The following is a 112049-nucleotide window of genomic DNA, read 5'->3' as shown; positions in this document are numbered from 1 at the left end:
GTACACGAAGTTCGTGGCCAAGGGCGAAGCCTACCGGACCTTCTCCGAGGCCCTCCGGAAGGACCTGACGGGAGGGCCCCGGGAGAAGGCCCGGACCATCGCGGAGCGCCTGGCCCGGAAGACCGTGAACATCGACCAGCTGATGTTCGGCGAGAAACCCGATCCCCTCGCGCGCTGGGCGGTGGACGAGGGTGCCGTCAAGGAAGGTTCCGCCCATTTCATGGAGTCGGGAAGCACCTTCAACGTTTCGTCCGGGAACGGCATCGTCGGCGCCTCCGGCTGGACCGATGCGAGGGCCTACAACGTGGACGTCGCCAAGGTATCGTCCCTCAACTACATGGCGCGATCGGGCTTCGTCGACAACAAGGGCGCCGCCAGGCTCCTGTTCAACCTCCTCGCCGACGAGGGGATCCCCGCGAAGATCGGCCTCGTCTCCGACCGCAGGCTCTGGATGGTGAACCCCGAGGTGCGCACGCCCTTCCAGTTCACCCACAACCTGCTGGGCGTGGACGAGCCGGGCCAGCCCACCCTCTGGTTCGACCCCGCCAACCGCCTCCTGCCCATCGGCCAGATGCCCATCGAGTACCAGTCCACCAAGGCCGTGACCATCGACACCGCCACCTGGAAGGCCGGCGTGCAGGACATCCGCATCGAGCCCGCCACCGGCAACACCCGCATCTTCACCTTCGAGGTGGACGCCTCTTCCGGCCAGGGCAAGGCCTCCCTGGTGGCCAACTTCCTGGGCGCGCCGGCACTGGCGGCCCGCAGCGTCCTGGGCACCCGGGCCCCCGCGGACCGGGAGGCCTGGTTCAGGGAGAAGCTGGGCAAGGGCGGCTTCACCGCCACCAAGGTGGAGGTGGCCAACGCCGCGGACCCCGCCCAGCCCCTCGGGCTCGTCGCCTCGGGCACCCTGGCCCTGGCCCCCGGCGCCACGCTGAAGATCAACCCCTTCCCCGGCATGGATGCCCCGCTGTACCTGCCCCAGGCGATGCCCGCGGAGCGGATGGAACCCATCCTCCTGCCCTGGCTGGGCGTCCAGGAGGCCACCAGCACCGTGAAGGTGCCCAAGGGCTACGTCCTGGCCAAGCCGGTGAACTCCACCCGCTCCACCCAGTGGGGCACGGTGATCCTGGACGTGCGCCAGGACCCCGGCACCGGGGACCTGAACGCCCGGATGAAGGTGAGCACGCTGGCCGTCTACAACCACGCGATCACCTACCAGACCCTGAAGGACTACCTCAACCTGGTGAAGCTGGCGGTGGCTCCCGAAGTCACCTTGGAGAAGGCACCCTAGCCTTCCACTCCTTCGACTCCGGGATGAACAGCGCCTGCCCGTACGTCGCCTTCCCATAGTCCGCGATGATCCGCTGGCCCTTGTCCGCCGCCGTCAGCCAGGCCTGGAAGGCGGTGGCGCCGGCGAGGTCCGCCTTCGGGCACGTGGCGGGGTTCACCAGGATGAGGGAGATGTGGTTGAGCAGGACCTCGTCGCCCTCCACCAGAACTTCCAGCTTGATGCGCTTGCGGGCGCCCAGGAAGCTGGCGCGGTCCATGAGGGTGTAGGCGTTCTGGGCGTCGGTGAAGACCAGGGTGGCGATGTTGCCCTCGGAGCCCTTGGGGAACAGCCGGTACCAGGAGCCGGCGGGCTTCAGGCCCGCCCTGGTCCACAGGTCCCTTTCGGCCACGTGCGTGCCGGAGTTGTCCCCGCGGGTGATGAAGGGCGCGCCCTTGGCGGCCAGGGTGCGCAGGGCGTCCAGGGCGTTCTTCATGCCGCGGACGCCGGCGGGATCGGCCGCGGGACCGACGATCACGAAGTCGTTGTACATGAGGGGGACCCGGCCAATGCCGTACCCGTCCGCCACGAACTTCTCCTCCAGGGCCCGGGCGTGGGCCAGGACGATGTCCACGCTGCCCTGCCTGGCGATCTCCAGGGCGGCGCCGGTACCGGCGCCCACGTGGCGCACCCGGATGCCGCTCTCCTCCTCGAAGGCGTCCTCAAGGGCGCCCACGATGCCGGAATCGATGGGTCCGATGGTGCTGGCCAGGAGGATGACCTTCCCGGGCCGCTGGGCGCCCAGGAACGTGGAAAGGAGCAGCAGCCCGAGAGCCAGGGTCCGGCGATGCATGGTGCCTCCGAGGGTGGATGGCCCCAGTCTAGCGCTTCAGCACCCGCTTCAGGGCCGCGGCGAGGGCCTCCACGGCGGCCCGCGGCGTTCCGGGCAGCATCGAGACCCGGATCACGCTGCGCGCCTCGACCTCGGAGTAGCCCAGGGAGGTGACGGCGTGGCTGGGCCGGGTGGCGCCGCTGTGGCAGGCGGAACCGGTGCTGACGGCAAAGCCCGCCAGGTCCAGGGCGATCTGCACCGATTCCCCGTTGTGGCCCCGGAGCAGGAGGGCGCTGGTGTTGGGCAGCCGGGCCCGTCCCCGCCCCAGGGCCTCGTAGTCCGTGGACCACCCCAGCACCTCCTCCTCCAGGAGGTCGCGCAGGGGCGCCAGGTCCGCGTTGGCCTGCACCCGGCCGGGAACGGCCCTGGCGGCCTCGGCCAGTCCCAGGATGGCCGCCAGGTCCTCGGTTCCGCCCCGGCGGCGGCGCTCCTGCGGGCCCTCCATGACCGGGGTCCAGGGCAGGTCCGGGCGCATCCAGAGCAGGGCCGCGCCCCGGGGGCCGCCCATCTTGTGGCCGGAGAAGACCGCGGCGTCGCAGGCCGTGAGATCCACGGGCACCTTGCCCCAGGCCTGGGCGGCGTCCATGATCCGCACCGCCCCGGGCGCCGGGGGCATGGGGTAGAGGATCCCGGTCTCGTTGCTGGCGGCCATCTGCACCACGGTGGCGGCGCCCGCGGTGTCGCAGGGCAGCCAGCGCACCTGGGTCCAGTCCTTCAGGGGATTCAGGCAGGCGCTGTGCTCGCCCGGGAAGACGCAGGCGGGGCGGTTGCCCAGCCGGGGCTGCAGGCCCCGGACGAGCAGGTGGAGCGCCTCGGTGGCGCTGGCGCAGAAGACCAGCTCCCCCGGCGCGGCGCCCAGCTCCCCGGCCACCACGCGCCGGGCCTCCTCCAGGAGGTGCCGGGCCCGCTGGCCCTCCCGGTGCGTGCTGGTGGGGTTGGCCCAGGCCTGGGCCACGGCCCGGGCCTGGGCGGCGAGCACCTCGGGCAGGGGGGGCGTGGAGGCGTTGGCGTCGAAGTAGAACCGTTCCATCCGGTCATTGTCGCCGGGTTGCGGGCAACGAAGGTAGTATCGAAGGGACAGCCCCCGGGAGCACCGTGTCCACACCCCTCCATCCCCAGAACGTCATCGCCATGGTCTGGGACTTCGACAAGACATTGATTCCCGGCTACATGCAGGAGCCGATCTTCAAGGCCTTCGGCGTGGACGAGACGGCCTTCTGGCGGGAGGTGAACGCCCTGCCGGGGTTCTTCGCCCGCCTGGACGTGACCCTCCACCCGGACACGGCCTACCTGAACCACCTGCTGACCTACGTCCACCACGGCCGCATGCCCGGGCTCACCAACGCGCGGCTGCGGGAGCTGGGCGGGGGCATCGTCTTCCACCCGGGGCTGCCGGACTTCTTCGAGCGGATCCAGCGGCGCCTCGAGGACGACCCCGAGGCCCGCAGGTTCGAACTGCGGCTGGAGCACTACGTGGTTTCCACGGGCCTCAAGGCCATGATCGAGGGCTCGGCCATCAAGCCCTTCGTGAAGGGCATCTGGGCCTCGGAGTTCCTGGAGTCCCCGGCCCCGCCGGGCTTCGACCCCGACGCCACCGTGGACCTGGACCTGCCCACCTACGAGGCGCTCCTGCCCGAGACCCAGGGCATCTCCCAGATCGCCGTGGCCTACGACAACACCAGCAAGACCCGCGCCCTCTTCGAGATCAACAAGGGCAGCAACGTGAACGCCACCATCGAGGTGAACTCCACCATGCGCCCCGAGGACCGCCGGGTGCCCTTCCACCACATGATCTACATCGCCGACGGCCCCTCGGACGTGCCGGCCTTTTCCGTGATGCGGCAGAACCACGGCACCGGCTACGCCGTGTACGACCCGGCCAACCCCCGGAGCCTGCGGCAGGTGGACCGCCTTCGCCGGGACGGGCGCATCGACCACTACGGCCCCGCCGACTACCGCGAGGGCAGCCCCACCTCGGACTGGCTGATGATGCAGGTGGAGCGCATCGCCGCCCAGATCGTCGAGGAGCGCAAATCCGCCCTGAAGGCGCGGGTGGGTGAAGCGCCCCACCACCTTCCGCACTAGGATGGATGCATGAGGAACCTCCTTCGCACCCTCCACCAGGCCCTGGGACCGGAATCCGGGCTCGTGCTGGTGGGCGGCGCGGTGCGGGACCTCCTGCTGGACCGTCCCAGCCCCGACTGGGACCTGGCCACCGCGCTCCTCCCGGAGGAGGTCACGGCCCGGGCGCGGGCCGCGGGCCTGCGCGTCATCCCCACCGGGCTGCAGCACGGCACCGTGACGGTCATGGTCGGCGCCCGGGGCTTCGAGATCACCACCTTCCGGGGCGACGAGGTCTACGTGGACGGGCGGCGCCCCGAGTCCGTGAAGCTCGGCGTGGCCCTCGAGGAGGACCTTGCCCGCCGGGACTTCACGATCAACGCCATGGCCCTGCCCGCCCACGCCCTGGACGACGGCGACTGGGAGGCCTTCCTGGTGGATCCCTTCGGGGGCCGGGAGGACCTGGCCTCGGGCACCATCCGCGCCGTGGGCGACCCCCTGGACCGCTTCAAGGAGGACGGACTCCGGTGCCTTCGGGCCTGCCGCTTCGCTTCCCAGCTGGACTTCGACATCGAGCGCGGGACCCTCGCCGCCATTCCGAGGCGCCTGGAGGTGGCGGAAAAGGTCTCGGTCGAGCGGGCCATGACCGAGCTGACCAAGCTCCTGTGCGGCCTGCAGCCCGGCAAGGGCCTCTCGGCCCTGGCCTCCACGGGCCTCCTGGGCCTGTGGCTGGCCGAGCTCCTCCCCATGATCGGGTGCCCCCAGAACCGCTACCACGCCTATCCCGTCTGGGAGCACACCCTGGAAGTGGTGCGCCGTACCCCCCCCGACCCGGGCCTGCGATGGGCCGCGCTCCTCCACGACTGCGGCAAGCCCGCGCGCAAGACCGAGGACGCCCAGGGCCACATCCACTTCTACGGCCACGAGCCCGTGTCGGTGCGCATCGCCGGGGAGATCCTGACCCGCCTGCGGGCATCGGGCGCCCTCGCCCGGGACGTGACCGCCCTGGTGGCCCACCACGGCACCCATCCCGGCCCCGACTGGGGCGATCCCGCCTGCCGCCGGTTCCTCAAGCGCCTCCGGGAGGACGGCCTGTCCCTGGAGCGCTGGGGCGTCTTCCGCCTGGCGGACCAGTCCGGCAAGGGCGTCGGGGACGAGACGTGCTTCGAGGAGCACCGGGCCGTGATGGCGCGCCTGGAGGCCCTGGCCCAGGCCGATCCGCCCCTGCACGTGAAGGCCCTGGCCCTGGACGGCCGCGCCCTCATGGCCAGGGCGAACCGCAAGGGCGGGCCCTGGCTGGGGGAACTTCAGGGGTTCCTCCTGGAAAAGGTCATGGACGACCCCACCCTGAACCTGCCGGAAAAACTCGAGGCCCTCGCCGGAGCCTGGCTCAGGGAACGCGGGTAGGCCCTTCGGCCGCCTGCGCCTGTTCCGGGTTCGCCGTCACGAGCGGCAGCGACACCTTGAACGTGGAGCCCTTCCCGATGGCGCTGGCCACCTCGATGGTGCCCTGGTGGGCCTCCACCAGCGTCCTGCAGATGCTCAGGCCCAGACCCCAGCCCAGGGTCGCGTCGGCCTCCCGGGCCTGGCTGAAGGGCTTGAAGAGGTCCGCGGCCTGGGCGGGGTCGATGCCGCGGCCCGTGTCCCACACCTCCAGCACCCAGCATGGGGGCTCAAGGCGCGAGCGGATGCCGATCTCGCCGGGGGCGGAGGTGAACTTCAGGGCGTTCTCGATGAGGTTGAAGAGAACCTGCTGCATGGACTCGGCGTCGGCCAGGATCCAGGTGCGGTCCCCCATGGGGTCCAGGGCGATGCGGGCCGTGAGGTCCCGGGACTCGGCCTTCATGCGCAGGGTCTCGGAGAGGCCCTCCATGATCTCGCCCGGGTGGCACACGCGGAAGTTGAGGCCGTCGGTGAGGCTCTCGGCCCTGCTGCTGTCCAGGAGGTGCTTGAGCAGGCGCTCCACGCGCTGGGCCTCCCGGGCCACCACCTTGAGGGCGGACTTGCCGGAGCCGCCGAGGTCCTGGTTCTCCTCCAGCCGCTCCACGGAGATCAGGATGCTGGTCAGGGGCGACCGCAGGTCGTGGGTGATGGTGTTCATGAGCTGGACGCGGCCCTCCAGGCTGCGCTTGAGCTGGTGGTGGAGCCGCTCCAGGGAGCGGTTGCGCAGGGTGAGCTCCTCGGTGCGTTCCTGCACCTTGATCTCCAGCATGCGGGATCGCCTCCGGACCTGCCTGATCCGGACGTCCACCAGCAGGAGGAACGCCAGCACCCCGGCCAGCACGAAGGCCGTGCGCGCCCAGGCCGTCTGGTACCAGGCCGCCCGGACCCGGATGCGCACCGTGTCCGACTCCGTCCAGGACAGGCCGTCGCTGGCCCGCACCCGCACGGAGAGGACGCCCGGGCCCAGCCGGGCGATCTGGAAGAGGTTGCTGGACTGCTCCACCTGGCGCCAGGCGCCGTCGATCCACACCTGGTAGGAGGGGTTCTCGGGCGGGAGCGGCTTGGCGGCGTCGAACCGCAGGGTGAGGGTGCCCGGCGTGGGGGGCAGGACGATGTTCACGGGCAGCCCGAAGGCCAGGGTTCCCACCGTGGCGTCCAGGATCCGCGGCTTGGGCAGGCGCGGCTCGGGCAGGTCCGCGGCGGGGTCCAGGATGCACAGGCCTCCCGCCATGCCGATCCAGAGCCGGCCCAGGTGGTCCCGGCACACCGCGGAATCCGAGGTCTCGTTGGAGAGCAGCCCGAGGTTCCGGGTGATCTGCATGACCCTCGGCCCGGTGCGGCCCGCGCGCAGGACGGAGAGGCCCCGGGCGTGGCCCACCACCAGGTCGCCGTTGCCCAGGCGGGAGATCCAGCCCACGCGCCCGTGGATCCGGGCGTTGGCCTCGGTGTAGGTGTCGCACGGGCCGTCCTCGCCCTGGGGAAAGCTGAAGACCCCGTCGCTGCCGGTCCCCACCCAGAGGTCGCCCGCGGGGCCCACGTAGAGGCTCGAGATGGATCGGGTGCCCAGGGGCGTGCCGCGCAGCGCGGGCCGGTAGACGCCGTCCTGGAAGGCGTATACGCCGTACCGGGTGGCGGCCAGGAGGCCCTCCCCCCGGGGGACGATGGCGAGGATGGAGGGTTCACCCACTTCCACGGGCGCCGGGTGGCGGGCGATGAAGGTCCCGTCCAGGTCCATCTCCACGAGCCCCTGCTCGAAAGTGCAGGCCCACAGCCGGCCCCGGTGGACCAGCACGGACGATACGAACACGTTCTCCAGGGCCCTGGGACCCTTGCGGATCCGGCCCCGCTCCCAGATCACCAGGCCCTTGTGGGTGCAAATCCAGGCGCCGCCCATGCGGCGCGGGGCGATGCCCCACACCACGTTGCTGGGCAGGCCCGAGATCTGGTCCCAGGCGCCGGTGACGCCCCGGCCCCGCTCCCACATGTGGAGCCCGGTGGTGCCGCCGATGAGCATCCGGTCCGGGCCGAGCTCCGCGAAGGAGAGCACGATGCCCAGGCCCAGGCCGATGCCGGTGCGCACGTCCTTCTCCAGGCACAGCAGGCCCGGCACGGCCTCGGCCACCAGACCCGCGCCGTCCGTGCCGAACCACAGGTCGCCCCGGCTGTCCCGGAGGACGGAGGCCACCCCTTCCCGGGGCAGGCCGTCCAGGTAGGAAAGCACGCGGCCCACTCCGGAGGGGCTGCGCAGGTAGGCGCCATCGGCGTCCATGGCCAGGAGCAGCTCGCCCTGCGGGGTCACCTGGACGTTCCGGAACCGCACCTTCCGGTCCAGTCCGGGCAGGGGATCCTGGAACCACGTCAGGCCCTGGCCCAGGCGGTAGAGGGCATCGGCGCAAAGGGCCCACACGTGGCCGGAGGCGTCCGTGCGCAGGCGGCGGAAGCGCGAGGTCATGGGTCCGGGCAGCACCCCGTCGGCCAGGGTATTGCCGTCCCACCGGGCGATCCGGTCCTTGAGGGAACCCAGCCAGACGCGCCCCTGGGCATCCACGGCCATGGAGAAGATGGGCTGCCGGTTCCACCCGCCGGGCAGGTCCACGGCCTCGAACCGGCCGCCCCGCAACCGGTAGAGCCCCAGCCGGGTTCCCGCGAGGATCTCGCCGGCGGCGTTCTCCACCAGGCAGTTGACGTTGAGGACCGCCAGGCCCTGGTCCGCCCCGAAGTGGCTGATGGTCCCGCCCAGGATGCGGTCCACGCCGCCCTCCTGGCCGGCCACCCAGATGGCCCCGGCACGGTCCTGCAGCATGTCGGTGACGTCCAGGGCGGTCAGGCCCTGCTTGGCGCCGAAGGGCTGGAACCCCGATGCCCCCAGCCGGGCCACGCCCTCGGCCGTGCCGGCCCACAGGAACCCGTCCCGGTCCTCCAGGAGCGCGGTCACCTGGCTCTGCGGAAGGCCGTCACGGTCATCGAAGTGGCGATAAGTCTGGACTTGTGCTTCAAGACAGCCGGCCAGGGCCAGGACCAGCAGGAGGCATCTGGCCAACCATCGACGGCCTTCCGGCATGAAATCCCCACGGGAGGTGAACACTGACCCAATTTAGCCCACCCTTCCGGCCGGTTTGTCATGAAACGGACATGCGCCTCAATTTCAGGAAGGAAAAATTGCCGGAGGGGGCTTGACACATTAGTCGCTAACACGCATATTTTCTTCGCCACTGGAATCCACCTTCCGGAACCTGGGCCGGCCGTGGTTTCCAGCCTCAACCCAAGGAGACTTCCATGAACCTCAATCGCCGCGACAACCGAACCACCCCCGCCACCCTCACCCCCGCCTTCGAGCCCTTCGGCCTCATGAGGAACTTCCTGAGGTGGGACCCCTTCCGGGACCTGGACTTCAACCTGGACCTCCAGACCGCCTTCACGCCTTCCTTCGATATCCGGGAGACGCCCGGGGCCTACGTGTTCGAGGCCGACCTGCCCGGCATCCGCCGCGAGGACGTGGAGATCAACCTCACCGGCAACCGCATCACCGTCACCGGCAAGCGTGAGGCGCGCGCGCGTGGAGAGCACGAGAACGTCTTCATGCTCGAGCGCAGCAACGGCTCCTTCACGCGCAGCTTCAACCTCCCCGACGGCGTGGACGCCGGCAAGGTGGCCGCCGACCTCAAGGACGGCGTGCTCACCCTGACGCTGCCCAAGGTGCCCGAGGTCCAGCCCAAGAAGATCGAGATCAGTCTCGCCCGATGAGCACCACGGCCTGCGCCGCCAGGCCCTCGCCCCGCCCCGTGAAGCCCAGCTTCTCGGTGGTGGTGGCCTTGACGTTGAGGTCCTGGGGCGCGAGCCCCAGGACGGGCGCGATGCGGGCCCGCATGGCATCCCGGTGCGGAGCGAGCTTCGGGCGCTCCCCGATCAGGCACACGTCGGCATTCACGACGCTCCATCCGCCGGCCTTCAGGGCGGTCATCACCGCGGCCAGGAGGTCGACGGAATCGGCGCCGCGGTAGGCGGGATCCGTGTCCGGGAAGTGCTGGCCGATGTCGCCCAGGCCGGCCGCGCCCAGCAGGGCGTCCATGAGGGCGTGGACCATGACGTCCGCGTCGCTGTGGCCCAGGAGGCCCCGGTCGTGGGCCACCCGGCAGCCCATGAGCACCAGGGGCCGTCCGTCCCTGGGCTCCGCGAAGCGGTGCACGTCGAAGCCCTGGCCCACCCGGATCACAGCCCCTCCCGGATGCGGAACTCGTCCGTGGAATCCTCCACGGCGCCCTGGGGCTGCCTGCCCGAGGCGTCGGGCAGGATGATGGTCACGACCGTGCCCTGGCCCTCCTCGCTGACCACCACCACCGTGCCGCCGTGCTCCTCCACGATCTTCTTCACCGTGGCCATGCCCAGGCCCGTGCCCTTGCGCTTGCCGTGGCTGAAGAAGGGCTCGAAGATCCGCTTGAGGACCTTCCTGGGAATGCCCTTGCCGTTGTCCCGCACCACGATCTGGGTGCCCTCCGGCACCCGCTTCCAGAGCAGGCGGACCTCGCCGGCCTCCTGGCCCTCCAGGGCGTCGATGGAGTTGGCCACCAGGTTCTCCACCACCCGGGCGAACCGGTGCTTGTCGATGCTGACCGGGCAGGCCTCGCCTTCGCACCGCAGCGCCGCCCCCGCTTCCGCCGCGCGGGGCTGCAGGGGCTCCACCATGGCACCCAGGTAGGACCCCAGCTCCACGGTCTCGCGCTTGGGTTCGCGCACCTTGGCGTAGTCCAGGATGTCCGCGCTGAGCCGGCTGAGGCGGTCCACGGCGGAAAGGATCTGGTCCAGGTGGTGCCGGCAGTAGTCGTCCTTGATGGTGGCGCCCAGCAGCTGGGCGTGGCCGCCCACCACGAACAGGCCGTTCTTGAAATCGTGGACGATGCTCGACGCCACCTGGCCCACGGTGGCCAGCACCTGGTTGCGCAGGTTCGCCTCGGCCAGCCGGGTGCGCTCGATGGCGATGGCGCACAGCGCCACGATGGCCTCGAAGGTGGGCCGGTCCACGGGCTCGCTGACGATCTTCCGGCTGTCCAGGTACACGACGCCGATGCGCTCGCCCTGCACCTGCAGGGGCAGGCAGAGGATGGTCTTGAGCTGGAGGTTGATGACGGACTTCTGGGCCATGAGGGCCTCGTCCGTGGCCACGTTGTGGATCCACACCGCGTCGCCCTGCTCGAAGACCTTGTGCACGCTGCTCATGGAGAGGTGGATGTTCTTCTCCATCTCGGCGCCCAGGTTCCGCTGGACCTTCACCACCAGCTCCCCGCTCTCGGGCAGCATGAGGAAGCCGCGGTCGGTGCCCGAGATGGCCAGGAGGCGGTCCAGGGTCTGCTCCAGCAGGTCGTCCAGTTCCGTGTCCCCCGCCAGGAGGCCGGCGGTCTTGAGGATGGCCTGGAGGTTCACCTCGGAGGCGAAGGCGGATTCCGCGCGAAGGGTCAGGTAGTAGGCTCCGTCCGCCACGCGCACGGTGCTGCCGGGCTCCCAGGCCATGCGGGTGACCCGCTGGTCCTTGAAGTAGGTGCCGTGGCTGGACCCCAGGTCCTCCACCCACCAGGCGTCGCCGGCGAACTCGATCTTCAGGTGGTTGCGGCTGACCATGCTGTCGGAGAGCACCACGTCGCACTGGCTCTGGCGGCCGAGCACCATGACGTTCTGGGCGGGCACGGCCCGCTCGAAGCCGTGCCGGTCCCTGATGGAAATGGACGTCCGTTCAGGCACGAGGCCCCCCTGAAGGACAAAGTATAGGGGATCCATCGCGGCGACACTAGACAAGGCTCTCCGGCCGTGAGGCAATCTACCCATGGATCACGCAAGGAACCCGGACCTCGACCCATCGCTTCCCGAGGAGCCCTTCGAATACTCGCTGCGGCCGCAGCGCCTGGCGGAATATATCGGCCAGGAGAAGGTGAAGGCCCGCCTGGAGATCGCCCTGCAGGCCGCGCTGAGGCGCCATGAGGTGCTGGACCACGTGCTGCTCTTCGGCCCCCCGGGCCTGGGCAAGACCACCCTCGCCCACGTGCTGGCCAACGAGATGAACTCGGCCTGCAAGGTCATCCAGGCCCCGGCGCTGGAGAAGAAGGGCGACCTCGCCGCCATCCTCACCAACCTGGACGACGGGGAGTTCCTCTTCATCGACGAGATCCACCGGCTGGCGGCGCCCATCGAGGAGATGCTCTACTCCGCCATGGAGGACCGCAAGCTCGACATCCTCATCGGCCAGGGCCCGTCGGCCCAGACCCTCAAGGTGGACCTGCGCCCCTTCACCCTGGTGGGCGCCACCACCCGCGCCGGCCTCATCAGCAAGCCCCTCCACGACCGCTTCGGCATGGTGCACCGCCTGGACTACTACACCCGCGAGGAGCTCACCGTAATCGCCCGGCGCAGCTCCCAGGTGCTGGGCGTGGAACTGGCCCCCGAGGGCGCGGAGAGCATCGCCCGGCGCAGCCGCGGCACCCCGCGCATCGTGAACCGCCTCCTGCGCCGCTGCCGGGACTACGCCGAGGTCAAGGGGGACGGCATCATCACCTCCGGCCTCGCCGACGCCTGCCTCGCCCTGCACGAGGTGGACGACCTGGGCCTGGAGGGCCTGGACCGCGCCTACCTGGAGGCCCTGTGCGTGAAGTTCCGGGGCGGCCCCGTGGGCGTGCGCACCCTGGCCGCCGCCCTGGGCGAGAGCGACGGCGGCGCCCTGGAGGACCTGGTGGAGCCCTACCTCATGCAGATCGGCTTCCTGGACCGCACCCAGCAGGGGCGCAAGGCCACCGAGGCGGCCTACGGATACCTGGGGCTGAAGACGGTGCCGAACTCCCTCTTCTCCTAGAGTCCCGCCTCGTACTCGTCCAGCCACGCCAGGGTGGCCTCGACGATGTGGACCCGGTGCGAGAGCACGGCCTTCAGGTGGTCCCCCCCGCCGGCCCGGAGCCTGCCGCGGATGTCGTCCAGCCACGCGAGGCAGGCCTCCCGCTGGGCCCGCACCAGCGCCCGCGCCCGGCCGGGCCCCGTGCCCCGGGCGAAGTAGAGGCGGGCGAAGAAGTCCTGGCGCATGTTCCGGATGCTGTCCACCGGGCTGTCCACCCAGGCCTCGAAGGCGGCGCGGCCGGCGGGGGTGACCTGCAGCTGCTTGCGGGACGGGTGGGACTCCCCTTCGATGAGCGTCCCCGCAAGGAGCCCCTTGGCCTCGAGCTTGTCCACCAGGGCGTAGAGGGAACTCTGCTTGATCTTCCAGATCAGGCCGAACCCGTCGAGGGCCTGCACGGCCTTGCAGAGGTTGTAGCCGTGCATGGGGGTCCGGTCGAGGATCCCCAGGAGGGTCAGTTCCAGGGTGAGCGGGGCGCTGGTGCGGGTCATGGGTCGATTCTAGCCGGATCCTGTGGCATCATTTAATGACTGGTCAAAGATTGAGTAGCTGATTTCCAACCCCTTCCAGAGGTATGCCATGGCCTTTCCATCCCGCCTTCTCACATCGCGCTGGGGCGCGATCCTCACGGGCGCCGTCATCGGCGTGCTGGCCCCCGTGCTGGTGCGCTGGGGCAACCCAGGCAACATGGGCGTCTGCGTCGCCTGCTTCACCCGGGATGTCGCCGGCGCGCTGGGCTTCCACCGGGCGGCGGCGGTCCAGTACCTCCGGCCGGAAATCGCGGGCCTGATCCTGGGATCCCTGGCCGCGGCCCTCCTGTTCCGGGAGTTCCGTCCCCGGGGCGGCTCGAGCCCGCTGGCCCGGTTCCTCCTGGGCCTGTTCGCGGCCATCGGCGCGCTGGTCTTCCTGGGGTGCCCCTGGCGTGCCTACCTCCGCCTGGGCGGCGGCGACTGGAACGCCATCCCCGGCATCCTCGGCCTGGCGGCCGGCGTCGGCCTGGGGATCCTCTGCCTCCGGCGGGGCTTCAGCCTCGGCCGCAGCCAGGGGTCCCCGAAGGCGCTGGGCTTCGTGATGCCCGCCCTCGCCCTGGGCCTCCTGGCCCTTCTCGTTCTCGCGCCCCTGTTCGGCCGGGATGTGGCGGGCCTGCCCACTGGACCGGTCTTCTTCTCCGCCAAGGGACCGGGCAGTCAGCATGCCCCGCTCTGGATCGCCCTGGCGGCCAGCCTCGCCATCGGCTTCCTCGCCCAGCGCAGCCGCTTCTGCTCGGTGGGCGCCGTCAGGGACCTGATCCTGCTCCGGGACGGCCAGATGTTCTACGGCCTCGTGGCCCTGGTGGCCGCGGCCGCCCTCACCAACGGAGCCCTGGGGCAGTTCAGGGCCGGGTTCGCCGGGCAGCCCCTGGCCCATACCGCGACGCTCTGGAATTTCGGAGGGATGGTCCTGGCCGGGCTGGCCTTCACCCTCGCCGGCGGTTGTCCCGGCCGGCAGCTCTTCCTCTCGGGCGAAGGGGACGGCGATGCCGCCGTCTTCAGCCTGGGCCTCCTGACCGGCGCCGCCGTCGCCCACAACTTCAACCTCGCCTCCTCCGCCGCCGGCCCCGCCCCCTATGGCCCGGCTTCGGTCCTTCTGGGCCTGGCCGTCTGCGCCGTCATCGGGCTGACCTTCCGCGAACCGGCCGGTGCCCGGTGAGCGCGCTCATCGATGCCCGCGGCCTGTCCTGCCCCGAACCGGCCATGAACGCGCGCAAGGCCATGCTCGCCGCCGGCGGGGGCACGATCCAGATCCTGCTGGATTCGGTGGCGTCCCGCGAGAACGTGGCCCGGGCCGCGGCCCACCTGGGCTGGCAGGCCGCCGTCAAGGACCTGCCGGGTGGGGAATTCCGGATGACGTTGACGAAATGAACGGCGTCATCTACCTGGACCACGCCGCCACGTCCTGGCCCAAGCCGCCCGGCGTGACCCGGGCCATGGCCCGCTTCCTGGACGAGGAGGGGGGCAACCCCGGGCGCTCCGGGCACCGCCTGTCCCTGGCCGCGGCCCGGACCGCGTACGGCGTCCGGGAGGCCGTGGCCGGGCTGGTGAACGCGCCCGATCCCCTGGGCGTGGTCTTCACGGCCAACGGCACCCACGCCCTCAACCTCGCCCTCCACGGCCTGCTGGCGCCGGGCTGCAGGGTCGTGGCGGGGGGGATGGAGCACAACGCCGTGATGCGGCCCCTCCGGCATCTGGAAGCCCGGGGGGTCGAGGTCGCCGTCGTGCCGGCGGCCCGGGACGGATCGCTGGACCCGGAGGCCTTCCGCCGCGCCGTCGTCCCCGGCACCACCCTGGTGGTGGTCAACCACGCCAGCAACGTCGTGGGCACCCTGGCCCCCGTGCGGGAGATCGCGGCCGTGGCCCATTCGGCCGGCGCCCTCCTCCTGGTGGACGCCGCCCAGACCCTGGGAGCGCTGCCCGTGGACATGCAGGCCCTGGGCATCGACCTCCTCGCCTTCACGGGGCACAAGGGGCTCCAGGGCCCGCCCGGCACGGGGGGCCTGGTGCTGGGCGCGGGCGTGGATCCCCGGCGCATCGCGCCGCTCCTCCAGGGGGGCACCGGGAGCCGTTCCGAACACGAGACCCAGCCGGACTTCCTCCCGGACCGGTTCGAGAGCGGCACCCCCAACGGCGTGGGCATCGCGGGGCTGGGCGCGGGCATCGCCTGGGTGCTGGAGCGCGGCCCCGCGGCCCTCCACGCGCAGGCCGCGGACCTCTCCCGGTTCCTCGCCGAAGGCCTGATGGAGATCCCGGGAGTGACGGTGCACGGGCCGAGCGACGCCTCAAGGCGCCTCGCGGTGGTCTCCTTCACCGTGGCCGGACTTCACGTCTCGGACCTGGGGCTCCGCCTCGACGAGGAGCACGGGGTGCTCTGCCGGGTGGGGCTGCACTGCTCGCCCGCGGCGCACCGCGCCATCGGCACCTTCAGCGAGGGCACGGTGCGGTTCGCCCCCGGCCCCGGGGTCACCCGGGAGGACCTGGAGACGGTCCTGTGGGCCGTGGCCGCCGTGGTGCGCGCGTGAGCCAGAGCGTCGCCCTGTTCCACGCCATCTCCGCGGCCCTCCGGGCCGATAAGCTCCTCGGCCCCACCGGCTGGCCCTTCAAGCTGATCCCCACCCCCCGCCAGTTCTCCTCCGATTGCGGCGTGGCGCTCCGCTTCGAGACCGCCCGCCGCGCCGAGGTGGAGGCGGTCTTCGCCCAGGCGCGCCTGGATGCGGAGTTCCGGGAACTCTAGCTCCTGAGCCGCTGGGACCGGCCCGCTGCGTGGTGATCGCCGCCCAATAGCCATGGGTTTGAACAAAATAACTTGAGAATTGAATGTGCACTTGGGGCTGCCGGCAAACCCGGCGCACTTCGGAACCAGGATGAAGCGGCAACTCCCAGGAGAGCCTATCCCCTTTTATCCCATATATCTGCGTGAATCCCAGTTTCGGCAGGGCCGACGCTGCGATGGGTCGCCGCAGGTGTCATTGGACGTCCTTGACCTCGAGTTCCAGGGCCCCGGTTCCTTCGCGAGGCTTCATTCCCAGCCTGCGAACCTCGATCCTCGCTTTGCCGGAACTGATGAGAAGGCAGATAGGAAGGCCAGGGCGTCCTCGAACCCCTTCTCGACGAACCCTTGGCCCAGGGTGTTCGCAATTCGGTGGCGGAAGCCGGTGATCTGCTGGGTGAGGGGGGCCTGGATGGGAAGGGTCTGCCTCCACGACTCCAGGGCGCCGACACACCGCTGCCGGGTGGTAACGGGAATTGGATTTTCGGGAAAGAGCAGGATAAAGACTGGCTGGTCAAAGCCTGAGCCCGATGAACAGACACGGGTTCGCGACCAGGCGGCGTAAATTCGGGTGGCCTTGCCGTATCTCGTGGCCAGGCTGCGAACGGGTCCCACATCACGTCAGCTGGAAAGCACCTCGGCATCCAGCCACCTCCTTGTGGAATCCGGATGCCGCTTTCGAGCCAAGGGTGTGACCCAGCTATTCACAGCTTTGGGTTTGCCGACACGCCCTTCCTGGAATGGCTGGGATTTGGAAGAATTAACTAATATTTTATAGACCTAAACCCAGCTTCGGGCCAGCCGAAAACAATCTAGACAAAAAGTTCTAGACATGTTTGTCTATGTCCATTCCGGAGCTCCCATGGCCAAGCCCCTCAAACCCACCGCAGCGGAACTGGACCTCCTCCGGATCCTCTGGCGCCTGGGCCCCGCCACCGTCAAGGAGGCCCACGCCGAACTCCTGAAGGACCGGGAGGTGGCCTACTCGGCGGTGCTCCGGCTCATGCAGATCATGCACGGCAAGGGGCTCCTCCTGCGGGACGAGGCGCAGCGCTCCCACGTGTACCGGCCCGCCCAGGCCCAGGACTCCACCCAGACCGGCCTCCTGGGCGACCTCATCCGCAAGGCCTTCGCGGGCTCGGGCAAGGCCCTGGTGCTGGCGGCCCTGAAGGGCGGCCACGTGACGCCCGAGGAGCGCAGGGAGATCGAAGGCTGGCTCCGGGGCGAAGGAGGCGGGAAATGACCTGGCTGCCCGTGATCGAGGCCCTGGGCTGGGCCTTCCTGGACTTCATCTGGCAGGGCCTCCTGGTGTGGGCGGGAACGGCCGCGGCCCTGCAGGCGCTCCGGGGTCCCCGGCTGCGCTATGCCGCGGCCTGCGCGGGGCTCGCGCTGTGCCTGGCCCTGCCGGTGGCGGGGGTCCTGACCCGGCTGCCGGGGGCCGCCCCCGTCGTCAGCATCGAGCGCGTCCCGGTGGCGGCCCCGGTCCAGGCCACCCGGGGGCCCCTGCCGGCGCGGGTCCGCGCGGCGGTGGGCTCCCGCCTGCCTCTGGTGGTGCAGGTCTGGGCGCTGGGGGCGAGCCTCCTGGCGCTGCGCCTGGCCCTGGGCCTGGTCTGGGTGGGCCGGCTGGGGCGGCGCGGAGCCCGCGCGGCGGACGCCGCATGGAAAGGGCGCATGGAGCGCCTCGCCGCCGCGCTGGGCATGGCCCGGCGGGTCACCCTGAAGGTCTCGGCCTCCATCGACTCGCCGCTGTCCTTCGGGTGGTGGCGGCCGGTGATCCTGCTCCCCGCCGCCCTCGTGGCCGGCATGGACCCCCTGCTCCTGGAGGCGCTGCTGGCCCATGAGCTGGCCCATGTGCGGCGCTTCGACTACCTCGCCAACCTCCTTCAGACCGTCGTGGAGACCCTGCTCTTCTACCACCCCGGGGTGTGGTGGATCTCGGGGCGCATCCGGGCGGAACGCGAACTCATCTGCGACGAACTCGCGGCCGGGGCACTGGGCGAACCGCGGCGCCTGGTCCTGGCCCTGAGGGAGCTGGACCTCTTCCAGCTCTCCAACACCCAACCGGCCCAGGCGGCCCACGGAGGCAATCTCATGAACAGGATCCGACGTCTCATCCAGCCCGAACCGCGGCCCATGGCGTGGAAGCTCGCGCTCGCCATCGCGGGGTTCACCACGCTCTGCGGCGCCAGCGCGGCCCTGGCCCGCGTCCAGGCGGAGCCCGCCAAGAAGGACGTGCCGTACGCCATCGTCAGCAAGAAGAAGGACGGCATCACCCGCTCGGGCCCCGGCGCCGCCAACAAGGAGCTCTGGCGCCTGCGCGCGAAGCTTGAGGACGACTTCTTCTGGTTCAGGTCCGGCGGCAAGGACTACGTGGTCAGCGATCCCGCCCTGGTGGCCCGGGCCCGGGCGCTCCAGCAGCCCATGGAGGAGCTCGGGGGCCAGATGGGCGCCCTGGGCGGGGAGATGGGCGAAGTGGGCCGCAGGCAGGGCGACATCGGGCGCCAGCAGGGCGACGTGGGCCGGAAGCAGGGGGACATCGGCCGGAAGCAGGGGGAGATCGGCCGCCAGATGGGCGAGATCGGGCGCCAGCAGGGCGTCCTCGGAACCCGGATGGAGAAGGTCGAGCGCCGGCTGGACAACGACAACCTCAAGCCCGCCGAACGCAAGGCCCTGGAAAAGCAGCTCGCGGAACTCGAGGCGTCCATGCACGCCCTGGAGGCGAAGATGGAGGCCCTGGAGGCGCCCATGGAGGCCCTGGGCCGCGAGATGGAGGAGGCCGCCAAACCCATGGAGGGCCTTGAGCAGAAGATGGAGGAGGCCGGAAGGCCGATGAAGGAGCTGGAGGCGCGGATGAAGGTGCTCAGCGCGAAGATGGAGGGGCTCAGCCGCGAGGCCGACGCGGGCATGAAGAAGCTCGCCGAAGAGGCCCTGGCGTCGGGCAAGGCCCGGCCTGCGGGCAGTCTCTAGGGCTCCTCCACCACCACCGCCACTTCCTTGTCCAGGAGCCGGAACAGGAGCTTGCCCTTGTCCTTGAGGCTCTCCAGTTCCGGCTTCAGGTCGCCGGTGGCGGTCACGCGCAGGGTGAGATCGTCCCCGTCGGCCGTCAGGCGCACCAGGCGCACCGATTGCCGGCGGGTCCGGTCCAGGGCGTCGGCCACGCGGATGATGGCGGCCAGCTTCTCCACCACGTGCTGGGTCCAGGGCTTGAGCTGGGCGTAGGCCTCGTGGGTCATGGAAGGGGGCTTGCCCCGGTGGTAGCGCACGATCTGGCTCATGGCCTCGGTCTCCGTGGGCCAGAAGCCGGCGAGCTTGGCGTTGGTGATCAGGTAGGCGCCGTGCTTGTGGTGGCCCTTCTCCGAAAGGGAGAGGCCGATGTCGTGCAGGCGCGCCGCGTAGCCCAGCATCTCCCGCTCGGGGTCCCCCAGTTCGAACTCGGGCATGAGGTCCGTGAAGAGCTGGTCGGCCAGGTACGCCACGTGGCGGCTGTGCCCGGGATCGGGGTCCAGCTTGGCGGCCAGGGCCTCCACCGAGGCCCTGCGCCGGTCCCCCAGCACCGGCAGGGCCATGCCGCCGCGCGCCAGGGCCTGCCAGACCATGCCCTCCCGCAGGCCCACGGGCAGGGTGCGCACGTGGCCGGCCCCGGTCCAGGCCATGAGGGCCGCCACCCAGCTGGCCCCCACGTGGAGGACTTCCGCGCGCTTGGGATCGACCCCGAGCTGGGTCACCCGCTCCTGGGAGGAGGTCTTCCACAGCTTGCGCTTGAACTTCAGGAGCTGCTCGGTGTCGAAGGTGCCCTGGCCGCCGGCGCCGCTGGCCAGGTCGAGGAGCGTCCCGGAGGTGGCGAGGATGACCTCGGGGTGGGGCAGGTCCCCGGGCAGGGCCTTGGCGGCCTTCTTCAGGATCCTGCGGAGGAACTTGCGCACCCGCTGAAGGTCCTCCGCGGTGGGGGGGTTGGCCGTGGGCAGGGCGTCGGCGAGGCGCTGGAGGCCCCAGGGCATCGAAATGGTGGCCACGGCCCGGCCCGCTTCCAGCCACGTGAGCTCGGTGGACCCGCCGCCGATGTCCATGAGCACGGCGGGCGTGTCGGGGAACGGAATGGCGCGGCTGACCGCCAGGTAGATGAGGCTGGCCTCCTCCTCCCCGGAGATCACCCGGATGTTCACCCCCAGCCCCGCCGCCTCCCGGATGAACAGGGTCGCGTTGGACGCCTCGCGCAGCGCGGCGGTGCCGCAGGCCAGCACCGTGTCGCACTGGAGCCCTTTGACCACCTCCGCCATGAGGGCCAGGGACTCCAGTCCCGCCTGGAAGGCCTCGGCGCCGATCTCGCCGGTCTTCAGGAGGCCCCGGGCCAGGCGGACCATGTGCTTTTCACGGGCCAGCACCCGCTGGTTCCCGACGGCATCGGTCTCCACCACGACGAGGTGGATGGAATTGGATCCGACATCGATGGCGGCGATTCTCATGGGGGAAGGGTAGCGCCACGCCGCCCCTTGTCTAGCGGGGAATGGTCCCCGTGCGGTCCCAGCGGGTCCAGGACAGGAAATGCCGCGCGCCGTCCACGAAATTCATGAGGACGTCCGTGGGGCCCTTGGGCACGTTGGCGGGCGTGTCGTCGGTGCCGCCCTCCCGGAAGCTCCACCAGATGATGAAGGGCCGTCCCCGGAGGTGGTCCATGGGAACGAACCCCCAGTAGCGGCTGTCGGCGCTGCTGTCGCGGTTGTCGCCCATGGCGAAGAGGAAGCCGGGGGGCACCTTCACGGGACCGAAGGTGTCGCGGTACCCGCCGTCCAGGCCCTCCTGGCCCTGCTGGTCCATGGCCAGGACCTCGGGGTCCGCGTAGTTCCACAGCTTGGAGGGGGGCATGTCGTCGTAGATGCCGGGGTCGCGGGTCAGGGGCCAGGGGCCCGGAACGGGGCCCTCCTTGCGGTCCAGGACGTGGTGCTCCCAGGCTGCGGTGACCAGCTTGCCGTTCAGGTAGAACCGCTTGTTCCGCATCTCGACGGTGTCGCCGGGCAGGGCCACGAGGCGCTTGACGTAGTCGTTGTTCCGTTCGAGCGGGTACCGGAAGACGATGATGTCCCCGCGCGAGGGGCTGCGCATGGGGAAGAGCTTCTCCTCCCAGGCCCACTGGGGCCGGGCGAAGATGAACTTGTTCACCAGCAGGTGGTCCCCGATCATCAGCGTGTTGCGCATGGAGGCCGAGGGGATGGTGAACTGCTGCCCCACGAAGGTCTTGAAGAAGACGATGAGCAGCACGGCGAAGAGGACCACTTCCAGGTTGTCCCGGACTGCCCCCTTGGCCACGCCCGCAGGCAGGACGTGTTCCAGTTTCTCCTCGCTCATTTGGCGCCCTCCGGAGGGGGATCGGTGTAGCCCTGGGAGACCAGGCGGCTCACCGCCACCCACTTGCCGTCGATCAGGTTCAGGGTCTCGACCTCGCCCAGGTCAGGGACCAGCAGGGTGCGGCGCCGAACGCCCCGGGCGCTGACGGGGGCGGACTCGACCCAGATGCCGGTGGCGTCGGGGTCGGGCAGCTTCACGCCCGGGATGTCGACCCGGGCCCTTCCCACCACGAAGTTGACGATGCCCCGGTCCTCCCACCGGGAAACCCGGTCCGGGAAGCCCGCGGGCAGGACCACCAGTTCCTTGGAACCGTCCAGCTTCAGGGCCTCGAGACCGTCCTGCAGGCGGAAGGTGGCCTCGGTCACGGAGGTGAAGCTGGCGTAGGTGCGCACCACGGTGCGCCCGTCGGGCCCCAGCGTCGAGGACTTCACCCGCACCTGGAGCCGCTGGGAGGCCTCGGCGCCGGGCCGGGCGTAGACGAGGGTCTGGCCTGCCTCCCAGGAGGCGTAGACGGGCGCCCGGCCCCGGGTGACCAGGTGGTCGCAACCCGCCGTCAGGAGGAGGCCGGCGGCGAGGATTCGTCTCATCGCAGGCCCCGGTTGTACTTGGCCATGAGGTCCGAGAGGCTCGCCGTGCCGGGCGCGGGCTGGGGAGCCTTGGGCGCCGCGGCGGTGGTCCTGGCCGGGGGCCGGGTGTCGGGCTTGCGTTCCGGCCGCGGGCCGCGGTCGGGGCGGGGGCCGCGGTCGGGGCGGGAGGGACGTTCCGGCCTGCCCGCGGCGGCCTGGGGGACGCCGGCCTGGGGCGCCGGAGCGCCGCCCTGGGGGCGGGGAGGCCGCTGGCCCTGGGCCCGGGGAGGCCTGGGCTCGCCCTGGGGCCTCGGCTGGCGCTCGGGCCTGGGACCCGCGGGACGGGGGGCCCCGCCGCCTCCGGGCAGGAGGGCCTTGATGGAGAGGCCGATGCGCTTGGACTTGAGGTCCACCGCCAGCACCTTCACGCGCACCGCCTGGCCCACGCTGAGGGCCTCGGAGGCGTTCTTGACGTAGTGGTGCGAGATCTCGGAGAGGTGCACCAGGCCGTCCTGGTGGACGCCCACGTCCACGAAGGCCCCGAAATCGGTGACGTTCGTGACGATGCCCTGCAGCTCCATGCCGATCTCCAGGTCGGAGGGCTTGTGCACCCCCTCCTTGAAGACCACGGCCTCGAAGCGCTGCCGGGGGTCGCGGCCGGGCTTCTTGAGCTCGGCGATGATGTCCTTGACGGTCTCCACGCCGAACTGCGCGTCCGTGAAGAGGGCCGGATCCAGGGCGTCCAGCACCGCGTCGTTGCCCACCAGCTCGGGCACGGACTTGCCGGCCATCTGGCAGATGCGCTGCACGACGGGGTAGGACTCGGGGTGCACGGCGGAGGAATCCAGGGGGTTCTCGCCGTCCCGGATGCGCAGGAAGCCCGCGGCCTGCTGGAAGGCCTTCTCGCCGAAGCGGGGCACCTCCATGAGCTGCTCCCGGTGCCGGAAGGCGCCGTTGGCGAAGCGGTGCTGCACGATGTGCTTGGCCAGGCTCTCGCCGATGCCGGCCACGTAGGCCAGGAGCCGGTAGCTGGCGGAGTTGAGGTCCACGCCCACGCGGTTCACGCAGGACTCCACCACCTCGTCCAGGCCCTTCTTGAGGGCGGTCTGGTTCACGTCGTGCTGGTACTGGCCAACGCCGATGGACTTGGGCTCCACCTTGACCAGCTCGGCCAGGGGATCCTGGAAGCGCCGCGCGATCGAGATCGCGCCGCGCACCGTGACGTCCTGCTCGGGGAACTCCTCCCGGGCCACGTCGGAGGCGGAATAGACGGAGGCGCCGGCCTCGCTGACGGCCACGCACAGCACCCCTTCGCGGCCGGTGTCCTTGAGCCACTCCCGCAGGAAGGCCTCGGCCTCGCGGCCCCCGGTGCCGTTGCCGATGGCGATGGCCTCGATGGGGTACTTGGCCCCCAGCTGCTCCAGGATGGCCCGGCTGCCCTCGATGTCCCGCTTGGGCTCGAGGGGATAGATGGTGGCGGTGTCCATGAACTGGCCCAGCCGGTTGATGATGGCGAGCTTGCAGCCGGTGCGGATGCCGGGGTCGACCCCCAGCGTGCAGAACTGGCCCGCGGGGGGCGCCAGGAGCAGGTGGTCCAGGTTGGTCTGGAAGACCTTGATGGCCTCGAGGTCCGCCTTCTTCTTGGCCTCGACCCGCACGTCGGTCTCGATGGTGGGCGCAAGAAGGCGGTCGAAGGCGTCGCCGCACACGTCATGGAGCATGATGCGGTAGGCCGAGGCCGGGTTCACCTGCACCTTGGAGACCAGGCCGGTCACGAGGGCCTCCCGGTCCACGACGAGCTTGACGGTGAGGATCTCCTCCTTCTCGCCGCGGCGCACCGCGAGCACCCGGTGGCCGGGCATCTTGCGCAGGGGCTCCTGGAACTGCCAGTAGGGCTTGAAGCGCAGCGCCTCGGGGGCCTCCTTGCGCTCCTCGCGCAGCTCGGCATGCAGCACGCCGGTGTCCAGGAACACCTGGCGCAGCCAGGAGCGCACGTCGGCGTCCTCCGCGAGGCGCTCGGCGAGGATGTGGCCCGCGCCCTCCACGCACTTGCTGGGGGTCTCGGTGCCTTCCTGGTCCGCCTTGACGAAGGGGGATGCCAGCATGAGGGGATCGGCGCCGTCGGCGTCCGCGAGCAGCGCGTCCAGGAGGGGCTCGAGGCCCCGCTCCCGGGCGTCCGTGGCCTTGGTGCGCTTCTTGGGCTTGTAGGGAAGGTAGAGGTCCTCCAGCTCGGTCTTGGACCAGGCCGCCTCGATGCGCCCCTTCAGCTCGGGCGTGAGCTTGCCCTGCTTGTCGATGGTCTTCAGCACCGTCTCGCGGCGGTCCAGCAGCTCCTTGAAATAGGCGAGGCGCTCCTCAACGGCCCGGATCGCCACTTCGTCCAGGGAGCCGGTGGCCTCCTTGCGGTAGCGGGCGATGAAGGGAACCGTGTTCCCTTCGTTGATCAAGGCCGTGACGGCCGCCACCCCCGCCCGGGGCAGGGAGAGTTCCTTGCAAATGCGATCGACCAACAACTCCACGGCACGTTCCTTTAGGTCACCTGGGAGGTGAAAGGGAATCATACCCTAGAATCCGTGCGCGCTCGCGGGTGGGCCGATTCGTAGGTCCTGGCGAGGCTTTCCAGGTCCAGGTGGGTGTAGCGCTGGGTGGTGCTGAGGCTCGCATGCCCCAGGAGTTCCTGGATGGCCCGCAGGTCCATGCCGTGGTTGAGGAGGTGGGTGGCGAAGCTGTGCCTCAGGGCGTGGGGGCTCACCCGGGCCCGCACCGCCGCGGTCTCCAGGGCCTTGGCCAGGAAGCCCCGCACGCTGGTGGGCGTGAGCCGTCCCCCCCGCTGGTTGACCAGGACGGCCGCGGTCGGCGGCAGGTTTTTTACCGCCAGGAATTCGCGGCGAAAGGCCAGGTAGGCGTCCAGCGCTCCGGCGGCCTTCTCGTGGAAGGGCACCAGGCGCTCCTTGCTCCCCTTGCCCATGACCCGCAGGGTGCGCTCCGGCAGGAGGAGGTCCTGGAGGTCCAGCCCCGTGAGCTCGGACACCCGGAGCCCGCAGGCGTAGAGGAGCTCGAGGATGCAGCGCAGGCGGGACGAAGGGAAGTCGGCGGGCTCGGGCAGGTCCAGCAGCGCGCCGCTCTCGCCCTCGGTGAGGAAGGCCGGGAGCCGCTTGGGCAGCTTGGGATTGCGCAGGCCCGTCGAGGGGTCCTGGCCGATGCGCTGGGTCTCGAACAGCCACCCGAAGAAGGACCTCACCGTGGACAGGATCCGGGCCTGGCTGGCGGGGTCCAGCCCCCGCTCCCCCAGCTCCATGGCGAAACCGCGCAGGGTCCGGGGCTTGACGTCCCAGCCCTCCCAGCCGGCCCCGGCGGCGTGGGCCAGGAGCTTGCCCAGGTCCGCCTTCCGGGCTCTCAGGGTGTGGGGCGAGACCCCACGGGCCCGCTGCTCCAGCACGAAGGCGGCGACCGCCTCCGCGAGGCCGGGCCGGCCCTCGGGCCCCGCCATGGCATGTCCAGGGTTCTCCATGCTGCTACCATGCCACGATCCCGTCCCTCCGGAGCCCCGACTTGGTCGAAACAATCCCCCAGCTCTTCTATAAGGCCCTGGAACGGGAGGACCCCGCCGCCCTGGCCCATCGGGTGGAGGGCGCCTGGGTGCCCATCTCCCACCGGGAGCTCCAGGCCCGGGTGGAGCGCCTGGCCCTGGCCCTGGAGGCCCGCGGGGTCCGTCCCGGGGACCGGGTCGGCATCCTGTCCGAGAACCGGCCCGAATGGGCCGTCGCGGACTACGCCTGCGCCGTCTCGGGGATCGTCTCGGTCCCCGTGTACCCGACCCTGAACCTCCCCCAGACCGCCCACATCCTGCGCCACAGCGATTCCCGGTGGATCCTCTGCTCCACCCCGGAGCAGCTGGCCAAGGTCCTGGACCTCTGGCCGGAACTCCCCGGCCTGGAGGCGGCGGTCCTGATGGCCGGCGAGGCGCCCCCGGCCCCCGGGCGGAGCATCCTCCGCTGGAACGACCTCATGGCCGAGGGCGGCGCCCTGGAGGCACGGCGACCCGACGTCCGCGTCCGGGCCATGGCGGTCCGCCCCGGCGACCTGCTGACCCTCATCTACACCTCCGGCACCACGGGCGACCCCAAGGGCACCATGCTCAGCCACGGCAACGTGGCCTCCAACGTCCTCCAGGCCCTGACGGCCCTGGAGGTCCGGGCCGGCCAGCGCTGCCTGAGCATCCTGCCCCTTTCGCATATCTTCGAGCGCATGGGCGGCCACTACACCATGTTCCACGCCGGCGTGTCGATCCACTACGGCGAGAGCCTCCAGACCATCGCCCGGGACCTCCTCGAGGTGAGGCCGGAGATCCTGCTGGCGGTGCCGCGGATCTTCGAGAAGCTCTACGGGAAGGTGCGGGAGCAGGTGGCGGCCGGGGGCCTCCTCAGCCAGTGGATCTTCCACTGGGTCATGGCCCTGGGGCGCCGCATGGCGGCGCACCGCTACCGCGACCGGCCCCTGCCCTTCCTCCTGGGCCTGGGCCGGATCCTCGCCGACGTCCTGGTCTTCGGGAAGATCCGCGCCCGCCTGGGCGGGAGGCTGGGCCTGGCGGCCTGCGGCGGCGCCGCGATCCACCCCCGGATCCTGGAGTTCTTCTGGGCCGCGGGCATCCCCCTCTACGAAGGGTACGGCCTCACCGAGACCAGCCCGCTGCTCACCATCTCCCGCAAGGGCGACATGGTCCCCGGCTCCGTGGGCCGGCCCATCCTGGACCGATGGGAGGGCCTGCCCTTCCTGAAGCTCGCCGAGGACGGCGAGATCCTCTGCCACGGCCCCAACGTCATGCAGGGCTACTGGAACGACGCGGAGGCCACCCGCGAGGTGATGGACGCCGAAGGCTACTTCCACACCGGCGACATCGGGGAGATGGACGCGGCCGGCCACGTGCGCATCACCGACCGCAAGAAGGAGATCCTCTGCACCTCGGGCGGGAAGAACATCGCCCCCCAGCCGCTGGAGAACGCCCTGCGCGCCGACAAGTACGTCGAGCAGGCCGTGGTGGTGGGCGAGGGGCGCAACTTCATCAGCGCCCTGATCGTCCCCGACTTCGCGGTCCTCCGCCGGTGGGCGGCGCACAAGAAGCTTCCCTTCGCCTCCGACGCGGAGCTCTCGGCCCTGCCCGAGGCCAACGCGAAGATCATGGCCCGGGTCGAACGGATCAATGCGCGGTTCTCCAATTATGAACGGATCCGGAAGGTGGCCCTCCTGGACCGGGAGCTCACCCCGGACAGCGGCCTGCTGACCCCCTCCCTGAAAGTGAGGCGCCGGGCCGTTAACGAGGCCTTCGCGGCGAAGATCGAGGCCCTCTATGGCCCCACGCCTTAACGAAAATTAATTGGTGAATTCATATATCTGCCTTAAGGTGGCCTAGGAATCCTTCGACACAATTCATCGTCGGGCGGCTTCATTCACAGGAGACTGCTGGATGAGTGACTCCAACCCGTCGCCGGCCCCGGTCATCACCCTGGTCAACGACGATCCCGTGCAGCTGAGTCTCCTTTCGAGGATCCTCGAGAGGGCGGGCCTGGACGTCCGGGCCTACGCCAGCGCCGAGGCGGCCCTGGGCGCCATGGACCGGGAGCGCCCGCCCAGCCTGGTCCTCACCGACCTGTACATGCCCGGCATCGACGGGTGGCGCTTCTGCCGCCTCCTGCGCTCCCCGGAGTTCGCATCCTTCAACGCCGTACCCATCCTGGTGGTGTCCGCCACCTACGCCGGGGACGAGCCCGACCGCATCGCGACGGACCTGGGCGCCGAATCCTTCCTTTCCGCGCCGGTGGACCCCCTCCTGCTGACCCGGCGGGTGCGGGCCATCCTGGAGGGACGCCAGGTGCGGTCCCTGCCACGGGTCCTGATCGTCGAGGACAGCCGCACCCTGGCGGGAATGCTCCGCACGGCCTTCAACGGCCACGGCTACCAGGCCGACACGGCCTCCACCGTGGCCGAGGCGCTGGCGGCCTTCCGGGGCGCCTCCTACGACGTGGCGGTGCTGGACTACCACCTGCCCGACGGGCTCGGGGACACCCTTCTGGACGATTTCAGGAACCTCCGGCCCACCTGCGTCTGCCTCATGATGACCACCGACCCGGGGCCGGAGCTGGCCCTGGACTGGATGAAACGCGGCGCCGCCGACTACCTGCGCAAGCCCTTCCAGGTGGCCTTCCTGCTGGAGCTCTGCGCCCGCGCCCGCCGGGAGCGCGCCCTCCTCCGCGTGCAGGACATGCTCGAGCAGCGCACCCGCGAGCTGCGCCTGAGCGAGGAGAAATCCCGGCAGGCCGCGGAATTCGCCCGCCACATCCTCGATTCCACCGACGCCCACCTGGCCGTGGTGGACGGCGACGGCACGATCCTGGACGTGAACGAGGCCTGGCGCCGCTTCGCGCGAAGCAACGGCGGCGGCGACGAAAGCGTCTGGGGCCCCGGCGCCAGCTACTTCCGCAACGACACCCCCGGCGACCCGGCCTACGAGGGCATCCGGCGCGTCCAGGACGGCGGGCTCCCCTCCTTCGAAGTCGAGTATCCCTGCCACTCCCCAGTGGAGGAGCGCTGGTTCTCCATGCGGGTCCAGCCCTTCCTCGGGCGCCCGGGCACCGTGCTGGTGGCCCACTTCGACGTGACGGTCCTCAAGCGCGCCGAAGCCAGGCTCCAGGAGAACGAAATGCGCATGAGCGCCCTCCTCAACGCCGTGCCCGACCTCATGTTCACCCTGGACGCCGAAGGCAACTTCATCGACGCCCATGCCCCCGACGAGGCCCTCCTCTTCCGGCCCAGGGAGGCGTTCATGGGCCGCCACCTGCGGGAGGTCCTCCCTCCGGACGTGGCGGCCGTCACCCTCGCCCACGTGGAGGAGATCCACCAGAGGGGGGAGACGTCCCCCTACTGCTACGAGTCCTTCCACGGCGGCGAGAAGCGCTACTTCGAGTGCCGGATGGTGCCCTGCAGCGGGGACCAGGTGCTGGCCATGGTGCGCGACATCACGGACCGCCGCCGGGCCGAGGCCGAGGGCGAGATCCTCCAGGCCCAGCTCCTCCAGGCCCAGAAGATGGAATCCATCGGCCGGCTCGCCGGGGGCGTGGCGCACGACTTCAACAACATGCTCTGCGTGATCATCGGCCTGGGGGACCTGCTCCTTTCCCGCACCGACCCTGCCCACCCGTTCCACGCCCACCTCAGCGAGATCCACAAGGCCGCGGAGCGATCCTCCAACCTCACCCGCCAGCTCCTGGCCTTCGCCCGCAGGCAGGCCATCGCCCCCAGGATCCTGGACCTGAACCCCACGGTGGAGGACATGTTCAAGATGCTCCGCCGGCTCATCGGCGAGGACATCGAGCTCACCTGGACCCCGGGCCCGGACCTCTGGCGGGTCCGGCTCGACCCCTCCCAGATCGACCAGATCCTAGCCAACCTGTGCGTCAATTCCCGGGACGCCATCCGGGACGTGGGCACCATCCACATCTCCACCCGGAACCGGACCGTCCTCGCGTCCCAGTGCCTGAACCGCCCGGGCCTGGCGCCCGGGGACTACGTGCTGCTCACCGTGAGCGACGACGGCCAGGGCATGGACGAGGCCACCCGGAAGCTGATCTTCGAGCCCTTCTTCACCACGAAGGAGGTGGGCAAGGGCACCGGCCTAGGCCTGGCGACGGTGTACGGCATCGTCAAGCAGAACCGGGGCTGGATCGAGGTCGCCAGCCAGCCCGGCCGGGGCACCGCGGTCACCATCTACCTGCCCCGCGACCTGGGCCAGGCCGAGCCCCAGCGCCTGGAGGGGCCCGCCCTCGGGCCCGGCCAGGGCCGGGAGACGATCCTCCTGGTGGAGGACGAGCCCGCCATCCTGGCCATGGCCACGGACATGCTCCGGGAACTGGGCTACCTCCTCCTGCCCGCGGCCACCCCGGCCGAGGCCCTCCACCTCGCCGAGGGCCGCCGGGAGCGGATCGACCTCGTGCTGGCCGACCTGGTGCTGCCCATCATGAACGGCCGGGACCTGGCCCGGGCCGTGCGGGCGCTCCACCCCGAGGCGCGCACCCTCTTCATGAGCGGGTACGCCGCCGGGGACTCCCTGGACGCGGCGGTGCGGGACGACGGCGCGCCCTTCCTGCAGAAGCCCTTCTCCCTCAAGGAACTGGAGCACAAGGTGCGTGACGCCCTGGGTGCGAGTTGACCGGCCCCGGCCGGACCCCTACCCTGGAAGAATGAGACTGACCCAGGGTGAAAAGTCGGAACGCAGCCAGGTTGCCATCCTCCAGGCGGCTCTCCACCTCTTCTCCAGGCAGGGCTACCGCGGCACCAGCATCCGGGAGATCGCCACCGAGGCGGGCCTTTCCACCGGGAACGTGTACCACCACTTCCCCGACAAGGAGACCCTCTTCACGACCCTCCTGGCCCAGTACTGGGAGGACATCGACGATCCGGAACTCCCGTTCAACAAGGCCCTGGCCGCCGGCGCCTTCCCCGACGACCTGGAGGCCCTGGCCCGGGCCGCCGAGCAGACCATCCGGGACCACCGGCAGTATGTGGCCCTGATCTATGTCGACGTGGTGGAGTTCGAAGGGAACCACATCCGGAAGTTCTACAGCGAGATGTCCGGGCGCTTCGCCAGGTTCCTGGAGGCCAGGTATCCCGGGGACGCCCTGAAAGAGCGCATGGCGCCCGGCTTCGAGCCCAGGACCGCCCTCATGATGGCCAGCCGCATCTTCCTGCAGTACTTCGCCGTGGAGATCCTGTTCGGCGTCCCGGAGCAGTTCGGTCTGCCGACCTCCGTGGCGCTGCGGGAGATGGCCGGGATCCTCCGCAAGGGCATGCTCAGGCCCGCCCCCGGCAAGGCTGCGAAGGTCCGCAAGGCGTGAACGCCGGCGGCGAGGAACCGCGTTGACAGGTCCCTCGGGCGGAGCGTACCATCGTCCCAACCAGTCACATACCAATCGTTCGTTTTGTTGTTCTGCCCGCCGGGAGAAATGATGAGCAAGCTCGGAATCGCGTTGACCGGGGTGGCGATCCTCCTCCTGGCGGCAACCGGACTGTCCGCTTGGCTTATCGCCAAGCGCCCGCTGCGGGTCTTCGCCTGGGCCATGCGCCGGACCTTGAAGCGCCTGGGCCTGGTCCAGATCGCCATCCCCTCCCCCTCCGGGCCCCAGAACGCCTTCCTCGGGGGCAACGGCCCCCTGCTCGTCCTGATCCACGGCGCGGGCGACCACGCGGGTACCTGGGCCAAGGTGGCCCCGGCCCTCCTGAAGGACCACACCCTCCTCATCCCCGACCTGGCCGGGCACGGCCAGAGCACCCCCGCGGCGGGCCCCATCGACACCGCCGTCATCGTCGCCGGCCTGGAGGCGGTGCTGGAGAACGCGTGCCAGGGCCGCAAGGCGACCCTCGTGGGCAATTCCCTGGGCGCCTGGATGGCCATGGTCATGGCCCAGCGCCTGCCCGGCCTGGTGGAGAAGGTCGTGGCCGTCAACGGCGGCTCCCTGCCGGGCTCCGGCAAGCCCGTGAACCTCCTGCCCACCACGCGCCAGGAGGCCCGGGAGACCATGGCCCAGTTGCGGGATCCGTCCAACCCCCCCGTCCCTGACACCGTCCTGGACGACATGATCCGCCAGGCCCGAACCAGCAGCCTCGCCCGATTCGCGGGAACCTTCGCCACCATGGCCCCCTGGCTCATGACCGAGGACCAGCTCCGCACCCTCCAGGTCCCCGTCCGCATGGTGTGGGGCACCGCCGACGCCCTCATGCCCCTGGAGTATGCCGCCCGCATGCAGGCGGTCCTCCCCGACTCCCGGCTCTTCCCCGTCGAGCGCTGCGGCCACGTGCCCCAGTCCGAAGCCCCCCGCCGCTTCCTGGACGCGCTGGCCAAGGCCCTGGAGGCCTGATTTCCCAAGCCGCCGGCGACGGTCCATGGCCAAGCCAGGGGCGATCGCCGGCGGGGATTCCCGGAGAGGGGTTGGCTCCTGCTCTCCGGGAATCCGGTCATGATTCCCTGTCCCGTTCATCCCTTGAATCGGCGTTCATCCTGTTCCCGCAGGGCCGAAGCCGGGATGGGCCGGAGCGCGGGTTGCGCGCATGAGCCGACCCATCGCGGCTTTGGCCCTGCGGGAACAGGATGGACGCCGATGCCTGGGATGAAGGGGATCAGGGTCCGGTCTTATTCGGAGTAGGGGCCCCACTGGATGACCGTCGAGGCCCAGACGAAGCCCAGGCCCGCGCCCACGAAGACGATCTTCGATCCGTCCTTGATCTTCCCGGCCTTCAGGCCCAGTTCGAGCGAGAGCACCTGGTCGTTCTGGCCGATGTGGCCGTATTCGTCGAGGTACGTGGTCTGTTCCTGGCCCAGGCCCAGCTCTGCAAGCACGGCGTCGTGGGCGCTGCGCTTGAAGTGCAGGATGGCCAGGTAGTCGATGGCGTCCTCCTGGAAGCCGGAGAGCTTCATGGACTCGCGGATCACGGTGTAGAAGTTGGGCATCGTGACCTCGCCGAGCTTGGCCTTGAAGGCCTCCTCGTCGGGCACCACGAAGTGGGCGCGCTCCAGGTCCCCGGCCGCGGGGGGCCACTCGCGGCTGCCCAGGGCCGGCACCACGCACATCTCGGACAGGGAGCCGTCGCCGCGGAAGGCCGAGGCCAGCACGGCGTTCCGGCCCGCGTTCTTGCGCAGCACCACGGCCGAGCCGCCCGAGCCGATGTCCAGCATGAAGCGGGTGGCGGGAACGTCGAGGTCGATGAGGTCGTTGTTGCGGTAGCCCGACACCAGCAGGACCGTCTGCAGCTCCGGGTGGCTGAACATCAGGGCCTTGGCCACGTCGAGGGCCGCCATCATGGAGCCGCACATGGCCTCCATGTCGAAGCTCCAGGCCTTCTTCGCGCCGATCTGGTTGGCCACGTAGAGCCCGGCCAGCCAGCAGGGGTAGTCCTTGTGCTGGGCGCCGCACCAGATCACCAGATCCACGTCACCGCCCGCGACGCCGGCCTGGTCCAGGGCCTTGCGCGCGGCGGCCAGGCCCATGAAGGCCGTGGTCTCGCCCGGGCCCGCCACCGGTTTCTCCTTCACGCCGAACTTGAGCGCGATGACGGGTTCGGGGATGCCGGTGGCGGCGGAGAGGTCCGCAGCGGTCAACTTGCCCTCGGGAAGCCAGGTCCCGTGCCCGATGATGCCTACATGCATTAGGGTCTCCAAAGAAGTGAATCGGTTCTCATTTCAATTACGCCGTTCGGGACCATTCGTCAAGGGGGACCAGCAGGCTCACCCCTTGCAACCCTGGGGAGTGAGGCTCCAAATGCTGAATTATGAGCAGAAAGATATCCCATGCCTTTTCGCTTGCGTGGGGGAATGGTGGAGTTTATATTTTTTAAAATACCGAATCAGTTCTCATTTTCAACCCCTGGTGCTTGGCTGGATGAAGGAGCGAGGCATGAAGACAGAGAGCCGGGGGAAGCCGGGGACCGAGGAGCGCCTGGTGGCGGCAGCGGTGCTCCTCTTTTCCAAGAAGTGGTACGGCACCGTGTCCGTGGCCGAGATCTGCCGCGCGGCAGGACTTTCCAACGGCGTCTTCTACCGCTACTTCGACACCAAGGAGGCCCTCTTCAAGGTCATCCTCGGGCGGGTCCTGGACCAGGTGCGGGAGGCGGTGGACAGCGTCCGGGGCAGCACGCCCCGGGAGCGCATCCGCAACTTCGCCGAGACCATCATCCGTTTCTCCGAGGAGCACCCCGACCTCATCTCGGTCTTCCGCGAGGGGCAGTACCGCCACATCGAGTACGAGAGGCGCCTCTCCGTCATCTACATCCACGCCCTCAGCTCGAGCCTGGGCCGGGAGATCGGGGTGCCCGAGTACCTCTACGCCCTGGGCGGCCTCCGGTTCTGCGCCATCGCCCGGGCCTTCGGCCACGCGCCGGTGGACGTCCAGTCCACCTGCGACATCCTCACCGACGGCCTCTTCCGGGGCCTCACCTTCGACCCCGCCAAGGTCTTCGGCGGCTCCGCCACGCCCCTGCCCCTCCCCCAGGAGGAGACGGCCCGGGACCGGCTCCTGCGCTCGGGCCGGAGGCTGTTCGGGGAGAAGGGCTTCTTCGAGACCAACATCCACGAGGTGACCGGCGGCGCCGGCCTGTCGGTGGGGGCCTTCTACACCTATTTCGAATCCAAGGAGACGTTCTACGCCGAGCTCATCGAGCGGGTCGGCCACGATGTGCGCGCGTTCATCTCCCGGAACCTGGCGAACCCGGATGCGGGAACGCCCAATGCCCTCGAACTCGAGCTCCGCGGACTCTGGCTCTGGGTCGTCTACCTCAACATCGACAAGTGGTGCTACAACATCGTGCGGGAGGCCGAGTTCATCCTGCCCCAGGCCGTGCGGCAGTACTACGGCGCCTTCGCCGCGGGCTACCGCAAGCGTCCCGCCCCCTACCGCGTCGTCGCCACCGCCCCCGGCGTGGACGAAGGCACCGCCATCGAATACCTCATGGGAATCGCCCACTACTTCGGAATCAAGACCGCCTTCGACGAGTCCACCGCCAACGCGCGGACCCTCGTGGACGGCGTCGGCGGCTACCTCAGCCGCGGACTCTCCGACTTCCTGGCCTAGGGCCACTCAAACATCAGTTTTTATGGAGGTTACATGAACCATCAGGAAATCTACGCCCGCAAACGGGTATCGGCGGACGAGGCCGTCACCCATATCCGCTCGGACAACGACGTCATCGTCGCCATGTGCGCCTCCGAGCCCCAGGGCTGCATGTCGAAGTTCCACACCGTGGCCGACCGGGTCGAGAACGTCCGGGTCTTCTCCTGCCTCACCCTCAAGCCGTACGACTTCTACATGCGGCCCGAGATGAAGGGCCACTTCGAACTGGCCAGCTGGTTCCATGCGCCGGGCTCCCGGGAGTCCCTGAAGAAGGGCCTGGGCCTGGTCACGTACGTGCCCAACATGCTCCACCGCGCCGCCAGCGACCGCATGCACGCGCACGTGCCCGACATCTTCTTCGGCACCTGCACCCCGCCGGACAAGAACGGCTTCGTGTCCCTGTCCCTGGGCCTCACCTACGAGAAGGACGTCATCGAGCGCGCCAGCACCGTGGTCCTCGAAGTGAACCCGCGTCTCCCGCGCACCCTGGGCGACACCCAGATCCACGTGTCGCAGGTGGACTTCTTCGTGGAACACGACCAGGAAGTGCCCGAACTGCCCGCCCCGAACCCCTCGGCCACGGACCACGCCATCGGCGCCTACATCGCCGACCTGGTGGAGGACGGCTCCACCATCCAGCTCGGCATCGGAGGCATCCCCAACGCCGCGGCCCTGGCCCTCAAGGGCAAGAAGGACCTGGGCGTGCACACCGAGATGTTCGTGGACTCCATGATGGAGCTCTACGAGCAGGGCGTGATCACGAACCTGAAGAAGGGCTTCAGGCCCGGGAAGTTCGTCACGACCTTCGCCATGGGCTCCCGCAAGCTCTACGACTGGCTCGACGACAACGTCGCCGTGGACTTCCAGCGCGGACGCTGGGTCAACGACCCCGCCGTGGTGGCGCAGAACACGAAGATGGTGTCCGTGAACACCTGCATCTCCGTGGACTTCACGGGCCAGGTGGCCAGCGAGTCCATCGGCGTGAACCAGTACTCGGGAACCGGGGGCCAGTCCGACACCGCCCAGGGCGCCGTGGCCGGCATCGACGGCAGGGGCAAGAGCATCATCGCCTGCTACAGCACCGCCAAGGGCGGCACCCTCTCCACCATCGTGCCCATGCTCCCCGAAGGCTCCGCCGTGACCCTGCACCGGTCCTACGTGGACCACGTGGTCACCGAGCACGGCGTGGCCCGCCTCCGGGGCCGCACCGTGCGCGAGCGCACGCACGAGCTCATCAACGTCGCCCATCCCGACTTCCGCGCCACCCTCACGGAGCAGGCGCAGAAGCTCGGCTACATCTGATCAGGCGGAATGCTTGGCCAGGAAGCCGAGGATGATGCTGTTGACCTCCGCCGCCTTCTCCACCACGACCACATGCCCGGAATCAGGAACCAGATGGAACTCCGAACCGGCAATCCCCCGATGCATGATCTCGCCGTACTTCCTGGGCTTGAGCACATCGTTCTCCGCCGACGCGATGCAGGCGGGGGCCTTGATGCGGCCCAGGTCGGCGGTGACGTCGAAGCGCTGGAAGCTCTCCAGCAGCCTCACGGCCGTGGGCAGGTCGAGGGTCGCGTAGCGCTCCTCGGCCATGGGGATCAGCTCGGGGTGCAGGGTCAGGAAGTGCTCGCCGTACACGTCCGGGAAGGTGAGGCGGAAGAAGGCGGCGCCGTCACCGAGCCGGGCGGCGATGATCCAGCGGTCGATGATCGCGCGGCAGATCGGGTCGCTGTGCGAAACGGACGCGATGATCGTCAGGGTGCGGACGCGCTCGGGATAGGCGATGCCCATCATGAGGTTCAGTTCGCCGCCGTAGGACGTCCCCACCATGTGCGCCTTCTCGAGGTCCAGCGCGTCCATGAGCGCCACCAGGTCGTCCGCATGCAGCTCGAAGGAATACTCCCCTCCGGGATGGTCGCTCTGCCCCTGGCCGCGCATGTCGTAGGTCAGCACGCGGTACCGGCGCGCCAGCTCGGGCAGCTGGAAGGCCCAGGACGTGGTGTTCATGAACACCCCGTTGTTGAGGATCACCAGCTCGCCGTCCGCGGGCCCGTGGAATTCGTAGAACATCTGGATGTCGTTGATGCGGATGCGTGGCATCGGAATCCTCCTGCTGGTTGTCACGGGGTCTTGGGGATACGGCATTATGCTCCCCGCTGGAAGGTCCAGGGCAACCCTTGGATCTCTCATCAAGCAAAGAAACACAATTGGTATCATTTAAGAGTTAAGTATCCTATTTACACACATATAGAATAAACGATTCAGTTCTCATCTTTTGGCTTGACAGGTTTTTTGATAGGTAGACAATTTCAAAGCAAACCAATCGTTCGTTTTCTTTAGGCCCCCTCCCTTGGGGAGGCATGGCGAGCCGGAAAAGGATCTGCCGACTCGCTCATGGAAGGTGGTCACCGGCCCGGACCAGACCCGCGCAAGAACCTATACAGGAGCTAGTGATGGAACGATACGCCACCATCGCATCCACAGGCTGCTATCTGCCTGGGATCAAGGTGCACAACGACGAGCTGCGCAAGACCTTCGCCCACCTCCCCGAGTTCATCGACAAGATGGAGGCCTCCAGCGGAATCCAGTGCCGCTGGCACGCGCCCGAGGACTGGGCCACCTCCGACCTGGCGCTGCCCGCCGCCCAGCAGGCCCTTGAGCGCGCCGGCCTGAAGCCCGAGGACGTGGACCTCATCATCCTGGGCACCGACTCACCCGACTACATCACCCCCGCCACCTCCGTGGTGCTGCAGCACAAGCTGGGCGCCGTGAACGCCGGCACCTTCGACATCGGCTGCGCCTGCGCGTCCTTCCCCACGGCGCTGGCCACGGGCGCGGGCTGGATCACCGCCAACCCGATGATCAAGACGGTCCTGGTGGTGGGCGTCTACCTCATGCACAAGCTCACCGAGGCGGGCGATCCCATGGGCTTCTTCTACGGCGACGGCGCGGGAGCGGCGGTGCTGGTGGCCTCGGACCGCCCCGGCTTCCTGGGCGCGGCGGCGCAGGCCGGCGGCGCCTACCACAAGCACTGGGGCATCTATTCGGGCGGCACCTACGAGCCCGCCACGGTGGAATCGGTCAAGGCCGGCCGCACCATGGTGAAGATGATCGAGCGCTACCCCCCCGAGATCAACCACGAGGGCTGGCCCCGGGTCGTGCGCAAGCTGGCCGCCAACTGCGGCTTCGCGATCCCCGACATCGACTTCATCGTCTTCACCCAGGTGCGCAAGGGCTCCATCGAGCTGGTCATGGAGAACCTGGGCCTGCCCATGGAGAAGACGCACACCATCATGGAGGAATGGGGCTACACGGGATCGGCCTGCATCCCCATGGCCCTGCACGACGCCCTCGAGAAGAAGAAGATCCGCTCCGGCGACCGCCTCGTGCTGGTGGGCTCCGGCGTCGGCTACAACCAGGCCGCCTGCGCCCTGATCATGCCCTGACGTTTCCCCGAGGAGTCGATTCATGTGCTGTAAACGGGACATCCTGGTGCTGAGCGGCGTGCGGACCGCCATCGGCGCGTTCGGCGGGAGTCTCAAGGATCTGGCTCCGAGCGAACTGGGCGGACGGATCGTGGCCGAGGCCATCCGGCGCTCCGGGGTGGATCCTGCGGCCATCCAGCAGGGCTTCGTCGGCAACATCCTCCAGACCGAACCCCGGGACGCCTACCTCTCCCGGTACTGCTGCCTGAAGGGCGGCATGTCCCACGCGTCGGTGGCCATGGGCGTCAACCGGCTGTGCGGCTCGGGCCTCCAGGCCGTCGTCAGCGCCGCGCAGCAGATCGAGCTGGGCGAGGCGGAGTTCACCCTGGGTGGCGGCGTGGAGTCCATGACCCGCGCCGGCCACCTGGTGCCCGGAGCCCGCTGGGGAGCCCGCATGGGCGACCTGCGCATGCTGGACATGCTGATGGGCACCCTCAACGATCCCTTCAGCTCCGCCCACATCGGCATGACGGCCGAGACCCTGGCGGCGAAGTGGGGGATCACCCGCGAGGAGCAGGACGCCCTCGCCCTGGAATCCCACCGCCGCGCGGCCCAGGCCATCGCCGAGGGACGGTTCCGGGACCAGATACTGCCCATCGAGCAGTCCACCCGCAAGGGCACCGTCGTCTTCGACCAGGACGAGCACGTGCGGAAGGACGTCACCCTGGCCAGCCTGGCGGCGCTCCGCCCCGCCTTCCTCGCCGAGGGCGGCACCGTCACCCCGGGCAACGCCTCGGGCATCAACGACGGCGCGGCGGCCCTGGTGCTGGCCGAAGCCAAGGCCGCGGCCCGCGCGGGCGCAACCCCCCTGGCCCGCGTCGCCGGCTGGGGCCTGGGCGGCGTCGACCCCGCCCTCATGGGCGAGGGGCCCATTCCCGCGGTCAAGGCCGCCCTGGCCTTCGCCGGCCTCAAGCTCTCGGACATCGACGTCATCGAATCAAACGAGGCCTTCGCGGCCCAGTCCCTCGCCGTGAGCCGGGGCCTCGATCTGGACCCGGCCAGGACCAACATCAACGGCGGCGCCATCGCCCTGGGCCACCCCATCGGGGCCACGGGCGCCATCCTGGCCGTCAAGGCCATCCACGAGCTCAACCGGACCAGGGGCCGTTATGCCCTGGCCACCCTCTGCATAGGCGGCGGACAAGGCATCGCCGCAATTTTCGAGCGGGTCTAGCAGACCCGGCACCGCGCAGCACCTGCAGTTCTCCCCTCCCCCTCCACGGATCCGGGTTCACCAACCCCATCCACCCTTTCAACGAAGGAGCCAGAATGAACGTCAAGCTCGCAATCATCGCCGCGTCGGTCGCAGCCACGACCCTCCCGGCCCAGACCCCGATCGCGGTCACGGGCGCCACCAACATCTCCATCTCGGGCCTGCTGTCGGTGGGCGTGAAGAACTCCTCCATCAGCCAGGGCAACGCTGCCGTCGGGCGCAACACCGCGACCGAGACCCACGTCGACGACAACACCTCGCGCCTGATCGTGGCGAGCAACTCGAAGATCGCCGACGGCTGGAACGTCCTGTTCCGCCTCGAGAGCCGCTTCACCCCCAACGTCCGGCCCGGTGACGCGCTCCTGCAGCCCCTGGGCGGCCCCCCCGCGGGCTACAGCGTCGGCGACGCCACCGGCTGGGCCGACGGCGACACCTTCGGCGGCGTCTCCTCCCCCTACGGCACCATCACCGTCGGCAAGTCGACCCTCTACTACACCGACACGATCTCCGCCGGCTACCTGGCCCCCGTCCTCGAGCAGCCCGGCGAGTCCTACCGGATCTGGGATGCCAACGGCCTGGCCTCCTTCAACATCCTGTCCACCTACAACACCGGCACCGTGACCAACGGCGTGCTCGCCCCCGCCACCCGCAACATCCTGGGCAACACCCGCTCCCGCAACGTCGTCCGCTACGACTCCGTCTATTTCAAGCCCGGCGCCGGCAACCTCCTCAACTTCTCCCTCGCCTGGTCCAAGAACGCCGCCGGCCCCCAGAACGTCTTCGTCTCCAACGCCAACGGCTCCACCTATGAAGGCGGCCAGACCGTCTACGCCAAGGCCGTCTTCAACGGCCACGGCTTCTCCGCTTCCGCCAGCTACCTCGACCAGAAGATGCAGGGCGTGCTCGCTTCCGCCCCCCTCACCGAGCTGAAGGCCACGCGCCTGGGCGTCTCCTACAAGATCCAGGGCCTCAAGTTCGGCGTCATCCTCGACGACACCAACATGATCAACGGCATCACCACCGGCACGGTCCTCTCCGACGCCAAGCGCACGGCCTTCGAAGTGCCCGTTTCCTACTCCTTCGGGGATCATGCCTTCTACGCCACGTACTCGGCCGCCGGCAAGACGTCCTCCCTCGACAAGACCGGCGCCAAGCAGCTGAACCTGGTCTACGACTACGCCATGACCAAGCGCGCCTTCATCGGCGTCTACTACACGAAGATCGACAACGACACCAACGCCTACTACCAGCCCTTCCTCACCGGCTACAGCCCCTTCGGCGGATCGGCCATCGCCAAGGGCGAAAGCTGGCGCCAGGTCGGCATCATCATGAACTACTGGTTCTAAACTAAACCCAAGCCCATCATCAGGAGGTTCCATGAAACTGAAGAGCATTCTCCTCGGCGGCCTCGCGGTCGCCATGGCCCTGGCGGCAGGCACCGCCTCGGCCCAGGACATCAAGATCGCCCACGTCTATGACAAGACGGGGGTCCTGGAGGCCTACGCCAAGCAGACCCAGACCGGTCTGATGATGGGCCTGCAGTACGCCACCAAGGGCACCATGATGGTCAACGGCCACAAGCTGGTGCTCATCGAGAGGGACAGCCAGGGCAAGCCCGACGTGGGCAAGTCCCAGCTGGCCTCCGCCTTCGCCGACGACAAGGCCGACATCGCCGTCGGCCCCACGTCGTCCGGCACCGCCCTGGCCATGCTGCCCGTGGCCGAGGAGTACAAGAAGATCCTCCTGGTGGAGCCGGCCGTGGCCGATTCCATCACCGGGGACAAGTGGAACCGGTACATCTTCCGCACCGGCCGCAACTCGTCCCAGGACGCCATCTCCAACGGCGTCGCCCTGGACAAGGAGGGCACCAACATCGCCACCCTGGCCCAGGACTATGCCTTCGGCAAGGACTTCGTCAAGGCCTTCAAGGGCGCCCTCAAGCACGCCAAGCTCGTGCACGAGGAATACCTGCCTGCCAACACCACGGACTTCACGGCCGGCGCGCAGCGCCTGTTCGACAAGCTCAAGAACCTCAAGGGCCGAAAGATCATCTTCATCAACTGGGCAGGGGCCGGCAATCCGTTCAAGATCGCGGACCTGGACCCCAAGCGCTTCGGCATCGAGATCGCCACCGGCGGCAACATCCTGCCGGCCCTCGCGGCCTACAAGCCCTTCCCCGGCCTGGAAGGCGCGGCCTACTACTACTACGAGATCCCCAAGAACCCGATCAACAGGTGGCTGGTCGACGAGCACATGAAGCAGTTCAAGACCCCGCCCGACTTCTTCACCGCCGGCGGCATGTGCGCGGGCCTCGCCGTTGTTGAGGCCCTGAAGAAGACCGGGGGCAACACCAACACCGAGAAGCTCATCGCCACCATGGAAGGCATGTCCTTCGAGACCCCCAAGGGCAAGATGACCTTCCGCAAGGAAGACCACCAGGCCATGCAGACCATGTACCACTTCAAGATCAAGGTCGATCCCAACGTCGCCTGGGCCATCCCCCAGCTCGTCCGCGAGATCAAGGCCGAGGAAATGAACATTCCCATCAACAACAAGCGCTAGGACGTACCGTGGCCGGTGGCGCGGGGGCCGACCCCTCCGCGCCACCGGTTACACTCAGGCATCCCGATCACCCACCCCATACGAGCGTCAATGACCTTCGCCCTTGAAACCCAAGATCTGACCATCCGGTTCGGCGGCCACGTGGCCGTCAACGCGGTGTCCTGCGGGTTCGCCCCCGGCACCCTGACAGCCATCGTCGGGCCCAACGGCGCCGGCAAGACCACCTACTTCAACCTCATCTCGGGCCAGCTCAAGGCCAGCTCCGGGAAGGTGTTCCTGCACGGGCAGGACATCAGCTCCACCTCGGCCCCCCAGCGGAGCCACCGCGGCATCGGCCGCGCCTTCCAGCTCACGAACCTGTTCCCCTACCTCACGGTCCTGGAGAACATCCGGCTGGCGGTGCAGTCCCGCGCGGGCCTGGGGCTCAACCTCTGGAGCATCTGGAGCAACCACAAGGAACTCATCGGCCGCGCCGAGGAGGTGCTGGAGACCGTCGCCCTCACCGGGAAGCGGGACTGGGCCGCCGCCGCGCTGCCCCACGGCGACCAGCGCAAGCTGGAGGTGGCCATCCTCATGGCCCTGGAGCCGGACGTCTTCATGTTCGACGAGCCCACCGCGGGCATGAGCGTGGACGAGGTGCCGGTGATCCTGGACCTCATCCGCGGCCTCAAGACGCGCAGCGACAAGACCATCCTCCTCGTGGAGCACAAGATGGACGTGGTGCGCGAACTCTCGGACCGCATCATCGTGCTGCACAACGGAGCCCTCGTGGCCGACGGCGCGCCGGCGGACGTGATCGCCTCGCCCATCGTGCAGGAAGCCTATCTGGGCATCGAGGTGGCCAAATGACGAACCCGCTCCTGCACCTCGAAGGGGTTCACACCCACATCGGCGCCTACCACATCCTCCAGGGGGTGGACCTCCAGGTCGCCCACGGCGAGATGACCGTCCTGCTGGGCCGCAACGGCGCCGGCAAGACCACCACCCTGCGCACCATCATGGGCCTCTGGAACCCCTCCAAGGGCTCCGTCAAGTTCGAGGGCCAGGACATCGGCGCCTTCCAGACCCCCGACATCGCCCGCCTGGGCATCGCCTACGTGCCGGAGAACATGGGCATCTTCGCCGACCTCACGGTCCGCGAGAACATGATCCTCGCCGCCCGGGGCGCCCGCAGCATCGAGGACGTGGACGCCAGGCGCCTGGACTGGATCTTCGGCCTGTTCCCGGCCATGAAGAAGTTCTGGCAGCATCCGGCGGGCCTCCTCTCCGGCGGCCAGAAGCAGATGCTCGCCGTGGCCCGGGCCATCGTCGAGCCCCGCAAGCTGCTGCTCATCGACGAGCCCAGCAAGGGGCTGGCTCCCGCCATCATCCAGAACATGATCGCGGCCTTCCGCGAGCTCAAACAGACCGACACCACCATCCTGCTGGTGGAGCAGAATTTCAATTTCGCGCGGCAGCTCGGGGACCAGGTCGCCGTCATGGACAACGGCCGCGTCGTGCACGCGGGCACCATGGCCGCGCTGGCCGAGGACGAGAAGCTGCAGCAGAGCCTGCTGGGCCTTTCCCTGGGGGCCCATCAATGATCAAGGAGTGCAGATGAGTTCTCCCGCCACCACGGTCCCTGTCGCCGACGCCCTGCCGGCCGTCAAGATGGACCGCCTCCCCCTGCTGCTGGTGCCGGTCCTGGCGCTCGTGGCCCTGCCCTTGACCGGGTCCTTCTCCACCTGGGTCACGCTCACCTTCGCGGGTCTTGCCATGGGGATGATCATCTTCATCATCGCCTCGGGCCTCACCCTGGTCTTCGGCCTCATGGACGTGCTCAATTTCGGGCACGGCGTCTTCATCACCCTCGGGGCCTTCCTGGCCACCACGGTCCTGGGCTCCATGTCGGCCTGGACCGAAAGCGAGAGCCTGATCCGGAACCTGGGCGCCATCTTCCCGGCCATCCTCGTCGCCATGGTCGTGGCGGGCATCGTGGGCCTGGCCTACGAGCGCGTCATCATCCGGCCCGTGTATGGCCAGCCCCTCAAACAGATTCTCATCACCATGGGCGGCATGATCGTGGGCGAGGAGCTCATCAAGGTCGTGTGGGGGCCGGAGTCCGTGCCCCTGCCCCTGCCCGCGGCCTTCCGCGGCTCCCTCCTCTTCGGCGAGGCCGCGGTCGAGAAGTACCGCATCGCAGCCGTGGTGGTGGGCCTGGCCGTGTTCGCCATCCTGTACTGGGTCCTCAGCCGGACCAAGGTGGGCCTCCTGATCCGCGCCGGCGTCCACGACCGGGAGATGGTCGAGAGCATGGGCTACCGCATCAAGCGCCTGTTCATCGGCGTGTTCGTGGCGGGCTCCGCCCTGGCGGGCCTGGGCGGCGTGCTCTGGGGCCTCTACCAGCAGGGCGTGACGCCCCAGATCGGCAGCCAGGTCAACGTCCTGCTCTTCATCGTCATCATCATCGGCGGCCTGGGCTCGGTGGGCGGCTGCTTCCTCGGGGCCCTCCTGGTGGGGCTGATGGCCAACTACACCGGCTTCCTCGCCCCCAAGGTGGCGCTCTTCTCCAACATCCTGCTGATGGTGCTCGTCCTGGTGTGGCGGCCCAGAGGGCTCTACCCGGTGGTGAACCGATGATCCTCAAAAGCCTCTTTTCCGGCGACATGCCCCGCAGCCGCGTGCTGACGGTGCTCCTCCTCCTCATCCTGGCCGGGCTCCTGCTCACGCCCTTCGTCTTCCCCGGCGCCAAGTCCATCAACGTCGCCGCCAAGATCTGCATCTTCATCGTGCTGGTGTCCAGCTTCGACCTGGTGCTGGGCTACACCGGCATCGTCTCCTTCGCCCACACGATGTTCTTCGGCATCGGCGCCTACGGCGTCGCCATCGCCCTGACCCACATGGGCCCCACCTGGGGCGCGGTGGCCGCGGGCGTCGCGGTGGCCCTCGTCCTGTCCCTGGTGCTCTCCCTGGTCATCGGCCTCTTCAGCCTCCGGGTGAAGGCCATGTTCTACGCCATGATCACGCTGGCCGTGGCCACCGCGTTCATGACGCTGGCCTCCCAGCTCTCGGACCTCACCGGCGGCGAGGACGGCCTCAGCTTCAAGGTGCCGACCATCCTGCAGCCCAGCTTCTCGCTGCGGGAGGCGCCCTTCCTGGGCGTGTCCCTGGACGGCAAGCTCATCTCCTTCTACCTGCTCATGGCCGTCACCATCGTGCTCTTCCTCGTCATGCTGCGCATCGTCAACTCCCCCTTCGGGCGGGTGCTGCAGGCCATCCGCGAGAACGAGTTCCGGGCCGAGGCCCTCGGCTACCGGACGGTGGTGTACCGCACCGTCTCCAACGTGCTGTCGGCCCTCTTCGCGACCCTGGCGGGGTGCCTGCTGGCCATGTGGCTGCGCTACAACGGGCCAGACACGTCGCTCTCCTTCGAGATCATGATCGACATCCTCCTGATGGTGGTCATCGGGGGCATGGGGACCATGTACGGCTCGGTGGTGGGCGCCACCCTCTTCCTGGTCGCCCAGAACTACCTGCAGGACCTCATGAAGCTCGGCAGCACCGCCGCCAGCGGCGTGCCCTTCCTGCGCAACCTCCTGGCCCCGGACCGCTGGATGCTCTGGCTGGGCCTCTTGTTCATCCTGAGCGTGTACAAGTTCCCCACCGGCATCGTCGGCAAGCTCAGGGCGAGGCTGCGGAGCGCCACATGAGCCTGGTCCGCCTGGAGACCGCAGGAGGCGTGGCCCGGGTCACGCTCTGCCGGAAGGGCATGCAGAACGCCCTCGTGCCCGAACTGCTGGAGGACCTCCTCCAGGTGCTGGGGCAGGTGCGGCACGACCCCGGCGCGCGGGCGGTGCTGCTTTCCGCCGAAGGCCCCGCCTTCTCCATCGGCGGGGACATGCGCCGCTTCCAGAAGGAGCGCGGGAACCTGCTGGCGTATTCCAGCCGCCTCGTGGGCCTGCTCAACGAGGCCATCCTGGCCCTGGTCGAGCTGCCCCAGCCCGTGGTGGCCGCCGTGCACGGCGTGGTCACCGGCGGGTCCCTGGGCCTGGTGCTGGCGGCGGACCTGGTCTACCTGGCCCCCCGGGCCGTATTCAAGGCCCACTACACCACCGCGGCCTTCGGCCCCGACGGCGGCTGGACGGCCCTCGTGCCCCGCCTGGCGGGCCTGCGCCGCGCCGCCTCGGCCCTCATGCTCAACCGCACCGTCCGGGCCGAGGACGCGGTGGAGTGGGGCCTGGCCACGGCCGAAGCCCCCGCCGACACCCTCCTGGAGGTCGCCGGGGCCGCCGCGGCCCGGCTGGCATCCTTTCCCGCCGGCACCCTGCGTGCCGCCAAGGACCTGCTTTGGGGGGACCGAACCTCCCTCGCCGCGGGCCTCGAGGCCGAGCGCAGGCACTTCCTGGAACTGGTGGCGCAGCCGGCCGCCATGGAGGGCGTCGACGCCTTCCTCCGCGATTTCCACGACTACCCGCAGGGCGACGACTAGGAGCGCACCATGCTCATCCCCGACTGGCTCTTCCGGCAGGCCCAGCAGTTTCCCCACCAGACGGCGCTCGAAGACCTGCATTCCGGGCGCACCGTCTCCTACCTTGAGCTGGACGAGCGCGCCAGCCGCTGCGCCGAGTTCTTCCGCGACCAGTGGCGCCTGCAGCCCGGGGACCGGGTGGCACTCCTGGCGCACAACTCCGCCGAGTACGTGGAGATCCTCTACGGCTGCGCCAAGGCCGGCCTCATCCTGGTGGGCCTCAACTGGCGCCTGTCCCTGGACGAGCTGAAGGCCATCGTGGACGACGCCAAGCCGGCCGCCCTCGTCTACGGCCCCGAGTTCCAGGCCAGCGGCGAGGCCCTGGTGGCCACCTTCGGCCTGGAGCGCGGCATGGCGCTGGCCGGCGGGTACGAGCCCGCCCTCGCCACCGCCAGCGGCGCCCGCATCCGCATGGGCTGGCGCGGCCACGACGACCCGTGGTACCTCCTCTACACCGCCGGCACCACCGGCAAGGCCAAGGGCGTCGTCCAGACCTTCGGCATGTGCTTCACCAACTGCGTGAACATCATGGTCCACGCCGGGATCCGCCGGGACGACGTCCTGCTGGCGGTCCTCCCCTTCTTCCACACCGGCGGCCTGAACCTCTACATGAACCCCATGCTCATGGTCGGCGGCACCACCGTCATCATGCGGCAGTTCGACGTGGACCGCACCCTGGACCTCCTGGGCGGCCGGATCACGGTGATGTTCGGCGTGCCGGCCATCTACCTGTTCCTGAGCCAGCACCCGAAGTTCGCTTCCACCGACTTCTCCCGGGTCCGCTCCTGGGGCGCCGGCGGGGCCCCCATGCCCAAGGCCGTGCTCGAGGCCTACTTCGCCAAGGGCGTGACCATCTGCTTCGGCTTCGGGATGACGGAAAGCAGCCCCACGGTGTTCCTCACCGACGAGGACACCGCCCGGAAGAAGATCGGCACCGTGGGCCTGCCCGTGATGTACATGGAAGCCAAGGTGGTGGACCCCGCCACCCGGGAGACCCTGGGCACGGGTGGACGCGGCGAGATGCTCCTGCGCGGTCCCGGCATCACCCCCGGCTACTGGAACAACCCCGAGGCCACGGCGAAGTCCTTCGAGGACGGCTGGCTGTGCACGGGCGACGTGGCCTACGTGGACGAGGACGGCTGCTTCTACATCGTGGACCGCACCAAGGACATGTACATCTCCGGCGGCGAGAACGTCTACCCCGCCGAGGTGGAGAACGTGCTCTACCAGCTGGAGTGCGTCGCGGAGACCGCCGTGATCGGCGTGCCCGACGCGAAGTGGGGGGAGGTGGGCAAGGCCATCATCGCCCTGAAGCCCGGCGCGGCGCTGACCGCCGACGCGGTCGTCGCCCACTGCAAGGCCCACCTCGCCGGCTTCAAGGCCCCCCGGCACGTGGCGTTCGTCCCCGCCCTCCCCAGAAACGCCCTGGGCAAGGTGGACAAGGCCGGATTGAGGCGGGATTTCGGAGGACTCGCATGACCATCGGACTTTCTGCATCCTACAAGCGGGTCCTCATCCAGGAGGACTTCGACCGCTTCGCGCGGCTCAGCCGCGACGACAACCCCATCCACGTGGACCCGGCCTTTGCCGCCACCAGCCACTTCGGCGCCACCGTGGCCCACGGCATGATGCTCTACGGCTGCATCGCCAAGGCCCTGGGCGAGCTCATCCCCGGCCCCGGGGCCGTGCAGCTCGAGCAGACCCTGATGTTCCCCAACGGCACCCACACCATGGAGCCCATCACCGTGAGCCTCTCGGTGGAAGGCGAGGCGGACGGCATCCTCGACATCGCCACCCTCGTCACCAAGCCCGGCCCCGACGGCGCCCCCGTGCCCTCCGCCATCGGCCGCACCCGGGTGGTGCCCCTGGACGTGCCGGTGCCCAGCCCGGACCTGGCCTCCCCCTCCGCCGAACCCGGTGACCGCGCCTTCTATGGCCTGACCCTCGGCGATTCCGTGCACGACACGCGCACCTTCACCGAGGCCGACCTGGCCGAGTACGGCGACCTCACCGGGGACCGCAACCCCCTCTTCCGGGACGACGCCTACGCCCGGTGCCGCGGCTTCGAAGGCCGCGTCATCCCCGGCCCCCTCCTGGGCGGGCTGTTCTCCGACCTGCTGGGCACGCGGCTCCCGGGCCGCGGAACCGGCTGGATGAAGCAGTCCCTGCGCTACCCCGCCCCCGCCTACCCCGGCGAGCCCCTCACCGCCACGGTCACCATCACCCGGCTGCGTGCGGAAAAGGAGCTGGTGAACCTGTCCACCCGCGTGACGGCCCCCGGCGGCCGCGTGGTCTGCGACGGGGAGGCCCTGGTGCTGGTGCGCAATCTGGAAAACAAGGGCTGACCTGTGACCAAGTTCCCTTACGGTGGCCCGCCACAGGTCTATCCTGGGAAGTGAGGGAAGGCGTCCGGGCAGCCAGCAGGACATCCCCCCAACCATCTCCGGCTCCCCGCGCCCTCCCCAGGGAGGCGGTCATGATGTTGCACGTGCGGGTATCCCGGGTGGACGACTACGCCGGCGAACTCACCCAGGGCCTGAGGAAGCTGGAAGCCGAACGGGCCCGGGGCGTCCTCAGCCGGGAGGAACAGGAGGACTTCCTCCAGGACCTCGCCAAAGCCATCGACAGGAACGACTTGCGCCCCATGCGGACCCGGTCCCTCCTGGACCTCCTCCTGGCCGCCCTGACGGCCGTTGCCGCCGCCCTCCTGTCCTGGAAGCTGCCGGAGGACCACCTCCCCCACGGCGTGCTCCTGGCGCTCTGCGTCCTGAGCCTGGGCATGGCCGGGTGGCGCTACCGCCTTTTCCACCGGAGGCAGCTCCACGACCGGAAGTGGCTCCACCACCTGCAATCCGCCGTGGCCGCGGGCGGGACCATTTTCGATTAATTCTTTTATGCTTTCCTCGGCGAACCTCGGCTCCTCGGCTACCGCCATTTCTCGAATTTTGGAGTCGGCCTCCTGCTCAACGTCCGGAACTGGCCGCTCAAGGATGGAGGAATCAAGCGCCTGATCAACACAAGGCGTTGATCCTGGAATTCGTACTCCCCCTTACGCAAGCCTTCCCATCCGGCCCGCCTGGAAATCCTCGAACGCCTGCTGGATCTCCTCCTGCGTGTTCATCACGAACGGCCCGTAGTTGGCGATGGGTTCACGGATGGGCTCCCCGGCCAGCAACATGAGGCTGACGGGCCCGGCGGCGGCCACGGCGAGCGTGTCCCCCTCCCCCAGCAGCGCCACGGAATCCGCGGGCACCTCCCGGCCTTCGATGGTCACGGAGCCCTTCAGGGGCACGACGGCCGCCGTCCAGCCCGCCGCCACCGGCTGCTCGAACCGGGCGCCGGCCTCCAGTTCCAGATGGGCGTAGGCGATGCGGGCCGGGGTGACGGCCGGGCCGGTGACGCCGGCCCATTCCCCCGCAAGAACGCGGATGCGGCCGCCGGGAATCGCCACCCAGGGCATGCTTTCGGGCTGCAGGTCCGTGTAGCCCGGGGCCGACCCCTTGTGGGCCTTGGCCAGGTTGATCCAGAGCTGCACCCCTTCGATGGGCCCGCCGGTCTCCAGGTGCTCGGGCACCGGCATCTCCTCGTGCACGATGCCCGACCCGGCGTTCATGAGCTGGGCGCCCCCGGGCCGCAGGAGGCCCGATCCGCCCGTGCTGTCCCGGTGCCGGAAGGCGCCCTGGATGAGGTAGGTGAGGGTCTGGAAGCCCTTGTGGGGATGGGGCGGGAACCCCGCGTCCGTGCCCGGGGCCAGCACCATGGGCCCGAAGTGGTCCATGAGCAGGAAGGGATCCAGGGCGCGGAAGGCGTCGGCCCCGCGCTGCCCGCGGCCCGGCACCAGCCTTGTCAGGGGGACGCGGTTGCCGTCCTCCGTGGGCTGGCCGGGGACCAGGGCGGAGACAGTCCGGTTGGCCATGGCAGCCTCCTAGAGGTTCTTGTGGGTGCCGTCGCAAAGCGGCTTGGTGCCGCTGTGCTTGCAGGCGCAGAACCACTTGTCGCCCGTGACGTCGGCCGTGTAGGCGACGGGCGTGAAGCCGGTGCCCCGATGGGACCCGTCGCACATGGGCTGGGTCCGGCTGTTTCCGCAGGCGCACCAGTGGTAGGTCTTGCCGGCCTCCACGGCGACCTTGATGGGGGCCTTCCGGGCGATGGTGGGTTCGGGCATGGTGGACTCCTCAGATGGGTGACCTTTGGCCGAGGAGGAAAGAATGGACCCCTTGGAGGCGGACGCCAAGGCCCAGCTTTACCGTAAGCTGTAAGCATATGGAGATGCAGGTGATGGAATCAGCAGACCCTTCCGCCGGGGCCGCGGAACGCCGGCGGACCCTGGCGGTGGCCTTCGCGGGCTTCAGCGCGTTCCTCGGGCTCTACGTGACCCAGCCGCTCCTGCCCATGTTCGAGCACCTCTTCAAGGCCAGCAAGGCCACGGTGAGCCTCACGCTCACCGCCTCCACCCTGGGCGTGGCCATCGCCGCCCCCCTCATCGGCTCCGTGGCGGACCGCCTCGGGCGCAAGCGGGTCATCGTCGGCTCCGCGGGTCTGCTGACCCTGGCGACCCTCCTGTCCGCCACCTCCACCGGGCTGGGGTCGCTCATCCTCTGGCGGTTCTTCCAGGGCCTGTTCACCCCCGGCGTCTTCGCCGTGACCGTGGCCTACGTGCAGGAGGAATGGGCCGGCGGCGCCGTGGGCCGGGCCCTGTCCATCTACGTCACCGGCACCGTCATCGGCGGCTTCACGAGCCGCATCGTCTCCGGGATCATCGTCTCCCACTGGCACTGGCAGTGGGCCTTCGTGGCGACCGGCGCCATGGTGGGCGCCTCCGCCCTGGTGCTGCAGGCCTGGCTTCCCAGGGAGAGCCGCTTCGCCGGCCGCGCCCGGGGCCAGTCCCTGGCCGCCGGCGCCGCCGCGCACTTCGCCAATCCCCGTCTCGTGGCCACCTTCGCCGTGGGCTTCGGCGTGCTGTTCACGCTGGTGGCCACCTTCACGTACGTGACCTTCCACCTGGCCGGCCCCCCCTTCCACCTGGGCCCCCTGGGCATCAGCCTCCTGTTCTGCACCTACCTCTTCGGCGCCGCCGTCACCCCCCCCTGCGGCCACATCATCGACCGCTACGGCCAGCGGGCCGCCCTGGCCCTGGCCATGGGCACGGGCGCCGCTGGAATGGTCCTGACCCTCGTGCCCAGCCTCTGGGTGGTCATCGCGGGCCTGGCGCTTTGCTGCTCCGGCGTCTTCGTGGCCCAGGCCTGCAGCACGAGCTTCATCGGCATGACCGCCGGCAGCAACAAGGCCCTGGCCGTGGGCCTCTACGTCACCTGCTACTACATCGGCGGAAGCGCCGGGGCGGAGCTGCCGGGGTTCCTGTGGAGGTTCGGCGGATGGCCGGCGTGCGTGGGGCTGGTGATCCTGGTGCAGCTGCTCACGATCTGGATCACGCGGGTGTTCTGGGATGTGCGCAGGGGGGGACGGGGGGAGGCCTATCCGCTGGAAGGCTGACTCAGGGCCTGAAGGACCGCCAGGGCCTCCCCGGCCCGGTCCACGGGAACGAAAAGATGGTCGTGGCAGGCACCGGCCACCACGTTGCAGCTGATGCCGGCCGCGGCGAGGGCGGTGGCCACGGCCGCTGTGAGCCCCACGGCGTGGAGGTCGGAGGTCACGGTGAGCGTGATCCAGGCGGCGCGGAACAGGATCGGCAGGCCCGCGCGGAGCGCCTGCCCCTCCTCCGCGATGAGGGTGAGCCCTTCCCGCTCCCGGAAGGTGGCGATGGCGTCCAGGTCCGGGACGGGCCCAGGAACGGAAACGAAGACGAAGACGCCCTCATGGAGTTCGGGGTCCATGGAACGAAGCAGTTCGTCGAGATCGGAGACGGGTCGGCCCATGCCCCAGTGTGCGCCGGAGGGCCGGCGTGAACAAAAAAACGAATTGCAATAGTTTGGTCACACATCTGCTCCAGTCTTCGCCATCGGCCGGATCTCAGCCTCCAATTGACCTGGAAGTCGAATCCTGGGGGCATCCACCGCCCCGCGGCCCAAATCCCCCCATGGACCCGGGTTACAATGAACCCGAAGGTTCTGGCCCGGACCAGGGCGGCCCGCAACGGGCGACAGGGGATCAACCGGCCATCCCATGGCGACCAGCACCCGAGGAGGTTCATTTGTTCAATGTGTTTTCAAGGCAGTTCTGGTCATACATGTTCACCTCGGACCTCGCCATCGACCTGGGGACGGCCTCCGTGCTCGTCCACACCCGGCAGGCCGGGCGCATCGTGATCTTCGAGCCCTCCATCGTCGCCCTCAACACCCGCACCCACGAAGTCGAGGCGGTGGGGGACGAGGCCAAGCAGCTGCTCGGGCGGACACCCCAGGGGGTGCACACCATCCGGCCCATGAAGGACGGCATGATCTACGAAGTGGACGCGGCCGAGAAGATGCTGGCCGCGTTCATCCAGAAGGCCCGGCCCCGCCGCACCTGGGCCCGGACCCGGATCGTGGTGAGCATCCCCCCCATGGCCCACCAGGTCGCCCGGCGCGCCATGAAGCAGGTCTGCTACGACGCCAAGGCCAGCGAAGTCTTCCTGGTGGACCAGACCATGGTGGCCGCCATGGGGGCGGGGATCGCCATCAACGAGAAGCGCGGCTGCATGATCGTCGATATCGGCGGCGGCACCACGGACGTGGCGGTCATCTCGTTCAACGGCAAGGTCTTCTCGGATTCCATCGGCATCGCCGGGGACGAGATGGACGATGCCATCAACCGCTACATCTTCGAAAAATACAATCTACTCATATCCGCCACGGCGGCGGAGCAGGTCAAATGGGGCCTCGGCTCGGCCTACCCGTCCACGACGGCCCGGACCATGGCTATCGCGGGGCGGGACCAGTTCGAGGGCCTGCCCAGGACCATCACCCTGACCGAAGCGGAAATCATGGAGGCCCTGGCCGAACCCATCGCCGCCATCGTCGGCCTGGTGCGCAAGGCCCTCCACGAAACGCCCCCCCAGCTGGCAGCCGACCTGGTGGACCGCGGCATCTGCCTCACCGGCGGCGGCTCCAAGATCCAGGGCCTGGACATCCGCCTCAGCAAGGAGACCCACCTGCCCTGCTACCGGGCCGAGAACCCCGAGACGGCCGTGGTGCGGGGCACCGCCATGCTCCTGGAGGACATCCCCTTCCTGAGGCGGATCCAGATACGGGAATAGCCCGGGATCCACGCCCACCATCCCTGACCGGATCCTGCTATCCTTTTCAAGTCCAATCCTAGCAAGCGAGGAGGAGCGGGCGCCTTGGCCGGCGAATGGGCCGTGGACGATGGACAGCGACCCGCAGGGGTCCCGATCCATCCCGTGCGTATGGGCGATGGAGGAGTGCCTGGTATGGCAAGGATCATGGTGGTGGACGACAACCCGATGGCGCGCCTCTTCGTGGCCAACAGCCTCCGGCCCCTGGGCCACGAGGTGGAGGTCGTGGAACCCAGCTGCCTCTATGAAGTCTTCAAGGCTGTGCACGAGAACCCGCCCGACCTGCTCATCACGGACCTGGTCATGCCCCTCTGCCCGGGCCTGACCCTGCTGCGCTTCTGCCTGGAGGACGCCCACCTGGACAAGCTGAGGATCGTCGTCCTCACCAGCGACGGCGACCGGGACCTGGGCCAGTTCCTTCAGAAGTGCGGCAACATCCATTACATCGCCAAACCCGTCTCCCCCGCCGTCCTGGCCCAGGACGTGGCGCGGTTCCTGGACGGGACCCTCGTGCTGAACCACGGCTGGGACCTGGCCTGCCAGGGCGTGGTGGCGGTGGTGGACGACAGCCGCATGACCCGGGCCTACCATTCCAGCTGCCTGCGCAAGTTCGGCTTCCGCCCCGTGGAGGTGGACCCCAGGGAACTCCTCGCCACCCGGCGCGCCCTGGAGGAGCTCCGGCCCGACCTGATCCTCCTGGACTACCAGATGCCCGCCTTCAACGGAGACGCCCTGCTGCGCGCCATCCGCGCCACCGGGACGCTCAAGGACACCCCGGTGCTCGTGGTGACCAGCCACCAGGGGGCGGAAATGGAAAGCCGCCTGGAGAGCTTCATGGGTGTCGGGATCGCCAGCAAGCCCGTGTCCGTCGACGATCTTTTCGTCCGGGTGAAGGAGATCCTGGCCGCGCCGGTGGCCTAGGCCGCCTTTTCCAGGGTCACCTGCGCCTGGATGGCGCTGCGGACCAGGTCCAGGTGCTTCTTGAGGTCGGTGCCGTCGCGGCCCAGGTTCTGGAGGGTCGTGACCTTCACCCGCGCGGTGATCTCGCCCGTGGACGGGTTCTGGCGTACGTCGAGCTGGACCGAGCCCCACAGCGTCTCCTGGGAGGACTCCACCGGCTCCGCCAGGCGGTAGCCCTTGGGGACCACGAGCGTGCTGGTGGCCTCCTGGATGCCTCGGTAGGGCAGGAGCACCGGCTCCTCGCGAGGTTCGGCCAGGCCGGAGGGCAGACGCAGGTCGGAGGCCAGGCCCGGGAACAGCCTGCAGGTCAGGGTGGCGCCCGGATTCAGGGCCACGGTGCCCTCGGCGGTGCAGGCCAGGGGCTTGCTCACGTCGACGGCGTCGGCCACCGCCACCTTGGCCACGGCCAGTCCCGCCTTCTCCAGGGCCTGCTTGAACCAGGCTTCACGTTCGGCGGGGGCCTTGGGGCCCAGGACGTTCCGGGCCAGGAACGCCGATGAGCCCGTGAACCGGGCCTCCAGGTCGACCTTGGCCTCCTTGCCGGTGGCGTCCACCCGGATGACCCAGGCGCGCCGGCTGGCCTCGGCCGGCATGGCGCTGATCTCGCCGATGCGGGTCTTCCAGGTGGTGGCGTCGATGATCATGGCCTTGGTGTCCTGGAAGTGGGGCGAGACTTCGCCCGGAGGGAGCATGCGGTTGGTCGGATCCAGCCAAAGCACCGGCTGGCCCGCCTCGGCCACGCCCAGCAGGTTCTGGGTGAACTGGAAGGGCGTGCGCAGATCGGGATCCACCATCCACCCGCGGCGATCGGCGACCATGCCCACCTGGACCGGGATCTTTTCGTCGGCCAGCAGGCAGAACAGCAGCCTGGTGATGCCCTTGTTGTCCACGTAGCCGGTCTTCGCCATGTAGTTCAGGGTGGAAACCCGGTTGTCGTCCATGGAGTACTTGATGCTGCTGTCGCCGGCCCCGGCCAGGGTGGAGGTCACCGGACCCGAGCCCGTGATGGACCCGTTCATCGGATCGTAGAACCGCGCCGAACCCAGGGCCAGCTTGCCCTCGTCCATGTTGTTGCGGTCGAAGAAGCCCGCCTTCTCGCCGAAATTCAACTGGTCCAGGTTCACGGTGCGCCGGTTGAGCCGCTCGGCGATCTCCTTGGCCCGGGCCCTGGGCCCGCCGGAGAGGCCCGCCCGCAAAGCCTCCGACCAGCGCCGGTAGGGCTCGCCCTTGTCCAGGAACTTCAGGTACCAGGCCTGGTAGTACAGTTCGGTGACCTTGTCCCAGTATTCGGCCGAGGGCACATCGTGCTGCAGGTAGGAGACGCTGGGAATGGGCCGGCTGACCGCCACCCGGGGCGCCGGACGCAACGACCGGTTGGCGAAGGGCGCGGGTGGATAACCCGGCACGTTGCGGAACGTGAAGGTGGCGCCCATGGAGGTCGAGCCCTCCTCCATCTCATGGCCCCCCGGGGTCGAAAAGCTGAGCGACCAGAAGAACTCATTGGACCGCTGCACGATGGCGGTCCGGGTGGGGTAGGCCGAGCCCAGGCTCCACCACCAGAAATTGCCGCAGCGCCTGGGAAGATAGCCGATGCCGCCGAGAGGCTTGCGGATCTGCACGGCCTGGCCGTAGGCGGTCTGTTCGCGCCAGGCCAGGTCCACCACGCAGTCGGTGGTCACGCCCGGGGGCACCAGCACCTCTTCCAGCGTTTCACCGTCCTCCGCGGACGCCTCCTTGCGCGACAGCATGTCCTTGCGCTTGCCCACGGCCTTCACCTTGCCGTCGGGATAGGTCACCTGGGCTTCCATGGAAAGCAGCAGCTCGGGCACATCCCTCAGCTCCGCCGCCGCCAGTCCCGCGGCGCCGACGATCCGCACCCGCAGCGTCGTGTCGATCCAGCCCGGCTGGAAGTCCAGCTTGCGCTCCACGATCACGGCCCCCTTGGCCGCAACCTCCGGATCCGCCTTCAAGGCCCAGACCTCGGGGGGTATGGGCGGCCATTTGGCCTCAAGCAGAGGGCCGCCACCAAGACCAAGAAGCAAAAGCAGGATTGCCGGTTTCAAGGCTGCCTCCTGAACATCCAGGGGGTGGACCGGAACCCAGTCCACTCGGATCGGTTATGGGGTGTAGGTACCAGGATGCCACATTTCGCCCCTCCTTCCCCCCAAGGTTCCCGAAGGGACCCGGGCCCGTGGAGGAATCGTCGCGCCGGGGCGAGACACCGGCCCCGAATCGCTGGATCATGTATCCAATGGAAACGTCCCCCGATCCCCTCCGCACGCAGCCGCCCCCCCCCGCCCAGGCCCGGTCATCCTTCGGCCAGGTTGCGGAACTGCTCGACATGATCAAGTTCGAGCACACCGTCTTCGCCCTCCCCTTCGCCCTCCTGGGCGGCCTGGCCACCTACCGCGGAACGCCGCCCCTGGAAAAGGTCCTCCTCATCCTCCTGGCCATGGTGGGCGCCCGCACGGCCGCCATGACCTTCAACCGCCTGGCGGACGAGGACCTGGACGCCGAGAACCCCCGCACCGCCTCCCGGGCGCTGCCGGCCGGACGGGTGACCCGGGCCGGCGCCTACGCCCTCCTGGGGACCGCCATCATCGTTCTCTGCCTGGCGGCAGGCCGGCTCGGCCCCCTGCCCTGGAAGCTGGTGCCCGTGGCCCTGCTCATCACCCTGGGCTACTCCTTCTGCAAGCGGTTCACGGCCTTCGCCCACGTGGTCCTGGGGCTGAGCCTCGCCGGCGCGCCCCTGGGGGCCTGGATCGCGGTGAACGGGTCGGTGGACGAACCCGTGGTGTACCTGGCCCTGGGCGTCCTCACCTGGACCGCGGGGTTCGACATCATCTACGCCCTCCAGGACCTGGACTTCGACCGGGGCCGCGGCCTCCATTCCGTGCCCAGCCGCCTGGGGCCGGGCCGGTCCCTGGCCCTGTCGCGGCTCCTGCACCTGGTGGCCATGGCCTCCTGGGCCGTCTTCAACGTCCAGATGGAGGCCCACGTGCTGCCCTGGCTGGGCTGGTGCATCGTGGGCGGCATCCTCCTGCGCGAGCAGTGGGTGGTGCGCGGAGCGCGCCTCGACCGCATCGACCACGCATTCTTCACACTCAACAGTCTGGTGGGCCTCATCTTTTTCACCGGGTACGCCGCGGAGTGGTTCATCGGCAGGGCGATGCCCTGACCCGCCCGGGAAACCGCGCTCGACATGGGCCTGGAACCCAAGTAGGGTAAGAGTTCTATGACGAAAAAGACCGTCCAGCGCAGGGGTCTGAGACTGAGCCGGCCCGATTCGGAGCAGTTCCTGACGGTCATGTTCGTCTTCGCCCACCGCACCTTCCGGTGGTCCCTGGAGCGCCGCATCCTCGTGCGCATCCTGGCCACCGTGGCGGGCATCTGGGCCGTGGCCATGATCGGGGCCTCGTACGGCCTCTGGGCCACCAAGAGGCTCATGAGCTTCACCCAGCTGCAGCGGGAGACCTACACCCAGAAGGAGCAGCTGCGGGAGAGCCTCAACCAGGCCCAGGCCCTGGACGACGAGATCACCACCCTGCGAAAGCAGATGTCCGACCTCCTGAAGCTCCTGGATCCCAAGAACCCCACCCCCACCATCCAGCCCGCCCCCGGCGCCCCCAAGGCCGCCCCCAGCAGCCAGAAGCTCAGCGAGCTCCGCCAGGACTTGGAGCGCACCTCCGCCCAGGCCCACATCCTGCGCGCCAAGATGGACCCCATCATCGACCGGTGGAACCACACGCCCTCCATCCCCCCCACCGCCGGCTACCTCAGCTCCGGGTTCGGCATCCGCCTGAGCCCCTTCTCCCGGGTCAACGAGCAGGGCGACGGCCTGCTCGGCTACCACTCCGGATTCGACATCACCAACGCCGAAGGCACCCCCATCCAGGCCACGGCCGATGGCGAAGTGGTGGAGGCGGGGTGGATGGACCGCTACGGCAACGGCGTGGTCATCGCCCACTCCAACCACGTCGAGACGCTCTACGCCCACATGAGCCGGGTGAGGGTGAAAAGGGGACAGAAGGTCTCCCGTGGGGATATCCTGGGGGACATGGGACGCACGGGTAACGCCACCGGCGTCCACCTTCACTACGAAGTGAGGCTCAACGGCAGGCCCGTGAATCCCCAGCCCTACATGCGCCTCCAGCGCGAATGGCTGAAGGGTCTGCGCTAAAGAGGAGAGTTCCCCATGTTCAGCGAGAAGAAGCGCCCCGAGCCCGCCCAGGCCGTCCACACGCTTCTGGGCAAAGGCACGCTCTGGAAGGGCGAAGTGGTGGCCGGCCAGAACAACCTGCGCATCGAAGGCACCGTGGAAGGCACCATCACCAGCGAAGGCGAAGTGACCATCGCCCCCAGCGGCATGGTGCGCGGCACCATCCTGGCCAAGCACCTCATCGTCACCGGCAAGGTCGAGGGCGTCTTCAAGATCGTCGAGTGCCTCGAGATCCACGGCACCGGCTGCGTCGAGGGCGAAGTGGAGCTGGGCTCCCTGGTGGTGGACGAGGGCGGCACCCTCCAGGGCACCTGCACCCGCCGCGGCGTGGCCAGGTCCACCAGCGCCGCCCCCGCCGCCGAGCCCGTCTCCGCGCTGCCCCTGCCCCCTCCCGGGCCCGGCCGCAGCCTCGAGCCCATCCCGGAGCGCCACCCCTTCCCCGCCGCCAACGGCGCCCCGGTGCCGGACCCCTTCGCCAAGGTCTTCGAGAACAAGACCAAGGCCTGAGCCGGACCGGCGCAACGAAAAGCCCCCGTTTCCGGGGGCTTTTCGTTGTCCGGCTGCGACCCCGGGGCTAGCGCTTGGCGCCGCTGAGGTTCGCGCCGTGCAGGTTGGTGTCGGTGAGATCGGTCTCGCGCAGGTCCGCGCCGCCCAGGTGGGCGCCGCTGAGCTTGGCCTGGGACAGGTTGGCCCGCACCAGGTTGGCCCCGCTGAGGTTGGTCCACACCAGGTTGGCCCCGCTGAGGTTGGCGCCGCTGAGGTTGGCGCCGTCCATGGCCGCGTCGATGAGGTTGCAGAAGCGCAGGTCCGCGTTGGCCAGGTTGGTGCCGCTGAGGTTGGCGCCGCTGAGGTTGGCCCGGTCCAGGTAGGCGTCCCGCAGCACGGTCTCGCGCAGGTCCGCGTTGGCCAGGTTCGCGCCGTCCAGGTTGGCGCCCTTGAGGTTGGTGCCCACCAGGGTGGTCTTGCGCAGGTCCACGCCGCGCAGGTCCGCCCACACCATGGAGGCGTTGGACAGGTTCGCGTTGAGGAGGTTGGCCTCGTTGAGGTTGGCCTGGTAGAGATCCGCGCCCGAGAGGTTGGCGCCGGTGAGGTTCGCGTTGCTGAGGTTGGTGCGGTACTCGCCCCAGGACTCGGTGGGCAGGGAGGCCAGCTTGGCGCCCTCCAGGTTGGCCCGCTCGAAGTTCACGCCCAGCAGGTTGGCCCCGCTGAAGTCCGCCTGGGAGAGGTCCGCGTCGGCCATGTTGGCGCCGCTGAGGATGGTGCCGATGGCGTGGGCGCCGCGGAGGATCGCGCCGTTGAGGTTCACGGAGGCCAGCTTGGCGCCGTCCAGGATGGCGTTGGTGAGGTCGGCGCCCTTCAGGTCGAAGCCGCTGAGATCCACGCCGCTGAGGTTCACGCCCTTGAGGATCGCGCGGTCCAGCTGCGCGTCCTTGAGGTTGGCCCAGCTGAGGTTCGCGCCGCTCAGGTTGGCGCTGAGGATCACGCCCTGGAGATCGGTGGTGCTGAGGTTGGCGGTGGTGAGGTCCGCGCCGCAAAGGTTCGCGCTGCGCAGGTCGTCGCCGTGGAGGTCCGCGCCGGTGAGGTTGGTGCCGCCCAGCTGGGTCTCCTCCAGGTTCGCGCCCACCAGCACGGCGCCGGTCATGTTGGCGCCCTCCAGGTTGGCCGCGGAGAGGTCCGCGCCGGAGAGGTCGGCCCTGCGGAGGTCCCGCTCGCCCAGGTTCACGCGGCGGAGCTTGGCGCCCACGAGGATGGCCTCGCAGAGCACCGCGCCCTCGAGCATCGCGCCGCTGAGGCTGGCGCCCGTGAGGTTCGCGCCGGTGAGGTTCGCGCCCACGAAGCTGATCTCCCGCAGGTCGGCCCCGTTGAGGTCCGCGCCGTGGCAGTCCGCGCCGCTGAGCACCGCGCCCGCCAGGAGCGCCGAGGAGAGGTTGGCCCGCACCAGCATGGCGCCCGTGAGGTTCGCGCCCGAGAGGTCCGCCCCGTGCAGGTCCGCTTCGCTGAGCACCGCGCCTTCGAGCGTGGCGTGCCGCAGCACCGCCGCGCTGAGGTTCGCGCCCGACAGGTTGCCCTGGTTGAGGTTGATGCCGCGCAGGTTGGTGCCCGAGAGATCCGCGCCGCTGAGGTTGGCGCCGGTGAGGTCGGGGATGTCGCCCTTGTCGTACTGCAGGATGTCCAGGAACCGCATCACCGCGCCCGACAGGTTCGACCCGCCCAGGTTCGCGCCGCGCAGGTTGGCCCGGCTCAGGTTCGCCTTGCCGAGATCGGCCGTGGTGAGGTTTGCCAGGTGCAGGTCCGCGTCCGTGAGGTCCGCGCCCGAGAGGTTCGCCCGCACCAGGCTCGCGCCGCCCAGCACCGCCGCCGTGAGGTTGGCCCCCACCAGCGTGGCCCCGTTGAGCGAAGCGCCCAGCAGCGCGGTCCGGGAAAGGTTCGCGCCCTCCAGGTTGGCCCCGTCCAGCACCGTCTGCCGCAGATCCGCGCCGCTGAGGTCGGCCCCGCGCAGATCCTTGCCCGAGAGGTCCACCCCGCTGAAGTTCACGCCCGCCAGGATCGCCCCCGTGAGCACCGCCCCGCGCATGTTCGGGATGGTCGTGGCGTCGTACTGGTGGATGTCGAAGAAGCTCAGATCGCACTTCGTGAGGTTCGCGCCGCTGAGGTTCACGCCCTTGAGCTGCGCCCGGCTGAGGTTCGCCCCCTCCAGATCCGCCTCGTCAAGGTTGGCCAGCCGCAGGTCCGCCCCCGCCAGGTCCGCCCCGCGCAGGATCGCCGAGTTCAGCACCGTCCCCGCCAGGTTCGCCTCCGACAGGTTGGCCCCCGACAGATCGAACCCACGCAAGTCCAGCCCGCTGAGGTCGGTACGCTGGAAGCTTTTCCCCGACTTGAGGATGAAGACCACTTCCTTACGTGTCAGCTCGCTCATTGAACTTCCTTTGCAGCATTTGGGTTTTCTTCAAACGTGGAACAAGCCGACGATTCACGCCATCACTACGCCTGCGCTGTATCAGTCTTGATTGTGGCCTGGATGGTCACCCGCAGGTGGCCCCATTTCAAGGCTCCCGACCACGGCAAACGCCAAAGTGGGCATGGCTTTGATCGGGATTAATGGAACTCCAGTCTACTCCCTGGTCAGGAATACCCACAACCAAGATTTGCCAAGCCGGATTTCCCCAACCCGCCCCACCCCACCCCGCCCAACCCCCCGCAGAATATGGAATCCCAGCCGCTCCCCCCAGCCACCCCGACCCTCCCCCTCCCGCCTCCCCCAGGATTTCGGGTGGAAATTCCCAAAGAACCCGATACACTGGAAAGCCACCGCGGTCCCGTAGCTCAGCTGGATAGAGCATCAGACTACGAATCTGAGGGTCGGGCGTTCGAATCGCTCCGGGACCACCACTCAATACAACACTTACGGCCATCCTCGCGGGTGGCCGTTTTGCTGCGTCCTGCATCAGGGCTGCGTCGGTTCCAAATGCCCCCAATCGCACCATGCTCGTCCAAGGGGAGGCGTTCCTTGACCAGCCCGGTTATCCGCAGAGCTTGCGGATTTCGAAACTCGGTTCCGAAAATGTTCGGAAACTCCCCCGTTTGGGTCGCCTTGATATGATGTAGATGCCCTACCCATGTTGATCTCCACGGATTTGATGAGTTTCGGAAAACGTTTCGAAACCCGGGCAGGAATGATGCAGGATGCCTAGGCAGGTGGGTCAGTCCTCGGACGCCCAGCCTCCGAAGCGGTCAAAGTTGACCACCTGGCCGGCGTCAGCGATGCCCTGCTCTTTCCGAAGCTCCAGGAGCGTCTTAACCTGTCGGGCGGCCTCGCAGATCTCGGGAAAATCGCGGTCGCCAAAGAGAGCCCAGGAACCCAGGTCGATCAATGCCGGGATGAAGGGTGCCTGAGGTTCGGGAGGCATTTGAACCATTCTGGACCCGGCTTCGGATGGGCGCCGGTCAAAATTGACCACGGCCCCCCTATGCGACGAGGACAGCGGAGAAGGCCAGGAATCCAGAACCAAGAGGATGTGGGGCAATTCAATGGCTGCACACCCGCAGGGGAGCCGGGAAGTGCCCTGGCGGGTTTGCAGGTTGACTCCGCATCTCAAAAACCGATACTTCCAGTGCAGTCCAAGCAGCGGGCCCACGTCCCGCAGATTCAGCCCCCATACCTGGGGGCTTTCTGTTTATGGTTAGATTTCGAGCCAGGAATGTTGCGGGGCACGCCATGGGCGAAAGAACCGATAAGAGACGGCCCGTTATGCCCACCCGCTGCGCGTGGTGCAGGCTCGTCCGAGCCGGGAAGGCCTGGATTCCGGAGCGAAGATCTCTTTCCGCATGCGACTACACCCACGGCATCTGTGAGATTTGCTCTACCCTGCTGATGGCCCAGGCCCTTCTCAGCGAGACCCGTGCACCTCAATGTGCCCACCTAAACGGCGTTGGAACATCCTCTGGCCATGGTCCGGAGTAGGATGGTGGGCCAACGACAGGAGCAGCGCATGGCAGGCATGGATGCATTGGAGGTCCACCGGCTTGAGCGTGAGATCGGGGAGTTGCAGCACCAGATCGAATCCCTAGCCCGGATCGTCTCTGTCCTGGTCCAGCGGATCCCGGAGCCGGAGCAGTCGGAGATCCTGCGCCTGGTCACGGACGGGCCTAACGAACCTTCGCAGGGGTCCTGATCATTGGCCTATATCACCAGCGATCGATACCGGTGTGCTACAAGCCAAAGATGACCCAAACAGTGATATCAGAGAGCGACATGGCCAGGATATCCCTCTCTGGGATCGGGTTCGGTGGCCAGCCTGGGATTCGAACCCTGGACCAAGGGGACTGTACGTACATCATTGGCCCTTCCCTATCGGGGGGCCGCGTGGCTGATCCCCCTTCTACCGTTCACCCCCCCAAAATCTACTGTTCGAGGGAAATTACCGGTTTCAGTTCGGAGATGGAGGACCATCTACGCAATCCCCCCTCTGGAGCAATCATGGATCATGTTTTTGGTTCTGCTCGAGCCCCCCACCTGGCCATGCAGGATGGAGGCGGATGGGAGGTCCGTTCACGGCACGGGCGACCGTGCAATTCTCTGGTTTTTACCAGATGGAGATAGTATGCCAGTTCTTCTCGTTACCTACGACCTGAAAAAGCCTGGCCAGGATTATTCCAAGCTGTTGCCGGCAATAAAAGAATACCCGTGGGCAAGGCTTTCGGAGTCTTCATATGCAATCGACACTCCCGCCACGCCACAAGCTGTTTTCAACCATTTGGTCAAGTTCATTGATTCTAACGATACAATTTACATCATTGCTCTTAATCAGCCTTTCTATGGGCATGGACCTTTGGATGTAAATAAGTGGCTTAGCGAACACTTAAAGTAGCAGGTTATTAGTATAGAAAGATCGATCCCCCATCGAACTATCCGATGGGGGATCCCTTGTGTCTGCGTGATGGACCATAGGGGCTGCGAACCCGGACCAAAGGGTGGTCAAAATTGTCCACCTCGGAGCGCTCACCGGGCGTAGCATGGCATCATCAAAACGGCAGGAGGGGGTCATGAAATATTTGATCGTTTGTGCCCTATTTCCGATTGTTGGGCTAATGGGATGTGGAGGAGGCGGATCCGACCCCGTAACCATTACCGTATCCCCCAAGACCATCTCGGCCCCCGGTCAGACCACCATCCAATTTTCCGCGTCGAGCCCCGGAGCGATCTGGACGGTGGACGGGCAAGACAATTCAATTTCTTCAACCGGACTCCTGACCCTGATTTCTCGGACTGGCCAGGTCCACGTGGTTGCAACTCATCCCAGCGGCAAGGCTTCGACCGAGGCCGTGGTCACTTGTTACCCAATGCTGGAGGCCACTTTTCCGGCGGATCAGATTTGGGCCGCCGGTCAACCCTTGACGCTCACTGTTACGCCTCTATCCATCCCAGGTGTTGGGATGAAATACTCTTGGAAGCGTGACGGGGTTGTTGTTGGAACGGCCAACCCTCTGAATACGGCCCTAACCCACGGATCAAACGTCTTTGTATTGTCGGTTGAATTCGACAATGGCGTTTCGCCATCCGGGTTGACCTGGGGAACTGACCTTCCTTAAGGTAAGGTTTTAGCGTCAGATGAGACATTTTCGAGTTGTCGATTGAAACCAACGCCAATTACATTTTTCTGCAGTCTCAACCACTGAACCGAAGTTCCATACTGAATAATTAAAAATCCCCTTGAGGCACATGGGCTTCTTGGGGATTTTGGTGGTACCGCTACTGTCTACACTTCTTTGAGGCCGAGCAGGTCGAAAGCCTTGGCTTGGAGCTTAGTCATTTTCGAAGTCCGCGGGTAGGTGGGTCCATCCTGGCCGAGTTGCACGGTGGCCTTGGAGAGGGTGGCCAGGGTCTGCATGAGGCCGCGGAAGGTCTGCAGCGGGAACCCGTCCTTTGAGCGGCCTGAGGCCTTCTTGGCCTTGGCTGCGGCGCTGGGTTCCACGGGTGCGACCGGCGTCTTCCGCTGGCTGCCATCCTCGTCATGGTAGAGGAGCCCCTTCCAAGCCTGGCGCAGGTGGTATTCCACGTAGTAGGCCAGCATGCAGAGAAAGAGATGGGCCTTCACCCGTCGCTCCAGGTGGTGATAGATCGGTCGAACCTGCAGGTCCACCGACTTGAGCGTCCGGAACGCCCGCTCCACCTTGGCCAACTGCTTATAGGCCAGGACCGCCTCCTGGTCGCCGAGCACCTCTTTGGGCACGGACGTACGGATCACGTAGATCCCGTCCATGGCGGCTTCCTGGTCCAGGATCACGCTCTTGCGCAGGAAACCCATGCGGTCGTCCTCGACCCGCACCTTGAAATACTTCCCCATCTTGAACCGGGCCAGGGCCGCCCCGGCCTTCAGGCCGATCTCCGCCTTGCCCCGCAGGGGGTTCCTCTCTCGCTTGCAGGCGTCCTCCACCTTCTGCAGGGCCGCTTCGGTGAGCTGGAGCAGGATTTCCCGCTTCCGTTCCCGCTCCTCTTTCATGAAGGGATTGAAGCAGGCGATAAGGCGTTCTCCCGGATAGTCAGGGTGGGTGATCTCCGCCAGCCCACGCTCATCGAACAGGCTGAGCTGGATCAACCTGGCTGCCAGGAGTGGTTGGATGCTGCCGTGGCGCAACGCCGTGATCCAATCGTAGCCGGCCTCCTGGACATCCTCCCGGATCCGGGCCTCGGTGATCATGCCCCGATCGCCCACCACCACAACCCGCTTCAACCCGAACCGCTCCTTGAGCTTGGCCACCTGGGCCGGGACGGTCTTGGGATCGCCGACCTTGCCTTCCACCACCTCAATGGCGATCGGAACACCCTCGAAATTACAGAGCAGGCCGTAGTTGATCTGGGGCCGATCCTCGCGCTTGTCGCGAGAGTAACCGTGCTGAGCCAGAGGACAGCACCTGCCTTCGAAATAGGAACTGCTTAGGTCGTAGAGGACCGTACAGCCCTCGCCCAGATGCCGCTTGGCCAGCTCCGCCTCAATGCGGGGCTGGCGTTCCAGGAGCCAGTCCATGACCTCGTAGAACTCGTTCTCGTCCACGTCGCCCAGCACCAGTTCCTGGCCCAGGGTGGAGTGCTCCGCCCCCGGCTGGAGTCCCTGGGCCAGGGAGAGCTTGCTGGAGGGTTCCAGAATCCGTCCGGCGACCAGGGCGAGGCTGAGCTCTCGCATCCGGTGCCGGCGGCCATGGAGCAGGCGGTCCAGGCCCAAGGATCGAACCATGCCAAGCACCGCGGCCACGTGCCCGTGGGGCAAGGAAGGCCCCAGTTCCGGTTCTGCGCCCGTGGCGAGGTTGCCGTCGCGCAGGACGACCTTGAGGGCCTCGATCCGTTCTGGAGCCCAGTCACTCAGATTGGCCAGAGTCCGGTTTTTAACCTTGCCATCCTCACGAAAGCTTTCCCGCAGAAGGATCGCAGGAGGCGATGTTCTATTCGGAATCGTTGTGATGTACATACCACAAGCATAGGCCCGCCAATAGGTCCGTCAAGGATATTTACATGACTACGTTTTTGAAGTAATCGCTGAAGATCCGCATTGCCACAGGCATCGAGCCGCAATTCCGCTAAGAACTTCGGACTGAAGGAGGATCAAATGAACCGTCATACCATGGCGATAAAGCGGGCCATAGAAAATGCCATCAAGAATGCGCCATCCGCCGCGAAATTGGATGGCCTTCCCCAGGTAGGAAATGGGGTCGCTGAAGCAATAGAAAAGATGGTTGATGCAAAAATCGAGGAAGCTATTAAGAAGGCATTTAGTGACAGGGCTATTAAGTAAGCCGTCGAAAGATATTGGTAACCAGAGGAGGTGGAATGAAGCGAGATTGGGACATCATCCGAAGGTCCATGTTGATGCTTGAGGAATTAGGTCCAGGAGGCCATCTAGAAGGCCACGAAGTAGCTCCGGAAGATCCCCAACTGGGGGCCTATAACCTAAAGCTCTTGGTCGATTCGGGCCTTGCCAAGGGGGTGGCTTCGGTCGACAACGCTGGAGGAATTTTCGCACTTGTCTTTAATCTCACCTGGGAAGGCCATGAACTCTCAGATGCCATCAAGAAAGATACTGTTTGGACGGCGGTAAAAAAGACTGCCCTTGAAAAGGGTGTTGATTTGACCGTCAAGGTTGTCTCAGATCTTTCAGCTAAAATCGTCTGGCAGATGCTCAACGGATGACATTCTGCCAAAATCCAACGCTATGGCTGAATTTCAAAGTGAAAATCCCCCACCGGACAACCCGCTGGGGGATCCCCTTATGCCTCTCCATCAATGGGCCGCAGGGGCTTGGTTCCATTGCCTGACCGTTAATACCTGTGGGTTCCCGGGAATGCGCCGAATGGCAACTTGGCCCCCGGCTCTGGGTAGTGCGCTCGGCAGTCATCAAGGGTCTTGCCGCAGCTCATGACGTAAGGGCACACCTCCGGGGTTTCCACGGTCCAACGGCAGACGGTTGCATTGATGATTCCCCGGGGTAGGTGAACCCCCTGCACATCCATAGGGCAGACCAGCTCAAACTCAATCGTGGTCGAGTTTTCCTTGGTCTTCCGGTTAATGATCCACATTTCATCAACCATGTGCTTGTTCGGATCGGCCCCAGGCATGCCGTCCAGGTGCTTCGCGTAGCACACCTTGCGCGTGACCTTCGCGCCTACCAGGTCGTCCAGGTCGCGGACCAGGGCGCCTACCATGCCGTCCACGTTAGAGACAGTGATCTTAGGCCTCGGGAGGGTGCCCTTCCCGGTTGTAAAGGGTGGTGCGCTGATCGGGGTTGTAGGGTTGCACGGAACCGCCACCCAGGGTCCACCCGAAGACGAAGTCGTAGGCCCAGAAGTGATTGAGATGCTCCGCCTTCGGAGGCACGAAGTCGCCAGAGCGCACGTTCTTACGGCGCGGTCTGCGCTGAAGCCCCAGCCTTCGCCAGAGCCTTTCCACGGCGTTACGATTCACGACGACACCGTTCCGGCGCAGCAAGGCCCAGATGCGCGATTGGGCAAAGCGCGGGCACTCCCGACTGAGGGCGTAGAGGTGCTCCATCAGGCGGTCCTGCGTCTGGGCCGCGCCTGATAGGCATGCCGGCCCGGGAAAGCCCTATCAGAGCAGCGATCCGCCGCTCCGTGATCCTTCGGGCTTTTAGCACCCTCGCGCCCTCTCGTTTCTGCGGGGTGCTCACAATATTTTTCGGATCAGCTCCTTCATGGCGTCGATCTTCACCTCCGGTTGCCCAGCAGGCAGAGGAGGTGGGCGTTGTCTTTCTCCAACTGCTTCAGGCGCCGTAAGTCCGGGACTATGCTCCCGCCGAATTTCCGCCGCCAGCGGTAGATGGATTGCTCGGTCACACCGTGCTCCCGGCCAGATTGACGATGGTTTTCTCGCCTTTCTCCGCCTCTCTCAGCAGGGCCACGATCTGCTCGTCGCTCAGCTTTCTTTGCCGCATCTGGGGTTCTTCTGGTTAAGAGTGAACCCGAACCCGAATTTTGGTCTGCAGATTTGGGGGTAGACCACAGTTGAACGAGGGATTAAAAAACACAGGGTGAATTAATTAATTTGGTTGAGTCATTGCGCGGTGAACCTTAAAGATTTCAAATGGGAGATGGAGTTCTTGACTATTGCCCTTAATCCATCGCTTTTGCTCATCAGATAGTTTGTCCTTGGACGATTTAACTTCAACAAAAATGAAACCAGAAGAATTAAAAGCAAGGATATCCGGCCAACCTAAATATCTATCCCAGTAATTTGAAAGCAAATATTGTAAAATTTTTAATATTGATCCAGGGTCTAATATTTGAATCAATAGCCTAGCTTTGGCAATATGTTCTGATCGATGAGCCCATAAATATTGCCTCAATCCTTCGCTGCCTGGAAGCCAATAGTCGAATAACCACAATAAATCGTCTCTGTCTGGTCGCAACAATTCGAAGTGAGAGAAAATTTTCTCGCCTCGCCGCACAGCGTAGCTTGGTGACCCGAAATCGGACGGCAGATATGTATAGATTGGTACTTTGGAGCCATCGACCTCATAAGCGGTGCGTTCACCAAAACTGCAAATTTGAACGTTAGGGTCAAATGGATCCTGTATCAGAAGCCAGGTGAACACGCCAAATAGTACATGGAATGGCATGCTTTCAAGAAATAAAACCTCATACCCCTCTGAGCGATATACAGACTCTGCATATTGCTCAACAGTTTGAGACTGTCCCTCGTGGAAAATTTTAACTTTTTTATCTCCTTCATGGATATACGCTGCATGCATATCACGAATTTTGATGTTGAATTCATTTATGACGGACTCAGAAGATTCTATATTATAAATATACTTTGGATTGGTTGCGTGTAATCGCTTAATGTCTTCGAGTGCTTGTTGCTGTGCTTTTTTGTAGATTTCAGACACCGAATTGCACATCTCATGAAGCCATCCCTCGGGAGTCCCTCCGAGTTGCTCGTATAGATCTTGCAACCTAAAAGCAATTTCACGCCAATAATACCGTTTTATTTTGCTGGTGTGTCCATGGATCGCAGCAGCCGGATGCGAATCTACGGGTAAATCCCTGCATTCATTGCAAACGCGATTGACAAATCCCATTGTGACCGGAATTCGCTCCTGGGATTCCAATCTCGTCCCTTCCCGGAGTTGGTGTGGTAGAAATTTCCGACCTCGCGCCTCTTCGCAAGAACACATCATTACGCCGCCGCAGTCGTGGCACTCATACTTCCGAATTAGTTCGTACGGATTGATGCAGGTCCGATTTTGATGTGCACACTCTGTCATTTTGCAACCTCTCATGCCTGGCTTAACGGCAAAGCCAACCGGCCCCAAGGAGGCGGCGAAGTCGTCGGAAAAGGTTGATGGGGAATGCGGTTGGACAAAGGGAGAATACCACTTTGGAGTCTGGGGTCGATCGCGGGGTTCGGCAGACGGGCGTTGGATGGTCTGCTTTGGGCGCAGGTAGGCGTAACGCACTAGTTGACTGGCCCGGACCTAGTAGCAGCGCGGCCGGGGAAGAGAACTGACTGAGCTCGAGAGCTGTGCGGTGGGGACATGACTGAAATCTTCATTAACCAGAAATTGGCTTAATTGGGCAATTCGATTGTAAAGGGCCTGGACTGGCGATCCAATAGGGCATTTTGAATCTTTGTGTAATCCCATCGCCATTCATAACACTCGTAATCCTTGCGCCACTGGGGATGCCCTTTGCCGTAGAAGGATTGTTTGGGAACCGCAAAAATGAATATGAATCGGCAATCAAAACTTCTGGCTGGGGTTTTTTTACCTCGTCCGGGAAAAAATATGTCGGCATCCGAGCTATTCTCTCAAGTAGAGCCCGCCATGATGAATAATTCCCTGATGGAATCAATACTTCTGGAATTTCAGATAGTAATGGGTTCAATTCCATAATTCTCTTATTTATAATATTAGATAATGCAAAAACATTACACAAGTGAAAACGAATATCCCGATAGAAAGAGAATCCCGAATTTTGGTCGGGATGGACCTGTTTGGCTGGCCCAAGGCCACTGTCTGGATGCGGTCCCTCGACAAAATATCCTGGTACAACCATGCCGGGCCATTTGAAAACCAAAAAACGCAAGTTTCCTTGGTTATGTTTTAGGTAATTATCAATGGTGGCGATGTGTTTTCGATATGGCTCAATATTCTTCTTTAATATATTATGGCTTGATTTGAATATTTTACTTTCACTGTCTTGAAAGAAACTTCGGTGAATTCCTTGGCAATCTTCTACATGTTCCATTAATGCATCCAAAAAATGATCAGTAGCTTCGAGAAGCAAATTATGAATATCCATTTCATAACTATCTCCGATAGAATTTATCAGTAAGTTCTCTAATATTTCAAGAAGCGCATTTGTGCGGCTAATAATTTTATCCAGAGACAAGTTATATGACCCGAGCGGATGCCGAAACCCGTAGGACTCGTGAAACAGCAACGAGCTTGGGCATTTGCGAAGAGTTGCAAGCAGCTCTGGGGCAATTTGATCAATCGGAAACCTCTGGTTAAGTGTGAGGATCATTTTCTGCCCTTCGACGGGAATTCTGAAGGTACTTTACGGTGATTAACTTTGCGACCATACGAAGCGGTTGATGGATAACGATACCTCTGTTTGCCACCTGGACAATGGGGGGTGAACAGTAGGGTACCAGGTTCGGCATGGACGCCCAGGCCCCGGCTGGCCTTTCACAGGCAGGAGAGTGGCCCGGTCATGTCCAGCCTGGAAGCCTGGCTCCAGGACCACATCGAGGGCGGGAAGGTGGAACCGAATTCCGGGCTGGGGCAGGCCATCGCCTAAATGCGCAAGCATTGGAAGGAACTCACCCTGATCCTCCGGGAGCCTGCTGCCCTCTGGACAACAATCTATGTGCGGTTTCCCTGAAGCGGGCCATCATGCACCGGAAAAACTCGCTGTTCTGCCAGTCCGCAACGGGAGCCAGGGCCGGGGACACGTTCATGAGCCTGATCTACTCGGCAGAGCTGAACGGGGTCGAGCCGTTCGAATACCTGGTCGAGCTGCCGAAGCACGCCGACGAGGTTGAGCAGACTCCAGGCAGTTGGTTGCCGTGGACCCATCTGGCTGCAACGGCCTCAGGTTGACCAACACCCATAGTTGGGTAGCTTTGGTTGAGGCGTGTGCGCTCAAGTTCGCCCAGAAATTGGATTTCAGCGAACGACGCTCAGATCAGGCACCCGTAACGGAAACACACGATCCGACACGTGATTGTGGGCTGGGTTCAGTAGCGACCACTGGTGAAAGAATCTGGAATTCTTCTTAAACACGCGACGATAGCTGTATTTGTTCGCGGGGACCCAGCAAAGTTTAGGCTACATGAAAATTTCGGCGCCATTGCAAATCGCGGTCTCAGGGCCTTACGCCCGCCATGACCGACCCCAAAGTGGTGGCGTGCCGAACGGAATGGACTGATTGGGTTCACAGAGATCTGGTTAACTGAAAAGTATTGGGTCTGGGTCAAAGAGATGGTTAAGCAGATGGGTGTTTTTGCTGGTGATGACTATCCAGCGATAGATTTTTGAAGTCGTCAGGAAGGGGAATCTCTTGGTCTTGTAAATTGATGCATTTTCTTAACCACGGATAACCGCCATCATGTAATTTCTGCAAAGACTCGGGGCCTGTTAGGATCGGAGCTGGAAGATCAATGGCTTGATGGTCGGAATCCACATAAGAACTCCATGATTGTAAAGCTAATAATTTAAGGTTTTTAACCTCCTCCTCCTCTTCTTCTGTTAAATCAGCCTTTGCCAAACCAAATGGCATGTAATTAATTATAACCGGCAATCTTTCGACTGTTGTGTACCAGATTATTGGTATCGGTTCATCAATTGTTGTAGATTTTGGATGCATGTGGAGTTGAGAAATAGTTAAATCTATAACCTCTTTGAATTCAGTTATAACCCATGCGTGTTTTTCTGCCCCCCAAAAGCCTGCCCAACCAAGCGTACACGGCTCATTTGCAAGTGCCCTACCCAAACATGCAGATCCACCATGCACTTCGCAATTAATGCCTATGTTATTGAGAAGGTGTGCAATCGTCACTGAGGCCTGATAACACTTCATTGAATAGTTCGTGCCGTAGAGTTTGCACAAGGCCGCATTTGTGCTGTGTATGATCCCCGACTTGATAGAGTAGTCGGTGGATCCACGCCGCCGACTTGCTCTAATAATCCTTTCCAAATGGGCGGAAACCTTCATTGAGACACCTTTCGATGATTGGTGGAGTGGGTGAAGCCTGTCAGGGAAGTTCGAATAAGTATTGAAAACTGGGTTGTTGCAGAATGGACTGATAAGTTTGACTGGTTGGCCCGCCCCATGACTTTCAGCGACCGTGGCGCTCCCTGGGGGGCAGAGGGTCAAACGCGTAAGTTGATCGGCCCAAATCTGCCGGCGCTTATGGAAGAGAAAGGAGATTGGGTTCGCGACCGGCAGGGTGGGGACCTGACACGTTTGGCTACGGAGTCGAACACATGGCTAGGCCTGGATGCATGCTGGTGATGGTATTTCGGTGCAATCCGGAACTGGAAGGCTAGGAGTAATCGCCTCCGTCATCATCCTTGTTGGTTGATACAATTTCAATAATATCTTTAAACATTAAAACAAACCGGCCCAGGATTGTATCGAACTCATGTCGGTAGCTATCGCCTGAAATTTTGAATCGCAACATAACTTTTTCATATTCAGTTCCTTTGCGATGTGCGACACCAGTTGACCTGATCGACTGAATTGCCCTAAGGAACAATACATGGTCGTCTGCATCTTCAACTTTTATCTTTTTCAACAATAAACCAAATACATCAATTGATTTTGAATCATCCGGGACATCAATAATGTATTCTCTTAGTCTTTTTATATTAATTGAGTCAATTGTTACTTTTGCAATTGCAAGAATCATTGAATCAAATTCAGATTGCTCATTTGCAAGCATAGACCGGATCGAACTAAAAAAATGGTTGTCCTTTTCAGCAAGTGGCAAAAAGATAGGCCAACCCAAATATTTCCCCCAACACTCATCTAGTTTATTGTAATAGCGTTTAAACTCGTGTTCAGGATTTTCGGGATCAAAGAAATTACCTTTGAAACTTCTTTCAAAATTTGTTCGACTTATTTTACGACCCTCTGGTGGAATATTATAGCTTTTCCAATACAGCTGTTCCCTGCTTGGGAGACCCTTTCCCAAATCGCCAAGAAATGCAGCAATGTGATCTTGCGAATTATTGTCAAATCTGAGATCCCATGCTCCTTTCCTGTATAAGTGCCCATCTGTAATTTCATAATCGGAAGAATTATAATATTTAAGCATTACTTCTTTTTTGAAAAATACAGGAGTAAGGTAGTTGGGAGCTCCAAGATTGGCACCAAAATAGTTAGCTAATTTTTCTGGGTTGCAATTAAATAAAACGGGAGCTTCTAGATCACCTCCTATTATGAAATCTTGGTATATCTTTTGATTTTCAAATGGCCAAATTCCACTAGTTTCAATATTACCACATTTGATTAATTTTTTCCCAATGACTCGAGTAAATGAATTGAAACCATCAATGTATGAGGGCCCTGAAAATGCTTTATAGACAATCACCTCATTCGTGGAACATATCTGATAATCAATTTCATTTTCCCAATGGCTTGTAAATTCAAAATACAACAAGAGGTCCATCTGAGTTGCGGCCATAAATTCGAGAAGGTAGTTCTTGCGAATTTTTATTTCGGAACCATTATCCGTAATTACATCCACCTCGTCACCACAATCATCAAAAGAAATAAATCTTGAATTTCCGGAGTCATGAAATAGATTGTGAAATAATCTAAATTCTTCATTGATTTCCACATAATCCTTTTTTCTTCCATGAAAATCCCTGCAACGAATAATTCTTTTGAACCTGCCATCAAGATCCGGATGATACTCTTGAATTTCCTTTCCCTCAGCATAGCCGCAAGAAAAGCCTGGCCCCCCCGCTCCAATCGTTAAATCCCAATTGTTATTCTTCATTGCCGCCAAAGTGGCCTCTGGTTTTACAAGTACACAATAAAGGGCCACATTTTCGTAAATTGATTCTGAATTAAAATATTTATAAACGTTAACCCATGTTTCCTCCCCATGACTATTGATCACCCAATCGATTTTGTCTTGGAGTGGATTTGGACCGATATCCATGTGGACCTCCGATCAAAAGTATTGAAGCCTGGAGAGTTGACTTCCAATGAAAGAATGCGGACTTGGGTTTACCTAACACCGAACTTGAGTCGGCCCCAACATTGGGCGCGAATGGAGGAGAAGGAGGATTGGATAAATACTACCTCAAGGTGAGAAGGTCAGGTTGACGGTAGACACTCGCCACCCGGGGGCCCCACCTCAAAGGGCCAGGGCCCTCAGCTCACCAAGGCCAGGGCGGTTGAGGGTGGGGACGATTGACTGGACGGAGCGGGCGTCTCCCTGGCGTCTCCAGGTTATGTCCCCGGCCCAGCGGCCGGTATGACCTTTACGCGGCTGCTTCCACGGCCCAGCGAGACACCAGGGTAGCCGCCTCCAGGCGTGCCACTACCTCAAGGGTTTGTATTTTCTTTCGGCAGATCATGAAATGCCCCCACAGAGCCCGTCTCCGATTGGGCCCCAGCAAATCCCAAAAGTCCCCAAGTCTCCACCGTTTCCCCTTCGGGGCCTTGGAGACTTGGAGACTTTCTGTAAACCAGCATCAACCTTCGTTTATCTGAGACACACTTTTTCCACCTTGGTCTCCGTGGAGACTTTCAGCCTAGGGACCTGGGGAACCATCCGGCTTTTTTGACCGGATGGATTCCCTGCCGCTGTCCCGATTGGGCCAAAGCCTCCGCGCAAGTCTCCCTTGGAGACTTTAGGAGAACCTCGGGCAGACCAGCCTTGGTGCGGATGCGCCGCCAGGGTTTTTGCAGGTTCACCAAATGCGCCTGCTTGGGCCTCGGCAATGCGGGAAAACCACTCTGGCACGCATGTTTCTGTCGCCGGAACACGCCTCCTACTTCGACCTTGAGGACCCCATGAGCCTGGCTCGTCTGAGCGAGTCCATGACGACTCTGGCCAGCCTCCAGGGCCTGGTGGTGATCGACGAGATCCAGCGCGCCCCTCACTTGTTCCCAGTGTTAAGGGTCCTGGCTGATCGGGACCCTTTGCCGGCCCGTTTCCTGATCCTGGGCAGTGCCTCTCCCGAGGTGATCAAGGGGGCTTCCGAATCCCTGGCAGGTCGCGTGGAAGTGGTCTCCATCGCCGGATTCAATCTTTCCGAGGTGGGCGCGGGTCCCCAGTCAGCGCATTGGTTGCGAGGGGGATTCCCGCTTTCCTACCTTGCCCATTCGGACGAAGACAGTTTTGCATGGCGGAAAAACGTCATCCGGACATTCATGGAATTGGACCTTCCCCAGTTCGGCCTGCGCCTGCCGGCCCAGACCTTCTTCCGATTCTGGAGCATGCTGGCCCACTACCACGGGCAGGTCTGGAATGGCGCCGAGACCGCCCGAGCGTTGGGCGTAAGCGAGACCACGGTCCGTCGGTACCTGGACATTTTGGAAGGGACCTTCCTCATTCGCACCCTTCAGCCCTGGTATGCCAACATCAACAAGCGTCAGGTGAAGGCCCCGAAGCTCTTCTTCCGGGACTCGGGGCTATTGCACCACCTCCTGGGCATCCACACGCCCCTGGAACTGGATACCCACCCCAAGAGCGGCGCCTCCTGGGAAGGCTATGCCGTGGAAGAAATCATGGCCGCTGTGGAGCCCGACGAGGTTTTCTTATGGGGCACTCACGCGGGAGCGGAACTCGACCTCCTTCTCGTGAAGGATGGTCGGCGCATCGGGATTGAATGCAAGAGAGTGGATGCCCCCAAGCTGACACCGTCGGTCAGGGCTGCTCTTGCTGACCTGGAACTGGACCATTTGGCCATCGTCCATCCAGGGAATCGCAGGTATGACATTTCCGACAATGTATCGGCGATCCCATTGGCGTCATTCGCCGAGGCGAATGGAAGCCTTCTCTAACCCCGACCATAACCCTGCCTTCCGCATGACCCAGGGCATCGTGATGGAAGTGGCCCAGCGCATTCCCCTCCTGTTCGACACCCACAATTCTCAAAAATCCATAAGTAGCCGAACCGTACAAGCAGTCGTGGATTCGAAAAACATCCTAATGCATAAACCGAACTATTTCTACACTTGTATCTTGAGGCACATGGGACTGCCATGTGAACTAAAACATGGTCATGGCTTGTTTTGGAATAGGGCCAAAATCTAAAATAGCAGCCCGCCGCGGACCCCCCGGAGGGCAACGCCGGTTTGAGTGTCTGGTCGGGGCTTCGTGAATTGAGCCTTCCAGAATCCCCCGCGGGCCCTCATGATGAAATCAAAATGGACCCCAAACTCCCTTCCGGCCTCTATGAGGACCTCCTGACCCTTGGTCTTTCCCAGGGTCTGGACACCGCCCGCTCCGCCCTGCGCCCGGTACACACCCGGATACTCCCGGACGGTGGCGACGCCGCCCTGGTTTCCCAGTGGATCAAGGTCCTGGTGGAACGCCATCTCCGCGATCTGCCCGCTGAACACCGGGCCACCGCCCAGGTGGAAGTGGCCAACCAGGTCGTGCAGCTCCTCCTGGCGGACGCCCGGCAGAGGGGGCTCCGGACCCATCCCGTCCTTGCGGACGATGCCCTCAAGGGCGGCGAGGTCCTCGAACACGTGCTGGACGCCTTCGGCGCCACCGAACTCGCCCGGCCGGCCACACCGCTTTCCCAGCCGGTCCTGCTCACCGGGAGCCACGGCGAGCCCTCCCTGGGCGACGAATACCAGCTGGAGCTGGGCAGCGCCGACCGTGTGGACGCCCTCGTCTCCTTCGTCACCTGGGGCGGCTGGCTGCAGATCAAGGATGCCCTTCTGCGCCTGTCGGACCGCATTCTCCTGCAGCGGAAGCGCCGGGGCGAACCGGGCGGCGCCCCCGTGATCCGGCTGATCACCACGACCTACATGGGCAACACGGACGCCCGCGCCCTGGAGGCTTTTGCGCGGATTCCGGGGGCGGAAGTGCGGGTCTCCATGGATCCGCGGCGGTCCCGCCTCCATGCCAAGGCCTGGCTGTTCGAACGGGCCTCGGGCCTCCATACCGCCTACATCGGTTCCGCGAACCTGTCCAAGGCCGCCCTGGGGTCGGGCGTGGAATGGACCCTGAAGATCACCCAGCGGGATTCCCCCCACCTCCTGGACAAGTTCCGGAGCACCTTCGAGGGGCTCTGGGAGGACGGCGAGTTCGAGCGCCTCGATCCGGAGGACGCCGCCGCCTGGACCCGGCTGCGGCTCGTCCTCAAGCAGCAGGCCCTTCCCTCCTCGGGACTTCAGCTCCCCCTTTCCCTCACCTTGCATCCCTTCCCGTTCCAGCAGGCCATCCTGGAAAAGCTGGAGTCCGAACGGCAGGACCATGGACGCATGAACAACCTGGTGGTCGCGGCGACGGGAACGGGGAAGACCGTCGTCGCCGCCCTGGACTATGCCCGGCAGCGACAGGGGTCCGGCCAGCCGCCCCGCCTGCTGTTCGTGGCCCACCGGAAGGAGCTCCTCGAGCAGGCCCGCGGCACCTTCCAGGCCGCCCTCCGGGACCACGCCTTCGGGGAGATGCTGGTGGACGGCCAGCAGCCCCATGACTGGAAGCACCTGTTCTGCAGCATCCAGAGCCTGTCCCGGGCGGGCCTGGAGCAGCGGTTCCCCCGGGACCACTGGGACATGGTCGTGGTGGACGAATTCCACCACGCGGCCGCGCCTTCCTACCGCAAGTTCCTCGACTGGGTGAGGCCGGGGATCCTGCTCGGCCTCACCGCCACCCCCGAACGCAGCGACGGCCTGGATATCCTCCACTGGTTCGGAGGCCGGGCGGCCGCGGAGATCCGCCTCTGGGACGCCCTGGACCGGCAGCTGCTGACCCCCTTCGCCTACTTCGGCCTGGCCGACGGGGTCTCCCTGCAGGAGGTCCGCTGGGACCGCGGCGAGTATGACAAGACCGTCCTGAGCGCCCTGTACTGTTCCAACCGCAACCGGGCGATCCTGGTCGCGGAACGCTTCATGGAACTCCACCCGCACTGGCAGAAGGCCTGCGGCCTGGGTTTCTGCGTCAGCGTCGAGCACGCCGGGTTCATGGCGGAGGTTTTCAACGATCTGGGAATCCCTTCCTGCTCCCTGCACGGCGACACCGACCCGCAGGCGCGGCGCAAGGCCCTCGACGATCTGCGGAAGGGGGTTCTCAGGGTCGTCTTCACCTGCGACCTGCTCAACGAGGGCATCGACATTCCCGAAGTGGACATCCTGCTCTTCCTCCGACCCACCGCCAGCGCGACGGTGTTCCAGCAGCAGCTCGGCCGGGGCCTGCGGCTGTGCCAGGGCAAGGAGCAGACCCTGGTCCTCGATTTCGTGGGGCGGGCCCGGAGGGAATTCCGGTTCGACCGCCCCCTGGCGGTCCTGACCGGCCTCCACCGGCGCCAGCTCCTGGACGCCTTCCAGGAGGACCACCTGCCCCGGATGCCCCGGGGCTGCACGCTGCACCTGGAGCGACAGGCCAGGGAGGACCTCCTGGAGAACCTCAAGGAGAACCTGAAGCTGAACGTGGCCAAGCTGCGCCGCGAGCTCCGGGCCTGGCTTTCCCGGAGCGGGTCCCCGGACCAGCCGAGCCTCCACGCCTTCGTGACCGAAACGGGCACGCCCCTCGAGGACATCTGGTCCACGGGGGCCGTGGGCTGGACGCCGCTCCTGCGGTCCGTCGGCGCGCTGCCCCCGCTCGAATCCCCACAGGAAGCGGCCGCCGAAGCCTCCTGGTCGAAGGGGCTCGGCCGCCTGTTGCACCTGGACAACCTCGCCCTGCTCACGGCGTACCGGGCCTTCGCCCTCAGGGGCGTACCCGACCTGCCGATGGGGCCCATGGAGGAACGGCGCCTGGCCATGCTGCATTTCCAGGCCCTGTACAAGTCCGCGGTCCCGGAAGGGCAAAGGGCGCTGGCTGTTTCCGAGGTGAACGACCCCGGCTTCCGCAGGGACCTGGCGGGACTGGCGCAGGTCCTCCTCGGGGAGGCCCGGCCGCCGCGGGACGGGGACGAGGTCGTGCCGGGCGCGCCCCTGGCCCTCCATGGCCGCTACCAAAGGAGGGAGATCCTGGCCGCCCTGGGCCGCTGGGACTGGTCGAGGCAGCCGGGGTGGCGGGAGGGGGTGCTCTACCTGCCGGAGCTGGGCCTGGATCTCTTCGCGGTCACCCTGGACAAGGACGAGAAGCGGTTCTCGCCCACGACCCGGTACGAGGACCGGTTCCTGTCGCCCTCCCTGTTCCACTGGAAGAGCCAGAGCGGAACCCCGGAGGGGAGCGCCACGGGGCTCCGGTACCAGACCCTTGGCCTGGGAGGGAACCGGGCGATCCTCTTCGTCCGGGAAACCCAGGACCAGCCCTACCTGTTCCTGGGCGAGCTGAAATATCTGCGCCACGAAGGGTCCCGCCCCATGGGCATCGACTTCGAACTCAAGGTGCCGATGCCCGCCAAGGATTTCCAGGCCTGGGCGAGCATCGTGGCCGCCTGAGGCGGGAGGGCCGCGCGCAGCCAGAGGCTCGTCCATTCCTCACGTTTCCGATTGAAGTCCCGGCCACGTGGATGGCCAACAGGGGGACGCCGTGGACGATGCGCCGGGGTGGGGAGCAGACCTTCGAATTTCCGGAATCCAAGCCGAAGCTTGCCCGGTTGCTGGGCAGTTGTGACGCAAATCATATTGAGACTCAATCTCGTTAGAGTATGCTTTCATTCATGCATTTGTTCTCCTGCTTGGCCCCTTGGACGATCTGGTCCTGCGGTCCCCGAGCGCCTGGCGGTCCGATGACCCCCTTCCTTGCCCCATCGGAGGATTTTCGCGCCGACAGGAGGTAGTGGCGAGGGAACCCCCCCGCCTGATGACCACGACCCTGCCCGACGGCTCCCGGCATCCCGGGGGCAATCCCTGACGTTGCCCCCTTCCCCAGCTTTTCCGCCTCTCCTTCCTCCCCCATCCCGGCGGCCCCATGGCCGCCCAGGGAACCTCTGCCAAAGGACACGCATGCCATCCTCCATCCCCACCTTTCCCCCCCGGGCCTCCCGGTCCCACACCGCCTTCGGTCCGCTGACCTTCGCCCTGGCGGTGTGCATGACGCCGCTGGTCGCGCAAACCAAGCCCGCTCCGGCTCCCGAACCTCCGGCCGAAACCGTCCTTCCGGAAATCAAGGTGAAGGCTGCCGGCGGGAAGGAGACGGCCCTGACCCCCGTTTCCGGCTACCGGCCCCGCCGCTCCATGACCGGCACGAAGACCGATACGCCCCTTTCCGAAACGCCCCAGGCCATTTCCGTGGTGAGCCGGGAGCAGATCGAGGACCAGGCCTCCGTGTCCCTGGGCGACGTCCTCAACTACGCTTCCGGCGTGCGCTCGAACGCCTACGGCGTGGACAGCCGCGGGGACTGGGTGCGGGTGCGCGGCAGCGAGCCCATCCAGTTCGTGGACGGCCTGCTCCAGATCTACGGCTACAACAACAACACCCGCCCGGACCCGTACACCCTGGAGCGCGTGGAAGTCCTCCGCGGGCCCTCCTCGGTGCTCTATGGCCAGGGCAGCACCGGCGGCGTCCTCAATCTCCAGAGCAAACGGCCCCAGGCGGAACGCCAGGCCGAAGTGGGGGTCCAGTTCGGCAGCTTCAACCGGCGCCAGGTCCAGGGCGACATCACGGGCGCCATCAGCGACGATGGCCGCTGGTCCTATCGCCTGGTTGGGCTGGCCCGGAAGAGCGACACCCAGGTGGATTACGTCCAGGACAACCGCTATGTCTTCGCGCCCTCCGTGGCCTGGCGCCCCAGCGCCGACACCAGCCTGGTGATCCTCGGCCTCTGGCAGAAGGATGAGACCGGTTCCACCGCCACGTTCCTGCCCTGGTCCGGCACCGTGCTGCCCAATCCCAACGGCCAGATTCCCACCAGCCGCTTCGTCAGCGAACCCGGATTCGACGAATACACCATGCGCCAGGCCAGCCTCGGCTACCAGTTCGAGCACCGCTTCTCCGACGCGTGGACGGTGCGGCAGAACGTCCGCTACGCCGCCAACAAGGGGAGCTACCAGACCCTGTACCCCGCCAGCAACTTCGCGGATCCCCTGAACCCCTACCTGGATCCCGAGCAGCGGACCATCAGCCGCTCCATCTGGATGAACAAGCGGGACGGCCATGCCCTGGTTGCGGACCAGTCCCTGGAGGGGAAGCTGAGCTGGGGCGCCGTGGAGCAGCGCGTCCTCTTCGGCGTCGACTACCTCCACTACACCGAGAACGCCGCGTCGGCCTACGGCTTCAGCCCCACCTTCGACCTCTATGCTCCGGTCTACGGGAATTTCACGGCCCCGGCGCTCACGCCCAACCCCGCCGTGGCGCTCAGCCAGACGGGGGTCTACCTCCAGGACCAGATCACGTTCGCATCCCATTGGTCCGTCCTCCTCGGCGTGCGGAACGACCACGTCACCAACGCGGTCGAGGGCTCCCCCACCGACCGCGACAACGCCACCACCCTGCGGGCCGCCCTGATGTACCTGACCGGCCGGGGCTGGTCCCCCTACGTGAGCTACGCCGAGTCCTTCCAGCCCATCGCGGGCACCAACTTCTACGGCCAGCGCTACAGGCCCCTCAGGGGCGAACAGCTGGAAGTGGGCCTCAAGTACCAGAGCCCGTCGGGCGCCACGACCCTGAACGCCGCGTTCTATGACCTCAAGGAGAAGAACCGCCAGGTCAACGATCCCGTCCAGCCCCTCAACATGCTCCAGGCGGGCCAGACAAAGAACCGCGGCTTCGAACTGGAAGCCAAGACCCGCATCGGGAAGTCCTTCGAACTGGTCGCGAACTTCGACCACATCGACCTGGACGATCAGCTCGAGGCGGTGCCCGCCAACCAGCTCTCGCTTTGGGGCCGGGCGCGCTTCACCTTCGCCGGGAGAACGGGCTGGTCCGCCGGCCTGGGCTTCCGCCGCACGGCGGCCTTCCAGAACCCGGCCGCCCCGGAAGTGGCCGCCACCAACCTCCTGGACGCGATGCTCGCCCTGGACACCGGCAACTGGCGGTTCGCCATCAACGGCACGAACCTGACGGACAAGATCCACGCCACGACGATCCTGACCCGCGGCGACGCGTGGTACGGACCCCGGCGCAACCTCCTGACCAGCGTCACCTACCGCTTCTAGGGAGAAGGCCGCCGTGCTCCGTCGAATTCTCGTGAAGCTTCACCGCTGGTTCGGACTGGGCGCGGCGGCCTTCCTCTTCCTCGCCGGGATCACCGGCGCGGTGATCTCCTGGGACCACGAGCTGGACGCCCGGCTCAATCCGGGCATGTTCAGGGCGCGGACGGCCGGAGCCCCGAAGCCCGTGGCCGAACTCATCGCGCGGGTCGAGTCGGCCGACCCCCGCGTCCGGGTCACCTTCGCCCCGCTGGAGATCGAACCCGGCCACACGCTCATGGTTTCCGTGGCACCCCGCATCGATCCGGGCACCGGCAAAGCCTTCGAGCCCGGCTACAACCAGGTGGCCCTGGACCCCTCCACGGGCGAGATCCAGGGAAGGCGGGAATGGGGCCGGGCCTCCCTGTCCAGGGAGAACCTCCTGCCCTTCCTGTACAAGCTGCACTACAGCATGCACCTGCCGAAGAAGGGCGGGATCGAGCTGGGGGTGTGGTTGATGGGTCTCGTCGCGCTGGCGTGGGTGGCCGACAGTTTCATCGCGCTCACGATCTCGTTTCCCGCAGCGGCGGCCTGGGCCCGGTCCCTGAGGTTCCGGTGGCGGGAGGGCGGGTTCCGCCTGGTCTTCGACCTGCACCGGTCCGGAGGCGTGTGGGTGTGGCCCCTGGTGCTGATGCTGGCCGTCACCTCCGTGGGGATGAACCTGAACCGGGAGGTCATGCGCCCCGTGGTCTCCTGGTTCTCGGACCTCAGCCCTTCGCCCTTCGCGAACCGCCCCATGGCGGGTCCGGCCCGGCCCGTGGAACCCCGGATCCCCATGGCCCAGGTCCTCGATCTGGCCCGGGCCGAGGCCCGGAACCGGGGGTGGACGGCCCCGGCCGGGGGCGTGTTCCTGTCCACGGAATTCGGCGTATGGGGCGTGGGCTTCTTCGAGCGGGACCGCAGCCACGGCGACGGCGGCCTCGGCAATCCCTGGCTCTACTTCGATTCCCGGACCGGGGAAGCCGCGGGTTCGGACGTTCCCGGCACGGGAAGCGCCGGGGACCTGTTCATGCAGGCCATGTTCCCGCTTCATTCCGGGCGCCTCCTGGGAACGCCGGGGCGGATCCTCATGTCCATGATGGGACTGGCGATCGCGATGTTCAGCGCCACGGGCGTGATGATCTGGGCGCGCAGGCTGCGGGGACGCAGGAGCCTGTCCACGTAATAGGTTCCTGGGTCGGCTGTCCAACTCCTGCTTTCGTCCTTTTCGGCCTGGTGATGCTGTCCGGGGTCCGGACGCATCCCGATTCCTCGGACCGCGCCCGGGCCTCCCGCAAGGTCGCCGATGGTGAACGGCTGGCCGAGCGACACGGCCTCCCACGCATTCGCAGGGAGCGTACGGGGGAGGTCATGAATCGGCCTGGCGTAAGCTGGAGCATCCTGGCCTTCCGATCACCGGCACCCTGACAGTGCCTCCCGGCCCGGTTGCCACCTCGTTTTAGTCCTTGTCATGCGAAACTTGGCGGCATTCCCTTTCGCGCAGGCGGCCCCATGATGCGAACCCCCACGCGCCCCGAAAACGCCCCGATGCTCGAGGACCGCCGGGAGACCTCGTCCTGGGCGCGGACCTTCGGGCTGCCATCCCTTCTGGCGGTGGCCTTCGTCGGGGTGGCGAGCCTCCTGATCGGGCGGATCCAGGGGGAGGATGGGCGCCGCCAGCGGGCCGCGATGGAGGATGGCGGGAAGGCGGTGGGCCAGGGCCTCGTGCGGGTCCTGTCGGACGACGAGAGCTACCTGGAGGCGCTGGCGGCGGAGTGGTCCAGGGATTCCCTGACGGACGCGGCCTTCCAGTTCCGCGCCAGCCGCTTCGTGGCCAACCATCCCGAGCTCCTCAACCTGACCCGCGTGGACGCGGCCCTCACCATCCGGGACGCGGCCCCGCGGGAGCCCAATGCCCAGATCCTGGGCCTGAAGCTGACCCTGCCCGAACCCTTGAAGGCCGCCACGGCCGCCCGGGAGAGCAGGCGGCCGAAGCGCACCCGCCCCTTCACGGCCATCCAGGGGAACCCGTCCCTGGAGATCTGGGTGCCGGTCTATCGCGGGGACACCTTTCTCGGTCTCATCGCCGGGGTCGTCTCCGTGGATCGGCTCCTGGGGGTGGCCCTGCCTCCGTCGCTGGCGCGGATGCTGCGCTTCGAGCTGCGGGGGGACGGGGGCGACCTCCTGGCGGAATCCAGCTCCATCGTGTCGCCCCGCCCGGGGCTCCGCCAGAAGGTGGACCTGCCTACGCCCGGCCTTGCGCTGTACACGGAAAGCCTGGCGCCGGACCGCGTCCGGGCCGGCACGGTGCTGCTCCTGGTCCTCTGCATCGGTCTCGCGGCCGCCATCGGCTGGGCCCTCTGGCTGACCCGCCGGGACGTGGCGCGGCGGAAGACCGCGGGCCGCAAGCTGCTGCGCATGGCCCAGCTCTACTCGGCGCTCAGCCAGGTGAACCAGGCCATCATCCGGTCGCGGTCCCAGGATGAGCTCCTGAAGCGCATCTGCAAGGCGCTGGTGGAATTCGGCCAGCTCAGGATGGCCTGGATCGGCCGCCAGGACCCGGAGCAACGGAGGGTGGAGATCATCTGCGAGGAGGGGGATGCGGACCGCTACACCGAGTTGCTGGATATCCGCACGGACACCCCCAACTGGGCGGAAGGGCCGGCAGGCCATGCCATCAAGGATGGAACCTACTTCATCGCCAATGATTTTCTGAGCACCTCGGCGAATCTGCCCTGGCATGACGCGGCGGCCGCCCGGGGGTTCCGGTCCGCGGCGGCCTTCCCCATCCGGCAGGGCGGGGCCATCTGGGGCGTCCTCATGGTCTATTCCTCCGAGCTCAACGTCTTCGGAGAGCCTGAGATCGGCCTGCTGTCCGAAGCCGCCGCCAACGTCTCCTTCGCCCTGGACCACATCGCGGGCGAGGCCCAGCGGGTGCGGGCGGAGGAGGCGCTCCGGGTGAACGAGGAGCGTCTCCGGAATGCCCTGGAAGGCGCCAGCGACGGCATCTGGGACGTGGACATGATCTCGGGGCAGGTCTACCTCAGCCCCCGGGGCTGCCAGATCCTCGGGTACCAGGAGGAGGAACTGCCCCAAATCGCCCGCGTCTGGAACGAGCTCGTGCATCCGGAGGACCTGCCCGAAACCAACCTGGCCCTCTCCAACTACCTGGGCGGGAAGCGGGACCTCTTCCAGGTGGAGCAGCGCCTCCGGACGAAGGACGGCGCGTGGAAATGGGTCCTGGCCCGGGGCAAGGTGACCCGGAGGGACGGGCTGGGGCACCCCCTGCGCATGACCGGCACGCATACCGACCTGACCGAGCGCAAGGAGATGGAAGCGGAACACCGCCGAATGGAACTGGAGCTGCAGCATGCCCAGAAGCTCGACAGCCTGGGCGCCCTGGCGGGGGGCGTCGCCCACGACATGAACAACGTGCTGACCGCCATCCTCAGCCTCGCCGAAACCCTCCGGTTCTCCTTCCCCGAGGCCGGCGCCCAGGCCCTGGCCACGATCATCCAGGCCACGGAACGGGGCAAGGGCCTCGTGAAGAGCCTCACGGATTTCTCGCGGAAGGACCTGCCCGACGCCCGGCCCCTGGACCTGAACGAGCTGGTTCGCCAGGAGGAGGCCATCCTCCTCCGGACCCTGCGCCAGAAAGTGCAGATCCAGGTGGTCCTGGAGGACGGACTGCCCCGGATCCTCGGCGAGGCCGGGATGCTGGGCAGCGCGATCATGAACCTCTGTATCAATGCCAGGGACGCCATGCCCGAGGGGGGGACCATCACCCTGCGCACCCACCGGTCGCCGGACGGCGTCGAGCTGGCCGTGGAGGACACGGGCAGGGGCATGGCGCCCGAGGTCCTGGCCCGGGCCACCGAACCCTTCTTCACCACCAAGCCGGCTGGCAAGGGCACGGGGCTGGGCCTGGCCATGGTCTACAGCACGCTCAAGGCCCACGGCGGCAACCTGGCGATCTGGAGCGTCCCTGGAAAGGGGACCCGGGTCGTCCTCAGATTTCCTCCGGCCCCTGAGGCGGCCCTGGGGGGCCCTGCGCCCCTTCCGCCGGGTGGAGCCTCGACGCGGGCCTCCCGGAAGCTGCTCCTGGTGGACGATGACGAACTCATCCAGTCCTCCGTGCCCGCAGCCCTGTCAAACCAGGGCCATGTGGTCCATTCGGCCACGACGGGCAGCCACGCCCTGGAGCTCCTCGCGGGCGGGTTGAAGGTGGACCTGGTGATCCTGGACTACAACATGCCGGGCATGAACGGCGCCGAGACGCTGGACCGGATCATGGGCCTGGATCGGGGGATTCCGGTGATCATCGCCACCGGTTTCGTGGATGCGGAGTTGTCCGCGGCCCTGGCGCGCTGGCCGAAGGTGCTGAGCCTTCCCAAGCCCTTCACCTCCGAAGCCCTCCAGCGGGCCATCGATGCGCTGACCTGAACAGCCCCGAGTCGGTGGCGGCCCCCTGCCGGGCCTTGAGGGGGAAGCGTCGCTCCGCCCGCCGCGAACGTTCAGGAGGCCGGGAACGTCACCGCCGGGGCCGTCCAGGCCGCGGGATCGTTGTTCAGCCCATGCTTGTAGGAAACCACCTCCAGCCGTTCCGGCACCACGTGGATCAGCACCAGGTTCCTGCCGCCCGGGAAGGCCTGGTCCCAGTAGGCGCGGTGGCGCCTGGCGATCTCGGCCGGGTCGGTGACCAGGACCGCCTTGCCGCGCAGGGCGACGTAGCCTTCCATCCGGGTCAGGTCGCCGTAGAAGAGCGTCACCTTGGGGTTGGCGCGAAGTTCCTGCACCTTGAGGGTCTTGTCGCTGGTGGCCATCCAGACGGACATGTCCGCCTCGGGGGGAAAGGGATTCATGGTCCGCACCCGGGGGCCGCCGTCGGCGGCGACCGTGCACAAGGCGGTGTAGTGGCAGGACGTCATGAGTTCGCGCGCGGCGGCCAGGGTCGCCTCGCGGGATGGGGTCTTGGCCGGCGCCCCGGCCCCGGCCGGCAGGGCCAGGAGGAGTGCCGCGAGGGTGGAGCGGAGCAGGGAGGATCGGGCAGGTGCGCGCATGGCGGGAGCTCCGTGGAAACCTGGATGGATGGGATGTTCACGATTCTCCCACCTTTGGACCCCCTTCAACACCACCCATGCCTGGACCCGGGACCCCCAAAAGGTGTCCGAACATTTTTTTGCGGCGACGGTTGACGACCTAATCGTATGGACCCATACTATCCAGACCTCAACCAAGGGGACCCCTTTGACACCCTGCCCAACCCCCCAATTCCGATCGCCCAAGTATGAGCGCATTCAGCGTTTAGTCGAACGCATCGGCGCCCCGACGGTGGACCGGGGGACCCTTGAGGCCTACCTGCTGCTCATGAGCGTCTCCGACGAGATCCGGGAGATCGCCAACTCCAAGCTCTCCTGCCACGGCTTGGGTGAGGGGCGCATCATGACGCTCGTCCTGCTCCTGGAGAACCAGCCGGAGCCGCTGTCCCACTCCCGGCTGGCCGAACTGATGACCGTCACCAAGGGCAGCATCACCGGCCTCGTGGACAGCCTGGAACAGGACGGCCTGGTCAAGCGGGTCGAGGCCCCCGAGGACCGGCGCACCCGGCTGATCACCATCACCCCCGCCGGCCTGGAGCTGGTGAACACCTACCTGCCCCGGAAGTTCCAAGGCATCGAACGGCTCATGTCCGTCCTGAGTCCGGAGGAACGGGAGACCCTGGCCATCCTGCTGCAGAGGATCCAGGAAGGTCTCCCCTCGTATCGGAGCGAATAGCGCTCCCTGGCCATCGTTTGAATCCGCTCCCGGACCGGGAGGCGGCCGGAAGGCTGCCGGGTCCTTCTCTACCCACTTTCGAGGTTTCCCATGACTACTGCCGCTTCCCAGACTGCCGGACCGGCCCCATCCCTGGTGGACGGAGCTTCCGCCGTCGCCGCCCCGGAGCCGTCCGCGGCCGCCCCGGCCTCCAGCCGCCGGCTGTCCTCCCTCCTCGTCGCCGGCGCGCTGGTGGCCGGCTCCCTGGGGGCCGTCTACTACGTGCGCCAGGTGGCGCCCTTCGAATCCACGGACGACGCGTTCATCGACGGCCACATCGTCGGCATCAGTCCGCAGGTGGCCGCCCAGGCGGCCGTGGTGCACATCGACGACAACCAGGTGGTCCACAAGGGCGACCTCCTCGTGGAGCTGGACCCCACCGACTTCCAGGTGGCCCTGGAACAGGCCCGGGGCGCGGAGGCGGCCGCGCTGGGCAAGCGGGCCCAGGCCCAGGCCGGCGTTGCGGCGGCCGAAAGCGCCGTGGTCGAAGCCGAGGCGACCCTCCATTCCCTGCAGGCCACCTTCGAGAACGCCGAGACCGAGCTGCGCCGCCAGCAGGGCGTCGACGCCCGGGCCCGTTCCCAGAAGGACCTGGACACCGCCGTCGCCGGCCGCAAGACCTCCTTCGCCTCCCTGGAGCGGGCCCGGGCCCAGGTGCGCTCCGCCCAGGCCCAGGTGGCCCAGGCCCGGGCCACCGTCACCGCGGCCGAGGGCGACTACCAGAAGGCCCAGGCCGACACCCGCAAGGCCCGCGTGAACCTGGACCACTGCCGCATCCTGGCCCCCGTGGACGGGCGCATCGCCGGCAAGGCGGTGGACGCGGGCGCCTACGTCACCCCCGCCAACCCGCTCTTCCAGATCGTGCCGGCCCAGGTGTGGGTGGTGGCGAACTTCAAGGAGACCCAGCTCAGGCACATGGCCCCGGGCCAGCCCGTCGAGGTGAGCGTGGACGCCTTCCCCGGCCTGGCCCTCACCGGGAGGGTGGATTCCATCCAGTCCGGCACCGGTTCCCGCTTCAGCGTGATCCCCACCGAGAACGCCACGGGCAACTTCGTCAAGGTCGTCCAGCGCGTCCCCGTGAAGATCCTCCTCGACAACGGCAACCTGGGCCAGCTGGCCCCGGGCATGTCCGTGGAACCCAAGGTGCGGGTGCGTTCCTGACGCCGCCCTCCTGACAACGAGCGACCCATGCCCTTCCCGAGAACTCCCAACAGCGCCGCCAAGCCCGGCGCCAACCCGTGGCTTGTCGCCGTGGTGATCTCCCTGGCCACCTTCATGGAGGTGCTGGACACCAGCATCGCCAACGTGGCCCTGGGGCACATCGGCGGAAGCCTGGGCGCCAGCCAGAGCCAGGCCACCTGGGTGCTCACCAGCTACCTGGCCGCCAACGCCATCATCATCCCCATCAGCGGCTGGCTGTCCAACACCCTGGGCCGCAAGCGCTTCTACATGATCTGCGTGGCCCTCTTCACGGCCAGCTCCTTCCTCTGCGGCATCGCCCCCTCCCTGGGCGTTCTGCTGCTGTGCCGGGTCCTCCAGGGCGCCGGCGGCGGGGGCCTCGCCCCCAGCGAGCAGAGCATGCTGGCCGACACCTTCCCCGGCAAGTACTTCGGCATGGCCTTCGCGGTCTACGGCATCGCCGTGGTGGTGGCGCCGGCCATCGGTCCCACCCTCGGCGGCTGGATCACCGACAACTTCTCCTGGCGCTGGATCTTCTTCATGAACGTGCCGGTGGGCGTGGTGTCCCTCCTGCTCACCCAGCGGCTCATCCAGGATCCGCCGAAAGAGCAGGCTCCGAAAAAGCCCATCCGGGTGGACGCCATGGGTTTCGCCTTCGTGGTGCTGGCCTTCGGCGCCCTGCAGGTCTTCCTGGACAAGGGCCAGGAGTCCGACTGGTTCGGCTCCCCCGCCATCGTCGCCTTCTTCCTGCTCACCCTGGCCGGCATCATCGGCCTGGTGGTGTGGGAGACGATGATCGCGAAGGATCCCGTGGTGGACCTGCCCCTGCTGCGCAACGGGAGCCTGGCCACCTCCATGGGCCTGCAGTTCGTCGTCGGGTTCATCCTCAATTCCACCACCGTCCTGGTGCCGCTCCTGGCCCAGCAGCTCCTGGGCTACGACGCCACCCAGGCCGGCCTCGTGCTGATGCCGGGCGGCCTGATGCTCATGGTGATGATGCCCGTCGCCGGGGCCCTGGTGCGCAAGGTGCAACCCAAGTACCTGATGGCCTTCGGCCTCTCCCTGCTGGCCTTGTCGCTGGTGATGATGTCGGGCTTCACCGCCCAGATCGCCTTCAACCACCTGCTCTGGGCCCGGCTGATCCAGTGCATGGGGCTGCCGCTGTTCTTCATTCCCCTCAACACCATCGCCTACAGCAACCTGCCCCCCGGGAAGAGCAACCAGGCCAGCGCCATGATGAACCTCATGCGCAACCTGGGCGGCAGCATCGGCATCGCCGTGGCCACCACCCTCCTGGTGCGCCGGGCCCAGGTGCACCAGATGTACCTGGCGGCCACGGCCACCCGGGCGAACCTGCCCCTGATGCACCGCCTGCACCCCGACGGCGGGCTTGCCCCGAAGGGCCTGCTGGGCTTCTACAACCAGGTCCAGGTCCAGGCGGCGATGCTCTCCTACCTGGACGTGTTCCGCATCCTGACCGTCGCCTGCGTGATCGTCATCGCCGTGGTCCTGCTGCTCCGCCGCGTGCGCAGGGACGTCCAGCCGGTAATGGGTCACTGAGCCCCCCATCGTGGAGAAGAACCCCATGCGAACCTCGATTCCTTTCCTGGCCCTGGCGGCCACCGCATTGCTCACCGGCTGCAAGGTCGGCCCCACCTACCGGCCCCCGGAACCCCGGGCGCCCAGCCGGTGGAGCGAACCCCTGGCCGGCGGCGAGACCAGCCGCGGCGCCGATCTGGCCCAGTGGTGGACGGCCTTCAAGGACCCCGAGCTGGCCTCCCTGGTGGAGCGGGCCCTGAAGGCCAACCTGGACCTCCGACAGGCCCAGGCCCGCCTTCGGGAAGCCCGGGCCCGGCGCGGCGTGGCCGGCTCGGCCCTGGCTCCCGGCCTGGAGGCCTCCGGATCCGCCGGACGGGAGCGCCAGAGCGCCCACCAGCCCCTCCTGGGCGGCCTGCTGCCCCCCGGGACCCCCTTGACCAGCGACATCTACCAGGCCGGTTTCGACGCCAGCTGGGAACTGGACCTCTTCGGCGGCAACCGGCGCCGCGTGGAGGAGGCCGACGCCGCCCTGGCGGCCGCGGGCTACAGCCTGGCCGACGCCCAGGTCAGCCTGGTGGCGGAAGTGGCGCGCAACTATGTGGCCGCCCGCGGGTTCCAGCAGCGGCTGGCCATCGCCCGGGAGAACCTAACCGCCCAGCGCGACATCGTGGCCCTGGCCCGTTCCCGGTACCAGCAGGGCTTCACCAGCAGCCTCGAGCCGGAGCAGGCCGCCACCGTCCTGGCCCAGACCGAAAGCCAGGTGCCGGCCCTGGAAGCCGGCCTCCTGACCGCCCTGCACCACCTCGGGGTGCTGCTGGGCCAGGCCCCGGGCACCCTGCGCGAGGAGCTGGCCGCCACCGCGCCGATTCCCGCCGCGCCGGCGGAGGTTCCCGCGGGCCTCCCCGCCGACCTGGTGCGGCGCCGCCCCGACATCCGGGTGGCGGAGCGCCACCTGGCCGAAGCCTCCGCGCGGGTGGGCGTCGCCACAGCCGATCTCTATCCCGCGTTCTCGCTTGGCGGCAGGTTCGGCTGGGAAAGCGCCCAGAGCGGCAGCCTCCTCTCCTCCGCAAGTTCGACCTGGTCCTGGGGCCCCTCCTTCCGCTGGCCGATCTTCGCGGCGGGCCGGATCCGCGCGAACATCCGCGTCCAGGACGCGCGCCAGGAGCAGGCCCTGGCCGCCTACGAGAAGGCCGTGCTGACGGGCTTCGAGGAGGTGGAGAACGCCCTGGTGGCCTACGCCAAGGAGCAGGCCCGCAACGTGCCCCTGCGGGCGGCCGTGGCCTCCAGCGGCCGGGCCCTGGAGGTGGCGCGCCAGCAGTACGCCAGCGGTCTGACCAGCTTCATCAACGTCCTGGACGCGGAGCGGACGGTGTACCAGGCCCAGGACAGCCTCGTGCAGAGCGACCAGGCCGTCGCCCAGGACCTGATCGCCCTGTGCAAGGCGCTGGGCGGCGGCTGGCCGGCAACGGCGGCCAGCGGGAGCTGATCCTCCCGGAGCCGCCGTTCCAGCCGCGCCGAGGGAGGTCCCGGGAGGTCAGCCTTCAGGCGGAACCCAGGCCTCCAGGTCGGCGAGCAGTCCCGGCCCGGACGGTTCCCATCCCAGCTTCCTCCGGGTCTGTTCGCTGGAAGCGGGCATATCGTGGCCCGCGAACCCGGCGAGCCAGCCGAAAAAGGCCTGCGCCTCCTCCGGGGCGAGGGCCTTGACCGGCAGGTTCAGCCGCCGGCCGAGGGTTTCGGTGATCGCGCGCATCGGCACGCCCTCCTCCGCCACCGCGTGGTACTTCGCGCCCGGTTCGGCCTTTTCGAGCGCCAGCCGGTAGAGGCGGGCCACGTCGAGGACGTGCGCCGCCGGCCAGCGGTTGCCGCCGTCGCCGATGTGGGCGCAGGCGCCCCTGGAACGGTACAGCTCGATGGCGGGGGTGAGGAGTCCCTGCTTGACCGGGTCATGGACCTGCGGGAGCCGCACCACCGATACGTTGACCCCGGCCGCCGCGGCGGCGGCCCCCGCCTCCTCCGAGGCGGCGCGGGGGATCACCCCGGAACCGACCGTGGGATTGTCTTCCCGGGCCGGCTCGCCGGGCGTGGTGTTGGCCATCCCCGTCCCGGAAGTGATGACCAGCGGCCGGCGGGAGCCTGCCAGCAGCGAGCTGAGCGCCTTGATCACCCGGCGGTCATCCTCGCAGTTCGCCGCGAATTTCGAGAAGTCGTGGTTGAAGGCCAGATGGAGAACGCCGTCGGAACGGTCGGCGCCCTTCCTGAGGGATTCGAGGTCGTCGAGGGAGCCGCGATGGACCTCGGCCCCGGCGGCCGCCAAGGCTGCCGCTTTCCCGTCCGAGCGGCAGAGGCCCAGGACCTGGTGGCCCGCGGCGACCAGCTCCTTGACGACCGCCGACCCGATGAATCCGGTCGCACCTGTGACGAATACGCGCATAAGCAAACCTCCTGGGTGCCTTGAACCCCACGTTCGGTTCGCGGGCTATACTTGTAAAGTAGTGGGTTCATCATAGTAAAAGGACTACCCGGATGAGTGAGCACCCCCTTGGCGAGAATCCGCTCGGAACCTACCTGCGGGATCGGCGCACCCGGCTCGACCCGGCCGCGCTGGGGTTTCCCTCCGGGCGCCGCCGGACCCCGGGCCTGCGCCGGGAGGAAGTGGCCCAGCGGGCCAACATCAGCCCGACCTGGTACACCTGGCTCGAGCAGGGGCGCGGCGGGGCACCCTCCGCCGACGTGCTCGACCGGGTCGCAGGCGCGCTCATGCTCACGGAGGTCGAGCGCGAACACCTGTTCCTCATCGGCCTCGGCCGGCCGCCCGAGGTGCGGTTCCGGAAGAACCAGGGCGTCACTCCCCGCCTGCAGCGCGTCCTGGACGTGCTGGACCCGTGTCCCGCCGTGATCAGGACCGCGATCTGGGACGTCGTGGCCTGGAACCGGGCGGCGACCCTGATGCTGATGGACTATGGCGCCCTGCCGCCGGAGCAGCGCAACATCCTGCGCTTCATCTTCCTCGACCCCCGCGCCCGCGCCGCGCAGTACGACTGGGAGGGCGTGGCCCGCTTCGTGCTGGGGGCGTTCCGCGCGGACGCGGCGCGCGCCGGGGCGGCGGCGGAGATCGAGCCCCTCGTCGAGGAGCTCTGCCGGCTCAGCCCCGAGTTCCGGTCGATGTGGCGGGACAACGACGTCCGCGGCGGCCACGGAGAGGCGGTCAAGCACCTGCGCCACCCGGTCCTGGGTCCGATCGCCTTCGAGTACTCGGCCTTCGCGGTGGACGGCCGAACGGACCTCAGCCTGGTGATCTACAACCCCGCGACGGCGGAGGACGCGGAACGGATCGCGTCGCTGCTGGCCTGAATCCCCGTTTCGGCCTTCACGTGGCGCGAACGTCGCGGATCGGCGGCTGGCCGAAATGGCGGGCATACTCGCGGCTGAAATGGGAGGGACTTTCGTAGCCCACCCGGAACGCGGCGGTCGCCGCGTCCAGGCCTTCCACGCGCAGCAGGCGGCGGGCCTCCTGCAGGCGCAGTTCCTTCTGGAACTGCAGCGGGCTGAGGGTGGTGATCTCCTTGAAATGCTTGTGAAACGAGGAGGGACTCATGTTCACCAACTGGGCCAGGTCCTCGATCCTCAAGGGTTCGTCGAACCGCTCCCGGAGCCGCGTGACGGCCTTGGCGATGCGCTGGACCCGGCTTCCGGCCACGCCCAGCTGCCGAACCACCGGCCCGTACGCCGTCCTCAGCAGGCGGTAGGTGATCTCCCGCCGGAGCATGGGGCCCAGCACCTCCGCGTCCGCGGGCTCTCCCAGGCAGCGCAGGAGGCGGAGGAAAGCGTCCAGGAGCTCCGGCGTCCCCTCGCTCAGGTGGATGCCGGGCCCGGAAGGGACCGGCTCGGGGGCCGGCCCCATGCCCTGGAGCAGCCCGAAGACCAGGTCCGGGTCCAGGTCCAGGGCCAGGCAGAGGAAGGGCTTCCCGGGGGAGGCCTCCACCACGTGGCTGGTGATGGGCAGGTCGATGGACACGATCAGGAAGCGTCCCCGCTGGAACCGGAAGACATGCCCGTTCATGACCACCTCCTTCGCCCCCTGGAGGACCAGGCAAAGGGAAGGACGATAAACGGCATGGGTGGGCAGGGTGCGGCCGTCGCTGCGGATCACCAGGAGTCCGGGCAGGGGGGTGGGGTGCACACCCTCGCCCGGGGCCCATTCCAGGGCGGACCGCGCCAGTTCGGTCAGGGTTCCGGTTGGTTTGCCTTGCCGCATGGGTGTCCTCCGGTCCACCCTACCCCGCCGCCGGACCCCGCGCATCCGAAACTTCGCGAATCTGGAGGATCCGGCAATCCTTTGACAGGATCCCGCTACCGGCCGCCACCCGGCCGGATCTAGCCTGGGAGGGCAGGACACCCTCGAGGAGACTTCCATGACCCGACCCATCACCCTCATCACCGGCGGCAGCCGCGGCCTGGGACGCAACGCGGCCCTCCATCTCGCCAAGGCGGGCCACGACCTCATCCTCACCTACCACAGCCGCCAGGACGAAGCCGAACGGGCGCTGGCCGAGGTTCGGGCCGCGGGCGCCAAGGCCCAGGCCCTGCGCCTGGACGCGGGGGACGTGGCCTCCTTCGCGGCCTTCGCGCAGACCCTGGAGCGGACCCTCCAGGAGCACTGGGGGACCGGGCGGTTCCAGGCCCTGGTCAACAACGCCGGGACCGGCCTGCACGCCCCGTTCCAGGAGACCACGGAGGCCCAGTTCGACCAGTTGATGAACGTCCACTTCAAGGGCGTCTTCTTCCTCACCCAGCGCCTCCTGCCCCTCCTGGCGGACGGAGGCCGGATCCTCAACCTTTCGAGCGGCCTGGCCCGGTTCGCCCTCCCGGGCTCCTCCGCCTATGCCGCCATGAAGGGCGCCGTGGAGGTCCTGACCCGCTACCTGGCCAAGGAACTGGGAGCCCGCCGGATCTCGGTGAACGTCCTGGCGCCCGGGGCCATCGAGACCGACTTCAATGGCGGCGCCGTGCGGGACAACCCTGCCCTGAACCAGGCCATCGCCGCCCAGACCGCCCTGGGGCGGGTGGGCCTGCCGGACGACATCGGCGCCGTGGTCGCGGCCCTGCTCGGTCCGGGAACGGGCTGGATCAATGCGCAGCGGATCGAGGCGTCGGGCGGGATGTTCCTCTAGCACTACTGTGTCATAAGTATTGACAGCCTCCCCGCCCTGCCTATCCTATAGGCTAGGGCTACCTATGGTTGAGACTGCCGAAAGCCGTGCGCGTTTCGATGCCTACGCCGGATTACTGGCGAAGGCGGCCGGCCATGCCGATCGCCGTGAGCCAATGGCGCTCTATTGCCAGGGTTTGATCCTGCCCGGGGATCGAAAAAGCGTTGAGCCGATGGCAGCGCGGTTGGACCCGGTGCACGTCCAGGCCCGGCACCAATCCTTGCACCACCTGGTGGCTCAAGCGGGTTGGAGTGATGACGCGGTTCTCCGGGTGGCCCGGGACTATGCTCGCGAAGCCATGGAGATCCAGGGGCCGATTGAAGCCTGGATTGTCGATGACACAGGTTTCCCCAAAAAGGGGACGCACTCGGTTGGCGTGGCCCATCAGTATTGCGGGCCATTCGGAAAGACCTCCAATTGCCAATGCGCCGTGAGCTTGTCCATGGCCTCCCGCTGGAGCAGTGTGCCCGTGGCGTTCCGGTTGTATCTTCCGGAGGCCTGGGCCAAGGACATGGAACGCCGTGCCGAGGCCGGTGTTCCCGAGGCGGTTGTCTTTCAGCCCAAATGGCAAATTGCGCTCGCCCTCATTGATGGTCAGCGCACGGACAAGGAACCTGACCTGCCCGTGCTGGCTGATGCGGGCTACGGCGACATTTTCGGTTTCAGGGAAGGGTTGACGGAACGGCACCTCGTCTACGCAGTGGGGGTCAGCAAAACCACGACCGTCTGGGCGAACGGCAATGGGCCGCTGCCCCCCAGAAAACCCGGCGGAAAGGGACATCCGGCCAAGAGACTGAGGAGGGATGATGAGCATCAGCCCGAGACGGTCAAAGCCCTGGCGGAGGCCCTGCCCAAGGCCGCCTGGGCGAAGGTGCCGTGGGGAGAGGGAACCCGGGGCATCATGGAATCCCGGTTCGCGGCGCTGCGCGTTCGTCCCGCTCATCGAGACAACACTCGAGCGGAAATGCACCCGGAGGAGTGGTTGTTGATTGAGTGGCCCGAATCCGAGCAGGAGCCCACCAAGTATTGGTTTTCGACCCTGCCAGAGGCCACGCCACTCCGGCAATTGGTCCGGGTCACGAAACTGCGCTGGCGGATCGAGCGGGACTACCAGGAGATGAAAGACGAACTCGGCCTGGACCACGATGAGGGCCGTGGATGGCGGGGATTCCACCATCACTTGAGTCTATGCGCCGCCACGTATGCCTTCATTGTGGCGGAACGAAGCCGCCTTTCCCCCCCTACGATCCAATCCATCTTTGGCTTCATTCACGCACCACCCCAGCCCGCCCCCCTTCCCAGAGGACACCGCGCCCTTCCGCCCTGAGCGGCATTCGCCCTATTCCATAACGACGCTACGTCGAAGGCTGGAGCGGATTCTCGTGGGTTCTCTCGCCTACTGTCCGACATGTGGGAAAAACCAAGGCGCCAATGTTATGACACAGTAGTGCTAGTTGTAAGGCACCCTGCCCATGCGTTGATTCAGGGCAGCGGCCCGCCCCGGGCCGCGACCCAGAGGCTCGTCCATTCCTCGCGTCCCAGGGTGACCTCCAGCCCCTTGACGCACGCCTGGAGCCGGTCGGGCCGGGTGGTTCCCAGGACGGGCTGGATACCGGCGGGGTGCCGCAGGAGCCAGGCCACAGCGATGGCCTCCGGGGGAACGCCGTGGCGGCGGGCGGAGGCCTCGAGGGCCGCACGGGTCCCGGCGCTCCAGTTCCCGCCGGCCAGGGGAGCCCAGCTCTGGACGCGGATCCGGCGGCTGCGGCATTCCTCCAGCGTGCCGTCGGTGAACCACACGGCCCGTTCGCGGCTGTCGTGGTTGAAGGTGACGGCGCTGTCCACGAACGCGTCGTGGGCCAGGCTCAGCTGCAGCTGGTTCGCCACCAGGGGCTCGTCCAGGCTGGCCTGGAGGAGGCGGATCTGGGCGGCGTTCATGTTGGAGACGCCGAAGGCGCGGACCTTGCCGGTCTCCTTCAGGCGCCGGAAGGCGCCGGCGATCTCGTCGGGCTCCATCAGGGGGTCGGGGCGGTGCAGGAGGAGGATGTCCAGGTGGTCGGTCGCCAGTCGGGCGAGGCTCCCGTCGACGGAGCGGAGGATGTGGGCCGCGCTCAGGTCGTAGTGGCCCGTGGTGACGCCGTCGAGGCCGCCGATGCGGATGCCGCACTTGCTCTGCAGGACGATGCGGTCGCGAAGGGACGGGGTCTCGCGCAGCACCTTCCCGAAGACCTCCTCGGCCTTGAACTGGCTGTAGAAGTCCGCGTGGTCGAAGAAATCGATGCCCAGGTCCAGGGCGGCCTCCACCAGCTGCCGGGCCTGGGCGACGTCGGCTTCCCCCACCGGCGTGGCGTTCCAGCCTCCCCCCAGTCCCATGCAACCCAAGGCCAGGCGCGAGCCCTGGATCCCCGCCGGTCCGATTCCGATCATTTCCATCTTGAAACCTGCTTCACCCACCGTGGGGACTGGATACCTATCTTGAAGGAATCTTCACTTCGGGGGGACCCGGTTCCCATTCGACAGACGCCCCATCCAGGCGAAATAGCGGTCCAGGCTGGCGGCAGAGGGAAGCTCATGGCCCTTGCCCTCCTCCGTCAGCCAGGTGACCTCGGCACCGGCCGCCTGGAGGAGGCCCACCAGGCTCCGGGTGCGCTCGAAGGGGCAGTTCCGGTCGGCCGTGCCGTGGAAGATGAAGATGGGCATCCCCCGGAAGGCCGCGAGGTTGGCCGGTTCGAGGAAATCCGGATGGCCCGGCCCCAGCCAGCGGCTTGCCAGGTCCGGCGCCCCGCTGAAGACCGCCAGGCCCTGGAAGGCGCCGGGACGCTCCAGCGCGGTGCGGTACACCCCATAGCCCCCCATGCTGAAGCCCGCGAGCACGACGCGGGAAGGGTCCACCGGATACCTCGCCATTACGTCCGCGATGGCCTCCCTCAGGTCCTCCTGGGCATGGTCGGCGCTGTAGCAGTTGGAGGTGCCCCGCCCGAAGGGGGCCAGTTCGAACCAGCCCTCGGGCGCCCGGCGGAGGTCCAGGATCCCCCGGTCGTCCTGCCCGCTGCCATGCAGGAAGACCAACAGGGGATACCGTTTCCCCCCATCCAGCAGGGCCGGCGTTCTCAGGGAATACGGCTGCAAGGTCCCGTCCAGGGAGCTCCGGTAGGCGCGCCGCTGGAGGCCATGGAACTCCGCGATGGGATCCCGCCCGGTCTCGAGCGCCTGGAGGTCCCGGCCGGTCTGCTCGAGGAGGCGCCGGACCTCCGGCGCCGGGTCCGTGGGAGCCCGCTTCGCCAGGGCGGCCTCCGCATCCTGGAGGCGGAAGGCCAGGGTGGAACGGGTGCCGGGGCTGATGGATCCCAGGCGCTCCAGCCGTTGCCGGAGGGAGGGGATGCCTCCGTCCGGCAGGACCGTGAGGCCCAGGGTGAGGGTGCGCCCCGGGCCCTGCACCTGGACCTGGTATCCACCCGGGGGCAGGTGGCCTTCCAGCCGCTGGGTCCGAGGGGCCGGACCTTCGGGCAGATGGATCATCCGGTTCCAGCCGGGCACCCCCGTGCCTTCGCCGTCCAGGATCCGGATCCGCAGATCGGCCGGCGCTGCGGCCGCAGTGTCCAGCAGAAGGGGCTGGCCGGCCCCGAGGCACCCCTGGGACGGCCTCGCGGCCCAGGCGGCGGCGCCGGCGGGAGGCGCTTCGAAATGCACCGGGACATAGCTTCTGGGCCGCTGCTCGGACTGCAGGTGAGGGTCCTTCGTCAGGAAGTGGAACTGCCTACGCTCGCCCTGGGCGCGGACGAAGCAGGCGTTCAATCCAAGGTCCGGGGTGAGGAGGGGGTGGTAGGGAGCCAGGGCGGCCCAGGGGATGCGGATCTCGACGGAGAGGGTATCCCCGGTCTGGCGCCAGGCGGCCTGGGCACCCGGAAGGGGGATCATCTCAAGGTCCACATCCCGGTACCAGGTGAAGGCGAATTGCCAGGTGCGCCGGTCGGCAGGCTGCGGGGAGAACCCCATCACCCGGAAGCGCCGGGTGGGGCCCCCGTCCGGGGCCGGCGTGGCCAGCACGAGGAGGAGGCCGTCCCCGTTCTGGTACGCCCGGTCCCGGCAGACCAGGGTGGACTGGCGGCTCTGCACGAGGACATGGAGGGCTTCCCCGTCGGCCGCGCAGCGGAGGAGCACCGGGGGCGCCGCGGGGTCGTCACCCTGGAGGCGCAGGGCGGGATGGTGTTCCAGGGCCGGGTCCGGCCGGCCTTCTGCGGCCGGCGCCGAGGCCAGCCAGGGAATCACCAGCGGCTGCTGCCCCCAGGCCAGGACGGCGAGGAAGGCGCTCATCAGGATCGGGCGCAGCATGGCACCTCCGGAGGCGAGAGGAAGGGGGCCGCAAATGGAACGGATTCGTTCAGGTACTACGCAACCTGCCGCGGTGCGCTTATCCGTGGGATTAATATTTCCATATTTTGCAAAGTATGGAATCATGTGCCCATGCCCGCCCCCGACCCCACCCTCCACCTCGTCACCCGCCAGCTGAAGGCCATGGCCCACCCGGGCCGGCTTTCGGTGGTCCGCGCCGTCGTGCAGGGTCCCGTCGAGGGCACACCCGCCGGCGAGATCCAGTCCCGCCTGGGCATGCCCGCTTCGACCCTGAGCCATCACCTCGCCGATCTCACGGAGGCGGGGCTGCTGGCCGCCAGCCGCCAGGGCACGACCATCCGCTATGCCGCCCGGTTCGACCAGCTCCGGGCCCTCACCGAGTATCTCTGGCAGGACTGCTGCGGCGGCGGCTGCCGGGATGCCAACTGCCTGTAGATCAGGAGCGGCCATGGAACCCACGACGCACCCCACCCACCTCAAAGTCCAGGACGCCTATGGCAAGATCGCCCGCATCGGCGGCGGCTGCTGCGGCCCCGCGTCCTCCTGCTGCGGCGGCGGCCGGGCCGAGTCGGTCGCCCAGGGCGTCGGCTATTCGGACGCGGAACTGGCGACGCTCCCCGAGGGGGCCAACCTCGGGCTCTCCTGCGGCAACCCCACGGCCCTGGCGGACCTGAAGCCCGGCGAAGTGGTGCTGGACCTGGGCAGCGGCGCGGGGCTGGACGTGTTCCTGGCGGCGCAGCGCGTGGGTCCCGGAGGGCGGGCCATCGGGGTGGACATGACCCGCGACATGCTCGCCAAGGCCCGCGGGAACGCCGCCGAGTTCCGGCGCCGGACGGGGCTGGACAACGTGACCTTCCACGAAGGGCAGATCGAGGCGATCCCCCTTCCGGACGCCACGGTGGACGTCGTGCTCTCCAACTGCGTGCTGAACCTGAGCCCGGACCAGGCGCAGGTCTGGAAGGAGATCGCCCGGGTGCTCAAGCCGGGGGGGCGGGTCTCCATTTCCGATATCGTCCTGCTCCGGCCCCTGCCCGAAGCCATCGCGGAGGACGTGCGCGCCCTGGTGGGCTGCATCGCCGGGGCGGCCCTGATCGACGACCTGCGGCGCATGGTCCGGGCCTCGGGGCTCGTGGACCTGACCCTCACGGAAAAGGAAGGCTCCATCGACGCCATGCTCCCCGAGGGGGATCCGCTGGCGGATCACCTGCTGAGCCAGCTGCCCGCGGGGACCCGGCCCTCCGACTACGTCACCAGCCTGATCATCGCCGCCCGCAAACCCTTCTGAACGGAGACGCCATGGACACCCCCAAGCGCCTGTCCTTCCTGGACCGCTACCTCACCCTCTGGATCTTCCTGGCCATGGGGCTGGGCGTGCTGCTCGGCTTCGCGGCGCCCGGCTTCAACCGGGCCATCAACGCCTGGAACGCAGGCACCACCAGCGTGCCCCTGGCGGCCGGCCTCATCGTGATGATGTATCCGCCGCTGGCCAAGGTGAAGTACGAGGAGCTGCACCTGGTCTTCCGGAACAGGCGCGTGCTGGGGCTGTCGCTGCTCCAGAACTGGGTCATCGGGCCGCTGCTCATGTTCGGGCTGGCGGTGCTCTTCCTGCGGGACCGGCCGGAATACATGCTGGGGCTGATCCTCATCGGGCTGGCCCGCTGCATCGCCATGGTCATCGTGTGGAACGACCTCGCCAAGGGGGACACGGAGTACTGCGCGGGGCTGGTGGCCTTCAACTCGATCTTCCAGGTGCTTTTCTTCAGCGTGTACGCGTGGTTCTTCGCCACGGTCCTGCCGGGCTGGCTGGGCCTCCAGGGGGCGGTGGTGAACATCACCATCGGGCAGATCGCCCAGAGCGTCTTCATCTACCTGGGCATCCCCTTCCTGGCCGGGTTCCTGACCCGCTTCGTGCTGGGCAGGATCAAGGGGCTGGACTGGTACCACCGGGTGTTCGTGCCCCGGATCAGCCCCCTCACGCTCATCGCGCTTCTCTTCACGATCGTCGTCATGTTCAGCCTCAAGGGCGACACCATCGTCAAGCTGCCCTTTGACGTCCTCCGCATCGCGCTGCCCCTGCTGATCTACTTCGTCGTGATGTTCATGGTGAGCTTCTGGCTGTCGAAGAAGGCCGGGGCCTCCTATCCCCAGAGCGCCACCCTGAGCTTCACCGCGGCATCCAACAACTTCGAACTGGCCATCGCCGTGGCCGTGGCCACCTTCGGCATCGCCCACGGGGCGGCCTTCGCCGCCGTCATCGGCCCGCTCGTGGAGGTGCCGGTGCTCATCAGTCTCGTGGGGGTGGCGTTCTGGCTGAAGGCCAGGTGGTACCCCGGCAGCGCGGAGACCGTCGTGGAAGCCAAGTGCTGCCCCACGGGCGGTGGGCAATGACCCGGTCGATCCTCTTCCTCTGCGTGGCCAACAGCGCGCGCTCCCAGATGGCCGAGGGCATCGCGCGCCAGCTCCTGCCCGGGGTGCGGATCCAGAGCGCCGGAAGCCGTCCCGGCCGCGTGAACCCCTATGCCATCGAGGTGCTCGCGGAGCAGGGCATCGACGCCACCGGCCACGCCTCGAAGAACGTGCAGGACATCGACCCCGCCACCGTGGACCTGGTCGTCACCCTCTGCGCCGAGGAGGTGTGCCCGCTGTTCCTGGGCAAGGCCGAGCGGCTGCACTGGCCCATCCCCGACCCCGCCAGCGACGATCCGGCCCTGACCCCCGACGACCTGCGGACCCGGTTCCGGGCGGGGCGGGACGAGCTCCGTTCCCGGCTGGAGCGCCTGAAGGCCGAGCGGTTCCAGCAGCCATGACCCTCACCCGCCTCATCCCCACCCCCACCACGGGCCGCTACCTGCTCGAACCCGCCGTGCAGGCCGGCGCCCCGTTCCTCGTGGGTTTCCACGGCTACGCCCAGCGGGCGGAGGACCTCCTGGCCGACCTGCGGCGCATTCCCGGGGCCTCCCGCTGGAACCTGGTGTCCGTCCAGGCCCTCCACCGCTTCTACAGCCCGAAGACCCGGGACGTGGTGGGTTCGTGGATGACCAGCCTGGACCGGGACCAGGCCGTGGAGGACAACGTGGTCTACGTGCGGCGGGTCGTCGCCGAGCTGGGGGGCGGCGGGCTCGTCTTCGCGGGCTTCTCCCAGGGGGCCGCCATGGCCTGGCGCGCCGCGGCCCGGTGCGGGCCCTGCGACGGGCTCATCATCCTCGGCGGGGACCTGCCGCCGGACGTGGCGGGGGCCCCTGCCCTGGCCCTGCCGCCGGTGCTCCTGGGGCGGGGCGAGGAGGATGCCTTCTACCCCGCCGCCCAGATGGAAAGGGACGTGGCCGCGCTCGAGGACCTGGGCGCCCATCCGGAGGTCCTCCGGTTCCCGGGCGGCCATGAATGGGGTCCCGGTTTTCTCGAGGCGGCCGGCCGGTTCCTGGAGCGGGTTCGAGGCTGACCCCGGCCCTCTTTCATAAGGGGTTTGCCCTCAGGCCCCGGTGCCGGTCCGCCCAGAAGGCCCACAGTGGAAGCAGCCATGAAAGCAGCCCGACAATTCCGATGGCCGTCGGGCTGGGTGGCGGCGGGGAGAAGGGGCCGGAGGCCCAGATGACGATGATCAGCGCGAGAAGGGAGACGAAGGCCCAGGTTCCCTGCCCGTCCTTCGCGGTGGTCCTGCGCAGATAGACGAGGATGCCCCCCAGGACCAGGAGCCCTTCGACCAGGAACGTGGCGGGCAGGGAATTCCAGAGCGACAGGCCGACCTTGACCGGGAGTCCGGGCGCCAGCGGAAGATCCGGGCGGTGGACGACGGCATCGAGGAGCCAGTGGCTGAGCACCAGGCCCGACAACCCGAGGAAGTCGCCCAGGCGGTCCAGGCGCCCCCTGAGCGCGACGAGGGCGAAGGCGACCGCCCACGCCAGCACGGCAAGGAGGCTGTGGCTCCATGGGTAGTGCACGAAGGCCAGGGGTGCGAAGGCGGTATCCCCCGGTCGGATCTGGACCGATTCCAGGCCCGTGAGGAGCAGGACGGGCCACACGAGGTCGAGCCAGAAGGCGGCCGCGAACAGCAGCCCCAGGGACTGCCTGGGCATCAGGGGCCTTACGGCGAGGGCAAGGCCAGCATGACCGGCGAACATGGGGATCGACCTCCACGAAGGATGGGATTCAGGTGGACTGCCAGGGGCGGAAGAACAGGACGACCTCCCAGCCGTCCGGATCCGGGACCACCCGCGCCTTTCCCAGCCAGTAGGGGTTCTCCGGCGCAACCTCCGGCCAGCCCAGACCCCTGAGCCGGGCCGCCGCCGCCTCCGCCGCATCCTGGCCGGGGTAGTAGCATACGAGCAGGTTCTCCCGGGAAGGCGCCGGCCCGGGGCTTCCCCGGAGGTGATGGGTGAACTCGAGATGCCAGGACGCGCCTGGGAAACCGACCATGAGTCCGTCGTAGCCGCCATGGTCCTGGAACGATCCGAGGACGGCCATGCCCAGGCCCTGGACATAGAAGCGTTCGATTTCGGCCATCCGGTCGGTGGGACGGGCGAAACGAACCTGAACCGGCGCCAGCGCATTCCTGTCCATGGTCCCTCCCGGCAGGTGCCCGATTTTACCATCCGGCCCTTGGGATCATCCCATTCCGGCTGGCGGCCGGCAGGAGGGTTCAGCCCTTGGGCTCGCCTTCCCCGGGCTTGGGCGCCCGGTAGGGCCGGGAACGCCCGGTGGCGGGGGCCGGAACGCGCTCCGAGGCCGCCCGGGCGATGGACGCGTCCCGCACGCGGGGCTCGCCCTTTTCCGTGCGGACGGGCCGGGTGGTGTCCCTGGGTTCCGCGGAAGCGGGCAGGCCCAGGGAGGCCAGGAGGAGGGGCAGAAGGAATGGGGTCAGTCGCATGATCGCCTCCTAGTTCACTTGGATGGTGTGGGTGGTTCCGGCCGTGACGGTGAAGCCCTTGTAGTCCGTCGTGGCCGCGGTGGTGAAGACCACCCGCAGGTCGTACACGTCCGGGGCGACGCCCGTGAGGGTCAGGCTCTGGCCGGGGGAGAGGGGCAGATCCGCCTGGTTGGGCCCCCAGGTGCTGGAGTTCGCCGGGGTGAGGTAGATGCCCGTGATGGTCAGGCCGGTGTTGTTGAACACGGCCACGGCGCCGTTGCCGCTGTTCTGCATGCCCAGGGTGGTGGTCTCCCCGTCATGGATCCGGACGTCGTAGACGGTGTCCGTGCTGCCGTCGTTGAAACGCGCGCGGACATCGTAGGAACCCGGGTACAGGCGGGTCAGGGTGATGGAGTCGGCCGGCTGCAGGGGATAGGGGGCGAGCTGGTCGGTCCCCCAGGTGGAACTGGTGCTGGGAGTCACGTAGAGCTGGCTCATGGTCACCGCGCCGTCATTGAAGACCCTCAGGCTGCCCTCGAGGGGCCGGTGCCGCCCGCCGCAGGCGAGAGCCAGGGCTGCCAGGAGGGCGCCGGCCAGGATCCACCATTTCGAATGGAATTTCATGAAACACCTCCAGAGCGAGCGGATTTAAGCGCGAAAGAACGGGAACCTGTCTTGAATTTCACATTCTACTTCAGAACCGCAGCTGCGGCTTCGTAGTTCGGCTCCTTCGTGATCTCGGGAACCAGTTCGGCGTGGAGCACCTGCCCCTGCCCGTCCAGTACAACGACCGCACGCGCAAGCAGGCCGTGCATGGGACCGTCCACCAGGGCGATGCCGTACGCCTCCCCGAAGGCCGGATTCCGGAAGCACGAGGCGGGCACCAGGTTCGTCAGTCCCTCCGCCGTGCAGAAGCGTCCGGAGGCAAAAGGCAGGTCCATGGACACGCAGAGCACGGAAGTATCGGGAAGCGTCCCGGCCAGGGCGTTGAACTTCCTCAGGCTCGTGGCGCAGACGGGCGTGTCCAGGCTGGGGAAGATGTTCAGCACCACCCTGCGGCCCGCGAAGTCGCCGAGCGCCGTTTCCGCCAGGTCGGTCCGCACCAGGGTGAAGGGCGGAGCGGCCGACCCCTCCTTGGGCAGGTCCCCGGACGTGTGGATGGGATTTCCTTTGAGGGTTATCTGGGCCATGACCGCTCCTTGGGCACCCGTTTCCAGGGCAAGTTTCGATCCAGATCGCAAGGGGGAGCCGGGCCAGGGTCTTCCGCCTTTCCGAGCCGTTCGGACGGGTGGGAACGGGCGATCAGGTTGAAGTGCGGATCGTTCATTTTGATGGGCGCCCACCGGGGCCAGGAGGCGGAGGCTTGCCCGGCCATGGAAAAGGGGATGGCACGAAGCATGCTCCGGGTTCCCCGCCCCACCTCGGCGAGGATCCCCCATGAAAATCGATACGTCCCCCTACCGCGTCGCCGAGGGCAGGCCCCTCGATCTTGGGCAGCACCCCACCCGGGTGCATCCCCTCTTCACCTCCAAGGGCCAGTACCAGGACGTCCTCGCGGACCACACCGCGAAGCTGGGGGAACTGCAGGGCCTGCTCTACGCCTCCGGCAGCCATTCCGTCCTGCTGGTCCTCCAGGCCATGGACGCCGCGGGCAAGGACGGGATCATCAAGCACGTGATGTCCGGCCTCAACCCCCAGGGCTGCGAGGTGTTCAGCTTCAAGCAGCCCAGCGCGGAGGAGCTCAGGCACGACTTTCTCTGGCGCACGACCTGCCGCTTGCCTGAGCGCGGACGCATCGGCATCTTCAACCGGTCCTATTACGAGGAGGTCATCGTCGTCCGGGTCCACCCGGAGCTCCTGGCCGCCCAGGGGCTCCCTGGGCGCGCGGTGGAGGAGGAAACCTTCTGGACCGACCGCTTCCGCTCCATCCGGGAGCTGGAGGCCCACCTCCACCGCAACGCCACCTGCATCATCAAGGTCTTCCTGCACCTTTCCAAGGACGAGCAGCGCAAGCGCCTTCTCGAGCGCATCGACGAGCCCGGGAAGAACTGGAAATTCAGCTCGGCGGATGTGGCGGAGCGGGCCCGATGGCACGACTATGGGCAGGCGTACGAAGCGTGCCTCGCGGCGACCAGCACGGCCGCGGCTCCCTGGCATGTGGTGCCCGCCGATGACAAGAAGAATGCCCGCCTCATCGTCTCGCAGATCCTCCTGGACACCCTCGGCCGGCTGGGTCTGGCCTATCCGGACGTGGACAAGGAGCGCCGGCAGGAGATGAAGACCATCCGCCACGAACTTTGACCGCCCCTGGAGGTGCGCCCATGACCCGACCCGTCCCGCTCCACGAACCCGAACTCGCCAGGGCCCTGGCCAAGCTGCCCGGGTGGCGGCTCGAGGCAGGCAAGCTGCACCGGGACTACCAGTTCGCCGACTTCGTGGCCGCCTTCGGCTTCATGGCCGGGGCCGCCCTGGTGGCCCAGGGCATGGATCACCACCCCGAATGGTCCAACGTCTGGAACCGGGTCCGCATCGACCTCACGACCCATGATGCCGGCGGCATCACCGCCCTGGATGTGAAGCTGGCCGAGGCCATGGAGGAACTGGCCGGCAGGCAGCCAGGCACATGAACCCCATCGAGCGGAGCACCCAGGTAGGCGGAGGCAAGGAACGGAACATGGGGACCAACCCGGCGGGACAGCGCCCGAGCCGGATGGAGCGCCCTGTCTTTGAGGAGACGAAGGAACAACCGAAGGACACGGATCCCACGTGAGCGGCCGCGGGGGGGGGGCTGTCGCCGGCGTCAGCGGGTGAGGGCGCCGGGTTTCAGGCCGTCCAGGGTTGCCACGATGGGGGCTTCCGCCGCGGTCTTCCAGGGGAGCAGGGGCCACCAGCGCTCCTGGCTCCAGGGGGCGCCGGGCTCGACGCCCTGCCCGGGCTTGGGCACCACCACGGCGGCGCCGCGGATCCGGGCCGCGGCGAGCACCCGCTCCACCGGCTCGGTCCACCCGTGGGCGGCGAGGTCGAACAGGCCCCAGTGGATGGGCAGCAGCACCCGGCCCTGGACGAGTTCGTGCGCCTTCACGGCCTGCTCGGGGCCCAGGTGCCAGTCGGGCCAGGCCTCGCCGTAGGCGCCGGCCTCGATGAGGGTGAGGTCGAAGGGGCCCAGGCGCGAACCGATATCGGCCATGCCGGGGAAGAGGCCCGTGTCGCCCGAGAAGTAGACCCGGTGGGAGGCGCCGCGGAAGGCGTAGCCCGCCCAGAGGGTGCGGTCCTTGTCGAAGGGGGTCCGGCCGGAGGCGTGGCGCGCCGGGGTGCAGGTGATCTCCAGGGAGCCGGCGGTAGCGCTTTCCCACCAGTCCAGCTCCGTGATCCGCGCTTTGGGGATCCCCCAGCCCTCCAGCCTCGCCCCCACGCCCAGAGGCACCACGAAGCGCACGTCCCAGTCCCGCATGGCGCGGAGGGTGGGGCGGTCCAGGTGGTCGTAGTGGTCGTGGGAGATGACCACCACGTGGGGCTTCGGCAGGTCCCCGAGGGGGATCACCGGGGCGTACCACCGCTTGGGCCCGGCCCAGGAGAGGGGGGAGGCCCGGGGTCCCCACACGGGGTCGGTGAGGACGCGGGTGCCGTCGATGTCGAGGTACACCATGGAGTGGCCCAGCCAGGTGGCCCGGAGCCCGCTGGCGGGGGGCGTCTCCAGGGCGGGCCGCACCACGGGGAGCTCCCCGCTGCGCGGCGCCGCATGGGGGTTCCGGCGCAGGATGCTGCCGATGGCGCCGGTGAAATCGTTCCAGAGGGGCTGGGGGTTGTGGAACGTCCCGTCCCTCCATTGGGGTGAGTGCTGCATGCGCTGGCTCCGCGGGGGGGTGGTGGAGGCGACGGCCCAGAAGACGCCCGTCAGGAGGGCGGCTGCGAGGGCAAGAAGGATTCGGCGGCTCATGGATCCAAAGCTTGACACTTTGACGTTTTTTGTCAACTGTCTTTCCAACGCGGCACTGGGTTAAACTTTCCCGGTAGGAGCCGGGTCTCAAGTCCATTAGGGGAATCCATGCGCGCGATCACGAAGGTTGTCCTTCCCATCTGCACGGCCCTGGCCTGCCTTCTGGGCTGCGGCGGAAGCAGCACCTCCCCCGCGCCCACGGGCACCCTCGCCATCACCCTGAGTTCGGACAGCCTTCCGGGCTTCTCCCAGGTGGTCGTCAGCCTCGAGACCATCGAAGGCACCATGGACGGCAGCAAGTGGTTCACCCTGGGCCAGCCCAAGGGCACGGTCGACCTCATGGCCCTGCAGAACGGCCACGGGGTGGTGGTCCTGCCCGCGTCGAAGGTCTACTCGGGGACCTACACCCAGTTCCGCCTCACCTGGAGCGCCACGAACTACCAGTCCGCCATCAACCTCCCGGCCTACGTCGTCCCCGAGGGGGGTTCGGGCCAGGTGCTCACCATGCCGACGACCACGCTCGTCAAGGGCAGCGTCAGCGTCCCCACCAACGGCGCGGGCCAGGCCCTGTTCATGTTCAACGGCGACCAGGGCGTCGTCTCGGCGCCCACCTCCACCACGCCCTACCGCTTCAACGCCACGGGCCAGGCCTTCGATCCCTCCAACTGCGGCCGGATCCTGGGCACGCTCTCGGGGCCCGCCGCCAAGCTCGCCGGCGTCGAGGTGTACGCCCAGACCCTGGACGGCCTGGGCACCGCCACCCTCGTGCGCCGCGCCGTATCGGACGCCTCCGGGAACTACGAACTGGACGGCCTTCCGTCGGGGAGCATCTACTTCGTGGCCGCCCAGCCCGCCAACTGCCTCGCCCAGGCCACGTCCGCGGGCACCCTGGCCGCGGGCGCCTCCCTCACCGCCAACCTCACCTTCGCCGCGCCGGTGACCTCGGGCACCCTGACGCTGGCGCTCACGCCCAAGTCGTCCTCCACCCAGGGCACCTGGGGCGAGCTGCGCCAGTCCCTGGCCGCGGGCGGCGTCAGCCCGAACCTCATCGTCCGCTCCCGTCCCGCCGTCATCGGCAGCGCGCAGGACACGGCCACGTTCCTGTCCGTGGCGCCGGGCACCTACGGCGTCACCGCCCAGCGCAGCACCTCGGGGGCCGCCCCGGTGATCCTCCCCGGGTCCCAGCAGGCCGTGACCGCGGGGGGAACCACCACCGTGACGCTGACCTTCCCCTAGAGTCCTGGACGGACACGGCGTTTCGAACCAGCATAGGGAATGCGGACGAACGACCAGGAAGCTGAGGCGGCCCTCCCCCGGGATCTCTCCCTGGTGCAGGCGGTCGCCCTGAACATGATCGACATGGTGGGCATCGGGCCCTTCGTGGTGCTGCCCCTGGTCATCGGCATCATGGGCGGGCCGCAGCATGTCCTGGCCTGGGTGGCGGGGGCCTTCCTGGCGCTGATCGACGGGCTCATCTGGGCCGAATTCGGGGCGGCCATGCCCCGGGCGGGAGGGAGCTACGTGTTCCTCCGGGAGTCCTACGGGCCGCGCTGGGGCAAGCTGGTGTCGTTCCTCTTCATCTGGCAGACCATGATCCAGGCGCCCCTGGTGGTGGCCTCGGGGGCCATCGGGTTCGCCCAGTACCTGTCGTTCCTGCTGCCGCTCACCGCCGCCTCCCGGCGGGTCGCGTCGGGGACCCTGGTCGTCGCCCTGACCTTCATCCTGTACCGGAAGATCGCCACCCTGGGCCGGATCACCGTCGCCCTGTGGATCGGGGTCCTGGGCACCCTGGCCTGGTTCATCATCGGCGGGCTCTCGCACTTCGACGCCAGGCTCGCCTTCAGCTACCCCCCGGGCGCCTGGGACCTCACCTGGGCCTTCTGGGTGGCCCTGGGCCACGCCACGGTGAAGACCACCTACTCCTACCTCGGCTACTACAACGTGAGCCACCTGGGCGGCGAGATCCGCGACCCGGAGAAGAACATCCCCAGGGCGATCCTCATCTCCATCCTGGGCATCGCCGCCATCTACCTCGCCATGCAGTACGCCGTGATCGGCGTGATCCCCTGGCGGGAGGCGGCGGTGTCCCCCTTCATCGTCAGCACCCTCATCCAGCGGCTCTACGGGCCCGTGGCGGCCAACGCCGCCACCGTGCTCGTGCTGTGGATCGCGTTCGCGTCGCTCTTCGCGGTGATGCTCGGGTATTCGCGGATCCCCTACGCCGCGGCCCTGGACGGGAACTTCTTCAAGGTGATGGGCCGGCTTCACCCGACCAAGGGCTTCCCCCACGTCGCCCTGCTGTGGCTGGGGGCCACCTCCTTCGTCTTC

At 67.0% G+C, this 112049-nt stretch carries 100 protein-coding genes and 1 tRNA gene (2 of these 101 running past the window's edge); 63 read left to right on the top strand and 38 right to left on the bottom strand.

Translation table 11 applies throughout. The features are described 5' to 3' along the window. Window positions 1-1294 carry the 3' portion of a hypothetical protein gene (locus ACZ5MC_RS08290; RefSeq protein WP_464517503.1) on the top strand. It extends 815 nt beyond the left edge of the window, so the window shows 1294 of its 2109 coding nt (coding positions 816-2109); the start codon falls outside the window, past its left edge; its stop codon occupies window positions 1292-1294. Here ACZ5MC_RS08290 and ACZ5MC_RS08285 read toward each other — a convergent pair. Beyond that, the gene (locus ACZ5MC_RS08285; protein WP_306599854.1) at window positions 1272-2123 is read right to left on the bottom strand and encodes an ABC transporter substrate-binding protein; all 852 of its coding nucleotides are present in this window, start codon (window positions 2121-2123) and stop codon (window positions 1272-1274) included. The genes ACZ5MC_RS08290 and ACZ5MC_RS08285 overlap by 23 nt on opposite strands. 28 nt (window positions 2124-2151) lie before the next feature. Continuing rightward, window positions 2152-3192 carry a cysteine desulfurase family protein gene (locus tag ACZ5MC_RS08280; protein ID WP_464517502.1) on the bottom strand — a complete coding sequence of 347 codons (1041 nt, stop codon included), beginning with the start codon at window positions 3190-3192 and terminating at the stop codon, window positions 2152-2154. 65 nt (window positions 3193-3257) lie between these two features. Between ACZ5MC_RS08280 and ACZ5MC_RS08275 the strand changes: the two genes are divergently transcribed. Further along, the gene (locus tag ACZ5MC_RS08275; protein WP_306599852.1) at window positions 3258-4247 is read left to right on the top strand and encodes an HAD family hydrolase; all 990 of its coding nucleotides are present in this window, start codon (window positions 3258-3260) and stop codon (window positions 4245-4247) included. A 9-nt stretch (window positions 4248-4256) separates the two neighbouring features. Beyond that, complete coding sequence (locus ACZ5MC_RS08270) at window positions 4257-5630, top strand: CCA tRNA nucleotidyltransferase (protein ID WP_306599851.1); 1374 nt, start codon at window positions 4257-4259, stop codon at window positions 5628-5630. On the opposite strand, the gene ACZ5MC_RS08265 is transcribed toward ACZ5MC_RS08270, so the two are convergent. After that, on the bottom strand, window positions 5614-8706 hold the full coding sequence (locus ACZ5MC_RS08265; RefSeq protein WP_464517501.1) for a sensor histidine kinase: 3093 nt from the start codon (window positions 8704-8706) through the stop codon (window positions 5614-5616). The genes ACZ5MC_RS08270 and ACZ5MC_RS08265 overlap by 17 nt on opposite strands. A 236-nt stretch (window positions 8707-8942) precedes the next feature. Between ACZ5MC_RS08265 and ACZ5MC_RS08260 the strand changes: the two genes are divergently transcribed. Beyond that, window positions 8943-9410, top strand: coding sequence for an Hsp20/alpha crystallin family protein (locus ACZ5MC_RS08260; RefSeq protein WP_306599848.1), 468 nt, complete (start codon window positions 8943-8945; stop codon window positions 9408-9410). On the opposite strand, the gene ispF is transcribed toward ACZ5MC_RS08260, so the two are convergent. Both ispF and ACZ5MC_RS08250 read right to left on the bottom strand, forming a co-directional pair. Beyond that, a complete protein-coding gene (gene ispF / locus ACZ5MC_RS08255) occupies window positions 9394-9879 on the bottom strand; it encodes a 2-C-methyl-D-erythritol 2,4-cyclodiphosphate synthase (RefSeq protein WP_464517500.1) in 486 nt (161 codons plus the stop codon). The genes ACZ5MC_RS08260 and ispF overlap by 17 nt on opposite strands. Further along, window positions 9876-11399, bottom strand: a complete 1524-nt coding sequence (locus ACZ5MC_RS08250) for a sensor histidine kinase (protein WP_306599846.1) — start codon at window positions 11397-11399, stop codon at window positions 9876-9878. The genes ispF and ACZ5MC_RS08250 overlap by 4 nt, the downstream gene beginning before the upstream one ends. An 82-nt stretch (window positions 11400-11481) precedes the next feature. Between ACZ5MC_RS08250 and ruvB the strand changes: the two genes are divergently transcribed. Further along, a complete protein-coding gene (ruvB, locus tag ACZ5MC_RS08245) occupies window positions 11482-12501 on the top strand; it encodes a Holliday junction branch migration DNA helicase RuvB (protein ID WP_306599844.1) in 1020 nt (339 codons plus the stop codon). On the opposite strand, the gene ACZ5MC_RS08240 is transcribed toward ruvB, so the two are convergent. Continuing rightward, on the bottom strand, window positions 12498-13028 hold the full coding sequence (locus ACZ5MC_RS08240; protein WP_464517499.1) for a PadR family transcriptional regulator: 531 nt from the start codon (window positions 13026-13028) through the stop codon (window positions 12498-12500). The two genes, ruvB and ACZ5MC_RS08240, sit on opposite strands and share 4 nt — an antisense overlap. Window positions 13029-13116: 88 nt before the next feature. Between ACZ5MC_RS08240 and yedE the strand changes: the two genes are divergently transcribed. The 6 genes from yedE to ACZ5MC_RS08210 all read left to right on the top strand — a co-directional run bounded on the left by yedE (window position 13117) and on the right by ACZ5MC_RS08210 (window position 18807). Beyond that, window positions 13117-14226, top strand: coding sequence for a YedE family putative selenium transporter (gene yedE / locus ACZ5MC_RS08235; RefSeq protein ID WP_464517498.1), 1110 nt, complete (start codon window positions 13117-13119; stop codon window positions 14224-14226). Continuing rightward, window positions 14223-14438 (top strand): sulfurtransferase TusA family protein, encoded by a 216-nt coding sequence (locus ACZ5MC_RS08230; protein WP_306599841.1) that lies wholly within the window; start codon window positions 14223-14225, stop codon window positions 14436-14438. The genes yedE and ACZ5MC_RS08230 overlap by 4 nt, the downstream gene beginning before the upstream one ends. Next, on the top strand, window positions 14435-15592 hold the full coding sequence (locus ACZ5MC_RS08225; protein WP_464517497.1) for an aminotransferase class V-fold PLP-dependent enzyme: 1158 nt from the start codon (window positions 14435-14437) through the stop codon (window positions 15590-15592). The genes ACZ5MC_RS08230 and ACZ5MC_RS08225 overlap by 4 nt, the downstream gene beginning before the upstream one ends. After that, window positions 15589-15804 (top strand): putative Se/S carrier protein, encoded by a 216-nt coding sequence (locus ACZ5MC_RS08220; RefSeq protein WP_464517496.1) that lies wholly within the window; start codon window positions 15589-15591, stop codon window positions 15802-15804. Before ACZ5MC_RS08225 ends, ACZ5MC_RS08220 begins: the two co-directional genes overlap by 4 nt. Window positions 15805-16702: 898 nt before the next feature. Then, on the top strand, window positions 16703-17083 hold the full coding sequence (locus ACZ5MC_RS08215; protein ID WP_306599838.1) for a BlaI/MecI/CopY family transcriptional regulator: 381 nt from the start codon (window positions 16703-16705) through the stop codon (window positions 17081-17083). Beyond that, window positions 17080-18807, top strand: coding sequence for a M56 family metallopeptidase (locus tag ACZ5MC_RS08210; RefSeq protein WP_464517495.1), 1728 nt, complete (start codon window positions 17080-17082; stop codon window positions 18805-18807). Before ACZ5MC_RS08215 ends, ACZ5MC_RS08210 begins: the two co-directional genes overlap by 4 nt. Here the strand turns inward: ACZ5MC_RS08210 and ACZ5MC_RS08205 are convergent. The 5 genes from ACZ5MC_RS08205 to ACZ5MC_RS08185 are packed head-to-tail and all read right to left on the bottom strand — an operon-like array spanning window position 18804 to window position 25260. Then, on the bottom strand, window positions 18804-20303 hold the full coding sequence (locus tag ACZ5MC_RS08205) for a Ppx/GppA phosphatase family protein (protein ID WP_464517494.1): 1500 nt from the start codon (window positions 20301-20303) through the stop codon (window positions 18804-18806). The two genes, ACZ5MC_RS08210 and ACZ5MC_RS08205, sit on opposite strands and share 4 nt — an antisense overlap. 31 nt (window positions 20304-20334) lie before the next feature. After that, window positions 20335-21183, bottom strand: coding sequence for a signal peptidase I (gene lepB, locus ACZ5MC_RS08200; protein ID WP_306599834.1), 849 nt, complete (start codon window positions 21181-21183; stop codon window positions 20335-20337). Then, on the bottom strand, window positions 21180-21770 hold the full coding sequence (locus ACZ5MC_RS08195) for a hypothetical protein (RefSeq protein ID WP_464517493.1): 591 nt from the start codon (window positions 21768-21770) through the stop codon (window positions 21180-21182). Before ACZ5MC_RS08195 ends, lepB begins: the two co-directional genes overlap by 4 nt. After that, on the bottom strand, window positions 21767-24268 hold the full coding sequence (locus ACZ5MC_RS08190) for a Tex-like N-terminal domain-containing protein (RefSeq protein WP_464517492.1): 2502 nt from the start codon (window positions 24266-24268) through the stop codon (window positions 21767-21769). The genes ACZ5MC_RS08195 and ACZ5MC_RS08190 overlap by 4 nt, the downstream gene beginning before the upstream one ends. 38 nt (window positions 24269-24306) lie before the next feature. Then, complete coding sequence (locus ACZ5MC_RS08185; RefSeq protein WP_464517491.1) at window positions 24307-25260, bottom strand: tyrosine recombinase XerC; 954 nt, start codon at window positions 25258-25260, stop codon at window positions 24307-24309. A 41-nt stretch (window positions 25261-25301) separates the two neighbouring features. Here ACZ5MC_RS08185 and ACZ5MC_RS08180 point away from each other — a divergent pair, with 41 nt between their 5' ends. From ACZ5MC_RS08180 to ACZ5MC_RS08165, 4 genes are all read left to right on the top strand, one after another. Continuing rightward, window positions 25302-27113, top strand: coding sequence for an AMP-dependent synthetase/ligase (locus ACZ5MC_RS08180; RefSeq protein ID WP_306599830.1), 1812 nt, complete (start codon window positions 25302-25304; stop codon window positions 27111-27113). A 100-nt stretch (window positions 27114-27213) separates the two neighbouring features. Beyond that, a complete protein-coding gene (locus tag ACZ5MC_RS08175) occupies window positions 27214-29952 on the top strand; it encodes a response regulator (protein ID WP_464517490.1) in 2739 nt (912 codons plus the stop codon). Window positions 29953-29983: 31 nt separating this feature from the next. Next, entirely contained in the window at window positions 29984-30637 is a 654-nt protein-coding gene (locus ACZ5MC_RS08170; protein ID WP_464517489.1) for a TetR/AcrR family transcriptional regulator, read from the top strand. 111 nt (window positions 30638-30748) lie between these two features. After that, window positions 30749-31657 carry an alpha/beta fold hydrolase gene (locus tag ACZ5MC_RS08165; RefSeq protein ID WP_464517488.1) on the top strand — a complete coding sequence of 303 codons (909 nt, stop codon included), beginning with the start codon at window positions 30749-30751 and terminating at the stop codon, window positions 31655-31657. A 272-nt stretch (window positions 31658-31929) separates the two neighbouring features. On the opposite strand, the gene ACZ5MC_RS08160 is transcribed toward ACZ5MC_RS08165, so the two are convergent. Further along, a complete protein-coding gene (locus ACZ5MC_RS08160) occupies window positions 31930-32943 on the bottom strand; it encodes a 3-oxoacyl-ACP synthase (protein ID WP_306599826.1) in 1014 nt (337 codons plus the stop codon). A gap of 247 nt (window positions 32944-33190) precedes the next feature. Here ACZ5MC_RS08160 and ACZ5MC_RS08155 point away from each other — a divergent pair, with 247 nt between their 5' ends. Next, a complete protein-coding gene (locus ACZ5MC_RS08155; protein WP_306599825.1) occupies window positions 33191-34363 on the top strand; it encodes a TetR/AcrR family transcriptional regulator in 1173 nt (390 codons plus the stop codon). A 33-nt stretch (window positions 34364-34396) separates the two neighbouring features. Beyond that, the gene (locus ACZ5MC_RS08150; RefSeq protein WP_306599824.1) at window positions 34397-35704 is read left to right on the top strand and encodes an acetyl-CoA hydrolase/transferase family protein; all 1308 of its coding nucleotides are present in this window, start codon (window positions 34397-34399) and stop codon (window positions 35702-35704) included. Here the strand turns inward: ACZ5MC_RS08150 and ACZ5MC_RS08145 are convergent, their stop codons facing one another. Beyond that, a complete protein-coding gene (locus ACZ5MC_RS08145; protein WP_306599823.1) occupies window positions 35705-36502 on the bottom strand; it encodes an alpha/beta fold hydrolase in 798 nt (265 codons plus the stop codon). It lies immediately after the preceding gene. A gap of 353 nt (window positions 36503-36855) precedes the next feature. Here ACZ5MC_RS08145 and ACZ5MC_RS08140 point away from each other — a divergent pair, with 353 nt between their 5' ends. From ACZ5MC_RS08140 to ACZ5MC_RS08085, 12 genes are all read left to right on the top strand, one after another. Next, window positions 36856-37848 carry a 3-oxoacyl-ACP synthase III family protein gene (locus ACZ5MC_RS08140; protein WP_306599822.1) on the top strand — a complete coding sequence of 331 codons (993 nt, stop codon included), beginning with the start codon at window positions 36856-36858 and terminating at the stop codon, window positions 37846-37848. A gap of 22 nt (window positions 37849-37870) precedes the next feature. Continuing rightward, a complete protein-coding gene (gene bktB / locus ACZ5MC_RS08135; RefSeq protein WP_464517487.1) occupies window positions 37871-39061 on the top strand; it encodes a beta-ketothiolase BktB in 1191 nt (396 codons plus the stop codon). A gap of 95 nt (window positions 39062-39156) precedes the next feature. Continuing rightward, the gene (locus ACZ5MC_RS08130; RefSeq protein WP_306599820.1) at window positions 39157-40446 is read left to right on the top strand and encodes a porin; all 1290 of its coding nucleotides are present in this window, start codon (window positions 39157-39159) and stop codon (window positions 40444-40446) included. A gap of 31 nt (window positions 40447-40477) precedes the next feature. Beyond that, window positions 40478-41662: a substrate-binding domain-containing protein gene (locus ACZ5MC_RS08125; RefSeq protein WP_464517486.1), complete on the top strand. Its 1185-nt coding sequence runs from the start codon at window positions 40478-40480 to the stop codon at window positions 41660-41662. Between the two features lie 90 nt (window positions 41663-41752). Then, the gene (locus tag ACZ5MC_RS08120; RefSeq protein WP_306599818.1) at window positions 41753-42511 is read left to right on the top strand and encodes an ABC transporter ATP-binding protein; all 759 of its coding nucleotides are present in this window, start codon (window positions 41753-41755) and stop codon (window positions 42509-42511) included. Continuing rightward, window positions 42508-43245, top strand: a complete 738-nt coding sequence (locus ACZ5MC_RS08115; RefSeq protein ID WP_464517485.1) for an ABC transporter ATP-binding protein — start codon at window positions 42508-42510, stop codon at window positions 43243-43245. The genes ACZ5MC_RS08120 and ACZ5MC_RS08115 overlap by 4 nt, the downstream gene beginning before the upstream one ends. Window positions 43246-43258: 13 nt before the next feature. Next, a complete protein-coding gene (locus ACZ5MC_RS08110) occupies window positions 43259-44281 on the top strand; it encodes a branched-chain amino acid ABC transporter permease (protein ID WP_306599816.1) in 1023 nt (340 codons plus the stop codon). Further along, entirely contained in the window at window positions 44278-45351 is a 1074-nt protein-coding gene (locus ACZ5MC_RS08105) for a branched-chain amino acid ABC transporter permease (protein WP_306599815.1), read from the top strand. The genes ACZ5MC_RS08110 and ACZ5MC_RS08105 overlap by 4 nt, the downstream gene beginning before the upstream one ends. Beyond that, a complete protein-coding gene (locus ACZ5MC_RS08100; RefSeq protein ID WP_464517484.1) occupies window positions 45348-46130 on the top strand; it encodes an enoyl-CoA hydratase/isomerase family protein in 783 nt (260 codons plus the stop codon). Before ACZ5MC_RS08105 ends, ACZ5MC_RS08100 begins: the two co-directional genes overlap by 4 nt. Before the next feature lie 9 nt (window positions 46131-46139). Continuing rightward, window positions 46140-47648: an acyl-CoA synthetase gene (locus ACZ5MC_RS08095; protein ID WP_464517483.1), complete on the top strand. Its 1509-nt coding sequence runs from the start codon at window positions 46140-46142 to the stop codon at window positions 47646-47648. Continuing rightward, entirely contained in the window at window positions 47645-48514 is an 870-nt protein-coding gene (locus ACZ5MC_RS08090; protein WP_464517482.1) for a MaoC/PaaZ C-terminal domain-containing protein, read from the top strand. The genes ACZ5MC_RS08095 and ACZ5MC_RS08090 overlap by 4 nt, the downstream gene beginning before the upstream one ends. A 131-nt stretch (window positions 48515-48645) precedes the next feature. Continuing rightward, window positions 48646-49056 carry a hypothetical protein gene (locus tag ACZ5MC_RS08085; protein WP_464517481.1) on the top strand — a complete coding sequence of 137 codons (411 nt, stop codon included), beginning with the start codon at window positions 48646-48648 and terminating at the stop codon, window positions 49054-49056. 162 nt (window positions 49057-49218) lie between these two features. Here ACZ5MC_RS08085 and ACZ5MC_RS08080 read toward each other — a convergent pair whose 3' ends face one another. Together ACZ5MC_RS08080 and ACZ5MC_RS08075 are read right to left on the bottom strand one after the other, a co-directional pair. Continuing rightward, window positions 49219-50085 carry a pirin family protein gene (locus ACZ5MC_RS08080; protein ID WP_306599809.1) on the bottom strand — a complete coding sequence of 289 codons (867 nt, stop codon included), beginning with the start codon at window positions 50083-50085 and terminating at the stop codon, window positions 49219-49221. A 9-nt stretch (window positions 50086-50094) separates the two neighbouring features. Continuing rightward, entirely contained in the window at window positions 50095-50334 is a 240-nt protein-coding gene (locus ACZ5MC_RS08075) for a CDGSH iron-sulfur domain-containing protein (RefSeq protein ID WP_306599808.1), read from the bottom strand. Between the two features lie 113 nt (window positions 50335-50447). Between ACZ5MC_RS08075 and ACZ5MC_RS08070 the strand changes: the two genes are divergently transcribed. Beyond that, a complete protein-coding gene (locus tag ACZ5MC_RS08070; RefSeq protein WP_306599807.1) occupies window positions 50448-51662 on the top strand; it encodes an MFS transporter in 1215 nt (404 codons plus the stop codon). On the opposite strand, the gene ACZ5MC_RS08065 is transcribed toward ACZ5MC_RS08070, so the two are convergent. Next, window positions 51644-52045 carry an ACT domain-containing protein gene (locus tag ACZ5MC_RS08065; RefSeq protein WP_306599806.1) on the bottom strand — a complete coding sequence of 134 codons (402 nt, stop codon included), beginning with the start codon at window positions 52043-52045 and terminating at the stop codon, window positions 51644-51646. The two genes, ACZ5MC_RS08070 and ACZ5MC_RS08065, sit on opposite strands and share 19 nt — an antisense overlap. Window positions 52046-52329: 284 nt before the next feature. Between ACZ5MC_RS08065 and mreB the strand changes: the two genes are divergently transcribed. Both mreB and ACZ5MC_RS08055 read left to right on the top strand, forming a co-directional pair. Continuing rightward, a complete protein-coding gene (gene mreB, locus ACZ5MC_RS08060; protein WP_306602319.1) occupies window positions 52330-53364 on the top strand; it encodes a rod shape-determining protein in 1035 nt (344 codons plus the stop codon). 174 nt (window positions 53365-53538) lie between these two features. After that, on the top strand, window positions 53539-54324 hold the full coding sequence (locus ACZ5MC_RS08055; protein ID WP_464517480.1) for a response regulator: 786 nt from the start codon (window positions 53539-53541) through the stop codon (window positions 54322-54324). Here ACZ5MC_RS08055 and ACZ5MC_RS08050 read toward each other — a convergent pair. Then, window positions 54321-56333, bottom strand: a complete 2013-nt coding sequence (locus ACZ5MC_RS08050) for a hypothetical protein (protein WP_306599804.1) — start codon at window positions 56331-56333, stop codon at window positions 54321-54323. The genes ACZ5MC_RS08055 and ACZ5MC_RS08050 overlap by 4 nt on opposite strands. A gap of 281 nt (window positions 56334-56614) precedes the next feature. Here ACZ5MC_RS08050 and ACZ5MC_RS08045 point away from each other — a divergent pair, with 281 nt between their 5' ends. The 3 genes from ACZ5MC_RS08045 to ACZ5MC_RS08035 are packed head-to-tail and all read left to right on the top strand — an operon-like array spanning window position 56615 to window position 59089. Next, on the top strand, window positions 56615-57541 hold the full coding sequence (locus ACZ5MC_RS08045) for a UbiA-like polyprenyltransferase (RefSeq protein WP_464517479.1): 927 nt from the start codon (window positions 56615-56617) through the stop codon (window positions 57539-57541). A gap of 57 nt (window positions 57542-57598) precedes the next feature. After that, window positions 57599-58543 carry a M23 family metallopeptidase gene (locus ACZ5MC_RS08040; RefSeq protein ID WP_306599802.1) on the top strand — a complete coding sequence of 315 codons (945 nt, stop codon included), beginning with the start codon at window positions 57599-57601 and terminating at the stop codon, window positions 58541-58543. 15 nt (window positions 58544-58558) lie between these two features. After that, complete coding sequence (locus ACZ5MC_RS08035; RefSeq protein ID WP_306599801.1) at window positions 58559-59089, top strand: bactofilin family protein; 531 nt, start codon at window positions 58559-58561, stop codon at window positions 59087-59089. Window positions 59090-59156: 67 nt separating this feature from the next. On the opposite strand, the gene ACZ5MC_RS08030 is transcribed toward ACZ5MC_RS08035, so the two are convergent. Beyond that, window positions 59157-61499, bottom strand: coding sequence for a pentapeptide repeat-containing protein (locus ACZ5MC_RS08030; RefSeq protein ID WP_306599800.1), 2343 nt, complete (start codon window positions 61497-61499; stop codon window positions 59157-59159). Between the two features lie 396 nt (window positions 61500-61895). Here ACZ5MC_RS08030 and ACZ5MC_RS08025 point away from each other — a divergent pair. Next, window positions 61896-61972 (top strand) — tRNA-Arg (locus tag ACZ5MC_RS08025). A 311-nt stretch (window positions 61973-62283) separates the two neighbouring features. Here the strand turns inward: ACZ5MC_RS08025 and ACZ5MC_RS08020 are convergent. Continuing rightward, window positions 62284-62490, bottom strand: a complete 207-nt coding sequence (locus ACZ5MC_RS08020; RefSeq protein WP_464517478.1) for a hypothetical protein — start codon at window positions 62488-62490, stop codon at window positions 62284-62286. A 582-nt stretch (window positions 62491-63072) separates the two neighbouring features. On the opposite strand from ACZ5MC_RS08020, the gene ACZ5MC_RS08015 reads away from it, so the two are divergent. From ACZ5MC_RS08015 to ACZ5MC_RS08005, 3 genes are all read left to right on the top strand, one after another. Next, window positions 63073-63255 (top strand): hypothetical protein, encoded by a 183-nt coding sequence (locus ACZ5MC_RS08015; RefSeq protein ID WP_464517477.1) that lies wholly within the window; start codon window positions 63073-63075, stop codon window positions 63253-63255. 429 nt (window positions 63256-63684) lie between these two features. After that, on the top strand, window positions 63685-63951 hold the full coding sequence (locus tag ACZ5MC_RS08010; RefSeq protein ID WP_464517476.1) for a hypothetical protein: 267 nt from the start codon (window positions 63685-63687) through the stop codon (window positions 63949-63951). Window positions 63952-64126: 175 nt separating this feature from the next. Beyond that, window positions 64127-64672, top strand: a complete 546-nt coding sequence (locus tag ACZ5MC_RS08005) for a hypothetical protein (RefSeq protein WP_464517475.1) — start codon at window positions 64127-64129, stop codon at window positions 64670-64672. Between the two features lie 167 nt (window positions 64673-64839). On the opposite strand, the gene ACZ5MC_RS08000 is transcribed toward ACZ5MC_RS08005, so the two are convergent. Then, window positions 64840-66546: an IS1634 family transposase gene (locus tag ACZ5MC_RS08000; protein WP_464517149.1), complete on the bottom strand. Its 1707-nt coding sequence runs from the start codon at window positions 66544-66546 to the stop codon at window positions 64840-64842. A gap of 138 nt (window positions 66547-66684) precedes the next feature. On the opposite strand from ACZ5MC_RS08000, the gene ACZ5MC_RS07995 reads away from it, so the two are divergent. Both ACZ5MC_RS07995 and ACZ5MC_RS07990 read left to right on the top strand, forming a co-directional pair. Further along, window positions 66685-66870 carry a hypothetical protein gene (locus ACZ5MC_RS07995; RefSeq protein ID WP_464517474.1) on the top strand — a complete coding sequence of 62 codons (186 nt, stop codon included), beginning with the start codon at window positions 66685-66687 and terminating at the stop codon, window positions 66868-66870. Between the two features lie 35 nt (window positions 66871-66905). Next, window positions 66906-67265 (top strand): DUF2513 domain-containing protein, encoded by a 360-nt coding sequence (locus tag ACZ5MC_RS07990; protein WP_464517473.1) that lies wholly within the window; start codon window positions 66906-66908, stop codon window positions 67263-67265. A 128-nt stretch (window positions 67266-67393) separates the two neighbouring features. On the opposite strand, the gene ACZ5MC_RS07985 is transcribed toward ACZ5MC_RS07990, so the two are convergent. From ACZ5MC_RS07985 to ACZ5MC_RS07965, 5 genes are all read right to left on the bottom strand, one after another. Next, on the bottom strand, window positions 67394-67882 hold the full coding sequence (locus ACZ5MC_RS07985; RefSeq protein ID WP_464517472.1) for a phage minor tail protein L: 489 nt from the start codon (window positions 67880-67882) through the stop codon (window positions 67394-67396). Beyond that, window positions 67803-68123 (bottom strand): IS3 family transposase, encoded by a 321-nt coding sequence (locus ACZ5MC_RS07980; protein WP_464517471.1) that lies wholly within the window; start codon window positions 68121-68123, stop codon window positions 67803-67805. Before ACZ5MC_RS07980 ends, ACZ5MC_RS07985 begins: the two co-directional genes overlap by 80 nt. Window positions 68124-68296: 173 nt before the next feature. Then, the gene (locus tag ACZ5MC_RS07975) at window positions 68297-68425 is read right to left on the bottom strand and encodes a hypothetical protein (protein ID WP_464517470.1); all 129 of its coding nucleotides are present in this window, start codon (window positions 68423-68425) and stop codon (window positions 68297-68299) included. 203 nt (window positions 68426-68628) lie between these two features. Beyond that, window positions 68629-69699 carry a VRR-NUC domain-containing protein gene (locus tag ACZ5MC_RS07970; protein WP_464517469.1) on the bottom strand — a complete coding sequence of 357 codons (1071 nt, stop codon included), beginning with the start codon at window positions 69697-69699 and terminating at the stop codon, window positions 68629-68631. 442 nt (window positions 69700-70141) lie between these two features. Beyond that, window positions 70142-71116 (bottom strand): hypothetical protein, encoded by a 975-nt coding sequence (locus ACZ5MC_RS07965; RefSeq protein WP_464517468.1) that lies wholly within the window; start codon window positions 71114-71116, stop codon window positions 70142-70144. Between the two features lie 434 nt (window positions 71117-71550). On the opposite strand from ACZ5MC_RS07965, the gene ACZ5MC_RS07960 reads away from it, so the two are divergent. Then, a complete protein-coding gene (locus tag ACZ5MC_RS07960) occupies window positions 71551-71694 on the top strand; it encodes a hypothetical protein (protein ID WP_464517467.1) in 144 nt (47 codons plus the stop codon). A gap of 385 nt (window positions 71695-72079) precedes the next feature. Here ACZ5MC_RS07960 and ACZ5MC_RS07955 read toward each other — a convergent pair whose 3' ends face one another. Together ACZ5MC_RS07955 and ACZ5MC_RS07950 are read right to left on the bottom strand one after the other, a co-directional pair. Next, on the bottom strand, window positions 72080-72808 hold the full coding sequence (locus ACZ5MC_RS07955) for a hypothetical protein (RefSeq protein ID WP_464517466.1): 729 nt from the start codon (window positions 72806-72808) through the stop codon (window positions 72080-72082). Between the two features lie 331 nt (window positions 72809-73139). Then, entirely contained in the window at window positions 73140-74765 is a 1626-nt protein-coding gene (locus ACZ5MC_RS07950) for a hypothetical protein (protein WP_464517465.1), read from the bottom strand. A 764-nt stretch (window positions 74766-75529) separates the two neighbouring features. Here ACZ5MC_RS07950 and ACZ5MC_RS07945 point away from each other — a divergent pair. From ACZ5MC_RS07945 to ACZ5MC_RS07925, 5 genes are all read left to right on the top strand, one after another. Then, window positions 75530-76618 carry an ATP-binding protein gene (locus tag ACZ5MC_RS07945; protein ID WP_464517464.1) on the top strand — a complete coding sequence of 363 codons (1089 nt, stop codon included), beginning with the start codon at window positions 75530-75532 and terminating at the stop codon, window positions 76616-76618. Window positions 76619-76984: 366 nt separating this feature from the next. Beyond that, entirely contained in the window at window positions 76985-80179 is a 3195-nt protein-coding gene (locus ACZ5MC_RS07940) for a DEAD/DEAH box helicase (protein WP_464517463.1), read from the top strand. Window positions 80180-80686: 507 nt separating this feature from the next. Beyond that, the gene (locus ACZ5MC_RS07935) at window positions 80687-82837 is read left to right on the top strand and encodes a TonB-dependent siderophore receptor (protein ID WP_464517462.1); all 2151 of its coding nucleotides are present in this window, start codon (window positions 80687-80689) and stop codon (window positions 82835-82837) included. 13 nt (window positions 82838-82850) lie between these two features. Next, window positions 82851-84035, top strand: a complete 1185-nt coding sequence (locus ACZ5MC_RS07930; protein ID WP_306599777.1) for a PepSY-associated TM helix domain-containing protein — start codon at window positions 82851-82853, stop codon at window positions 84033-84035. Window positions 84036-84361: 326 nt separating this feature from the next. After that, window positions 84362-87292: an ATP-binding protein gene (locus tag ACZ5MC_RS07925; RefSeq protein WP_464517461.1), complete on the top strand. Its 2931-nt coding sequence runs from the start codon at window positions 84362-84364 to the stop codon at window positions 87290-87292. A gap of 71 nt (window positions 87293-87363) precedes the next feature. Here ACZ5MC_RS07925 and ACZ5MC_RS07920 read toward each other — a convergent pair whose 3' ends face one another. Then, entirely contained in the window at window positions 87364-87909 is a 546-nt protein-coding gene (locus ACZ5MC_RS07920; RefSeq protein WP_464517460.1) for a pyridoxamine 5'-phosphate oxidase family protein, read from the bottom strand. 271 nt (window positions 87910-88180) lie between these two features. On the opposite strand from ACZ5MC_RS07920, the gene ACZ5MC_RS07915 reads away from it, so the two are divergent. The 4 genes from ACZ5MC_RS07915 (at window position 88181) to ACZ5MC_RS07900 (ending at window position 92867) form a co-directional block, all read left to right on the top strand. Further along, the gene (locus tag ACZ5MC_RS07915) at window positions 88181-88624 is read left to right on the top strand and encodes a MarR family winged helix-turn-helix transcriptional regulator (RefSeq protein ID WP_464517459.1); all 444 of its coding nucleotides are present in this window, start codon (window positions 88181-88183) and stop codon (window positions 88622-88624) included. 90 nt (window positions 88625-88714) lie between these two features. Beyond that, entirely contained in the window at window positions 88715-89824 is a 1110-nt protein-coding gene (locus tag ACZ5MC_RS07910; protein ID WP_464517458.1) for an HlyD family secretion protein, read from the top strand. A gap of 27 nt (window positions 89825-89851) precedes the next feature. After that, entirely contained in the window at window positions 89852-91402 is a 1551-nt protein-coding gene (locus ACZ5MC_RS07905; RefSeq protein WP_464517457.1) for a DHA2 family efflux MFS transporter permease subunit, read from the top strand. Between the two features lie 25 nt (window positions 91403-91427). Then, the gene (locus ACZ5MC_RS07900; protein ID WP_464517456.1) at window positions 91428-92867 is read left to right on the top strand and encodes an efflux transporter outer membrane subunit; all 1440 of its coding nucleotides are present in this window, start codon (window positions 91428-91430) and stop codon (window positions 92865-92867) included. A gap of 48 nt (window positions 92868-92915) precedes the next feature. On the opposite strand, the gene ACZ5MC_RS07895 is transcribed toward ACZ5MC_RS07900, so the two are convergent. Continuing rightward, a complete protein-coding gene (locus tag ACZ5MC_RS07895) occupies window positions 92916-93812 on the bottom strand; it encodes an SDR family oxidoreductase (RefSeq protein ID WP_464517781.1) in 897 nt (298 codons plus the stop codon). A gap of 92 nt (window positions 93813-93904) precedes the next feature. Here ACZ5MC_RS07895 and ACZ5MC_RS07890 point away from each other — a divergent pair, with 92 nt between their 5' ends. Then, window positions 93905-94732, top strand: a complete 828-nt coding sequence (locus ACZ5MC_RS07890) for a helix-turn-helix transcriptional regulator (RefSeq protein ID WP_464517455.1) — start codon at window positions 93905-93907, stop codon at window positions 94730-94732. Between the two features lie 16 nt (window positions 94733-94748). Here the strand turns inward: ACZ5MC_RS07890 and ACZ5MC_RS07885 are convergent, their stop codons facing one another. Next, window positions 94749-95636: an AraC family transcriptional regulator gene (locus ACZ5MC_RS07885; RefSeq protein WP_464517454.1), complete on the bottom strand. Its 888-nt coding sequence runs from the start codon at window positions 95634-95636 to the stop codon at window positions 94749-94751. 157 nt (window positions 95637-95793) lie between these two features. Here ACZ5MC_RS07885 and ACZ5MC_RS07880 point away from each other — a divergent pair, with 157 nt between their 5' ends. Together ACZ5MC_RS07880 and ACZ5MC_RS07875 are read left to right on the top strand one after the other, a co-directional pair. Next, on the top strand, window positions 95794-96552 hold the full coding sequence (locus ACZ5MC_RS07880; protein ID WP_464517453.1) for an SDR family NAD(P)-dependent oxidoreductase: 759 nt from the start codon (window positions 95794-95796) through the stop codon (window positions 96550-96552). A 64-nt stretch (window positions 96553-96616) separates the two neighbouring features. After that, entirely contained in the window at window positions 96617-97918 is a 1302-nt protein-coding gene (locus ACZ5MC_RS07875; RefSeq protein WP_464517452.1) for an IS701 family transposase, read from the top strand. Between the two features lie 155 nt (window positions 97919-98073). Here the strand turns inward: ACZ5MC_RS07875 and ACZ5MC_RS07870 are convergent, their stop codons facing one another. Together ACZ5MC_RS07870 and ACZ5MC_RS07865 are read right to left on the bottom strand one after the other, a co-directional pair. Further along, on the bottom strand, window positions 98074-99021 hold the full coding sequence (locus ACZ5MC_RS07870; protein ID WP_464517451.1) for an aldo/keto reductase: 948 nt from the start codon (window positions 99019-99021) through the stop codon (window positions 98074-98076). A gap of 54 nt (window positions 99022-99075) precedes the next feature. Beyond that, the gene (locus tag ACZ5MC_RS07865) at window positions 99076-100920 is read right to left on the bottom strand and encodes a prolyl oligopeptidase family serine peptidase (protein ID WP_464517450.1); all 1845 of its coding nucleotides are present in this window, start codon (window positions 100918-100920) and stop codon (window positions 99076-99078) included. Window positions 100921-101052: 132 nt separating this feature from the next. Between ACZ5MC_RS07865 and ACZ5MC_RS07860 the strand changes: the two genes are divergently transcribed. The 5 genes from ACZ5MC_RS07860 to ACZ5MC_RS07840 are packed head-to-tail and all read left to right on the top strand — an operon-like array spanning window position 101053 to window position 104380. Further along, a complete protein-coding gene (locus ACZ5MC_RS07860; protein WP_464517449.1) occupies window positions 101053-101376 on the top strand; it encodes an ArsR/SmtB family transcription factor in 324 nt (107 codons plus the stop codon). Window positions 101377-101389: 13 nt separating this feature from the next. Beyond that, window positions 101390-102226: an arsenite methyltransferase gene (arsM, locus tag ACZ5MC_RS07855; RefSeq protein WP_306599763.1), complete on the top strand. Its 837-nt coding sequence runs from the start codon at window positions 101390-101392 to the stop codon at window positions 102224-102226. Window positions 102227-102237: 11 nt separating this feature from the next. Beyond that, window positions 102238-103329 carry an ACR3 family arsenite efflux transporter gene (arsB, locus tag ACZ5MC_RS07850; protein WP_306599762.1) on the top strand — a complete coding sequence of 364 codons (1092 nt, stop codon included), beginning with the start codon at window positions 102238-102240 and terminating at the stop codon, window positions 103327-103329. Continuing rightward, window positions 103326-103748: an arsenate reductase ArsC gene (locus ACZ5MC_RS07845; protein WP_464517448.1), complete on the top strand. Its 423-nt coding sequence runs from the start codon at window positions 103326-103328 to the stop codon at window positions 103746-103748. Before arsB ends, ACZ5MC_RS07845 begins: the two co-directional genes overlap by 4 nt. Further along, window positions 103745-104380 carry an alpha/beta hydrolase gene (locus ACZ5MC_RS07840; protein WP_464517447.1) on the top strand — a complete coding sequence of 212 codons (636 nt, stop codon included), beginning with the start codon at window positions 103745-103747 and terminating at the stop codon, window positions 104378-104380. The genes ACZ5MC_RS07845 and ACZ5MC_RS07840 overlap by 4 nt, the downstream gene beginning before the upstream one ends. Before the next feature lie 13 nt (window positions 104381-104393). Here ACZ5MC_RS07840 and ACZ5MC_RS07835 read toward each other — a convergent pair whose 3' ends face one another. From ACZ5MC_RS07835 to tpx, 5 genes are all read right to left on the bottom strand, one after another. Further along, window positions 104394-105059: a hypothetical protein gene (locus tag ACZ5MC_RS07835; protein ID WP_306599759.1), complete on the bottom strand. Its 666-nt coding sequence runs from the start codon at window positions 105057-105059 to the stop codon at window positions 104394-104396. Between the two features lie 28 nt (window positions 105060-105087). Continuing rightward, window positions 105088-105498, bottom strand: a complete 411-nt coding sequence (locus ACZ5MC_RS07830) for a VOC family protein (protein ID WP_464517446.1) — start codon at window positions 105496-105498, stop codon at window positions 105088-105090. Window positions 105499-105577: 79 nt separating this feature from the next. Then, window positions 105578-105805 (bottom strand): hypothetical protein, encoded by a 228-nt coding sequence (locus ACZ5MC_RS07825; RefSeq protein ID WP_464517445.1) that lies wholly within the window; start codon window positions 105803-105805, stop codon window positions 105578-105580. 9 nt (window positions 105806-105814) lie between these two features. Further along, entirely contained in the window at window positions 105815-106408 is a 594-nt protein-coding gene (locus ACZ5MC_RS07820) for a hypothetical protein (protein ID WP_306599756.1), read from the bottom strand. 65 nt (window positions 106409-106473) lie between these two features. Then, window positions 106474-106974 carry a thiol peroxidase gene (tpx, locus tag ACZ5MC_RS07815; protein ID WP_464517444.1) on the bottom strand — a complete coding sequence of 167 codons (501 nt, stop codon included), beginning with the start codon at window positions 106972-106974 and terminating at the stop codon, window positions 106474-106476. Window positions 106975-107221: 247 nt separating this feature from the next. Between tpx and ACZ5MC_RS07810 the strand changes: the two genes are divergently transcribed. Together ACZ5MC_RS07810 and ACZ5MC_RS07805 are read left to right on the top strand one after the other, a co-directional pair. Then, window positions 107222-108085, top strand: coding sequence for an ADP-polyphosphate phosphotransferase (locus tag ACZ5MC_RS07810; protein ID WP_306599754.1), 864 nt, complete (start codon window positions 107222-107224; stop codon window positions 108083-108085). A 20-nt stretch (window positions 108086-108105) separates the two neighbouring features. Further along, window positions 108106-108411 carry a 4a-hydroxytetrahydrobiopterin dehydratase gene (locus tag ACZ5MC_RS07805; RefSeq protein WP_306599753.1) on the top strand — a complete coding sequence of 102 codons (306 nt, stop codon included), beginning with the start codon at window positions 108106-108108 and terminating at the stop codon, window positions 108409-108411. Between the two features lie 173 nt (window positions 108412-108584). Here the strand turns inward: ACZ5MC_RS07805 and ACZ5MC_RS07800 are convergent, their stop codons facing one another. Then, a complete protein-coding gene (locus ACZ5MC_RS07800) occupies window positions 108585-109721 on the bottom strand; it encodes an MBL fold metallo-hydrolase (protein ID WP_464517443.1) in 1137 nt (378 codons plus the stop codon). A 108-nt stretch (window positions 109722-109829) separates the two neighbouring features. Here ACZ5MC_RS07800 and ACZ5MC_RS07795 point away from each other — a divergent pair, with 108 nt between their 5' ends. After that, window positions 109830-110957 carry a DUF4382 domain-containing protein gene (locus ACZ5MC_RS07795; protein ID WP_464517442.1) on the top strand — a complete coding sequence of 376 codons (1128 nt, stop codon included), beginning with the start codon at window positions 109830-109832 and terminating at the stop codon, window positions 110955-110957. A gap of 39 nt (window positions 110958-110996) precedes the next feature. Beyond that, a protein-coding gene (locus ACZ5MC_RS07790; RefSeq protein WP_464517441.1) for an APC family permease crosses the window boundary here: on the top strand, window positions 110997-112049 show its 5' portion. 294 nt of this gene lie beyond the right edge of the window; 1053 of the gene's 1347 nt are visible here — the first part of the coding sequence; the start codon lies at window positions 110997-110999; its stop codon lies beyond the right edge, outside the window.

Source organism: Mesoterricola sp. JemC181 (genome assembly GCF_055384585.1).
The sequence above is the reverse complement of the archived record's forward strand: the minus strand, read 5'-3'. Positions and strand labels throughout refer to the sequence as shown.

Excerpts from the sequence above, each read along its gene's own strand:
- ACZ5MC_RS08285 (WP_306599854.1), bottom strand. The coding sequence starts at position 2,123 with ATGCATCGCCGGACCCTGGCTCTCGGGCTGCTGCTCCTTTCCACGTTC.
- ACZ5MC_RS08280 (WP_464517502.1), bottom strand. The coding sequence starts at position 3,192 with ATGGAACGGTTCTACTTCGACGCCAACGCCTCCACGCCCCCCCTGCCC.
- ACZ5MC_RS08270 (WP_306599851.1), top strand. The coding sequence starts at position 4,257 with ATGAGGAACCTCCTTCGCACCCTCCACCAGGCCCTGGGACCGGAATCC.
- ACZ5MC_RS08260 (WP_306599848.1), top strand. The coding sequence starts at position 8,943 with ATGAACCTCAATCGCCGCGACAACCGAACCACCCCCGCCACCCTCACC.
- ruvB (WP_306599844.1), top strand. The coding sequence starts at position 11,482 with ATGGATCACGCAAGGAACCCGGACCTCGACCCATCGCTTCCCGAGGAG.
- ACZ5MC_RS08240 (WP_464517499.1), bottom strand. The coding sequence starts at position 13,028 with ATGACCCGCACCAGCGCCCCGCTCACCCTGGAACTGACCCTCCTGGGG.
- yedE (WP_464517498.1), top strand. The coding sequence starts at position 13,117 with ATGGCCTTTCCATCCCGCCTTCTCACATCGCGCTGGGGCGCGATCCTC.
- ACZ5MC_RS08225 (WP_464517497.1), top strand. The coding sequence starts at position 14,435 with ATGAACGGCGTCATCTACCTGGACCACGCCGCCACGTCCTGGCCCAAG.
- ACZ5MC_RS08215 (WP_306599838.1), top strand. The coding sequence starts at position 16,703 with ATGGCCAAGCCCCTCAAACCCACCGCAGCGGAACTGGACCTCCTCCGG.
- ACZ5MC_RS08210 (WP_464517495.1), top strand. The coding sequence starts at position 17,080 with ATGACCTGGCTGCCCGTGATCGAGGCCCTGGGCTGGGCCTTCCTGGAC.
- ACZ5MC_RS08205 (WP_464517494.1), bottom strand. The coding sequence starts at position 20,303 with ATGAGAATCGCCGCCATCGATGTCGGATCCAATTCCATCCACCTCGTC.
- lepB (WP_306599834.1), bottom strand. The coding sequence starts at position 21,183 with ATGAGCGAGGAGAAACTGGAACACGTCCTGCCTGCGGGCGTGGCCAAG.
- ACZ5MC_RS08195 (WP_464517493.1), bottom strand. The coding sequence starts at position 21,770 with ATGAGACGAATCCTCGCCGCCGGCCTCCTCCTGACGGCGGGTTGCGAC.
- ACZ5MC_RS08185 (WP_464517491.1), bottom strand. The coding sequence starts at position 25,260 with ATGGAGAACCCTGGACATGCCATGGCGGGGCCCGAGGGCCGGCCCGGC.
- ACZ5MC_RS08175 (WP_464517490.1), top strand. The coding sequence starts at position 27,214 with ATGAGTGACTCCAACCCGTCGCCGGCCCCGGTCATCACCCTGGTCAAC.
- ACZ5MC_RS08170 (WP_464517489.1), top strand. The coding sequence starts at position 29,984 with ATGAGACTGACCCAGGGTGAAAAGTCGGAACGCAGCCAGGTTGCCATC.
- ACZ5MC_RS08165 (WP_464517488.1), top strand. The coding sequence starts at position 30,749 with ATGAGCAAGCTCGGAATCGCGTTGACCGGGGTGGCGATCCTCCTCCTG.
- ACZ5MC_RS08160 (WP_306599826.1), bottom strand. The coding sequence starts at position 32,943 with ATGCATGTAGGCATCATCGGGCACGGGACCTGGCTTCCCGAGGGCAAG.
- ACZ5MC_RS08155 (WP_306599825.1), top strand. The coding sequence starts at position 33,191 with ATGAAGACAGAGAGCCGGGGGAAGCCGGGGACCGAGGAGCGCCTGGTG.
- ACZ5MC_RS08150 (WP_306599824.1), top strand. The coding sequence starts at position 34,397 with ATGAACCATCAGGAAATCTACGCCCGCAAACGGGTATCGGCGGACGAG.
- ACZ5MC_RS08145 (WP_306599823.1), bottom strand. The coding sequence starts at position 36,502 with ATGCCACGCATCCGCATCAACGACATCCAGATGTTCTACGAATTCCAC.
- ACZ5MC_RS08140 (WP_306599822.1), top strand. The coding sequence starts at position 36,856 with ATGGAACGATACGCCACCATCGCATCCACAGGCTGCTATCTGCCTGGG.
- bktB (WP_464517487.1), top strand. The coding sequence starts at position 37,871 with ATGTGCTGTAAACGGGACATCCTGGTGCTGAGCGGCGTGCGGACCGCC.
- ACZ5MC_RS08130 (WP_306599820.1), top strand. The coding sequence starts at position 39,157 with ATGAACGTCAAGCTCGCAATCATCGCCGCGTCGGTCGCAGCCACGACC.
- ACZ5MC_RS08125 (WP_464517486.1), top strand. The coding sequence starts at position 40,478 with ATGAAACTGAAGAGCATTCTCCTCGGCGGCCTCGCGGTCGCCATGGCC.
- ACZ5MC_RS08120 (WP_306599818.1), top strand. The coding sequence starts at position 41,753 with ATGACCTTCGCCCTTGAAACCCAAGATCTGACCATCCGGTTCGGCGGC.
- ACZ5MC_RS08115 (WP_464517485.1), top strand. The coding sequence starts at position 42,508 with ATGACGAACCCGCTCCTGCACCTCGAAGGGGTTCACACCCACATCGGC.
- ACZ5MC_RS08110 (WP_306599816.1), top strand. The coding sequence starts at position 43,259 with ATGAGTTCTCCCGCCACCACGGTCCCTGTCGCCGACGCCCTGCCGGCC.
- ACZ5MC_RS08105 (WP_306599815.1), top strand. The coding sequence starts at position 44,278 with ATGATCCTCAAAAGCCTCTTTTCCGGCGACATGCCCCGCAGCCGCGTG.
- ACZ5MC_RS08100 (WP_464517484.1), top strand. The coding sequence starts at position 45,348 with ATGAGCCTGGTCCGCCTGGAGACCGCAGGAGGCGTGGCCCGGGTCACG.
- ACZ5MC_RS08095 (WP_464517483.1), top strand. The coding sequence starts at position 46,140 with ATGCTCATCCCCGACTGGCTCTTCCGGCAGGCCCAGCAGTTTCCCCAC.
- ACZ5MC_RS08090 (WP_464517482.1), top strand. The coding sequence starts at position 47,645 with ATGACCATCGGACTTTCTGCATCCTACAAGCGGGTCCTCATCCAGGAG.
- ACZ5MC_RS08085 (WP_464517481.1), top strand. The coding sequence starts at position 48,646 with ATGATGTTGCACGTGCGGGTATCCCGGGTGGACGACTACGCCGGCGAA.
- ACZ5MC_RS08080 (WP_306599809.1), bottom strand. The coding sequence starts at position 50,085 with ATGGCCAACCGGACTGTCTCCGCCCTGGTCCCCGGCCAGCCCACGGAG.
- ACZ5MC_RS08075 (WP_306599808.1), bottom strand. The coding sequence starts at position 50,334 with ATGCCCGAACCCACCATCGCCCGGAAGGCCCCCATCAAGGTCGCCGTG.
- ACZ5MC_RS08070 (WP_306599807.1), top strand. The coding sequence starts at position 50,448 with ATGGAATCAGCAGACCCTTCCGCCGGGGCCGCGGAACGCCGGCGGACC.
- ACZ5MC_RS08065 (WP_306599806.1), bottom strand. The coding sequence starts at position 52,045 with ATGGGCCGACCCGTCTCCGATCTCGACGAACTGCTTCGTTCCATGGAC.
- ACZ5MC_RS08055 (WP_464517480.1), top strand. The coding sequence starts at position 53,539 with ATGGCAAGGATCATGGTGGTGGACGACAACCCGATGGCGCGCCTCTTC.
- ACZ5MC_RS08045 (WP_464517479.1), top strand. The coding sequence starts at position 56,615 with ATGGAAACGTCCCCCGATCCCCTCCGCACGCAGCCGCCCCCCCCCGCC.
- ACZ5MC_RS08040 (WP_306599802.1), top strand. The coding sequence starts at position 57,599 with ATGACGAAAAAGACCGTCCAGCGCAGGGGTCTGAGACTGAGCCGGCCC.
- ACZ5MC_RS08035 (WP_306599801.1), top strand. The coding sequence starts at position 58,559 with ATGTTCAGCGAGAAGAAGCGCCCCGAGCCCGCCCAGGCCGTCCACACG.
- ACZ5MC_RS08030 (WP_306599800.1), bottom strand. The coding sequence starts at position 61,499 with ATGAGCGAGCTGACACGTAAGGAAGTGGTCTTCATCCTCAAGTCGGGG.
- ACZ5MC_RS08020 (WP_464517478.1), bottom strand. The coding sequence starts at position 62,490 with ATGCCTCCCGAACCTCAGGCACCCTTCATCCCGGCATTGATCGACCTG.
- ACZ5MC_RS08015 (WP_464517477.1), top strand. The coding sequence starts at position 63,073 with ATGGCAGGCATGGATGCATTGGAGGTCCACCGGCTTGAGCGTGAGATC.
- ACZ5MC_RS08010 (WP_464517476.1), top strand. The coding sequence starts at position 63,685 with ATGCCAGTTCTTCTCGTTACCTACGACCTGAAAAAGCCTGGCCAGGAT.
- ACZ5MC_RS08005 (WP_464517475.1), top strand. The coding sequence starts at position 64,127 with ATGAAATATTTGATCGTTTGTGCCCTATTTCCGATTGTTGGGCTAATG.
- ACZ5MC_RS08000 (WP_464517149.1), bottom strand. The coding sequence starts at position 66,546 with ATGTACATCACAACGATTCCGAATAGAACATCGCCTCCTGCGATCCTT.
- ACZ5MC_RS07995 (WP_464517474.1), top strand. The coding sequence starts at position 66,685 with ATGAACCGTCATACCATGGCGATAAAGCGGGCCATAGAAAATGCCATC.
- ACZ5MC_RS07990 (WP_464517473.1), top strand. The coding sequence starts at position 66,906 with ATGAAGCGAGATTGGGACATCATCCGAAGGTCCATGTTGATGCTTGAG.
- ACZ5MC_RS07980 (WP_464517471.1), bottom strand. The coding sequence starts at position 68,123 with ATGGAGCACCTCTACGCCCTCAGTCGGGAGTGCCCGCGCTTTGCCCAA.
- ACZ5MC_RS07965 (WP_464517468.1), bottom strand. The coding sequence starts at position 71,116 with ATGATCCTCACACTTAACCAGAGGTTTCCGATTGATCAAATTGCCCCA.
- ACZ5MC_RS07960 (WP_464517467.1), top strand. The coding sequence starts at position 71,551 with ATGAGCCTGATCTACTCGGCAGAGCTGAACGGGGTCGAGCCGTTCGAA.
- ACZ5MC_RS07955 (WP_464517466.1), bottom strand. The coding sequence starts at position 72,808 with ATGAAGGTTTCCGCCCATTTGGAAAGGATTATTAGAGCAAGTCGGCGG.
- ACZ5MC_RS07950 (WP_464517465.1), bottom strand. The coding sequence starts at position 74,765 with ATGGATATCGGTCCAAATCCACTCCAAGACAAAATCGATTGGGTGATC.
- ACZ5MC_RS07945 (WP_464517464.1), top strand. The coding sequence starts at position 75,530 with ATGCGCCTGCTTGGGCCTCGGCAATGCGGGAAAACCACTCTGGCACGC.
- ACZ5MC_RS07940 (WP_464517463.1), top strand. The coding sequence starts at position 76,985 with ATGGACCCCAAACTCCCTTCCGGCCTCTATGAGGACCTCCTGACCCTT.
- ACZ5MC_RS07935 (WP_464517462.1), top strand. The coding sequence starts at position 80,687 with ATGCCATCCTCCATCCCCACCTTTCCCCCCCGGGCCTCCCGGTCCCAC.
- ACZ5MC_RS07925 (WP_464517461.1), top strand. The coding sequence starts at position 84,362 with ATGATGCGAACCCCCACGCGCCCCGAAAACGCCCCGATGCTCGAGGAC.
- ACZ5MC_RS07920 (WP_464517460.1), bottom strand. The coding sequence starts at position 87,909 with ATGCGCGCACCTGCCCGATCCTCCCTGCTCCGCTCCACCCTCGCGGCA.
- ACZ5MC_RS07910 (WP_464517458.1), top strand. The coding sequence starts at position 88,715 with ATGACTACTGCCGCTTCCCAGACTGCCGGACCGGCCCCATCCCTGGTG.
- ACZ5MC_RS07905 (WP_464517457.1), top strand. The coding sequence starts at position 89,852 with ATGCCCTTCCCGAGAACTCCCAACAGCGCCGCCAAGCCCGGCGCCAAC.
- ACZ5MC_RS07900 (WP_464517456.1), top strand. The coding sequence starts at position 91,428 with ATGCGAACCTCGATTCCTTTCCTGGCCCTGGCGGCCACCGCATTGCTC.
- ACZ5MC_RS07895 (WP_464517781.1), bottom strand. The coding sequence starts at position 93,812 with ATGCGCGTATTCGTCACAGGTGCGACCGGATTCATCGGGTCGGCGGTC.
- ACZ5MC_RS07890 (WP_464517455.1), top strand. The coding sequence starts at position 93,905 with ATGAGTGAGCACCCCCTTGGCGAGAATCCGCTCGGAACCTACCTGCGG.
- ACZ5MC_RS07885 (WP_464517454.1), bottom strand. The coding sequence starts at position 95,636 with ATGCGGCAAGGCAAACCAACCGGAACCCTGACCGAACTGGCGCGGTCC.
- ACZ5MC_RS07880 (WP_464517453.1), top strand. The coding sequence starts at position 95,794 with ATGACCCGACCCATCACCCTCATCACCGGCGGCAGCCGCGGCCTGGGA.
- ACZ5MC_RS07875 (WP_464517452.1), top strand. The coding sequence starts at position 96,617 with ATGGTTGAGACTGCCGAAAGCCGTGCGCGTTTCGATGCCTACGCCGGA.
- ACZ5MC_RS07870 (WP_464517451.1), bottom strand. The coding sequence starts at position 99,021 with ATGGAAATGATCGGAATCGGACCGGCGGGGATCCAGGGCTCGCGCCTG.
- ACZ5MC_RS07865 (WP_464517450.1), bottom strand. The coding sequence starts at position 100,920 with ATGCTGCGCCCGATCCTGATGAGCGCCTTCCTCGCCGTCCTGGCCTGG.
- ACZ5MC_RS07860 (WP_464517449.1), top strand. The coding sequence starts at position 101,053 with ATGCCCGCCCCCGACCCCACCCTCCACCTCGTCACCCGCCAGCTGAAG.
- arsM (WP_306599763.1), top strand. The coding sequence starts at position 101,390 with ATGGAACCCACGACGCACCCCACCCACCTCAAAGTCCAGGACGCCTAT.
- arsB (WP_306599762.1), top strand. The coding sequence starts at position 102,238 with ATGGACACCCCCAAGCGCCTGTCCTTCCTGGACCGCTACCTCACCCTC.
- ACZ5MC_RS07845 (WP_464517448.1), top strand. The coding sequence starts at position 103,326 with ATGACCCGGTCGATCCTCTTCCTCTGCGTGGCCAACAGCGCGCGCTCC.
- ACZ5MC_RS07840 (WP_464517447.1), top strand. The coding sequence starts at position 103,745 with ATGACCCTCACCCGCCTCATCCCCACCCCCACCACGGGCCGCTACCTG.
- ACZ5MC_RS07835 (WP_306599759.1), bottom strand. The coding sequence starts at position 105,059 with ATGTTCGCCGGTCATGCTGGCCTTGCCCTCGCCGTAAGGCCCCTGATG.
- ACZ5MC_RS07830 (WP_464517446.1), bottom strand. The coding sequence starts at position 105,498 with ATGGACAGGAATGCGCTGGCGCCGGTTCAGGTTCGTTTCGCCCGTCCC.
- ACZ5MC_RS07825 (WP_464517445.1), bottom strand. The coding sequence starts at position 105,805 with ATGCGACTGACCCCATTCCTTCTGCCCCTCCTCCTGGCCTCCCTGGGC.
- ACZ5MC_RS07820 (WP_306599756.1), bottom strand. The coding sequence starts at position 106,408 with ATGAAATTCCATTCGAAATGGTGGATCCTGGCCGGCGCCCTCCTGGCA.
- tpx (WP_464517444.1), bottom strand. The coding sequence starts at position 106,974 with ATGGCCCAGATAACCCTCAAAGGAAATCCCATCCACACGTCCGGGGAC.
- ACZ5MC_RS07810 (WP_306599754.1), top strand. The coding sequence starts at position 107,222 with ATGAAAATCGATACGTCCCCCTACCGCGTCGCCGAGGGCAGGCCCCTC.
- ACZ5MC_RS07805 (WP_306599753.1), top strand. The coding sequence starts at position 108,106 with ATGACCCGACCCGTCCCGCTCCACGAACCCGAACTCGCCAGGGCCCTG.
- ACZ5MC_RS07800 (WP_464517443.1), bottom strand. The coding sequence starts at position 109,721 with ATGAGCCGCCGAATCCTTCTTGCCCTCGCAGCCGCCCTCCTGACGGGC.
- ACZ5MC_RS07795 (WP_464517442.1), top strand. The coding sequence starts at position 109,830 with ATGCGCGCGATCACGAAGGTTGTCCTTCCCATCTGCACGGCCCTGGCC.